We start from the raw sequence: 115,343 nt of genomic DNA on the forward strand, positions 1-115,343 counted from the left end.
AACTTTTTCGGGCCCCAAACTTTGTATGCATTGAGCAATTCGTGATTCTCATCTGCTAGTAGGTCGTAGGGTAACTCAAACTTTTCCTTAAAATTGGATTGGCGCTTTTGACTATCTGCACTGGCGCCTAATATTTCGTATCCGCTTTCGCGAAAGCGAGATACATTATCTCTTAAATTGCAAGCTTCAGCAGTACATCCTGGGGTACTAGCTTTGGGATAAAAGAATAGAACCAACTTTTTACCTTTGAAGTCAGAAAGCGAGACTATTTCACCGTCTTGGTTAGGAATTGAAAAATCAGGAGCTTTGTAGCCAGCTTTGAGAGTCGTCATGGTATAGTTTTTAATAACACGAAGATAGTAATGAAAAAACAGGAAAAAGTAAATTTTGTAATACAAACGCTAGAAGAACTTTATCCAGTCATTCCTGTTCCATTGGATCACAAAGATCCTTATACGCTACTAATTGCTGTGTTAATGAGTGCTCAAAGTACTGATGTTAGGGTGAATCAAATCACGCCTTTACTATTTGAACGAGCAGACAATCCGTATGATATGATCCGACTTTCTGTAGAAGAAATAAGGGAAATCATCAAACCTGTAGGACTATCTCCTATGAAGGCAAAAGGTATTTACGGATTGAGTCATATTTTAATCGATAAGCATAATGGCCTTGTTCCTAAAACCTACGAAGAATTGGAAGAACTTCCTGCGGTAGGTCACAAAACAGCAGCTGTAGTTTTGTCTCAAGCCTTTGGAATACCAGCATTTCCTGTGGATACTCATATACATCGATTAATGTACCGATGGAACTTGACTAATGGAAAGAACGTGGTACAAACAGAAAGAGATGCCAAGCGCTTATTTCCGGAAGAAAAATGGAACGAACTTCATTTACAAATCATCTGGTATGGCCGTCAATATAGTCCTGCTCGTGGTTGGGATCTAGAGAAAGACATCATCACCAAAACAATAGGCAGAAAAACAGTTCTAGCAGATTACCATAAAATAAAAACCCGTCGAGGCAAAGCCTAGACGGGTCAAGCAAATCTAAAAAACAAAATTTAGTTGTTTAATGTTTCAAAAGTCATGTGATTGACTTTTATGACACTAAGTGCTTTTGAAAAGGATAAAATCCTTTGAATTGTTTCTGGTCGTGGACCTGATGTTTTCAATGATTCTGGAGTAGGTTTATTGTAAAGTTTTGGCATGTGATAGTGTTATTGATTTTACTCAAAACGCACAAAACTTGTCAATATTATATTCCAGAATAAATTATTGTGTCAAAACAATGTTGTGCTTATCAATGACCTTGCGCAAATTGATGAGCGCATATCGCATTCTACCTAGAGCGGTGTTGATACTCACATCTGTAGTTTCAGCGATTTCCTTAAACGACATCTCCTTATAAATACGCATCACCAATACTTCTTTTTGATCGTCTGGCAATTCCTCAATCAATCGCTTTACATCACTATGTACTTGATCTGTAATCAAGGCAGATTCTATACTATCCTCACCATCACTGATTACATCAAAAATATCGAAGTCGTTACGTGATTGAAATTTAGGCATGCGCTTGTTCCTGCGGAAGTGGTCGATAACCAAATTATGAGAGATCCTCATTACCCAGGGCAAAAACTTTCCTTCTTCATTGTACTTTCCTCTTTTAAGGGTACGAATTACTTTAATGAAGGTATCTTGAAAAATATCTTCAGTAATATCCCGATCCAAAACTTTGGAAAAGATAAAACCGTGAATTCTTTGTTGGTGTCTTTTGATTAGAATCTCTAGAGAAGATTCCTGGCCTTCCATGTACTGCTTTACCAGTACGGCATCACTTGCGTCTTTGAAGTTCATACGATAACAACTAATGATCTTGTTCAAAATGAAGTCGATCTGTTTTAAAGTAGTGTTATTGTATACGCGGTGTTTAAATTTTGTTAACGGGTTAAAGATAACAACATTTGTTCCAAACTAACAAAACTTCGCTTTGGAATTTAACATATTAATGATTCCGTAGAACATCATATCGTTGAACCGCTTGTTATCTTTGTGTTTATGGCAAAAAAGATCATCTTCGATAATATAGATTCCCTAAGTCCCAAAAAGAATATTCTAGTCAAGGGTGCTGAGTTACACAACCTTAAAAAGCTCAATGCGGTCATTCCTAGAAATGAAATGGTCGTCATTACAGGGCTTTCTGGTAGTGGTAAATCATCTCTAGCATTTGATACACTTTATGCAGAAGGTCAACGTCGTTACGTTGAGAGTCTTTCCTCCTATGCGAGACAGTTTTTAGGGAGATTGAATAAGCCAAAAGTTGAATACATCAAAGGGATCGCACCTGCGATAGCCATTGAACAAAAGGTCAACTCAACAAATCCTAGAAGTACAGTAGGTACAACGACAGAAATCTATGATTACCTCAAACTACTATTTGCTCGTATAGGCCGTACCTACTCTCCTATTTCTGGAAACGAAGTAAAGAAAGATACCGTCACAGATGTCATCAATTACATCAAGAAAGAAGAAGATGGGACTAAAATGCTACTTACCACAAGATTAATCGTCAAGGGAAAACGCGATGTGCCTCAGCAGTTAGCCGTACTGCTACAGCAAGGTTTTACCCGTATCAAGGTGAACGGTGAAGTACATCGTATTGATGAGAATGAACTCACCTTTTCTAGCAAGGATAAAGTATTCATCGTTATTGACCGTATCATCAAACGCGATGATGAAGATTTTTACAACCGCCTTGCAGATGCCGTCGACACCGCTTTTTTTGAAGGAAAAGGCGTTGCTTATGTAGAACATCTAGATGGATCAAAATCCCGAGAGTTCACCAACAAATTTGAATTGGACGGTATAGAGTTTCTGGAACCTAACCCGAATCTGTTCAGCTTTAATAATCCTTATGGTGCTTGCCCTAAATGTGAAGGTTATGGCGACGTCATAGGTATTGATGAAGACTTAGTTATACCTAACACTGCTTTATCAGTCTATGAAAGTGCGGTTTTTCCATGGCGTGGTGAGAACATGAGTTGGTACAAGGATCAACTAATCAAGAATGCTGGCAAATTTGATTTCCCTATTCATAGACCCTGGTTTGAACTGACAACAAAGCAAAAGGACCTTGTCTGGGATGGTAACAAATATTTTTCTGGACTCAATGATTTCTTTGCAGAGCTTGAATCCAAAGCCTATAAAATTCAAAATCGGGTTATGCTATCGCGTTATCGTGGCAAGACTAGATGTTCAGTCTGCAAAGGAAAACGATTGCGTCCTGAAGCAAATTATGTAAAAATCAACAACACGACGATTACGGATCTGGTTGAAATGCCCATCAAAAATCTGAAAACTTACTTTCAGGAATTACAGCTGGATGAATCGCAACAGATCATTGCAAAACGGCTTTTAAAGGAAATCAACAGTCGCCTGGAATTCTTATCTGATGTTGGGCTAGACTACCTCACATTGAACCGTAAATCAAACACCCTTTCTGGCGGTGAATCGCAGCGGATCAATCTTGCAACTTCATTAGGAAGTAGCTTAGTAGGCAGCATGTACATTCTGGATGAACCCAGTATTGGACTGCATCCGCGAGATACTAAGAGATTGATTAAAGTTTTGAAAAACCTGCGTGATCTAGGTAATACTGTGATCATTGTAGAGCATGATGAAGAAATTATGCAGGCAGCAGATCGCATTATTGATATTGGCCCAGAAGCTGGTACGCACGGCGGCGAGGTCGTAGCTGCAGGAACTCTTGCAGAAATCTTGAAATCATCGAGTCTGACTGCTCAATACTTGAATGGTTCTATGGAAATTCCGCTTCCGCGAAAGCGTAGAACCTATAAATATCACGTTGATATTACCGGTGCTCGTCAAAATAATCTTAAGAACATTGACGTCACTTTCCCATTAGGAGTGTTGACTATGATCACAGGTGTTTCTGGTAGCGGAAAGTCCACGCTGGTAAAGCAAATTCTATATCCAGCCATGCTGAAAAAGTTGGGCGGCTACGGAGCAAAAGCTGGCCAATTTACCGATATATCTGGAAAGTTCGAGAATGTAAAAACGGTTGAGTTCATTGACCAAAATCCCATTGGGCGCAGTTCACGTTCCAATCCCATTACTTACATAAAGGCTTATGACGATATTCGCTCCTTATTTGCTTCTCAAAAAGTTTCAAAAATCAGGAACTATCAACCGAAACACTTCTCTTTTAATGTAGATGGTGGGCGTTGTGAAACCTGTAAAGGTGATGGTGAGGTAACTATAGAAATGCAGTTCATGGCAGATGTAACGCTGGTTTGTGAAACCTGTAATGGAAAGCGATTTAAAAAAGAAATTCTTGAGGTCCAGTTTGAAGGAAAGAATATTGATGACGTCCTAAACTTAACGATCAATGATGCAATGGAATTCTTCAATGAGCACTCGCAAGATAAAATATCGAGAAAAATTAAGCCGTTGCAGGACGTTGGTTTGGGCTATGTTACTTTAGGACAAAGTAGTTCTACTCTATCTGGTGGTGAGGCGCAGCGTATTAAATTGGCTAGTTTTCTAGTGAAAGGTACCACCAGCGATAAGACCTTATTTATTTTTGATGAGCCTACTACCGGACTACACTTTCACGATATCAATAAATTGCTGGACAGTTTCAATGCACTGATTGAAAAAGGTCATAGCGTGATCGTTATTGAGCATAATATGGATCTCATCAAATGCGCAGATTATGTGATTGACTTAGGTCCCGATGGCGGTGCAGAAGGCGGTTACTTAGTAGCGGCAGGCACTCCTGAAGAAGTTGCTAAAGTAAAGAAGAGTCATACCGCGCCATTTATTGCAGAAAAGCTAAATTAGGCCACTAAATTTCATGGAATGAAAAGACCTAGATTGCGCCGTAAGGCCACACCCAAATCCAGAAGCAGTGTTTTTCAACCGCCTGGAACGATATCATATGTAGGTGAAGAAAGGCATGGAGAAGTCACTAGCGAGACCATCTTATACGATACCAACGAATTCAAAAAGCTGGATGGAATCTATCTGGACAAACTAAGTGAGGACCATGTAAACTGGTTCAATATTGATGGTGTACATGAAATAGATCTATTGGAGAAGGTAGGTAGCAAATTCCATTTGCATCATCTTCTACTTGAAGATATTGCAAATACTACACAACGTCCCAAAACCGAGTTCTACCAAGAATGCATCTATCAGTGTATTAAAATGATAAGTTACAATCCTGAAGAAAAAGACATTGATCAGGAACAAGTAAGCATATTATTGACAAAAGATGCTGTTATTACTTTTCAGGAAAAGACCGGTGATGTTTTTGAAAATATAAGAGAACGCATTGAAGAAAGTCGCGGGCGTATACGATCCAGCAAAAATGACTATCTGTTTTATGCACTGATTGATTCAGTGATTGATCATTATTTTATAGCCGTAGAACAGATAGGTGAGCACCTAGATCAACTTGAGGATGAGATATTTGATGATCCACAGAAAGAATCCTTGGAACGTGTCCAGAAGAATAAACGTATGCTTCTCAAATTAAGACGCGCTATTTTTCCGTTACGAGAATCGATTAGTCGTCTTTTAAAAGAAGATTCTGAATTGATCGATCAACATATCAAGAGTTATTTCCAGGATGCGTATGACCACTGTATACAGATTATAGAAACTGTAGAGTCCTATCGAGAAATCAACGCTGGTCTTAGAGATATGTATTTATCAAGCGTGAGTTATAAGATGAACCAGATCATGCAGGTGTTGACCATCATATCTTCTATATTTATTCCATTAACTTTTGTTGCAGGTATTTATGGAATGAACTTCGAATACATTCCTGAATTAAAATGGGAACATGGTTATCGATATTTCTGGATTTTGAGTGGATGTTTATTTGTGGCTTTGCTTGGTTTCTTCAAATGGAAAAAATGGTTGTAGAGGATGAAAAATAAGTTTGGCACGCCAATTGTAATATACTAATCGAAGGTTGTTTATGAAGAGTAAATTTCTTTCATAAAGTTTTTTGGTTGGTTAGTGGGAAATCTCGAGATGTCTTTTGACTCTCGGGATTTCCTCGTTTTAGGAGGTTTTCATTTTCCCAAACAACGTATTTTTAAGCCATGAAAAATATACTAACTCTACTGCTTATTACTGTACTCGTCAGCTGTAATAAGCCCTCTGAAAAAAACCAGCAGGAAGTCTCCCAATCCGAAACGGAAGCAACAATAGATAAAAAAAAGTTTCCTGAAGATTTTCTCGGTATCTATAAAGGTGATTTGAAAATCACATCAAGCAATGGAGAGCAATCCATTCCCATGGAGTTTCACATGAATAAGACAGATTCTATTGATAATTTTAAGTACACTATTTATTATGGAGAAGAGCGTTCTCCACGTAATTATAACTTAAAGAGAACTCATAACCCCAACCTATTCTTAGTAGATGAGAACAATGGTATTATTCTCGAGAGTGCGTACGCAAATCACACTTTGTATAGCACCTATGAAGTCGCTAATAATCTTTTAAATAGCACAGAGATATTCTATGACGATCGTATGGAGTTTATGATTGCGCTTTCCAGGATTCAAGATACCTCTATGACAGGAAAAGAAGAAAGCGCGATTGTAAAGAATTATCCGCTTTCTGTGATGCAACGTGCTACATTGTATAAGCAATAGATATTCTGTTACAATCCACAAGTCTAGCAACATACCATCATAAGGTGCGGAATTAATTCCGCACCTTATGATGGTATAGGCTTACGAAGCCTATACCTAGTAACTAAAAAAGTCCCGCTCGTGCGGGACTTTATAATTATCGCAAATGCGAAAGTGATTTATTATCTAAGCAAACGCTTCAGCGACACTTGCACTCAATCGTTTATAAACACCAGAATCCAATCGATCACGGATGGCGTCAAACGCATCAAGCGTTTCTTCAATATCTTGCATCGTGTGAGTTGCCGTTGGTATCAATCTTAATAAGATAAGTCCTTTAGGAATTACCGGATATACAACGATAGAACAGAACACACCATAGTTTTCTCTAAGGTCTTTTACCAAAGCCATGGCTTCTGGAATACTTCCTTTAAGATAAACTGGAGTTACACAACTTTGTGTAGTTCCTATGTCAAAACCTCTTTTCTTAAGTCCTGATTGTAGAGCGTTTACATTATCCCAAAGCTTCTCTTTAAGCTCTGGCATTGTGCGTAACATATCTAGACGTTTTAATGCGCCTACTACTAGTTGCATTTGCAATGATTTGGCAAACATCTGCGATCTCAAGTTGTACTTAAGGTAATCCATGATTTCCTTATCGGCAGCGATGAAAGCTCCTGTACTTGCCAGGGATTTTGCAAAAGTTGCAAAATAAACATCGATATCATCCTGTATGCCTTGCTCCTCACCTGCTCCAGCGCCTGTTTTACCAAGCGTACCAAAACCATGAGCATCATCAACAAAAAGTCTGAATTTATATTTTTTCTTTAAAGCAACGATCTCTTTTAAGCGACCTTGCTCACCACGCATTCCAAAAACACCTTCGGAGATCACTAGGATTCCGCCACCGGTTTCTTCAGCGATTTTTGTGGCACGTTGTAGGTTTTTCTCGATACTTTCTAAATCGTTGTGCTTATAGGTAAATCTCTTACCATGATGCAAACGAACGCCATCAATAATACAAGCGTGAGCATCTACATCATAAACGATAACATCATCCTTAGAAACCAAAGCATCTACAGTAGATACCATTCCTTGGTACCCAAAATTCAACAAATAAGCAGCTTCCTTGTTTACAAAAGCAGCAAGCTCATCTTGTAATTGTTCGTGAAGATCTGTGTGACCACTCATCATACGCGCTCCCATTGGGTAGGCACTACCGTATTCTGCAGCAGCTTCTGCATCTACTTTACGAACTTCAGGGTGATTGGCAAGTCCTAGATAATCGTTGACACTCCAGGTAATTACCTCACGACCGTTGAATCTCATGCGGTTTGCAATAGGTCCTTCAAGTTTTGGAAAAACGAAATAACCTTCTGCTACAGAAGCCCATTTTCCTAGAGGTCCCTTGTCTTTATAAATCTTATCAAATAAATCGTTCATGATACAAATTAAGTGTACAAATATACGATAGAAATGGCAGATTTCCTATACGTAAATCGCCTAACAATCTACTTAAATAGTTGATAAAGTGTTGAAAACTAATGAGTTGAAATTGTAAGTTCGCTTTCGCGAAAGCGAAACAAACCAACTCATAACCACCTAATAATAAGGTAGTTTACTTGATATATTCAATATGCTGATCTGCAGCTGTAGAGACGCTGTCAAAAAATCCTTGATCTTCCATCCACTTATCGTTGTATATTTTACTCATGTAACGCGATCCATGATCTGGGAAAATAACAACAACAACGGCATCATCGCCAAAAGTTTTCTCCTTAACCAGTTGCTTCACTGCTTGCATTGCTGCACCACTGGTGTAGCCTACAAAAAGACCTTCAGTTTGTGAAATCCTGCGAGCCATATGAGCCGCGTCTTCATCTTTTACCTTTGTAAAACTGTCGATGACATCAAAATCAGTAGCGGTTGGGATCAAGTTTTTACCTAATCCTTCTATACGGTATGGATAGATTTCGTTCTTGTCAAACTCCTGAGTCTCGTGATATTTTTTCAATACACTACCATAAGCATCAACACCCAGGATCTGAATTTCTGGATTTTGTTCTTTCAAATACTTGGCAGTTCCTGAAATGGTTCCACCGGTACCACTACAAGCTACCAGATGCGTTATTTTTCCAGCCGTTTGTTTCCATATTTCTGGTCCTGTAGAAAGATAATGCGCTTCAGTATTGAGCTCATTGAAATATTGGTTGATATAGATACTATCTTTTATTTCTTCATGAAGTCTTTTAGCGACCTCGTAATAACTACGTGGATCGTCTGCACTCACGTGTGCTGGACAAACGTAAACTTTTGCGCCCATCGATTTAAGCATGTCAATCTTATCGGCACTTGATTTTGAACTTACGGCAAGAATACAATCATAGCCCTTAATGCGGCTCACCATAGCGATACTAAATCCGGTATTACCAGATGTGGTTTCAATAATGGTATCACCAGGCTTGAGAATTCCTTTTTTTTCTGCCTGCTCTATAATATGTAAAGCTATTCTGTCTTTTGAAGAATGTCCTGGGTTGAATGACTCAACCTTAGCATAATAATCGCCAGGGAAGCCCTCAACGGTTTTGGATAATTTGATAAGAGGAGTTTCTCCTATTAACTCAAGAACATTGTTGTACGCCTGAATTTGTCCGCTCATATAGTATGTTTTCGTCCTGACTTAAAAAAGCGCAAAACGTTGCAAATTTACATAAAAAATCAGTTGGTTGCCTTTTTCTCCATATCAAGCAAAAATGCAAAGTCTATTGCGACTTCTTTCAAAGCATCATACCTACCAGATGCACCGCTATGACCGCTCGTCATATCTGTCTTGAATAAAATGACTTGCGCTCCTTTTTGATGATCACGCAGCCTCGCCACCCATTTTGCAGGTTCCCAATATTGAACCTGGCTATCGTGGTATCCGGTCGTGACCAGCACGTTGGGAAACTCGGCGTCTTTGACTTGATCGTATGGGGAGTAAGCAAGCATATAATCGTAGCTATCCTTGATGTTTGGATTTCCCCATTCGTCATATTCACCTGTTGTCAGCGGTATAGAATCGTCCAGCATAGTACTCACGACATCTACAAACGGTACCGCACTTAAAATTCCGTTATATAAGTGTGGCGCTAGATTCATGATGGTTCCCATTAACAATCCACCGGCAGATCCACCTGAGGCGTACAGGTGTCCCGCTTTCGCGAAAGCGTGCTCTACCAAATACTCACTGCAAGTCACAAAATCTGTAAAGGTGTTCATCTTCTGGAACATCTTGCCTTGCTCGTACCACTCACGGCCCAGGTATTCACCACCACGAACGTGAGCTATAGCAAAAATGAAACCGCGATCCAGCAGACTCAATCGCGAGATTGAGAAATAGGGATCAATGGTATGTCCATAACTCCCATAACCATACTGCAGTAGCGGATTCCCATCTGCCTTGCGCTGGTCCTTTCTATAAACCAGGCTGATAGGGATTTTCACACCATCTTTTGCAGTGGCCCAAACTCTTTCTGAAGTATAATTATCTGGATCAAAATGGGGATCCTCAATCTCTTGAGTCTTCAATATTTTTTCCTCTCGAGTGCGCATATTGAATTCAATCACAGATGGCGGTAAGGTCAATGAATTGTAGCCATAGCGCAGCATTTCTGTATCAAACTGAAAGTTGGCGCTCGTATAAGCGGTGTAGGTTTCACTGGTAAATGGCAGGAAATAATCCACGGTATCATCCCAGGATCTGATCCTGATACGGTTCAAACCATTGAATCGATCTGTAACCACCATAAACTCCTTGAAGATATCAAGATCTTCCAACAAAGCATCTGGATTATGCGGAATCAAATCCACCCAATTTTCCATTTGTGGAGTTCCAATAGGAGTTTTCATGACCTTAAAATTAAAGGCGTTATCCTTATTGGTCATAATATAAAAATGATCACCATAATGTGAGGCGCTATATTCCATTTCTGGTTGGCGCTCCTGAATCAACTTGAAAGAACTATCAGGTTTGCTGGCATCAATAAAACGAATTTCATCACTTAACGTGGATGATGATTTGATCATGATGTATCGCGCACTCATCGTTTTGTAAACAAAACAATTAAATGTGTCTTCCTTCTCTTCAAAAATGACAGATGCTTCTTTAGCATCCTGATCAAGACTGTACTTAAATATTTTATTTGCCCGCAACGTCTGCGGATCTTGTCTTACAAAAAACAAGGTGTGGTTATCATTTGCCCAAACGGAACTTCCCGTAGTTCCCAGAATAGATTGCGCATGAATCTCACCGGTCTCTAAATTCTTCACAAACAAAGAATATTCCCTACGACCTACCGCATCTACACCATAAGCGATGAGATTGTTATTAGGAGAAACGTTAAGTCCTGAAAGTTTATAGAACTCGTGACCATCTGCCATCTCGTTCACATTGAATAACAACTCCACTTTCTCGCTACCATCTTTACGCCGAAAGTAATATGGATAGGATTCACCCTTTTCCATTTTAGTGAAATACCAATACCCATTATATAGATAAGGAACAGACTCATCGTCTTCCTTAAGTCTGCCCTTGATTTCCTCAAACAACTCATCTTTCAAATTGGCTGTGTGAGCGGTCATTTGCTCGTAATAATCATTTTCCTGATTGAGGTAGTCGATCACTTCTGGCGCGTCGCGTTCCTTCATCCAGTGGTAGTTATCCAATCGCTGATGTCCGTGGATCTCATGTACATGAGGAATTTTTTTTGCACTAGGTGGTTTGATATTCATAGGGAAATAGAGTCGTGTAAAATTGGCCTGCAAGATAATCAAAGGTTAACTCATGCTAGAGAAAGCCCAGAGTTGTTATTTTTGCACTTCAAAATTTAAAAAAGACAAAATTATGTTTGGAGATATGATGGGAATGATGGGTAAGCTCAAGGAAACCCAACAAAAAGTAGAAGAAACCAAAAAAAGAATGTCAACGGTATTGATCGATGAAAAGTCAAGCGATGGTCTTATCAATGTAACCGTTACCGCAGACCGTCAGATTAAGAAAATTGATATCGCAGACGAATTGCTGGAAGACAAAGAGCAATTAGAGGATTACCTAATTCTTACACTCAACAAGGCTTTAGATAGAGCTTCTGACATTTTTGATAAAGAAGTAGCGGCTGTAGCATCAGAAGGAATGCCTAATATTCCTGGGATGGATATGTTTAAGTAATTTGGTAGAATTTAAATAATTGATAATTATAATTTGCAACTCAAATCAATTATTGAAAATTTTCTAGATCAAGTTCAATTTGAATACTTCGTCATCAAATCCATAAACTGCGCATGCTGTACATCTGTGTAATCCAGATGAGTAACTAATCGCAACTTTCCTTGTCCCATATTGCTAATGATAATATCATTTTTAGCGCAATACTGAGTGACTGAAATCTCATCGACTACTTCGAAAATTACGATATTGGTTTCTACGGGTTCAACTTTTTTGACCCAAGATTGAGAAGCTAGGAAAGTTTCTAATTCCGTTGCTTTGCGATGGTCTTGATGGAGTCGCTCCATATTGTGATCCAGCGCATATAATGCTGCTGCGGCCATAAATCCTGTTTGGCGCATACCGCCGCCTAGAACTTTACGTACTCGCATCGCTTTTTCCATCAGCGGATTTTTCCCGGTCAATACGGTGCCCAACGGTGTTCCCATTCCTTTTGAAAAACAGACTGATACGGTATCGAAAACCTCACCATATTCCTTAGGATCCTGATTCGTTTTTACAATCGCGTTCCATAAACGTGCACCGTCCAGATGCAATCCTAAACCATGCTTGGTGCACACTTCCTTAATTTCTTTAACTACGTTCCAATCATAACAAGCGCCACCACCTTTGTTGGTCGTATTCTCTAAACAGACTAAAGTTGTCAATGGACTGTGATAAAAATCTGGCGGATTGATAGCATCCTCAACCTGTTGCGCCGTGACCATACCTCGAGAACCGTCCAGCAACTTACAGGAAACACCACTATTGAATGACACGCCGCCACCTTCATAATTAAAGACGTGTGCATATTTATCTGCAATAAGCTGCTCGCTAGGTTGCGTGTGCATTTTGATGGCTGCCTGATTTGCCATACTTCCCGTAGGAAAAAATAACGCATCATCCATCCCAAATATTTCTGCAACACGGCGCTCCAGTTCATTTACCGTTGGATCTTCCTTGTATACATCGTCGCCAACTTCGGCATGAAACATGGCATCCAACATTCCTTTACTAGGTTTTGTGACGGTATCACTACGCAAATCAATCATAAGTTCCATTCATTGTTCCCAAACGCGAGATGCGCAGGAAGGTTTTTGATAATTCCGCTTTCGCGAAAGCGAGATAAATTTAATCCCATTTGCACACTTAACCATCGGGAATCATCAATAAAAAAGGGAATTAAGCTGTATTTTTACCTTCCAAATTATTCAAGGTACATGATTACAGCAGACCAGATCGCGGAATTGAAGGAACGAACGGCAGCGTTGAAGGATTATCTGCAAATTGAGGCCAAGCAAATTGAGATTACCAATCTCGAGGAGAAAACGTTCTCACCCGATTTCTGGAATAATTCCAAAGAAGCAGAGGCAATTATGAAGCAACTGCGTAATAAAAAGGCCTGGACGACAGACTATGCCACCGCCGTCACACTGGGCGAAGATCTAGAAGTTCTCTATGAATTCTACAAGGAAGATGAGGCCACAGAGGAAGATGTTACCTCAAAATATAATGCAGCTTTTGAGCTCGTAGAAAAGCTAGAGTTCAAAAACATGTTGTCAAATGAAGGCGATGAGTTTAGTGCCGTACTTCAAATCACTGCTGGCGCTGGTGGAACAGAATCCTGCGACTGGGCAGAAATGCTCATGCGCATGTACATCATGTGGGCAGAGAAAAGTGGCTACAAAGTGAAGGAGCTTAACTTTCAATCTGGTGACGTCGCTGGTATTAAAACGGTGACTCTGGAGATTGAAGGAGATTATAGTTTTGGGTGGTTGAAAGGTGAAAATGGTGTCCATCGATTGGTACGTATTTCTCCGTTCGACTCTAATGCAAAACGTCATACCTCTTTTGCCTCGGTTTATGTATATCCGCTAGCAGATGATAGTATAGAAATCGATATCAATCCAGCAGATATCTCTTGGGATTTTGCGAGATCCAGTGGCGCCGGTGGACAGAACGTCAACAAGGTGGAAACCAAAGCAATTTTGACACACCATCCATCAGGAATTATTATTCATAATTCTGAAACAAGATCGCAGTTAGAAAACAGAGAGAAAGCCATGCAAATGCTTAAATCTCAGCTTTATGAAATTGAATTACAAAAGCAAAACGCTGCTCGTGATGAGATTGAAGCCGGCAAGATGAAAATTGAATGGGGTTCTCAAATACGTAATTATGTATTACATCCTTATAAACTTATTAAAGATGTTAGAACTGCACATGAAACAGGAAATGTTGACGCAGTTTTAAATGGAGACCTAGATGCGTTTCTAAAAGCATTTTTGATGGAATCTGGTCGGGAAAAACCTACAAATCAATTGTAGGTACAAATTGTTAACAGTTAGTTGTGAATAATCGTGGCTGCTTTAACGCAAGCTTAGCAAACCACGGTTAATCCTGCAGGTAGTTTTGTGGTCATAGCATTAAGCTAAATCATTTATGAAACCAACTTTTACCTGCCTCGTATTTCTATTTTCTTTTTTATCATTTGCTCAACAACCCGTGGTTGTTTCTGGAAAGCTCATTGAGAAAACCACAAAGAGTCCACTGGAATTTGCCACAGTGTCAATTATAAGTTCAGATCCAAACGTATCGCCACAAGGTGGAATTACTGATCTTGATGGAAATTATCAATTTACCGTCACTCCTGGAACTTATAATGTCAAATGGGAATTTATCTCTTTTCAACCTATTGTAAGAGAGAATGTGGTGATTACAGAAAATAAAGATTTTGGAACAATAGAATTGGCACAAGATGTAGCTCAATTAGATGCTCTTGTAGTTGTTGCAGAGAAAACAACTGTAGACCTAAGACTCGATAAAAAAATATATAATATAGGACAAGATTTAACCGTGCGCGGTGGATCTGTAAGCGATGTTTTGGATAATGTACCTTCAGTATCCGTTGATGTGGAAGGAAATGTTTCTTTACGTGGGAATGATAATGTTCGTATCCTGATTGATGGACGTCCCAGCGCACTTGTAGGATTTAATGGTGCAGAAGCGCTGCGTCAAATTCCTGCAGAAGCTATTGAACGCGTTGAGGTGATTACTTCACCAAGTGCCAGATATGATGCAGAAGGTACAGCCGGTATTCTCAATATCATTCTTAGAAAAAACCAGATTCAGGGATTTAATGGATCTTTCAATGTAAGCGCAGGTTATCCAGAGCGCTATGGAGCATCCATCAACTTAAATTATAGAACCAATAAATGGAACTTGTTTACAAACACAGGTTACAATTATAGAACTTCTCCTGGATATGCCAGAACAGATATAGATTACAAATTTGGACCTAATGAAGTACTTCCAGACACTACATTATTGGCAGTACAGGAGCGTCGGGATTTTGATCGTTTAGGAAGAAATTATTTTACCAGCATAGGCGCAGAATACTTTATCGATGACAATAGCAGCATCGTTGGTAACATTGTTTATCGTCTAGGAAATGATGACGATGAAACTACAAACAATAACACAAGAACTTTTGCTGGTGAAGAATTCGACGAGATCAATTTAAGAAGAGAGTTGGAATCTGAAGATGAAGATGATTTGCAGTTCTCGCTTGACTATCAAAATGAACTTGACGACAATGGTCAAAAGTTAACAGCAACCGCCCAATACTCGATTTCAATAGAAGATAAAGAATCTAACATCGATCAAACGGAACTTATCTCGAACTCTCTGAATGACCTTGAAAGACTTCTAGAGACTGAAGATGAAACCGAAGCATTGCTTCAGGTGGATTGGGTAAAACCTGTTGGAGAAACTATTCAATATGAAGCCGGTTATCGCGGTAATTATAGAGATATATCTAACAGCTATTTTTTTGAAGAAATAGAAAATTTTGACAATGGCAGCGGATTGATTCCAGATCCTGAACTCAATAATACTTTTAATTATGAGGAATTTGTCAACGCCGCTTATGGACAATATGGGCAAGAATTTGGCGCTTTTTCATTATTGGCTGGTCTCAGGTTTGAGCAAACCAACATCAATATCAATCAGGAAACTACAGATGTAACTAGTGAGAAAAGTTACAGTAGTTTATTCCCAACTCTAAATCTAGGATACGAATTACAGGAAGATGAGAATATCACCTTAGGATACAACAGAAGGGTTAGAAGACCTAGAGGTCGCAGATTAAATCCATTCCCAAGTAGATCCAGTCAAAACTCGTTTTATAGAGGAAACGTTGATTTGAATCCGCAGTTTTCTAATCAACTGGATTTAGGCTACTTGAGAAGATGGTCAAAGTTAACCTTGAGTACTTCTATATATTACAATAGAAGTACGGACAATGTGGAAACGATTGAAACTTCTGGAACTGCTCCAGGTGATAATACTACTGCTGTTTTTAGATTTCCAGTCAACCTTTCTACAGAACAACGATTGGGATATGAATTGACACTTACCTACAGACCATTCAAATGGTGGACCATCAACTCTGACGCAAACGTCTTTAGAGTAGAGACCGATGGAGATTATGTTGATCCAACAGGCGAATTTGAAGATCAAAATTTTGACTTTGTCAATACCACCTACTTTTTAAGATTGAATCAGAAATTTGAGTTACCCGCTAAAATTGACTTTCAAGCACGTGTTAATTATAGAGGTGCGTCAGAAAATGCCCAAGGAACTCAAAATGCCATCACAACTATCAATCTAGCAGCTAGCAAGGATATACTTGATGAGCAAGGTTCGCTGACTTTGAACGTAAGTGATTTACTGAATTCAAGAAGACGTGAGTCAACTACAAACACCGCATCTTTTATATCAGACAGTGAATTTCAATACAGACAACGTCAGATTACGTTAGCGTTCACCTACCGATTCAATCAACAGAAACGTGAACAGAATCGTGAAGAAGATCCTGCACCAGACGAGGAATTTGAAGGATAATTCTTTCAGTACCATTAACATTTAATAGGGTTTTCATTAAGTACTAAAAGAACATTTTTGTTTAAAATATAAACTAATGAAAAAAATACTTTTTACGCTAGCCCTAATCGTAGGAACAACTTTTGCCGTACAGGCGCAAACTATCTCAAAAAACGCTATTGGTCTTCGCTTCGGTGATGGTGATGGCTTTGGGGCAGAAATTTCTTATCAACGCGCTCTAGGCGATAACAACAGGTTAGAAGCAGATCTAGGTATCGAAAATGGTAATCGTTTTGACGGTTTTAAACTCACCGGTGTCTATCAATGGGTCTGGAATATTGATGGAGATTTCAACTGGTATGCCGGTGTAGGTGGTGGATTGGGTAGCATCAGCTTTGATGATGACTTCAGACCTAATGATGATGATAGTGAGACTTTTCTTCTAGCTGCAGGTCAAATAGGAATCGAGTATAATTTTGATATACCGCTTATTATTTCCTTGGATATTAGACCTGAATTGTATTTTGGAGATTTTAGAGACGATTTAGAATCAGATATTGCCTTAGGTGTACGTTACCAATTCTAGAAAAATTCAATTAAAAATTCAAAAGCGACCTAAATGGGTCGCTTTTTTTATGCGCTGGTTTTGAGAACAGATTGGTACAATTCCTCATATTGTGGTATGATTAGCTGTATGTCGAATTGTTTCGCTTTCGCGAAAGCGGACTCTTTAAAACCCTTCAACACCTTATCATCTTTCAAGATATGAATGGCATCCTGCGCCATTTTCTCTACATTACCAACATCGCTGGTAAATCCAGTAACGCCATTTTCATTGACTTCTGGCAGCCCGCCAGTGTTTGAACTGATCACAGGCGTACGGTTTGCCATTGCTTCTAGAGCGGCAAGGCCAAAGCTCTCCTTCTCTGACGGTAATAGAAAAAGATCTGAAAAACACAAAATCCTATCAATCTCGTTACTATTACCCAACCATTTGATTTTGTGCTGTAATTTTCGTGATCTGGCATATTTTTCAGCTTCGGCTCTTTCTGAGCCATCGCCTACCATAATAAGTACGCTAGGAACTTCTTCAGATAGCAATTCAAAAATTTTGATCACATCTGTAATTCTTTTCACGGGACGCATGTTACTTATGTGAGTGACGATACGCTCGTTAGGGAATGCCATTATGGACCTGTCACAATCAGTGAATTCTGTTTTATAAAGCGACATATCGATGAAGTTGGGAACGACATTGATTTCGTTTCTTATGTCAAACAATTCCAACGTGTCCTGCTTCAAACTCTCGCTCACTGAAGTCACAACATCGCTGTTATTGATGCTAAAAGTAACCGATGGTTTATAAACTGGATGGCTACCTACCAAAGTGATATCAGTACCATGCAACGTGGTCACCATAGGCAGCGAGATACCTTGATCCTTCAACATCTGTTGCGTCATGTAGCCCGCATAGGCATGCGGTATCGCATAATGCACGTGTAAAATATCTATTCCATATTGTTGTACCACATTCACCAGCTTACTGCTTAAAGCAAGATCATAAGGCTGATAATGAAACAGCGGATATTCCTCAACATCCACTTCATGGAAGTAGATTTTTTGCGAAAGAAGCTCAAGTCTTACCGGCATTTTGTAGGTCACAAAATGAACTTCATGACCACGATGGGCAAGCGCTGTTCCCAACATGGTGGCTACTACTCCACTACCGCCAAAAGTTGGATAACAGACTATTGCAATTTTCATAACTTCTTTTTTTACTGAATAATGGAATCGTAGATGATTTGCTGGATATTGGTCCTGATATTTTCCTTGATGATGAATCTGTTGCCAGCATCTGGATATACTCTATTTGATAGAAATACATAAACCAATTCTGCTTCAGGATCTGCCCAAACAAATGTTCCAGTGAATCCGCTATGACCAAAACTGCTATCGCTGGTACAATTACAAGTGTTTCCCACTTTATCAAGAGATGGTTTGTCAAAACCTACACCGCGACGCACCTCGTCATCTGCAAAATATCTTTTGTTGAATTTATCGAAAGTGTCTTCATTAAAATATGTTTTCCCACCATAGCTTCCTTTTTGCATGTACATCTGCATCATCTTAGCGACATCGTTTGCATTCGAGAAAAGACCTGCGTGACCACCTATGCCTCCTTGCATGGCAGCGCCTTGATCATGAACATATCCCTGAATCTGCTGCCTGCGGAATAACGTGTCATTCTCAGTAGGCACAACCTGATTTTTAGGTAAATGCTTTAAGGGTAAGTAATGCGTGTGATCCATTCCCATGGATTGATAGAAATGATTCTGTGTAAGTTCGTTCAGATCTTTACTGTAGTAATTCTCTAAATAGTCCTTGATCATATAATACGGCAGATCGCTGTATTTATAAATACGCTTCTCTAATAAATCACTTGTTGCGATTCTATCTAGAATAGTGTCGTTGATAATAGATCTTGCATAAAAATGATCTGCTACTTCAACAGGGTAAAGCCTGCTCTTACTTTTCGAATAAAATTCTTCCAGTGGTGTGGAATCCAATGTATCTAACGTATAAACATAAAACGGAATCCATGGTTTCAGGCGACCGTAATGCGATAGCATTTCCTTTAATGTAATACCTGATTTGTTGGTATTTGAAAATCGAGCATCCCATTGGCCAATCGGCGCATTCAAATCTAGAACGTTGCGCTCTTCTAATTCCATGACAAGCGGTAGAGTAGCTAAAATTTTGGTGACAGATGCCAAGTCATACACATCTGTAGAAGCTACGGGATCATCTTTCCCGTAAGTCTGACCTCCATAGGTTTTATCAAATATGACTTTACCTTTTCTGGCAACCAATATTTGCATTCCTGGAGCACCTTTATTCTCAATAGTAAACTGGGCAACACTATCGATCTTGTTTAAAATAGAGGACCGCATGCCAACACTGGATGGAGTTGCACCATAGGACAATCTTTTAATGCCTTTAAGTTCAAGACCATCACCAACCTTAAAATCACCAGAACTAACTGGTAATCTACCCTGCATGCCTCTACCTCCAAAAATCATTTGCGCGCTCAATTCCTGGCTCCAGTCACTATTTTGGTAAGACATGATCAACGCTTCCATAGACGGAATTGCCTTGACCTGATCCAGCATATACGGCCTTACAAATAAATCAACTATCACATCGTGTGACTTGCTGATTTCCTTAAGCCAGGAAATTTCCTTACTAGTGAGCTTGTAAGATGTCCACGGATTGGTATTGCTGCGATGAGCGCCAACTATTACCGTATTGTAATCAGATAAATTACGCATCAGTGTTTTGATATCATTACCTCTAACTTCATCTACGGTAGCGTACTTGTTAAGCTGATTCAAAAAGGCATCACCACTATCATCACCTAAATGTACGTAGGCGATTTTTTTGGTTTCAAGATTTTTGATAGGTAGTAGTTCCTTATCATTTCTCAAAAGTGTAATAGCTTGCTCCATGGCGGCCTCATAAACGACATCATCCATTTCAGTATTCAGATCGCTTACCAGGTCTGCTGTTTCAATAGGTTTATAATTGTTTAAACCTACCTGGTATTTTGCCATGAGGATCTTGCGCACGCTATGCTCCAAACGTTCTTGAGTGACTTCTCCTTTTTTAATTGCATCGGCGATTTTGTTGATGGCTGTAGGTATGTCTTCAGAAATAAGTAACACATCATTACCAGCTTTAAAAGCTGCTAGGTCAATATCTCCAGGCTTGCTAAAGTTGCTGGCGCCTTTCATATTAAGTGCGTCTGTGAAAATGAGCCCTTGAAAGTTGAGTTGCTTTTTAAGTAGATCAGTAACAACTTTTTTGCTGATGCTTGTTGGATAACCATCACGTGGTTCCAAGCTAGGAATATTGAGATGTGCCACCATCACGCTCGCTAGTCCGTGATCGATAAGTCTTCTATATGGATAAAGCTCCACACTATCTATGCGCGCCGCAGTGAAACCTACTGTAGGCAAGGTTTTGTGGCTATCCTGATCAGTATCTCCATGTCCGGGAAAGTGTTTTGCACAGGCCCGTGTTCCCGTACTCTGCATTCCTTTCATGAACGCATAGGATTTTTGGGTAACATTTTCCATGTCCTCGCCAAAACTTCTGTTTCCAATTATAGGGTTATCAGGATTGGTATTAATATCTACATCTGGTGCAAAATTGATGTGAACACCTAGTCGTTTACAGTGCTCACCAATCTGTCTCCCAACTTCATAGCTACTCGTTGACGTCCTGTTGGCGCCCAGCGTCATATTCCATGGGAAGGCATAAACGCTGTCTAACCTCATGGCAAGACCCCATTCTGCATCCATCGCTATCATCATAGGCGTTTTTGATGACGCCTGTAATTCATTAGTCAAATGTGCTTGTTGCATTGGTCCACCTTTAGAAAAGATGACTCCACCTATGTGATGTTTCTTGACTAGATTACGCACCTTATTGACATGCGCTTTTTCTTTATTTGAGAAAAGGTCCACCATAAAAAGCTGACCTATTTTCTCCTTTTGGTTCAGGGATTTATAGACGCTGTCCACCCAAGTTTTTTGGGCTTCCTTATCAATAGTCTCTAATGGATTTGTGGATTGTTGGGAGTACGCTTTCGCGAAAGCGAACACACATAACAACCCTATTATATTCTTCATCATAATCTTCAAAAACGGCTTGTCTGCAAGGGAAATCAAGAATCGTTCCCGTATGGAAATATAGCAATATTGCAGGGCAACCGCTAGAAGATAATCCTAAAAATAAAGATGGTTATAAACGAAATTATGAACGGTTTAAAAGAATCTGGAGTGCCAACTCTCAGAAGCCGGAACTTCCCAAAACTCTTTGTACTCACCTACATTTTGAACTAGATTATTGAAAACAATAGTATTTGGAGAAACTGATTTGGCTTTAGCCATTTTTCTGAAGTCTGCTAGATCTTTGTAGGCAACATAAGGTCCATTTTTGAAAGAAACATTCATCTTATCCATAAGATCGATATCAAACTCTTTCTCGACGGCCTGAATAAAATGTACGGAAGCATCAATAGAACAGCCAGTTGCTCCAGCTTCTGATTGATCTAATCCCAAAACTATAAACCGATTGTAAGGCAAGTCATAACCTGCTTTCAAATCATTGCCATGTGCCGTCCACTGTTGCAAAAAAGCATCGAGTTTTGGCTTAAGTATTTCAAGCTCTTCTTCCTTGAAAGGACGATTTGCTTGATAGATCCATACTCTGGATTCGTCAGGAAGTTCTTGGAAATCTACTAGCATAACACTTACTATTTAATTTTGGTGACTTTTCTACGAAAAACTAATGCCATACAGGCGCCAAAGAAAAGGCTTGACATTAAAATTCTTGGAATACCAACAGTTCCTTCATCATGATATTCCCATGGACCCATTAATAAACCATATAGCAAACCACAAGTAAGACCTATAACTAAAAGACTTCTCAATGAGCGTTTTTCAACTACAGTTTTCATCACTTACTCTTATTAGTAAACGTCAAAAAGAAATATGAAGTTAAGAACAGACCTATGAAAAAAAGTAAAGCATGGAGAAAATATGAAGCAACATCATAGGGTTCTCCTTCTGTAACGTACATTATATATTTGAATAATGCCGTGCTTAAAAGCGCGGTTAATCCAGACCAAATTAAACGGATTTTTAAGGATGCTCTAGTTTCTTTAGTTGCGAAAATACCCATCAATCGTATTTTTATAAATCCTCAGCATTTGCTATCATCTCTGCCACGTCAAGTACTTCGACCTTATCTTCCTGATTGGTAGCTTTGATACCATCGCTCATCATGGTATTACAGAATGGACAAGCAGCAACGATAACTTCAGCGCCTGTTTCCAGTGCTTCTTCGGTGCGCTCAATATTGATGTCCTTCTTACCTTCTTCTGGCTCTTTGAACATTTGTGCTCCACCAGCACCGCAACATAAGCCATTACGCTTGCTGCGCTTCATTTCTACTAGAGCTGCATCTAGTTTCTCAATAAGATCTCTAGGCGCTTCATAAATTTCGTTTGCTCTACCCAAATAACATGGATCGTGATAGGTAATTTTCTTACCCTTGAATTTCCCACCTTCAATAGTTAATCTACCTGTAGCGATTAAATCTTTTAGGAATGACGTGTGGTGAATTACTTCATAATTACCACCCAATTCTGGATATTCATTCTTGAGTGTGTTGAAACAATGCGGGCAAGCAGTTACAATTCTTTTGATCTCATAACCATTCAAGACCTCGATATTCATCATGGCCTGCATTTGGAACAAGAACTCGTTCCCAGCACGTTTTGCAGGATCACCGGTACAACTTTCTTCTGCTCCTAACACTGCAAACTCAACGCCTGCCTTGTTCAAAAGCTTTACAAAAGCTTTGGTTATTTTTTTGGAACGGTCATCAAAACTACCGCTACAACCTACCCAGAATAATACTTCTGGCTGCTTGTTTTGTGCGATAAACTCTGCTACCGTTGGAACTTTTATTGCTTCACTCATGTCTTCTAATTCGGAATTATAAATTGTGAATTCAGGGCTTTGACTACTCTCTACCGCTGTTTATTTATTACAATTTGTATGGTCGTTACGCTTTCGCACTTCGACTTTGTTCAGTGTGAACTTCTTTGTCGCAGAGCTCCTAGAAAGCGAACTATTTATGGTTCTTGAACACTTCTATCGTCACTTCCTTCTCCACAAGATGCGTGAACTCACCTGTATAGCGCGTTGCTCTAACCATGTGATTATCAATCCAGTGATAGTTACCGCCACGAGGTTTACCCATCAATAGGCTGTGGTATTTGAAACCGTGCTTCTTAAGCCATTTTTCGGTTACATCTCTATGTTCCTCTGTTCTAGAGGTGAAGAAACAAATTACATGCCCTTCATCAAACCACTCGTTAAGCGTTTGCAAGGCATCTGGAAACGGCTCACAAGTTCCCATACGCTCTGGCTCTTCATTAGGCACATCTTCTGTAATGGTACCGTCAATGTCGATTAGGTAATTCTTTATGCCTTCTGGCAATACAGGACTAATTAATGATCCATCCTCTGCTTTTGCTTCTATGTATTCGTTTTCTTCTTTCATTAAATTTCGTTTGCCCAGTTTAATCGGTCTTGTTGGTTGTATGGCCATGGCGCACCATTGTTTTCAATGTTGCTCATGGTTGCGTTTAATTCATTTGGTGCAGCACTATTTTCAAGCACTAGATATCTTCTCATTTCCATGATGATACTCAATGGATCGATACCTATAGGACAAGCTTCTACACAGGCGTTACAGGTAGTACATGCCCAAAGCTCTTCTGGTAGAATGTAATCGTTCAACAGCTTTTTGCCATCATCCTTCCACTCACCTTCTTTATTGATCACGCTGCCTACATCTTCCAGACGGTCACGTGTGTCCATCATGATCTTACGTGGACTTAGCTTTTTACCTGTAATATTTGCTGGACATTCTGCGGTACAACGTCCACATTCTGTACAGGTGTATGCGTTGAGCAGTTGTACTTGATTGAGGTCAAAAATATCGCTAGCTCCAAGAGAAGCGGGCATCTCATCTACAGCTCCTTCCGCTGGTGTGGCAAAAGGGTCTGCGTTGGGATCCATCATCAATTTGACTTCTGCTGTGACGGCTTCCATGTTTGTGAATTGACCTTTAGGTGTCAGTTTTGCCAACCATACGTTAGGGAACGCCAGCATGATATGTAAATGCTTAGACCAGTATAGGTAGTTCAAGAAAATTAAAATCCCGACAATATGTAACCACCAACAAGCGCGTTCTATGATGAATAATGTTTCAAGACTAAGTCCAGAATACCAAGGCGTCATCCAGCTACTTATAGGAAAACTGCCTGTCACCATCTTCCCATGAACGTAGTGCATCGCTGCCTCACTTGTGAATGTACCATCAAGTACACCATTTTGAATGGCAAGATCTGTAGCGTTCATCGTTAGGAACAATCCCATTAGAACAACTTCAAAATATAAAATGTAATTAGCATCGTTTTTAGGCCAGCCCTTTAGCTCTCTAGCAAGAAACCTACGGATGTTCATGATATTCCTGCGAACCAGAAATGCGATCACGCTTACTAATACCAAAAATGCTAAGATCTCGAAAGTCGCTATTAAAAAGTCGTAAACACCGCCCAAGAAAGGAGCAAATATTCTATGCTGTCCCGTCAATCCATCAATGATGATTTCAAGAACCTCAATGTTGATGATGACAAAACCAACGTACACGATAATATGAAGAAAACCTGCAATAGGTCTACGAACCATTTTTGATTGACCTAGCGCAATTTTGGCCATTTGCGCCCAGCGCTCTGGTTGGCGATCTGTTCGATCTACTTTCTTACCCAACTTTATGTTACGAATCATCTTACGGATGTTCATCGCAAAAAAGCCAACCATTCCAATCAATAGAATAGCAAAAATGATATTAGGTAGGTACTGCATGAATTATAGCTTTCGGTCGTCTGGTTCCTCGTATTCCCTGTTCTTTTTACCAAAAACGGAAATATTGATATAACGGGTTGGATTTAATTTAATGTCTTGAAGCAGCATTTCTGCCTGGCGTGTTGCACGCTCCAGGTTAGTATACAACCTATCATCAGTCATAAGTTTCCCTAAGGTGCCTTCACCTTCCGCAACGTCGTCCAATAAACTATTGAACTTACCTACCGTCACTTCAAGATCTTTTACTACACTCGCAATCTGAACTTGTGCTAACGTATCTGAAATCTTCGCAAAGTTAGCTGTGGTTTTATTCAAGTTCTTTATGGTGCTTGATAACTCCTGATCATTATTCACGAGGAATTTATTAGCATTAGATGATAACCCTTGAACCTGAACTAGCGTTTTGTTCAATTCTTCAAGACTTTGAACGATTGCTTTTCTTGTATTTGGATTTAATGTTTTATTTACTGCATTGAGAACACTATCTGCACTAACCACCATGTTTTCAATCTTATCCTTTAGTGGTAGGAATTCATCCAAGATTTGCCCTTCAATACCACTATCAGTAGTGGACGGCAATGTATCGCCTGGTCTTGCTAGACGTCCATCAGACTCAAAGTTGGGTATAATAGCAAGCGCCTTTCCACCTATAAGCCCAGTACTATAAACAGTAGCCGTACTTTCTTTTGAGAAGTTGAATTTCTCATCTACGTGGAACTTTACAAGTAATCGTCCACGTGAATCCAAAAAGTCGATATCATCAATATTACCTACAATCAAACCGTTGATCGTCACTGGTGCCGATTTTGTCAAGCCTTCCACATTATTATAGACGGCGTAAAAAGACCGGTCTGCCTTTAAAAGGTTGCGCCCGTTAAGAAACGAGTAACCAAAAATAAACAGTGCTATCGCAGCAACTGTAAGTAGTCCAACCTTTATTTCTTTAGAAAATTTCATTGCATAGCAGTTTCAACAAATGTAAATATAAGACTTGCCTATATATTAGGACTAACAATTAATTAGCAGTTGTTACAACCTGCGTCGGGTTCCGTTTTCAATAATTACAATGAATGCCGTCTTGTAGCCTTTGCTTATAGCTTGTTCCCTAAGCTCACTAGCTTTTTTTAAAGAGCTGGTCTCTCCCGTAAAATATCGATAAATGTCACCTTCTTTTTCCTTAGAAATTGATGGCAGCTTTTTGAAGTTATTCGATTTAGGAGCCAGTGATTTACTGCTCGCTGCAATCTGTACTTTGTAAACTGCGCTAGAATTTGAAGGAATAGGGTCAACAGCTACTGCAGATGTCGATGACGAACCATCTGAAACATCAGAAATGTTGATGTCTCTATTTTGCTTGTAGGACATGATTCCGTCGTAAATAGATTCTGCTACAGATTGTTGACCATCGCCACTAGTAAGGTATTTGCGCTCGCTGTTATTCGTAATAAAACCTAATTCTACTAATACACTAGGCATGTACGTTTCTCTCAATACCAAGAATACGTTTTGCTTCACACCACGATTGGTACGGCGCACCTTACTGGCAAAATTATTCTGTATTTGCGCTGCAAGATCAATACTATCTTCCATATTGATCTCTTGAGTAAGGACACTTGTCGCATATGAAGATGGATCGTTGGGATCAAAACCGTTATAGTTTTCTTCATAATTGTCTTCCAACAAGATCACACTGTTTTCCTTCATTACCACGTCAAGATTTTCAGTGCTACGTCTTAGACCTAAAACCCAGGTCTCGTTCCCGTTAGCCTGTTCTTTATGAAAACCGTTACAGTGAATAGAAACAAACAAATCGGCATCTGCTTTGTTGGCGACCTTGGCGCGATCCGCCAGCTCGATAAATACATCTGATTTTCTAGTATAAAGAACTTCAATATCGCTGTGTTGCTCCAGTTTTTTACCAATTGCAAGCATCACTTTGAGAGCAACATCCTTCTCGTTGACACCTGCGTGCGTGTATCCAGGATCCTTTCCGCCATGTCCAGCATCCAGCACCACCTTAAACTTTCGGTTGGGTGGATCCGTCTCAAGACTGTTGATCGCACTAGCAAAAAGTACCAATGGCGCAGTTAATAAAGCAATAAAGAGATAAATTTTCGTTTTCATAAAGTACCTAATCGGTTGCAAGAGGATTGTTTTTAGTTCGCTTTCGCGAAAGCGTAATTATCAAATAAACCCTTGGAAATTATATGTAGTTTTGACTTTTCAAAAACCAGACCAATTCCTTAACGAATATACCCTAGTATAGATTGTATCCCATTTTTAGGCATATCATTTTATCAATAGTTTTCTTAACAGGACTACAGTGGTGTCTCGCGCAGGAAACACCTGTGGTTCAACGACCTATACCTATTCTTGAAGACTCCAGTGAGGTCGAGACGCCTGTCGTTGTGGCAAAGGAAGCACTGGTAGCACAGGATTCTACCGTACAAGACAGTACAAAGCCCAAAGCATTTCTTCAATATAAGCTAGAATCCAGCGCGAAGGGCTACAACCGTTTTGATCGTAGGGAAAATACATTGACGCTCTATGATCAAGCGATTATTGTGTATGGTGACATACGATTGGAAGCTGGAAAAATCATCATTAACAACAATACCGGTAACGTCTATGCCTACGGGATTGTGGAGGATTCTACCAATGCCTACGTGCAAAAACCGATTTTCACGCAAGGCACCAATAAGGTAGAACCAGATTCCATCATTTTTAATAAAGACACTAAAAAGGCGCTTACCTATAACTCCAAAACTGCTCAAGGCGAATTTAACGTGGTTGCCGAGGTTACTAAAAAAGTAAACGACAGCGTATTTTTTATGCGTAATGCTCGTTTTACCACATCTGCAAATCCTGAGAATCCAGAGTATTATTTTCTCGCTCGTAAAATTAAGTTTGTTCCCAAAAAGAAGATTGTAACGGGTCTTGTCAATATGTATATCGCAGATGTTCCAACTCCACTAGGTTTACCATTTGCGTTTTTCCCTATGACTAATGAGCGTCGTAGCGGTATCATTTTACCGTCTTTTGGAAATGATAATAACAGAGGTTACAACCTTACCAATGGTGGATATTATTTTGCTATCAATGATTATGTAGACCTGACTCTTTTGGGAGATTACTTTACTAACGGTAGTTATGGTGCACGAGTAGAAAGCAGTTATAGAAAGCGCTATGCCTATTCTGGGAGTATTAGATTCTTATTGGAAGAGTCCATACGAAGTGAGCGTGGTTTTTCTGACTTTGCACAAACGGGTCGCTACAATATTAACTGGCAACACAGTCAAGATGCCAATGCAAGTCCCAATAGTAGGTTTAGTGCCAGTGTGAACCTAGGTAGTCCTGATTTTTACAGAAATTCTTTCAATCAAACCAACCAGAGCGCACAGCTGATCAATAACTTGAGTAGTTCCATTAGTTATTCCAAAACCTTTCCTGGAGAACCGCAGGTCAACTTGAATACTACGGTTTCTATCAACCAGAACGTGAATACAAACACAACCAACTTAACGCTACCAACCTTTCAAGGAAGTGTTTCGCGAGTATTTCCTTTTGCATCAAAAGATGGTATCAAAAAAGGCATCATTCAAAACGTCAACCTACAATATAATGTTAGAGGTGAGAATAGGGTAAGTACCACGAACGATAATCTATTCACTCCAGAAATTTTTAGCGAAGCGCGTGCTGGAATACAGCACTCCATACCTATTTCTACCAACTTTAAAATCGCCAAATATTTTAGCATTAGTACTGGAGCCAACTTCCAGGAAAATTGGGTTTTTGATACTATTGATCAAACCTTAGTCGCTAATGAAAGTGGCAATCAGATCATACAGAGAGATACCATAAGTGGTTTTGATAGCTATCGCACCTATAGTTTCAATGCCAGTCTAGGAACCACCGTTTACGGTAGTTATACCAGCTCAAATCCAGAAGCCAAAATTCAGGCCGTTAGACATGTGATGCGACCATCTGTATCGTATAATATCAACCCTAGTTTTGATCAATATTACGAGCAATTATTACGAGAAGATGGAGTCATCGTTTCTGAAGAAGAGCGATTCTTCAGCAGGTTTGAAGGATCTTTATTTGGAGCGCCTGGTCGTGTTTTCTCCAGTAATATAGGACTGAGCCTGCAAAATAATCTTGAAGCCAAAGTTCTTGATCCAGAAAGCGAGGATGGAGAACTGAAAAAGAAACAATTGATTAAAAGTTTGAACTTGAGCACGAGCTACAACCTAGCCGGTGATTCCCTACAACTAAGTCCGCTTAATGTTAGTGGTGTTATTCCTATTTACAAAGACGTCGACTTGCAGCTCAATGCAAATTTTGACCCTTATGCGCTAGACGCTAACAATAACAGGATAAATACTTTCAATATCAATAACGGCGGTAGTCCGGCGCGATTGACTAACGCAGGTGCTCGATTCAACTTCAAACTAAGCAATAAAGATTTTGAACCAACTGATGATGATGAAGAGGATGACAAAGAAACTAAAGTAGAAAGCACCACATTACGTAATGGTGGTCGTGCAGATGATTTATTCGGTGATCCTATTGATCCTGCGACAGGAAACTTTCTGGATGATGAAGAACCCACACAACAGGATGTTGACCTTGAGGAAAGTCTCTATCGATTCAAAATCCCATGGAATTTAAACATTGCTTACACTTTTACTTACAATAATGCTAGAAGACAAAACGAGGTAAGCGGTAACAGTATTATGCTAAGTGGTGATGTAGAATTTTCTCCACGCTGGAGCATAGGTGGTAATACAGGATATGATTTTGTAGGTAATGGTATTTCATTTACCACGTTACGATTTCAGCGAGATTTGGAGAGTTTCCGTATGAGCTTCAATTGGAATCCTGTTGGTGTCAATAATAGTTGGTTCTTTTTTATAGGAATCAAATCTGGTGCCTTGAGTGACATCAAATACGACCAGCGTAGACAGCCAGATCCAAGGTTTTAGTAAATTAAAGCTTAAGGCTTGAAACTGCTTCCCAGTGTATTCTAAGCTTCAGGAATCTTACCAAGAATCTCCAATAAAAACTTCCAGAATTTCTGTACTGATCTGATTTCTACATATTCATCTGGACTGTGAGCGCCTCTAATATTTGGACCAAAGGAAATCATATCCAATCCAGGATAACGCTCGCCTAAAATACCGCATTCCAACCCTGCGTGGCAAGCTACCACTCTAGGTTCCTGTGTAAATAAATCTGTATAAATAGAAGTTGCTACGTTTAAAATGTCGCTATCTGGTTTAGGTTCCCAACCTGGATAATCTCCTGAGAAAACCACCTCTAGATTATTGAGTTCCATAACACCACGAACCGTAGCCTTGAGATCATCCTTAACGCTATCTACAGACGATCTAGTCAAGCAGGCGACTTCCAACTTGCCATCATTTAATTCAATTCTCGCCAAGTTATTACTCGCTTCAACGAGATCATCAAAATCTGGACTCCATCGATACACACCATTCTGTATTCCCAGAATCATGTAGATCAAATGCTCGCTGTCTTTTCCTTCCAGCACGTCTTTTCCAGTGGCATCTTCAATGCTTATGGAAAGATTCGGCTCAATGGATTGATATTCCTTCTCTATCGCATTCATGCATTTCGTGAAGGAATGTATGATGCCTTCTTGTTCGCTTTCGCGAAAGCGAACTACACTAACGGCTTCTCTAGGTATAGCATTCCTTAAGCTACCGCCGTTGAATTCCTGTAAATGAACCACGCCTTTTTTTTGCATGGCGTCCATCAGTCTGGTATTAAGCTTATTGGCATTACCCAATCCTTTGTGGATATCCATACCACTATGGCCACCTTTAAGGCCTTTGACTGTAATTTTTTTGGTAACGAAACTAGAATCAGGAGAAATGGTTTTATAAGTTCTTGTTCCAGTGATGTCAATCCCGCCGGCGCAACCTATGTCAATCTCATCGTCTTCTTCCGTATCTAGATTTAATAGGATTTCGCTGCTGAGAATGGTTTTATCAAGCTTTTTTGCGCCTGTCATTCCTGTTTCTTCATCAATGGTAAAAAGAGCTTCAATCGCTGGGTGAGCAATATTTTTTGAGGAAAGAATGGCCATGATAGCCGCAACGCCTATACCGTTATCAGCTCCCAATGTGGTTCCCTTTGCCTTGACGCGATCTGATTGGATTTCCATCTCAATACCTTGAGTTTCAAAATCAAAAACAGTATCGTTATTTTTTTGATGTACCATATCAAGATGTGATTGTAAAATCACACTTTTACGGTTTTCCATGCCTTCAGAGGCTGGTTTTTTAATGATCACATTTCCTATGTCATCTTGAAGAACAACGAGAGATAACTCTTTGGCGAAATTCACCATGAATTTCCTGACTTCTTCTTCTTTTTTAGATGGTCTGGGAACTGAATTTAAATCTGCAAAATGATTCCATAATTGATGGGGTTCTAAACTGCGTACCAAGTCACTCATATCTTCTTTGTTTTGCTTCCTTGTAAAAATAAGAGACTGTAAAGGGTAATGCGTGAAGCTTATATTAAATGATGCTTTTGGGAACTTAGGTTAGAGTATGGAATACTGAATACTGAATACTGAATACTGAATACTGAATACTGAAATTTACAGATTAGAACCTGCTTTATTTTTGACTTTTGAGTCTAGATTCTTTCATCTTTCTTCTTTCTTCTTTCATCTTTCTTCTTTCATCTTTCATCTTTCAACTTGACTCTTGATTCTTGATTCTTAAGCTTACATCACTTTAACTCCGCGCAACATCTCGCGTTTTCCTGGTGGTCCTGGCAACCGCTCTACTTGAAATCCTGCTTCCTGCATATTACGTCTCACTTGACCAGCAGCGCAATAGGTAACTATAACACCATTTGCTCTTAACGCTCTATAAGCCGATTGAAAAATAGATAACTTCCATAATTCAGGTTGCGTTCGTGGTCCGAAGGCATCAAAATAAATTAGATCGAAATCGGCTTCAAAATCAACCGATTCAAAAGTCATTTGCTTTTTGACAAGCTTAAATTGTTGATTAACTACAGCTTCATCATTCCAAGGTATGTTGTGAATAGTCTGGAAAACCTGTTCCTCATGAATCAACGCACCATAATTCATGGCGTCAATTTCTTCTTGGGTAACGGGAAAAGCTTCCATTCCTGTATAATTGATCGCCACTGAAGATGTATGGATTGCCGTAAGCAACGCGTTCAACCCTGTTCCAAAACCGTATTCAAGAATATTTAGAACGCCCAGATCAGGTTGCTGTTCCAGAGCGTATTCCAATCCCATTTGTATAAAAACATGGCGCGCCTCTTGAAGCGCGCCATGTTTTGAATGATACTGTTCATTGAGATCAGGCATGTGAATGGTTTTGGAGCCATCGCCTGTAGTCATGATCTCACGCTTCACTTATTCTGATTTTTCAGATGAATTTGCTACAAATACATCAGCTCCTTCAAAAGTTTCTACAAGCGCTCCATCTGCAATAATGCTCAAGGTTATCTGATCTTCTGTAATCGCATCGATTTCTTGCTGGCTTTTACCACCATCCATGGCATAATGTCTTGCATCTTCAACACTAGTGACGCTTTTAAAAGCCTTTCCAGAGATCACTACTTCTTTTCCTTGACCATTTTTAGGTAAAAAGAAACCGTAATCCTTAAAAGTTACTCTAGCCGATTGATCATCACCTACAGGAACCTTGATCCAGCATCCTTTGTTAGTACAAACCTCACTAATGACCGTTTTCACTTTCACATCAACGGTATCATTAGGTTGAAGTTGGGCAAAGAGATACGTCAAATCTCCAGATTTCATAGTTTCATTTGCGGTAACCGTGGCACCGTAATTAGTAAACGCTACTTCTTCCAGTTGATCTTCATTAACGGCTGGAATTTCTTCGTTTTCTTGAGCGTCTCGACAACCTACAATTGTCAATGTGATAAAAAACAGGGCGAATAAATGTTTCATCTGTAAATATTTGGTTTAAAATTAAGAATTTGACAGTGATACTAATATTGGCATATCTACTATCTTTGCAAAAATAGAAATACCCAATGAATCATACCCATCAAATTGCTGTTGACAAAGTTCGGAATTCTAAAATTGATTCCACTGATTTTGAAACCCTAGTTTTCGGTAAGGTCTTTACAGATCACATGCTGGAATGTACCTGGAGTAACGGCAGCTGGAGCAGTGTAAATATCAAACCATATGGACCTATAATGGTAGAGCCTAGTTGTAAGGTGTTCCATTACGGTCAGGCAATTTTTGAGGGAATGAAAGCCTTTAAAGATGAGAATGATGAGGTTTTTCTCTTCCGTCCAGAAGATAACTGGAAGCGATTCAATGAAAGTGCTAAGAGACTTGCCATGCCAGAAGTTCCTGAAGAGGTATTTATGGATGGACTTAAAGAGTTGGTCAATCTAGATAGAGATTGGGTGCAAAAAGGCGATGGATTGTCCCTTTACTTAAGACCTTTTATGATTGCTAGTGAAAATGGTGTTGCTGCAGCACCAGCGACTGAATATAAATTTATGATCGTGATGTCACCAGCGCGATCCTATTATAGTGGCGAAGTAAGAGTTGTCATAGCAACAGAATTTTCTAGAGCTGCAGATGGTGGTATAGGATATGCAAAAGCTGCTGGTAATTATGCCGCAAGTTTCTATCCTAATAGCCTTGCGATCAAGGACGGTTACCAACAAATCATCTGGACTGACGCTGCAACCCACGAGTATCTGGAAGAAGCAGGTACCATGAACATTTTTGTGCGCATAGGCGATAAGTTACTAACGGCGCCACACAATGATCGTATTCTTAATGGGGTGACCCGTCGCAGCATTATCCAGATCGCTAAAGATATGGGAATCGATGTAGAAGAGCGTCGTGTGAGCATTAGCGAGATCAATGAAGCTGCAAAATCTGGTGAGCTTAAAGAGCTTTTTGGTAGTGGTACAGCCGCCGTTGTGGTACCTATTAAAGGTTACAAGCACAACGATTTTAAACATGAACTTCCCGAGATCGAAAACAGCTATTCTAGCCAATTCAAAAAAGTATTAGCTGACATCCAGTATAATCGTGCTCCAGACGAGCATGGCTGGAGAGTGAAAATTTAATGATATGAAAGCCTCTTAGACAAGAGGCTTTTTTTATGCGTGGTGGTTATTTTAACGACGCTTTCGCGAAAGCGAGATTCCAAAAAATCTATTTTTACAACTTATGGATTTTAAGATAGTATCTGACTTTAAACCAACCGGCGATCAACCTGGCGCGATCAAAAAATTAGTTGCTGGAGTTAATGCAGATGAGCGTTACCAGACCCTGCTGGGTGTTACGGGTAGTGGTAAGACTTTTACAGTTGCAAATGTGGTGGAAGATGTTCAAAAGCCAACGCTGGTACTGTGTCACAACAAAACGCTGGCAGCGCAATTATATTCAGAATTCAAGGCATTTTTTCCTGATAATGCCGTAGAATATTTTGTTTCTTACTATGATTATTATCAGCCAGAGGCCTTTATTCCCACAAGCGGAACCTATATAGAAAAGGATTTATCCATCAATGAAGAGATCGAGAAGATGCGATTGTCCACCACTTCTTCCCTATTATCGGGACGTCGTGACATCATCGTTGTAGCATCCGTTTCATGCCTGTACGGTATAGGAAATCCTATTGAGTTTCAGAAAAATGTGATTCGGTTAAATCAGGATCAAGTTATTGCGAGAACGGACCTGTTGAAGAAACTGGTGCAGAGTCTTTATTCCAGAACCACAGCAGAATTCAATCGAGGAAACTTTAGAATTAAAGGAGATACACTAGATGTTTTTCCCAGTTATGCAGATACGGCTTTTAGGATCCACTTTTTTGGCGATGAGATAGAAGAAATTGAGCGATTCAATCCGGTGGATGGACGAGTGATTGAGAAATATAAGACCATCACCATTTATCCTGCTAACATGTTTGTAACATCGCCAGATCGACTGCAAGGCGCTATTCATGCGATACAAGAAGACCTGGTCAAGCAAATCGATTATTTCAAGGAAATAGGCAAACCACTGGAAGCAAAACGCCTACAGGAAAGAACCGAATTTGATCTTGAAATGATCAGGGAATTAGGTTATTGTTCTGGTATTGAGAATTATAGTAGATATCTAGACGGTAGAATGCCTGGCACGCGACCTTTCTGTTTACTTGATTATTTTCCAGATGATTTTTTGATGATCATAGATGAGAGTCACGTGAGCGTACCGCAAGTAGGTGCCATGTATGGTGGCGATAGATCCAGAAAAGTCAATCTCGTTGACTATGGATTCCGTTTACCAGCTGCAATGGATAACAGGCCATTGAAATTTGAGGAATTTGAAGCGCTGCAAAACCAAGTCATCTATGTTAGCGCTACTCCAGCCGACTATGAGCTGGAAAAAAGTGAAGGAATTGTCGTGGAACAGATCATACGACCTACTGGTTTACTAGACCCGATTATTGAGGTTCGACCCAGTCAGAATCAGATCGACGATTTGGTGGAAGAAATAAGAATACGAGAAGAACGCGACGAACGAGTTCTGGTTACCACGCTTACCAAACGTATGGCAGAAGAATTGACAAAATACCTCTCCAGAATAAATGTGCGTTGTCGCTACATCCATAGTGATGTAGACACTTTGGAACGCGTTGAGATCATGTCAGACCTACGTAAAGGAATTTTTGATGTATTGATTGGTGTGAATCTGTTGCGAGAAGGACTGGATCTACCAGAAGTATCGCTAGTAGCCATTCTGGATGCCGATAAAGAAGGTTTCCTAAGAAATAATCGTTCTCTTACTCAAACGATAGGTCGAGCAGCTCGTAACGTCAACGGTCTTGCCATTTTGTATGCTGATAAAATCACAGACAGTATGCAAAAAACAATGGATGAAACCGATTATCGCAGATCCAAGCAAATTGAGTACAATACGAAGCATGGTTTGACACCAACAGCTATTAAGAAAAGTCTTGAAAGTGCATTGTCTGGTAAAACTAAAGCGGTTTACGCTATTGAGGAAACACTAAATCTACAAGCCGCAGAGGAAGAAGCTACCTACATGTCAAAAGCACAGCTGGAACAAAAAGTCAGAGACACCCGCAAACGCATGGAAGCTGCTGCTAAAGAGTTGGATTTCATGGAAGCAGCGCGATTACGTGATCAGATAAAGATGTTACAAGTCAAAATTACCGAAATATGATTTTCACTCTTTTAGTTATGCTAGACAACGATTATATCAATAATTCAACGTTTATTTTAGACGTCTAGCATTATAGCACGTTTAAAGTCGCCTAGTGATGAAACACCCGAAAAACTTAGACTCCAGAATCTTAACTTCGTTAGCATAACACATTGCTAGCTATGAAGTTAAAATTACTTTTTGTCATAATAATTATTCTTACGATTTCTTCCAATGCAATGGCGCAGGTTGGTATCAATACCATAGAACCAACAGCAGATCTAGAAATCGTTGCAGACGCCAGCCCAATGACTGGGAAATACAATGGTATCATTATTCCTAAAGTAGACGCTCTTCCCGTAAGTGGTGATGCCACATTTCCAACTGCGGCGCAGGCTGGGCTATTAGTTTATTTAAATCCGAGTGCCACGCCAGACGGCACTGAAGGTATATACATGTTCGATGGAACACAATATGTGAAACTGGAACCATCATCTGCCTCTGGAGCTTTTTACGACAATGGAACCACAGATTTTGCAACGACAACGACTTCAAATATTGAGCGCGAAGGAAAAGTCAGCATTGGTAGCTCTTTGAACACCGGTAAATTTAATGTTGATGTCGTTTCTGCAAATAATTCAGCTGACCCTATCGCATTGAAAGTAGAAAATAACAATACTGGAACTGGATCAGTGAATACCTATAGCGCGTATCTAGAAAATAAGAGTGCCGTTGGTGGCAGTGGAATTAAATATGGCATACGGTCTGAAGTAAGCTCTGCTGGGAATAGCGATCGTGTTGGTATATACAATAATGTAATATCAAGCGGCAGTGCTGCTCGAGGTGTTATTGGAATCAATAATGTGGTTGGTGGAACATCTGGAACTACAGCAATCAATATAGGTATACGATCAGAAATTGGGACGCCTGCAAGTGACGCCAATAGTTTTGGTATTTACAGTATCGCTAGAGGGAACGACCTTAGAAACAACTATTCTGGATGGTTTCAAGGTGACAAATTTGCTATTAAAAATGAAGATAATTCTGACGGTTATGAGCTTCCTGTCATTTCAGGTACGTCAGGTCAAGTCTTGACGACTAATGGAACAGACACTGCTACATGGTCTGATCTTCCCGCGGCTTCTAGTTCACCAGTTTTTTTTAATGAAGGAACCGAAATTGCCGCTAGCAATACTACGGATAATGTTTGGAGAGAAGGGCATTTGAGTTTAGGTACAAACTCAAGTAATGGATTGCTTACTGCAACCATTGAGGCAGACGACTCCAACGGTCCACGTCAGGCTGGTTATTTTACTAATGATGATGAAAATCCTGCAAGCCCATTGACGTATGATACCTATGGTGTTAGAATAGATAATGATTCTGAAACAAGTGGACATAAGTATGGATTGAGAGTTAATCTCAATGCTGATGGTACAGGTGATCGTACTGGAATATATAATTCTTTTACCCATCAGACCGGGTCGTCTGGTACAAGCACATCGATAGCTTTTGATAATGAAACAAGATTTGCTCGTGGCACTGGCGATACTTATGGAATTAGAAATCGTGTCAACAACACCTCAAATAATAGCGGGAATGTTTATGCTCTATATAGCGAGGTTACTGATGCCGGTGCAGGTACCGGTATGCGTTATGCGGGATTATTTAATGGAACAATTGGTATAGGTGACCCTGCAAGAACTACTGGATATGATTTCCCAACTGATCGCGGTACCGCAGGCCAAGTCTTAACAACTGATGGCGCTGGTGTTGCGAGTTGGCAACCAGTTACTTTTACTGAGGTTGATGGTAGCGTTACAAATGAAGGTTCATTATCGGTTACGGCAGATACTGGCACTGATGATAACGCCGCAGTGATTGCTAGTAATACTGATAGTAATACAGTAACAATAGTTGGTGCTTCGGGTATTTCTATAAATGAGGACGCAACGACGAGAACTATTACATTGAAATCAAGCAATAACTCTTTAGTAAGGGCCCACCTTTCTAGTCAGTGGCAGCCCACTGGTTCATCTCCTACGTCATTTATTAAGATACCATTTGACGTGACATCAATTGATCTGGAATCGGAATTTAATCCTACTACCAATCAGTTTGTAGCTAAAGAACCAGGATATTATAGAGTTTCAATTAGCGTGATTACCAATAACTATGTTGGGAATAGTATCATTGACTCAGGAGGAGACAATATTTTTATAGGTAATTCAACTCATGGTCTAGTATTACGCAAAAACTCGACAGTAGTAGCATCTGACTTCAGAAAACATCTCGCAGATTCCGGAAGCGACAATAATATTGTTAGAAAAATTGATGATGTAGTTCAACTAAATACTGGTGATACACTTGAGGCTGGTTTCAGCGACAACAATGCTCAATTAAGTAGTGACGCAGCGAGAAATTATATAATTATTGAAAAGATCAGATAAATTGTTTAACACACAAAAATCCCAGCCTAACGGCTGGGATTTTTTTTTCATCCTGCAAATAACTAGCTAATTCAAACCCTAATTACTTCAAGGAAATCATTCGCTTCGGTTGTGGTAATGCTTCTTCCTTTTTTGGAAGTTCAATGCTTAGAATTCCGTTTTCATAGGATCCTTTGATGGAATCCTGATTTACGGTTTCTGGCAAGTTGAAACTTCTCTTGAAAGATTTCTTTACAAATTCCTTTCTGGTAAACTGCTCTGTTCTCTCTTCATTCTCTTCTTGAACTTCTGACGAAATGGTCAAGACATCCTTGTCTACCTCGATGGCTACATCTTCTTTAGTAAAACCTGGAATAATCATTTCAAGATGGAAACCTTCATCGTTTTCTGAGATATTTACCGCTGGCTGACTTGTTCTCACCGCAGTACCTCCAGAATAATCATTGTTAAACATTTCATCTATTAAAGATGGTAACCAATTATTTGCTGTTCTATGTGCTAATTTCATAATTGAAAATTTTTAAATTAATATTTACAAAAAGGAATAGTCAAATAAAATACCAAAGGAAAAAAGCGACACAATGTCGTTTTTTATTCAAATATATATGTCATGTTGTCTAATTACTGGTCTCAGAGTGAATTTCTAACAGTTCACTTGGCGGAATTTCTCCATGTGGATAACGCTCCATTGTGCTCAATAATTTGTTAACGGTCACACCACGTATACCGTATCTTAAGGCAATCTCATGCAATAATTGTAACTCGCTATCATCCACATTTCCATCAATATGCATCATCAACATCAACCTATGAAAATGGATGATTCTTTTGATAAACTGTTTGGGCGGTTTGACGGGTTCATTATCTGGATTTTGTAGCATATCATTCAGCTGCTCCTCACCTACCTCAATGCGCACAGCAATAGCTTTTATAAATTCGATCTCTTCCTTTTTGAGGTGATTATCAGCATGAGCCATGGCTATCAACTCTTTTAAAATATCGGTTTTTTCCTGTATGGTGTAGGACATAACAAGCAAGCTTTCTGTGAAAATAATCAATCCTTATGAAATTATTAACCCATGAGCACGCCCTACACCATAAATTTAACCTATGATTATAATTACCCGCCTACGTTCCTTTTTCAATGTCATTACCAGTACGATAGCCTTTTATCCCACACTATACTCCATAGTTGCGGTATTCTTTGCATTTGCAATGATCTATGCAGAATCTCGTGGTGTTTCAGGTTTCCTACAAGAAAATGCTCCAGTACTGGTTATCAATAATCGGGATACCGCACGTAATTTATTGACCACACTCATCGCCGGTGGATTGAGCATGCTGGTCTTTTCATTCTCAATGGTAATGCTACTTTTGAGTCAGGCAGCTGCAAATTATTCCCCACGGGTATTGCCCAGCCTGATATCCAATAGACGACACCAGACGATATTAGGAATTTTCCTCGCCATGATCCTTTACAACATCATCACCATGATGGCGATTGAACCAGATGGAGACAATTACCAACTACCTGGATTTTCAGTATTACTAGGCATCATAAGCGCTGTATTTGCACTGGGCGCGTTTGTGTATTTTATTCACAGCATCTCTTCCAGCATACAGATCAATAATATATTGAATAATATTTATTCGCTTTCGCGAAAGCGATTACAAGAACTAGTTGAAGATCATGACTACGGTCATAGTTTTCCAGATTCATCAGATTGGTACGTTTATCCCACCAACCGAAGCGGTACCATCCAAAACATCAGCATTTCAGGCTTATTGGATCTTGCCCAGGATTGCAATACTAAATTAGATGTATTAGTTACTAAAGGGCTTTATACATTCACAGATCAAGAATACGTCAAGTCAGAAAAAGAGCTCACAGACGACCAAATTCTAGAGCTAGAAAAAAACTTCAATTACACAGAATCAGAACTGGTTAGCGATAACTACGTGTTGGGCTTCAAGCAAATTACTGAAATAGGTATTAAGGCCATGTCACCTGGAATCAATGATCCAGGAACAGCTCTGGACACGATCAATTATTTAACCGAATTGTTTGCATTGCGTTTGCAAAAAAGTGATGAAAGTATCGTCCTGGATGAAGATAATAATCCAGTAATCAACCTTAAAGTTATCTCGTTTAAAGAGTTGATATTTAACGTTCTAGCACCATATCGAACCTATTGCAAACATGATGTAACGGTAATGCAAAAGTTGCTCTCCATGATTTCGCAACTTCTACAAGTAGAAGCAAAAGAAGATTATTATAAAGAGATTCTCACTCGTGAGGCAACCATGATGATGGAAGATGCCAACAAATCAATCAATAACCCAATTGACCTATTGGTGCTGCAGGGAATTTATGATAGAATGAATATCACCGATTAGTACTGCTCGCTATCATTAGGAAAATCAGAGCTTTTCACGTCATCAATATATTGTGAAACAGCGCTTCCCATATCTTCATATAGATTCATATAACGACGTAAAAATCGTGGGTGAAACTCGTGCGTCATTCCAAACATGTCATGAGAAACCAGTACCTGACCATCCACACCACCACCAGCTCCAATTCCTATTACTGGTATGGAAAGGCTTTGCGCTACCTCTGCGGCTAGAGCAGCGGGAACTTTTTCTAGAACCACAGCAAAACAACCTAATTCCTGCAAGGCTATCGCATCTTTCTTGAGTTTTTCTGCTTCCTCTTCTTCTTTAGCTCTTACGGTATACGTTCCAAACTTATAAATAGATTGTGGTGTCAATCCTAAATGTCCCATCACGGGAATTCCAGCATTCAAAATGCGTCTAATCGATTCCATCACCTCACTACCACCTTCCAGCTTCACGGTATGGCCTCCACTTTCCTTCATTATTCTAATAGCAGATCGCAGCGCTTCCTTGGGGTCACTTTGATAACTACCAAAGGGCAGATCAACAACAACCAGCGCACGTTCTGTTCCTCTTACCACGCTACTAGCATGATAAATCATTTGATCAAGTGTGATAGGCAATGTCGTCTCATGACCAGCCATAACATTACTCGCACTATCACCTACAAGAATCACATCCACACCTGCATTGTCAATGATTTTTGCCATTGTAAAATCATAAGCTGTCAACATGCTAATTTTTTGATTAGCGGCCTTCATTTCAGTTAGCGATTTGACGGTAATGCGTTTGTATTCCTTTTTGGCTGTGGACATATCTTCGTTTTGTTGCGTAAAAATAGTAATATTAAATGCACTTAAAGAAAACCATCATGTTCAAAAATATTCTTTTACCGATTGTAGTTCTCGCTATTAATTTCACTTTCGCGCAAGCGCAAACTAAATCAGATTCAATGGCATCGCAGGAAAATTTAGAAGTTAATTCCCGACTAATATCTGCAACTGCATCCTCTACAGTTCTGCTCAATGAACATCCAGCCGGTAAGGCGGTTGAGTTATTCTTTCAAAATTTCCATAAACAGGATACCGTAGCACTGAAAAATCAATTCGTAGAAAACGCCAGTATGCAATCATTAGCAATTAGAGGATCTGACCGCAAGCTAAGTACAACAACCATTGACGACTTTCTAAAATCCATTGCGTCGATACCACAAAAAGTCTCTTTTGAGGAACGGCTGACTTCTTTAAAAACTACTGCAGACAATGACATCGCCAGCGTCCATACAGATTATGAATTCTATGTCAATGGAAAGCTATCGCATCGCGGCCGCAATGTTTTCACCATGATTTATATAGATGACAGCTGGAAAGTTGCTCAAGTAACGGATACTCGAGAATATTAATTACATCCAGTGACGCTTGGAAACGAGCACTAAGTTGTGTAATCTATTCTTAAGATCGGTAATTTCTTTTTTATAGAAATACCGCAAACCGCGTGAACCAGCAGCCGTGTGAATAGTGAAATGAACTTGCTGTCGACGCTTGAGAAATACACTACGCCACTTCTCAACAGCTTGAATTTTATAAATAGGAATAAGGATGGTTTTGTGAAACAACCATCCAGACCGCAGCTCTACCAACTCTTCATCTGAATCAATTCTGGTATTCTGTCCATCGCGATACGAGGTGTAAATCAGCCAATTAAATAACAAAAATGCCAAAACGCCAAGCATATAAATCTCAAAATAAACTGATGCAGCAATCGAAAAAATCAAGGGCAAAAATGTCGCGTAAAAAGTCAATCTAGCGTGTGATATAGCAATGGACTTTGAAGGCTGAGCAGACTTTTCTATGGTGTGGTCAAAAATTAATTCTCTCAAAAGTGCAATCATTGCTGGACTGCAAGCAGGAACCTCTGCTCCTGTAGAAGAAATTCCCTGTGATTGGGCTTGATGGATTTTAGCTGTTTGATAATTAAGCATCCTACGCAGTGGATTACTATAGAATTCTAAAATCTGTATTTTCTGAATAGGGATTTTGATCTCTCGTCTATTGAGCAAACCCATCTCAATTTCTAAGTAGTCGCCGCTACGTCGCAGTTTGTAGCCATAATATTTATTAAAAACTAGAACCACACTTACAATTACTGAAACTAGAATGAGCGAAAGTGCAGCAACAACCAATAAACTCAAACTGGCATAACCCACCATATTTTCCCACTCAAACCCTTCAAATAAATCACCATAGAATTTCTCAACAAAGTCCTTGATGTTATACCAGAATCCAAACACTACACCTAGTGCAAGTCCACCACTGCGCAAGTGGTTTTGGGTAATACCAATTTTAAAAAGATCTATAATCCCAAGCGATAAAAGCTCGCTGGTTTTAACAGCATTTCGTTCTACAGGCGTCTCTATAGAGTTATCACCTGTGGATCCTTCTAGATTTTCTTCATCTAAAACCAAGTTTTGTTCACGCTTGTCCTGCAACAGATTTTTGAAAGATTCTGCAAACGACCGACTCAAACCTGGAATCTCAAGCTCTTTGGCTTTAGAGCCTGCGGTGTCCACTTCAACAGCAACGAGTTGAAGAATTCTTTGAACGAGATTCTGCGTGATATTGACAGATTGAATGCGTTCTAGAGGAATAGCTTTACGCTCTTTGTTGAGCACACCTTTTTGAATGATGAGCTCATCTTCCTCTACGTGAAAGGTAAAATAGTAGTAACTAAGAATTGGTGATACTAAACCCAGGATTACCGCAACGGCAGCAATACCAATCATTATTCTATAATCCGCAAAATTATTGATCCCAAAAGCCGAATAAAGAGCGACCGCAATGAGTCCCTTAATATTTTTGAAGACGTAAAGCAGTATGCTTTTGCGACTCTGTCGTCTTGGTTCGCTCAAATCAAGCATGCAGTGCGGTCTTGTGAGAAATAAATTCCTTCAGTTTTTTAGCATCTTCTGGATCAAGTCCAGATAAACTCAGGTCTGAAGAGCTACCACCGGCGGTATAAATCTCCAGTTCACATAGATTGAACAAACGGTCGATGGGACCATCTTTAATTTCTGTATGCTGTATCCTATTGAATGGTACTGTAGTCTCATGATGAAAAATCCAGCCATGCCGGTACGTTATATCCAACTCCCTAAGCACATAGCCACGCACGAAATATTCTTTGTATGAAAAAAACAAGGTAATCAGTAATAACACCAACCATATTGGAATAACTGACCAAGTGAACCATTGTTCATCAATCACAAAAATGAAGCTAATGGCCGCTATCAACAACGGTACAAAAATGATAAGCTTCGATAGCAACTTTTTATTCAAAAAGCGTTTAGGATGCTTTTTGAACTCTGAGTTTTCCAACGGTGGTAACTCTACCGGATAAACTTGGTCATTGGTCATAATTATTGATGTTTGTTGAGAATAGCGCCAAAATCTGGTTTGAAATAATCTGGTCCTTTCAAGACTTTTCCATCTTCTCTATAAATTGGCTCACCATCAGCACCTAGTTTGCTCATGTTGGATCGCTGGATCTCATCAAAGACATCCTCAATGACATCGTGCATTCCATGCTCGATGATAGTTCCACATAAAATGTAGAGCATGTCGCCCAGTGCATCTGCTACTTCAATGAGATCATCATTTTTAGCGGCTTCTAAATATTCCTCATTTTCCTCAAGCATCAATTCATAACGCAACAACTTACGTTCCAGCGAGATATTGATTGTGGGTTCGTCCTGAATATTTAATTTGAAGGCCTTATGAAACTCTCTTACGGCATCGATATTCTTCTTCATGGTTTGTTGATCTATTGTATTGTAATTTTACAAAAAATATGACGGTTATGAATTTTTCCATGTTAGCGATTAAAGATGCCATGTTCTCTGATGGCCAGCTAGTTTTTGCAGCGCTATTTTTTGTGGCCTTTGTGATCTTGATTTACTTCATGTATGGTAAGGATAAAATCCTGCATCGCAAAAATTACAAAGGCGTCAAGTGGATTTTGGTTGGTTTTCTGGCATTCTTTCTTTTACTGCTTGCGATAAAGTTTGGTCTCAAGGAATAAGAATATAATTGTTCCGCTTTCGCGAAAGCGAGATTCCCTACAGACCTCAACAAAAAATATGGAGCAAAAAAAAGAGACCCTAGTTGGGTCTCTCTCTTTTCTACAATCTACTCTACAAATTGTACTATAAAATCGTTGTGTGTTACTCTACGTTAAGGTAGATGCTGGAGATACCAGATACGGACTGTTGCATCATGGGCTTCATGTTTCCAGTAGTATTCATGTCAAAGGCAAGTGCCATACCACCGTTGGTAGCGCGCTCTGCCGTGTAAAGGACCTTTCCAATGTTGTCGTATTCCAGATCAACCGGATTTCCAAGCATGCTTTCTGCACCGCTTACCGTGTTTACCTCGCTTATCGTACCGTAAGCCTCAAGACCGCTGTAGATGACAGAGAAGTTCTTGATCGTGTGGATCGCACCGTCGCTGTCGTCCAATGGGTTTCTAACATCTGCAAGGAAGAGTTGGTCCTCAACCTCGTCATAGGTGATTCCTCTTAAGGACTGTGCTCCTTCAATAGTGATCTGGTCGTCTGCGGTAAGCTCACCACTAGGCTTTGAGAAAAAGTCGTTGTAGACTGCTATTCTACCGCTGTTGTCTATGGCTGCGTATAAGGTGTTACCCGCAAGGAAGATTCCCCAGTGTTGGTTACCGGTCTCATATACGTTTACCAGTCTAACACTGTTTGAAGTGGACTCATATACATAGAACTTGTTGCTGTCGCGTGGTCCAGTGGCATCAGAGGATACCACGATACGGTCTCCAGAGATGGCAATATCCCTTGGGTTCTCTACCTGTACGTCAGACATGATGGATGGTGCAAGTGCTGCACCGGACTCGTTGTTGTTAAGGTTCTCAAATACAAGGACGTTACGCTCTGATCTTGAAGCCTCAAAAAGACAGTCGTTGATTGGATCGTAGTGGATACCGTTACCGTCTGTACTTGCAGACTTGAATGATTTGTTGGTGATGTTCTTTCTATCGGTCATATCAAACATGTTGATCTTGCCTGATGTGTTGCTGCCTGTAAACAAGGTTACTTTGGGACCGCTTACCAGTGCGCTGGTATCGTCGATACCGTCCATACCTTCAGAGTCAGTGGAACAGGAAACAAAGGTTGCTGCTGTAAAGAGGATGGCTGCGGTGAGTGTAAATTTTTTCATTGTGTAGAGATTTAGATTGTTATCGTTTTATTGATGATCCAAATATGCGACACATTTAAACGATAAACAAACAAAAAACGTCGATAAAATGCACATGACCTACTTAAATAACTAATAAACAGTATATTAAAACATTGTCATAAAATCGCCTTAAATTACACTTAAACAGATAATCGTGTATTTGAACTGATTTATTTATAAATCTATCCTGAATTGAATCTTATTATATTTGAAATAAATAGGTATCTCATGAACATTTATCAAATGAATCACCTCGCACTCGCAAAGAATTTGATGGTCGTAATAGGACTATTGGCCATTTATTCCTGCAAGGATCGCAGTCCGCAAAATGTATTTGAGCCCAATCCAGTGATTGCTGTAAATGATCAAGTCATTGCTAATCCTATATATAATGACTCTATCATTTATTACAACGACTTCAAATCCAGCTACGTTGACCAGCGCAATGTAGAAGTATGGTTGCCTGCCGGCTATCCTAAAAAGGACGTGAGCTACCAGGTTCTTTATATGCACGACGGCCAGAATGTCTTCAATAAAGAAACGTCCAGCTACGGCACTTCTTGGGAGATCGATGAGAAGATGGATTCCCTATTGACGGCTGGTGCTATATCGCCTACCATTGTTGTGAACTCATGGAATACGGGAAAGAAACGGTTCAGCGAGTACATGCCTCAAATGCCCGATGATGCGGTTGAGTCAGCTTTCGCGAAAGCGCAATTAAAAGAAAATACAGGATACGACAGGTTGTATAGCGACGACTATCTAAAGTTCATGACGGCAGAATTGAAACCATTCATAGATCAAAACTACCAGACTTCTACCTTGCGGGAAGACACTTTTGTCATGGGCGCGTCCATGGGCGGTTTGATCTCAATGTATGCACTTATGGAGTATCCAGAGATTTTTGGAGGTGCTGGATGTTTGAGCACTCACTTTCCAATTCCAGTTTTAGGAGAAGCCATGATGCAGGATATCCCTAACCGCATTCCAGATCCTAAAACGCACAAGTTCTATTTTGATTATGGAACCTTAACGCTAGACGCAGCCTATGAACCTCATCAAAACCGAGTGGATCAAATGTTCAAAGAAGCTGGATACAATCAATCCAACTACAGATCCATAAAGTTTGAGGGCCATGAACACAGTGAGAAATTCTGGAATCAGCGAGTGGCAACACCGCTGGTGTTTCTATTGAAATGATTACAAGTTCACTCGCAGTCCTAATTTGTAATTGCGACCACGTGTCTGGAAACCGTAAAGTTCTGTAAAGTCCTCGTTGAACAAATTAGATACACCAGCAAAAAAGGTCAAATCCTTATTCTTCAATTTATAGGTGGCATCAATATCCACCAACTGATAAGCATCCAGTGTAACCGATTCCGTAACGAAAGTCGTGTTATTGAAAAAGGCATCCTGTCGTGGATCGTTGTATTGATATCTCAACGTCACATACGTGCGATCCATCACTAGCGAGCGTATGGAAGCATTGACTTTTTGTTTTGGAACTCTTGAGATCACAAGATCATCAGTCCGGTCTGCGAAAGAGTAATTGGCTTGCACATCAATCCTCTCGTTAATACTGGTCTTTAAACTAGCTTCAAAACCGAACACTTGTGTGTTGATATCAGCATTAGCATAGGAACCTGCAAAAGTCACTGGATCGCTTATAAAAATCACTTCGTTTTCTGACCTACGGTCAAAAACACTCACGGTTAAACTAGTCTTGTTCATAAACCACTCTGCTCCTACTTCTCTAGTTGTGTTGGTTTCTGGCTGTAGATCTGGATTACCTAGATTGAAGCTTCGATCAAATAGTTGATACAGCGATGGCGTGATGTAAGCCGTGCTATAACTACCGTAAACTTTCAAAACTGATTCTTCAAGATCAAAATCCACTGACGGATTCACACTATACACAAACTCACTATCATAATCGCTGTGAATATTGTAACGTATTCCTGTATTGAGATTCAAGCCAAAACTACTTTCATAAACTACGTTCACATAAGGATCATAGATCTGAAAATTGGTATCGTCCTCGTTTGCTGTTTCTTCAAAATTAGTTCCATCAAATGGCACTGACTCACTTTCAAAACTATCGGTTCTAAAATTGAATCCTAGAATTGTCTTTAATTCATGAGCACCATCTGCAGATAAGTTAAAGGCATACTTGTTATATAGGTCCAGCGAATATCCATCTGCATTGAATATAGTAGGCGAGCCACTACGTGTATCTCTTCTCGTATGAGTGCTCACATCATTGTACACAATGGATCCTTTATCAGAGTAATTGTATTCTGCATTGGTTCCCCAACGTATTTGTCTGCTGTAAGTTTCATTATCTGCGTCTGTGAAATCAAAGTTGTCAAATTCAGCTTTGTATTCATCAAAGGAAACGTAGCTCGTCAACTTGAAATTATTCTGATTATCGTATCCTATTCTTCCCAATCCATTCACCCGGTTGAATTTATCTGCTCTAGCATCACTACCATCTAGAGGTTCCACGGCACTCAATCCATAAGTGTATTGATGATGAAATCCTGCCGCATAAGTCAAACCATTATTCAATCTACCACTAGCATTGATGGAGTTGGTAATCTCATCAGGACTAAACTCTTGATCCTCAGCACTGGAGTTGGTACCCACGAATGAACCAACCGATATTCGCAATTTTTTTCTCGCAGCTTCCTTCAGCTTAATATTGATGACCGCTGTACTGGCATTTGCTCCATAAAGTGTGCTCGATGCACCTTTTAAAATTTCAATTTCCTCAATCTGACCCAAGTCAACTAATCGCAAATCAAAATCACTGGCAATCAAACTAGGATCGTTTACTTGAGCGCCATCGATAAGAAAAGATACTTGTCGATTGTTCCCACCACGAATAAAGTAGGATAAGTTCTGACCGGTATTACTACGCGCACCATTGATCTCAATACCTGCATATTGGTTCAAAAGATCGGCAAGGCTGGAGGCGCTTTGCTTTTCAATATCTGCTTGTGTGATTTTGATAACGGGTTTACCGCTGTCCTTACGATCCTGTTCAAATTTGGAAGCTGAGGTTACCGTTACCTTTTCCAATCTTGTGGTAGTGGTATCAATTTGTGCGGTTACAACTAGACTTGAAGCAAGTGAAAATGCTACTAAAAAATATTTGATCATCGATCTCTTTTAAGATCGGGAACACGTGAAGATGGCTTGATAACGCAGCCAATAAGCCGCATTCTCATAACAAGATTTATTAAAAACCTATCCATCGCACACCTCTATCCCGAAGGTTTACAATTCAAATTTGTTATGGCAGGTCTCCTGACTTGAATATCTCATGGCCTTCCCGATTGCTCAGTGACGTGTCATGAAATCCCAATTTCTTGGGCTGCGCAGGTAGCACAGATTCTTTACAGTTGCGGGAACAGTTCTGGAGTTGCACCAGATTCCCTTTTAATACGCTTTCGCGAAAGCGGAACTACTCATAATAATTTTGCAACCAACGAGGTTGCTGAGCAGTGCCGAAGCAAAAACATAACCTATAACTAGCCGCAAATGTAACTACATTAAATGGACTGCTCACCAATGTTTAGCATATTGATAATTGTGGATTGATTCCATGGAATAATTCTATTTTTGGCGTCTATGGACAAATGGACATTTCTCGCCTGCTCGATTTTTATAAGTTTCTTCCTCTCGTGTAAAAACGAAAATCCAGCTGATTCAAGTACAGAAATCAGAGTCACAGACACTCTAGAAGTCAAGTATGCCAAAGGTTTTGACTTGAAGACTATTGATGGTGGCTACCGTTTGACCATCAATAATCCATGGCCCAGCTCTACAGATACGCTGCAATTGGATTTCCATCGTATCGCAAATATTGGCGATGTAAATATTCCGATCAAAAAATTAATAGCCACATCCACGACACATATACCGCCACTTGTTTTATTGCAAGAAACAGAAAAACTCATAGGGTTTCCAGATACTGATTACATAAGCTCGCCAGAAATGCGCAAACATATTGACGCAGGCGATGTGGAAGATCTAGGTGCTAATGAAGAGGTGAATCTGGAACGCACGATTGCACTAGTTCCAGATCTTGTCATAGGCTACGGCATCGATGCAGACAATCCAACTTATGAACGCATGATGTATGCTGGCATTCCTGTTCTTTACAATGGCGACTGGACCGAGCAACATCCGCTAGGACGAGCGGAATGGATCAAGGTTTTTGGGATTTTGTTTGATAAGGAAAAGGAAGCATTTGATATTTTCAACCAGATTGAAGCCGATTATCTAGCTGCCAAAGCCAGCGTTAAAGAACTTGAAAAACCCACCGTCATTGCTGGTGCCACCTGGAAAGACGTGTGGTATTTACCATATGGAAACTCCTGGCAAGGTCGCTTGATTGAAGATGCTGGCGGCTCTTACATTTATAAAGAAACCCAAGGATCTGGATCATTATCATACAGCATGGAAACCGTATTGAAAGATGCACAAACAGCCGATTACTGGATCGCACCTAGTCAATACACATCCTACTCTCAAATGCTAGCCGATAATAAATCTTACGAACTTTTCCAGGCATTTGAAGAGAAGAAATTATACACGTTTGCCTTGCGACAAGGCGCGACTGGCGGTGTTATTTATTATGAATCTGCAGCCATGCGACCAGATCTTGTATTGCAGGATTTGATTACCATCTTTCATTCTGAACCTGGTGAAAACCGAGAACTCCACTTCTTTGATCCATTAACTGATTGAAAACGTCCACCTACATAGTATTGATCGCTCTGCTCCTGCTATTGTTTATAGCGGATATCGCTTTAGGATCTGTGTACATATCGCTTTCTGACATTTGGGATATTTTGATGGGCGCGCCAGACACTACAGATGAATATATCATCACACAGCTGCGATTACCTAGAGCGATCATGGCCGTACTTACTGGCGCAGGACTTGCCATCGCCGGTATGTTGATGCAGACATTGTTTAGGAATCCGCTGGCGGGACCTTTTGTGCTGGGAATTTCATCTGGTGCAGGGTTGGGCGTCGCAATTTCTATCATGGGCAGTTCCTTGTTGGGATTCTCATTGGTTTCTGGATTTGGGGTAATCGCCTCCAGTATTGCGGGAAGTTTGGCCGTTTTTTTGTTGATTATTTTGATCTCATTCCGTATCAAGGATACGATGGGATTGTTGATTATAGGTTTAATGGTTGGCAGCCTGAGTAGCGCTATCGTTGGTATTTTGCAATATTTTAGTCCCAGCGAGCAATTGCGACGTTATGTGTTTTGGGGTTTGGGAAGTTTAGGAAACCTCACCTGGAATGAGTTGGCGGTCATCGCCTTTCTTGTAGTGCTGTCGTTAGTGGCGCTATTACTCATCATCAAACCATTGGACGCATTACTACTGGGAGAAACTTATGCTCGCAGCCTAGGAATCAACATAACCAGAACACGCTGGATCATCATTTCCATTACCTGTATCCTGGCAGGCAGCATCACAGCATTTGCTGGACCCATAGCATTTATAGGCCTTGCCGTGCCGCATATCGCCAGATTGATCTTGCCCAGTATGGATCATAAGAAGTTGATTCCGCTGGTGATCATCATCGGTGCATCGTTGTTACTTGCCTGTGACATGGTGGCTCAACTGCCATTCTCAAATTACTCGCTGCCCATCAACGCAGTCACATCGCTGGTAGGCGCACCACTCGTCATTTGGCTCATCGTCAAAAAAAGATACCTTAGATTCTGATGCTGGTTTTACAGGACATAAAAATAGGTTACGACAGCCAGACGCTTGCAAAATGTGTAGGTCATATCGCTTTCGCGAAAGCGAAATTCATAACCATCATAGGTGCAAATGGTACGGGCAAATCCACCTTGTTGAGATGCATGGCAAACGGTAGCCACTTACTGGATGGAAACGTCTCACTCAACGGCGCATCAATCACCGAAATCAATCTGGAAGAACTCTCACAGCAAATCTCGATCCTGACCACAGACCGATCGATGAGCACGTCCATCACCGTACGCCAATTGCTGGAAATAAGCCGCGCGCCATATACCAACTTTCTTGGGAAACTCACACCAGCAGATCAATCAGTCATCGATCAAATCCTAACCGACTTTGAACTAACCGAACTGAAAGAAAGACAGCTTTCTACCTTGAGCGATGGGCAGTTGCAACGCGCACTTATAGCGAGAGCGTTAGTTCAAGAGACGGAATATATCCTAATGGACGAACCGTCGAGCCATCTCGATATCCATCACAAAGCAGAACTATTGATACTGCTCAAAAAACACTGCAGGAACCATAATCGGACGATCATTTTTTCCTCACACGAGATTGCTATGGCAACGGTGCTGGCAGATCAAGTGGTATATTTTCATGAAGGATACATTCGGTTCAAAAGCATAAGGGAATTCAAGGAAAAGAACATTCTGGAACAAATGTTCCCATCACCGTTTTTGAAATGGGAGAATGGAAGTTATAGCATTAGTGAATCCACAGGCGAAATGTGAATAACTGCCGCGATTCATTTTTAGATCGCCGGCTATGACTTTGTAACTTTACGATAAATCAAATTTTATGACGGCAGATGTGTTTGCGGTGCTTTTGCTCATCGCAGGATTAGTGGTTGGAGCCTTAATAGGCTGGTTTTTTGCCAAGAGCAAATTTTCATCGCCATTGCAATTTCTAGAAACGGAGAAAGAAAGGCTATCGCTATTAGTTGAAGAAGGAAAGCAAGTCACCAGCGAGCGTGATCAATTGCGCAACGCACAAAGTGCGTTGAGTGCAGAAGTTTTTCAGAAAAAAGAAACTCTAGAAGAATTGCGTACGAGACTTTCCAAAACGGAAGAAAACTACACAGAACTAAATCGAGAAAAGGAAAACCTGAGCGTCCAACTCGCCCAGATGCGCACCATCCACGAAAAGGCAGAAGAAAAATACTCCAACTCACAAGCGGAACTTGAAAAACTGAATGAGAAGTTTACCAAGGAGTTTGAAAATCTTGCGAATAAAATTCTGGATGAGAAAAGCACCAAGTTCACGACTCAAAATAAAGTGAATATCGAGCAGATCTTGAATCCGCTGCAGGAGAAAATCAAGAACTTTGAAAAGCGTGTTGAGGACACACATAAAGATACCATCGATCGTCAGAGTTCCCTGCGCCAGCAAATTATAGGCTTAAAGGAACTCAATGAGCAAATGAGTAAGGATGCCAGCAACCTTACCAAAGCCTTAAAAGGAGATTCTAAAATGAGAGGTAATTGGGGTGAGCTTGTTCTTGAACGTGTACTATCAAAATCTGGACTTGAAAAAGGATCAGAATATGAGGTGCAACAAAGCGTTAGAACAGAAGATGGCAAGACGTATTTTCCAGATGTGGTTATTCATCTTCCTGGCGGTAATAAAATGGTGATTGACTCTAAGGTTTCCCTCAATGCTTATGAGCGCTGGGTAAATGAAGAAGATGAAGATCTGCAGAATCAATATTTAAAAGCGCACGTGAACGCTTTGCGTAAACACGTTAGCGATTTATCTGCTAAAAATTATCATGAGCTCTACTCCATCGATAGTCCAGATTTTGTATTGTTGTTTGTACCTATTGAACCAGCTTTTGCAGCAGCCCTTAATGCAGACAACAATGTCTATACAGACGCTTTTGACAAAAATATTGTGATTGTCACTCCTACTACATTATTGGCGACTTTGCGTACCATTGATACCATGTGGCAAAATGAAAAGCAGCAAAAGAATGCGTTAGACATTGCTAAAGCCGCAGGGTCGCTTTACGATAAATTTGTCGGCCTTTCTGATGATCTTATCAAAGTGGGCGCGCAGCTCGACACAGTAAAGAAATCATATTCTGCTAGTATGAATAAATTGACTGAAGGTTCTGGAAACCTGATAGGTCGTGTAGAACGTCTCAAAAAATTGGGAGCCAAAGCCAATAAATCCATCAATGAAAAGCTCGTACGTCGTGCCGTTGACAACGATCCCGATTATTTGGAATTGGATGCAGCTGATGATAGTGAAGAGTAGACTTTTATAAGTACACCTCTAGCAGATTATATTACACTTTTAGGTAATATTCTGTATTATTACGCATTTACGTAATATTTTTAATTATTACGCTTTTATGTAATAATATGCTTTTATTACACATTTATGTAATATATTTGAATTATTACATAATTACGTAATACCTATGCAAGTAGTTATAGCCGGCGATATCATCAATTCCCAAAAGCACGATCCAGATAAATATCTGTCCGTGTTAAAGGATATCTTGAGCGCGTATTCCACAGAAGGAATGTATCAAATTTATAGAGGCGATAGCTTTCAGGCAAAGTTGAACCAGCCTGAGCAAGGCCTACTCACATCCATCAAATTAAAAGCTGCATTAAAAAGGTTTGAGAAGCTAGACGTTAGAATCGCTATAGGCATAGGAAACATTCAAATCGCAGAAAACAATATTGCCATATCTACCGGTAGCGCATTGACCCGATCTGGAGAACTGCTGGACTCCCTAAAGAAAAAGGGACAAAACATCATGGTGCGATCAGATCATCAGCTAGATAAGTATATGAACACCGCATTGAAAATGGCAATGCTTTATATGGATGACTGGACAGAGAATGCCGCGGCAATAGTCTACGAACAATTAAGTCATCCAGAATGGACTCAAGAAGAACTAGGGAAAAAACTAGGCATTCAACAGGCAACGGCAAGCCGTAGACTTACTCGTGCCAACTGGCATGAAACACAGGAGCTATCACAATTATTTGAACAATACTATAACGACGTAAGCAATGGCGCTAGCACTACTATTTAGGTTACTTATCGCGCATCTTGCGGGAGACTATCTTTTCCAGACCAACAAAAGCGTCAAAGACAAGGAAGAACGCAAGATCAAATCTACCGCATTATATATCCACATATTAATTCACGGTGCACTTACCATGATTGCCCTATGGGATCTAAGACTTTGGTATGTGGCGGTGATCATAATGATCACGCATTACCTCATCGATCTGGGTAAACTGTACGGCACAAACAAGAAGAACAAACGCTGGCTTTATCTCGCAGATCAGGTGGCGCATATTTCTGTAATCATAGCGATATGGATCTTTCACAATCAAACGTTTACCGAAATGAATTGGGAGTTGCCTGCACGATTCTGGGCATTTGTCTTATGCCTTTTGTTTCTCACCACACCGGTAAGCTTTGGACTCAAGATATTCTTCACACGCTGGAAACTCAATCCTGAAAGTGCAGGTATTGATTCGCTCAAGAATGCGGGCAACTGGATAGGCATTATTGAGAGACTTTTGGTTTTTGTCTTTATCGTAGTGGGCCAATTCGGTGCGGTTGGATTTTTACTGGCGGCCAAATCTGTTTTTAGATTCGGCGATCTCAACCGCGAGAGTAATATGAAGTTGACGGAATACGTTTTGATCGGGACATTGCTTAGTTTTGGTATCGCGATCCTGACGGGAATTGCCTTTCAACAAATACTTGGATTATGAGAAAGATTCTGGGCGTTATCCTCGCCACCATTCTATTGCTTGCCGTGATATGGTATGCGTTTCTATATTTTGCCACCTACTCTGACGGTTACCGTAGTGGTGAACTGATCAAGTTTTCCAGCAAAGGATATCTAGTTAAAACTTGGGAAGGAGAGATTTCTCAAGGGATTTCTGGAGCACAGATTTTTTCGTTCTCAGTTTTGGATGAGGAAGAAGAAGTTATCAAAAAGCTGCAGGAATATCAAGGGCAGTACGTCAAACTGAAATATGAAGAGCGTTTTGGCACCTTTTTCTTTTGGGGAGATACCAAATATTTCATCACAGAAGCCTCTCTGGAACAATCACCGCACTTCAATCGCAACTAGTTTGTAGCTAGTTCCTTTTTCTAGTTTCAAAGTAAATAGATTTTGAATGATCTCGCTTTCGCGAAAGCGTAACAACCCACCACAACCATGTCTGCAAAATTTAAAACCCCAGAAGAATCCAGAGTCGTCATATCCATGTTGATGTTGCCGTCGCATGCCAATTTCTCAGGGAAAATTCACGGTGGACACATACTATCATTGATCGATCAGATCGCTTTTGCGTGCGCCTCAAAACATAGTAATAATTATTGTGTAACGGCTAGCGTAGACGTTGTAGACTTTCTAGCTCCTATAGAAGTGGGCGAAATGGTAACCCTTAAAGCCACGGTGAATTATGTAGGTAAAACATCGATGGTGGTTGGGATACGCGTGGATGCAGAAGATATCAAGTCTGGTGCTAAAAAACACTGTAATTCCAGCTATGTAACCATGGTAGCAAAAGATGGAGATGGAAATACAGTCACCGTTCCTGGTTTAAAATTAAGCACCGACTCACACATAAGACGGTTCTCCCGAGAAATCAGACGCAAAACCATCAAACGCAAAAGCTCCAAGGAAATGAAAGCCACCAACTTTAATGCGGATGAGTTTGTGGAGCAGCTGAAGGATTATAATGTAAAATTGGGTGATTAATTAATTAAGAAGTCACTGTTGATGATTCAAACCCATGATTTTCGATCAAACTTAAAAGCTTCTGTTGATCTTTTTCAACAATGTGACCTAAATTGAGAACACTAGTCTTACCGCCGTGTTTTATTGTGAGTTTGTTGTCTTCCAACTCAACTGTATTCAAGTCGCTAAAACTAAAGTTTGTACTTGAGAAAGACTTAACCTTTATCATGATACCACGCCTGTTACATTGTACATAATTTTTGTACCAGAACACTCTACCAAAATAAAATACCGGAAACAGGTTCGCGGCTGCTGCAAATGCTTTGTTCCAAAATTCATCTTGAAATTTAATTACCTCAAAGAAACCTATTGCTACTGCAACAATCATTAAAACAATGATTGGAACCACTTTCCAAGTGCCGGTAAAGCTGTCAAATTTTATTTGTTGAATTTCTAATGAATTTGATGAAAAGTTTTTGCTAATAATTATTACTGTAATACAACATCTTCACAGTTCACTCTTTCCTTAATCAATTGATACAAAAAACCTCGATCTTCTTCTGCAATATGACTCAAATCTATCTCAATAGTATCCTCATATTTTTGATCTATGCACAATACGTTTTCTTTCAAACCAATAGACATCACTTTTTTAAAAGTAACTGTTTTACCAAATAATTTTTTGATCTTAATGTACATTCCTCCTTTACTCCATTGGACGTAGTTTTTATACCAGAAGAAATGGGAAACAAATACAGCATTAGAGAATGAGCTAATTGCAACAAGGTAATTGTCCCATTTTTCATTTTCAAAAGGTATGAGTTCAAAGGCTCCAACGATTCCACCAAAAACAGCCAACAGTAACAGAACTAATAACCAAAAATTCCTTTTATGATTTGCAAAATGGATACGTTTCATGTTAAAAATCTTTATTCTAAAAGCTTAAATATAAAAAGACCTGATAAAAAAATCAGGTCTTTTTCAAATCTATAAAGCCTTTCAATGAATTACTTACTCAAATACATACGACGCCTAGCATACAACTCATAAAACTCATCATCCTTCAAGCTATCTACAAACAAGATGCTTTCTCCAGTTGATTTCATTTCTGGTCCCAATCGCTTATCGACATTCGGGAATTTGTTGAAAGAGAATACCGGTTGCTTGATCGCATATCCTTCTAACTGCGGGTTGAAATTAAAGTCGGTTACCTTGTTATGTCCTAGCATCACCTTAGTTGCATAATTTACGTAAGGCTCTTTATAAGCCTTGGCAATAAATGGAACTGTTCTAGACGCACGCGGGTTGGCCTCAATGATATAAACCATATCATCCTTGATCGCAAACTGTATATTGATCAAACCTACGGTCTTCAATGCCAAAGCAATTTTCTTAGTGTGATCCTTAATTTGTTGCATCACTAGGTCGCCTAAATTAAAAGGCGGCAAGGTAGCATTAGAGTCTCCAGAGTGAACTCCGCAAGGTTCAATGTGCTCCATGATACCTATGATGTAAACGTTTTCACCATCACAAATGGCATCAGCCTCTGCCTCTATGGCACCATCGAGATAGTGATCGAGTAGCAATACATTATTTGGAATCTTGCGCAAGATATCAACCACGTGTTCTTCCAATTCCTGCTTGTTGATCACGATCTTCATTCCTTGTCCACCTAATACATAAGATGGGCGAACTAGAATTGGGAAATCCAGGACATCAGCTACTTTAAGAGCTTCATCTGGTGTTGTGGCAATATCAAATTCTGGATAAGGAATATTGATTTCCTGTAGTAATTTTGAAAAACGCCCACGATCTTCTGCAAGATCCAAAGCTTCATAACTCGTTCCTATGATTTTTATACCGTGACGATCCAGTTTTTCAGCTAGCTTTAAAGCCGTTTGTCCTCCTAGCTGAACGATAACGCCTTCTGGCTTTTCATGCCTGATGATGTCATAGATATGTTCCCAAAAAACAGGCTCGAAGTAAAGTTTATCTGCTGTATCAAAATCGGTAGATACTGTTTCTGGATTACAGTTGATCATAATGGCTTCATAGCCACATTCCTGAGCGGCATAAACACCATGCACACAGCAGTAATCAAACTCAATTCCTTGACCTATTCGATTAGGACCTGAACCTAGTACAATGACCTTTTTCTTGTCGGTAACGATACTTTCGTTTTGAGCAGATCGCTTGCCATCTGGCGTTTCTACGTCTGCCTCAAACGTACTGTAGTAATAGGGTGTATCTGCTTTAAATTCTGCAGCACAAGTGTCCACCAGTTTGTAAACGCGATTGACATTCATCTCCTCGCGCTTTTTGTAAACCTCAGATTCCAAACATCCTAGCATGTGTGCTATTTGACGATCTGCAAATCCTTTTTGTTTTGCTTCTAGTAGCAGCTTTCGCGAAAGCGAACTAATATCATACTTCCCTATTTCCTTTTCTAGCTCGTGTAGTTCCTCAAATTGTTTTAAGTACCACATATCGATACGTGTGATCTCGTGGATTCTCGATAGCGAGATGCCCATAGCGATCGCGTCATATAATGCAAAAACCCGATCCCAGCTTGCGTTAGTCAGCTTGTCGATGACCTGGTTATAATCTGTATAACCTTTTCCATCTGCTCCTAAACCGTTACGCTTGATCTCTAAGGATTGTGTGGCTTTGTGAAGTGCTTCCTGAAACGATCGACCTATTCCCATCACCTCACCAACTGCCTTCATTTGAAGACCTAACGTACGGTCAGATCCTTCGAATTTGTCAAAGTTCCAACGAGGAATTTTTACGATAACGTAATCCAACGTTGGCTCAAATAACGCCGATGTATTTCCTGTAATCTGATTGTTCAATTCATCCAGAGAATAACCCAAAGCCAATTTGGTAGCAATCTTTGCAATAGGATAACCGGTCGCCTTACTCGCAAGCGCCGAAGATCTAGATACTCGCGGATTGATCTCAATCGCAATAATATCTTCGTTTTCATCTGGACTAACGGCAAATTGTACATTACAACCACCTTCAAATTCACCTATGCTGCGCATCATATGGATAGCCATATCACGCATTTTTTGGAACGTTCTATCAGACAGCGTCATAGCAGGCGCCACCGTAATGGAGTCACCTGTGTGGATTCCCATAGGATCCATGTTTTCTATCGTACAAATGATAACTACGTTGTCATTCTTGTCACGCAATAATTCCAGTTCATATTCTTTCCAGCCTAAAAGTGCTTTATCGATCATCACCTCGTGAATAGGAGAAACCTCAAGACCCATGGTCAGTAGTTCATCATAATCCTCTTCTTTATGAACAATAGCCGCACCAGCGCCACCTAAAGTGAACGAAGAACGAATACATAATGGGAAACCAAATTCCTGAGCAATTTCCTTTCCTTTCAAGAACGACGTTGCTGTAGCCTGCGGAGCCATACCAACTCCTATCTTGCCCATCAATTCTCTAAACTTCTCTCTGTCCTCTGTGATATTAATGGCATCAATATCAACTCCAATTAGATCTACATTATAATCTTCCCAGATTCCTTTTTGCTGTGCCTCAATACATAAGTTAAGTGCTGTCTGTCCACCCATGGTAGGTAGGACAGCATCAATTTGTGGGTGCTCTTCCAGAATTTTGCGTATAGATTTGGTCGTAAGCGGTAAGAGATACACATGGTCTGCCATTGATGGATCAGTCATGATCGTGGCAGGATTTGAGTTGATTAGAATCGTTTCAATTCCTTCTTCACGCAGGGATCTCAAGGATTGTGAACCAGCGTAGTCAAATTCACAGGCTTGACCTATGATGATAGGGCCGCTACCTATTAATAATACGGATTTGATGTCAGTTCTTTTGGGCATTGGTCTGTATTTCTGGGTGATGGTAAATTTCGTGATGTTAAGGCATAAAAAAAGGCGTTACTTATAAAAAGTAACGCCAGTTATTTACAGATAATGAACCATTATCGTTTGTGTCTTCTTTCAGTTGAAACAGATAGCTTCTTACGTCCTTTTGCTCTACGGCGGGAAAGAACCTTACGACCGTTTGCAGATGCCATGCGCTCTCTGAAACCGTGCTTGTTTCTTCTCTTTCTCTTACTAGGTTGATATGTTCTCTTTTGTGCCATCGTTTAATCTATAATAAAAGGTCGTACCTTAATTTTTAATCGGGTGCAAAGATAGGAAGTCTTTCTGATTACACAACGTTATCGATAAATTTTTATAGATATAATTCACCGCTTGTAAACATTCTAGTTAATTGGGATGCACAGATCCACGATACACTTACCTTCTGGATGTTCCCTATAGTTGTTGTGATGTATTTCAAATGGATCGCTGTCTGCTTTAAAGTGGTTATTATCGTTCATCCATTTGAATAAGTTTTTCCATGAATTCTCAAATTCTGCTGGCTTAGTTTGCATGGAAGCGACAATGCATCTTCCTGGATCTAACTCCAGTAATTTCATCTTGCTATCGACCTCGACATCGTAACTCACCTTTAAACATGCGCTTATACGTACATTATCATGAGCTGTATCTCTCGCACTGTCGTGGTAGATTTGAACCATTTGCGTATTGGGATGATCCATTAGTCCTTTGGGTATTGCCCATGAAATTAAACGGCTGTATGCTTCACTCAAATTTTGAAATCCTACCACTGGAACAGCTATGAGTTTCATGGATTCCACTTGCACTATGTTGATGTTCGAGTTCATTATTTGGAATTAGTTCGCTTTCGCGAAAGCGTAAACAACCTACTGGATCTACTGGAAATAACAAGCGTTGCCTATATTTGCAGCCCAAACAAAACTAGACATGTTTAATAAGAATATCAAACTAGTACTTGCAGCATTAGTCGTTGCATTTGCAATATATCAAATCACAAGAAACGAGATACTTACGGGCATCATGTTGATTTTATTAGCCGGAATCTTTGTGTTTTTGTATTTCAAAAACGAGATCATTCTGCTGGCATTTTTGAGATTGAGAAAGCAAGATTTTGAAGGCGCACAAAAATGGCTTTCCAAAATAAAAGATCCAGAAGCTGCCCTAGTTACCAAACAACAAGGTTACTATAACTACCTACAAGGATTGATGATCTCGCAAACCAACATGACTCAGGCTGAAAAGTATTTTAGAAAAGCGATCAAATTAGGTCTCAATATGGATCAGGATCTTGCGGTAGCAAAGCTCAACCTTGCTGGAATTGCCATGACCAAACGAAGAAAGCGTGAAGCCACTACCCTACTGAATGAGGCAAAAAAACTAGACAAACACGGCATGCTGACTGATCAAGTAAAAATGATGAAGCAACAGATGAAGAAAATTTAATCGTCAGCACTCTGGAGAAAATGGTAGAATATAGATAATGGAATAAAGATATTCTTTCATCCATATTCTATACTCCATATTCAGTTCTCTTTTTTTTCAAATCTCAAAAACCTTCCCATCCAGAGCGAAGTGGCTGTTCTCAAAAATAGGCCGTGCCTCATCTGTGAACATATCGTAGGATTTATATCTTGAGGAGTAGTGGCCCAAAATTAGCATACCGACTTCTGCTTTCTTTGCTATGGTGGCTGCTTGGGCCGCTGTGCTGTGTTTGGTCTTTTTACACAGATCTACGTGTGATTGAAGAAAGGTACTCTCGTGATACAATGCTGTGGCACCTTTGATATGAGTGATGATATCCTCTTTATACATAGTATCACTACAAAATGCATAGCTTTTGGCTGGATCACCTGGTGTGGTCAATCGCTCATTAGCAATGACTTCTCCGTTATCACGCAAATAGTCTGCTCCTTTTTTAATGTTGCGGTAATAGGCTTTTTCTACATTGAGTTCCTCACACGCGATAATATCTAAGTGTCGATCATTGGGTTTCTCCTTGAACAAATACCCATTGGTATATACACGATGATCCAACGGAATAGTGCTCACCGTTATAGCTTCGTCTTCAAATATCTCAACCGATTTTGTAGCTTCCAGTTCAGTGAAATGCAGTTCAAAAGGCATGTAGCTATTTCCCAATTTTAATTGCAGTTCAATCATTTCTTTGATGCCCTTTGGACCATAGACATGCAACGGCTTCTCACGACCCAATAAACAAAAAGTAGAAATCAACCCTATCAAGCCATATACGTGATCTCCGTGAAGGTGGGATATGAAAATATGTTTGAATCTTGCAAATTTGATGCGATGCTTGCGCAGCGCCATCTGCGTTCCCTCACCACAATCAATTAGAATCAAGTGACCTTTTACCTCAAGCACTTGCGCTGTAGGTCTCGCGTTATCTCTTGGAGTGGCACTGTGACAGCCTAGAATGGTCAATTTCAAGAGGCCATCATTTAAAATCCAAGATCGCGTTCAATTTCTTCCATCTCAATGATATCTTCTGCTTCCTTCAAGGTTGGCACCACAATGATTTCATTGGGAATGTCACCTGATGGAATAGCATTGTTGATGATTATCAATGATTTCTTGTTCGCTCTATGCGTGTTGCTCAAGGTGAGAAAACACAACAAATCCTGCAAACTCATCTTGTCGTATTTGAAAATGTCAATTACTAAATTGACGTCCATAAATTTATCATGAATGCGCGTCAAGAAATTAGCAAAGTCACAAACGTCGTCACGATCATCTTTTAATAAGGTGTATTTATCGGTAATCTTACTGGTCATTATGCTGAATTTTTGAGGCTATTAAATACAATACCGCCATACGGATTGCTACCCCATTTTCTACTTGGTTTAATATAATGGCTTGATCTGAATCTGCCACTTCGCTCGTAATTTCTACACCGCGATTAATTGGTCCTGGGTGCATTATCACGATTTCCTTATCAAGGCTATCTAGAATCTCTCTTGTTACTCCGTACTGCTGGACATATTCACGAACGCTAGGGAAATAGGAAATATCCATACGCTCGTTTTGAACCCGCAGCATATTGGCTACATCGCACCATTCCAAAGCTTTTTTAAGGTTCAGTTCTACTTTCACACCTAGATCTGCAATATGACGCGGAATGAGCGTTGCTGGACCGCATACCATCACTTCTGCTCCTAGTTTCTTGAGGCAATAGATATTTGACAATGCGACACGGCTATGCAATATATCGCCAACAATCACCACTTTCTTTCCGTCTAGGGTTCCCAGCTTTTCTCTGATGGAATAACTATCCAATAAAGCCTGTGTTGGATGCTCGTGGGCACCATCACCTGCATTGACTATTCTTGCGTTGACGTGTTTAGAAAGAAATACTCCTGCACCTGGATTGGGGTGGCGCATGACCACGATATCCACCTTCATGGCAAGAATGTTATTGACGGTATCAATAAGCGTTTCTCCTTTCTTGACAGAGCTTTGGGCGGCGCTAAAGTTGATCACATCTGCGCTCAAACGTTTTTCGGCTAGTTCAAAAGAGAGCTTTGTTCTTGTAGAATTTTCAAAAAAGAGATTTGCAATCGTGATATCTCTTAAAGATGGCACTTTCTTAATGGGTCGGTTTATGACTTCCTTGAACTGATCTGCAGTGTTATGGATCAATTGAATGTCCTCTGGTGTGAGGTATTGAATTCCCAATAAATGATCGACGCTTAAATGACTCATTGATCTTTGCTTTTCAAAAGGTACACCAGGTCTTCATGTGCATTTTCTTTCCACATTACTTTTACTTTTTGGTTACCTATGGCGTCCACCTGACGGCCATTATAATCTGGTTGAATAGGTAAATGCCTGGAAAATCGTCTATCTATAAGTGTCAGTAATTCAATGGTTTTAGGCCGGCCAAATGACTGCAAAGCCGTCAAAGCTGCACGTATGCTGCGACCTGTATATAAAACATCATCTACAATGACCACGTCCTTTCCTTCAACGACAAAATCAATTTCAGTAGAATTTGCCTTGAGAGGTTCCTCACCACGACGGAAATCATCTCTATAAAAAGTGATATCCAGAAGTCCTGTTCTAAGGTGCTTGATATTGTAATCAGATTCCAGCAGTGCCTTAAGTCTCTTCAACAGAAAAGTTCCTCGAGGTTGCAAACCTATTAATGCTGTATTTTCAAAATTGCCGTGATTCTCAATAAGTTGACACGCCAGCCTGTGCAATATAATATCTATCTGGGCGGCGTTGAGAAGGACTTTTTGACTCATTGATACTGGTAAGGATTACAAATATAAAGTATTTGATTAATGGATGGTTTATAGTGCTTGTGCAATTTTAAATTAGGGATTAGGGATTAGGGATTAGGGGTTAGGGGTTAGGGGTTAGGGAAAAAGATATTTCAAAAGCTGACCAGTAAATAATCCATATCAAACTTGGGAAATAATGGTGGTATGTGGTATGTGGTATGTAAAAAAAATACTTTGATCAAAAACCGTCAATCTTATATCTAAAATTCGATTTGCGTTAGGGATCGAAGCGTAAATCCTTTTTGATACGGGCGCATGCAATGCGCCGTAGCAAAAAGATTGCAGCGTAGAGCCCGACCGAGGCCTAAGCCGAGGGAACGCCCAAATCATCACAAAAGTTTTCCATAAAAAAATCCCTTGCCAACTCAATGACAAGGGATTTCTAATTTATAAAAGTTGAAGACTATTCTTCTTCTTTTGCTGCTTTCTTAGAAGCTTTCTTCTTTTTTGGTTCGGCTTTAGGAGCTTTACCTTCCATTCTGTCCTTCAATGCTTGAAGTTTAGAGTTGGCATCACCTAGGGTTGGCTTATCAGCTTCTTGTTGCTGCTTAGCTGCCGCCTTAACAATTTTTGCTTCCTCTTCTTTATGGATGACCATGTGAGAACCTACGACACGCTTGAATTCTTTGTTGAACTCAATGATCTCGATTTCGGCTTTCTCACCTTTACCAAGCTTGGATCCGTCTTCTTTCTCAAGGTGACGTGATGGAATGAATACGGTGATATCGTCGTTGAATTTAACAACAGCGCCTTTATCTACCATTTCAGTGATTTCCACTTCATGCTTAGTTCCTAGACCAAATTCAGCCTCATATTTATCCCATGGATTATCCTTAGTCTGCTTGTGACCTAGAGATAGTTTGCGACCGTTAACGTCTAGTTCAAGAACTACTACCTCTAACTTATCACCAACTGCACAGAATTCTGATGGGTGCTTGATTTTCTTAGTCCATGAAAGGTCAGAGATGTAAATCAATCCATCAACTCCTTCTTCCAATTCTACGAATACTCCAAAGTTAGTGAAGTTTCTCACGATACCTGTGTGGCGTGAACCTACAGGATACTTAGTAGTAATGTCAGTCCATGGATCTTGTGAAAGTTGCTTCATACCTAGAGACATCTTGCGATCTTCTCTATCTACGGTAAGAACCTCTGCATCGATAATGTCTCCTACTTTTACAAAGTCACCAGCACTTCTAAGGTGCGTTGACCATGACATTTCAGATACGTGAACAAGTCCTTCAACTCCTTCTTCTACCTCTACAAATGCACCGTAATCTGCGATTACAACTACTTTTCCTTTCACCTTATCACCTGGCTTGATCTTGTCAGATAGAGCTTCCCATGGGTGTGGCTCTAATTGCTTAAGACCTAACTGGATACGTGACTTATCTTCATCAAAGTCAAGGATTACCACGTTAAGTGTCTGGTCTAGATCTACAACCTCATTAGGGTGGTTGATACGTGACCATGAAAGGTCAGTAATGTGAACTAGTCCATCAACACCACCTAGATCAACAAACACACCGTAAGAAGTGATGTTCTTCACAACACCTTCCAGTACTTGTCCTTTCTCTAGACGAGAGATAATTTCTTTTTTCTGCTCTTCAATATCTGCCTCAATAAGTGCTTTGTGCGATACAACAACGTTTTTGAACTCGTGGTTGATTTTCACCACCTTGAATTCCATTGTTTTATCTACATATGCATCATAGTCGCGGATAGGCTTCACATCGATTTGCGATCCTGGAAGGAACGCCTCGATACCAAATACGTCTACGATCATACCACCTTTAGTACGACATTTTACATACCCATTAACGATCTCACCAGTATCGTGTGCATTGTTGACACGCTCCCATGCTTTGATCAAACGAGCTTTACGGTGAGAAAGGATCAATTGTCCAGTCGCATCTTCACGCACGTCTACAAGTACCTCAACCTTGTCACCTACTTTTAGGTTAGGGTTGTAACGGAACTCGTTAAGGGAAATAACACCTTCTGATTTTGCATTGATGTCAATGATCGCGTCACGATCTGTCATCTTGATTACTTCACCTTCAATAACATCAGTATCGATGGTATCTACAAAGTTCTCTGCAACAAGCTTTTCAAAAGCTTTGAGTTGGTCCTCATCTACTTTCTCGATTCCTTCACTGTAACGTTCCCAGTCAAAGGTGTCAAGAAATTCTTGCGGATCCATTTTAGGTTTAACTTCTTTTTGAGTAGGTTCTTCAAGCGGAGTTTCTGCTTCTACTCTGTCTGCAACCTGAGTTTCTGTAACACCATCCTGTGCTGCCTCAAGTTCTTGTTTTGTTGTTTCTTCAGCCATGTTTTGTTTGCTGATTAAAATTTGTATTCAAGGGTCTGCCGGAAACTTATAGAAACTCGCCAAGAAGATTTATATAAAGTTTTGATTCCCAAACGGTTTCCGTAATCTCGTTTTGGGCTTGCAAAAGTACGATCTTTTTTAATTTTATCCAATATTGAGAGACTGTAAAGTGATGGTTTTGAGTTCGCTTTCGCGAAAGCAGAATATTCTCATACTTTTATAACAGATATCAATCTGTATGACCTCAAAGGCAACCTCTCCAGAAGAATATATTAAAGAACTAACCGAAGATCGCAAAACACCAATGGAGCGTTTGCGTAACGTGATCCTTTCCAATTTACCAAATGGTTATGAAGAAACGATGAGCTATGGTATGATCGCCTATCAAGTGCCTCTTGCTAAATACCCTGAAGGCTATCATGCTGGTAAAGGACAGACGCCCTTGCCATTTATCAATCTCGCCTCGCAGAAAAATCATATCGCCTTATATCATATGGGAATCTACGCCAATCCACAAATACTGGATTGGTTTAAGCAAGAGTACCCTGAACATGCCAAAACAAAACTGGATATGGGTAAGAGCTGCATCCGTTTCAAGAAAATGAATGATATTCCGTTTGATTTAATTGCAGAACTTTGTGGCAAGATTTCTGTGGAAGAATGGATCGAGACTTATGAAGAACAAATCAAGAGATAATATGTTTAAAAATGGATTAGTTGCCTTTTGCGGCATTTTACTTTTAGCATCCTGTAACGAGAAACCTGTGGTGATCGATGATCCTCGCAATCATCCAGAACTATATAAAAAAGTGGATACGGTGGAACGCGTCAAAACGATGGAAGTTCTAAAACAAGATATTTATCTCAATGATCTAGATCCAGATGCAGGAATGGAAATCCAAAAGGATCAAATCAATATGTTCTACAGATCTGAACAAGACAGCATTGATGACTATTATGACTATGTTGTGAATCAAGACTATAATGGAAAAAATTATGCAGATGAAGGCATTACCTATCTACACCTGATACGCGGTGGTGATTCACTTCATTATGAGATTATCGCCAATAATAGAAATGTATTGCGCTTCAAATATCTAGAAGACAATAGCATCCATGAATTCTTTCCTGCAAAACGTCCGGGCAAGATGCCAGAGATATTTCCCAATGATGCTGATGATAGTGAGTTGGAGAATTAAAAGCTACCAAACTTTTAAAACAAAAATCTTAATATCGTCGAATAGCCTTAACTAATGAAAAGAAGATTTCTACTTGTACTATTGATTTTAATCATTGCTTCTTGTAAAGAGTCTAAAAAAACAAGTGTAAGAGACCAATTTGAATTGTCAGTTACCGCTAAAAATTTTCCAGATAGCACTAAAGTTGTTTTGTATAATAGAGATATCGATAAAAACATTGATTCCACTTTTGTGATTAATGAAAATTTTAAATTATCTGGAAAGATTGATTTACCATCATTGAGTTATTTAGACTTTTACGATAAGAATGGAAAGCATCTTGATCCTTATAAGTATTTCTTTTTGGAAAATGATATCATTTCAATTACAGGTGAATATTCTAACTTTTTAAATGCAACAGTTGAAGGATCAAATCAAACAGATCTTTTGACCAAGTTTGATTCTATATCTGCAAACAGTAAAGAGTCAGACAGATTATCTAAAGAGATTAACTTTCTGTACTCGAATGCCAATAACCAGATGACCTTGAGTCAATTACTATATAAAAAGAAACAGATCTCCAAAGACAGCCTGCTGTTATTTTATGGCAGGTTAGATCCAACTAATTCAAACTCGCCGAAAGGTCAAGAGTTACTGGCTTATGCAAAATTAAATGACTTAAAAATTGGCGATAAGTTCAGAGATATTACTGGAAACGACCTTAAAGGAAACCAACATAAATTATCTGATTATCAAGGTAAAGTTGTTTTGTTAGATTTTTGGGGAACTGGCTGTATTCCCTGTAGGTCACAGAATAAAAAAGAGTTCCCTATATTAATTGATAAGTATGGTGATGATTTTGTTATGATCAGCTATTCTCTTGATACGAATCAAATTGGATGGGAACAATCCAGCGAAGAGGATAAAATTTCTTGGCTGAATATTTCAGACCTACATGGAGTGAATGGAGAAAATGCAAAAAAATATTCAGTTCAGGCTCTACCCAATAGTTTTTTGATTGATCAAAACGGAATTATAGTAAAATCATTTCTTGGTTATAGGAAAGGATCCATTGAAATCGAGGAAGAAATTGAAAAACTTTTGAGATAGAAATACCAGACAAGCTAGTTACTTGAATATTCACACACCTGATGATTCATTTGAAGTTCTATTTGCTCAATTCTTCCTTTGCCCAATGCAACAATGTATCAAACTGTTCATCACGATCCATATGACTAGTATCTAACAGCAACGCATCTTCTGCTTGAACTAGTGGGCTATCCTCACGATTAGAATCAATATGATCACGCTCGATGACATTTTTGAGCACGTCATCATACTCAACTTTGTCACCACGTTTTTTGAGTTCATCATAACGTCGTTTGGCTCGCTCATCAGCTGCTGCGGTCATGAACACTTTTAATTCGGCATTTGGGAAGACTACGGTTCCTATGTCGCGGCCATCCATGACCACGCCTTTCTCTGCTCCCATTTTTTGCTGCTGTTCCACGAGTTTGGAACGCACGGTAGACACCTCGGCTATTTTGCTGACCACATTGCTTACCTTAAGTGTTCTGATTTCCTTTTCAATGTTTTTGCCATTGAGACAGACTTCGTTATTTCCGTTTTCTGGATTACGCTCAAAAGTGATGGTAATATCCTTGAGTCGATCCTCCAATTTTGTAGTGTCCAGAATGCCGTTGTTTATTAAGCTTTCGCGTAAAGCGAAAAAAGAAACCGCACGATACATCGCACCGGTATCGACATAAAGGTAACCTAACTCTTGTGCGAGTTGCTTTGCAGCAGTACTTTTTCCCGTACTGGAATGGCCATCAATGGCAATGGTAATTTTACGTTGCATATTATTGCAAGTTAACATTTACACCTATAAAACTGGTGTGTGATGCGAGACTATACCGAGAATGTGAATAGCTAAATCGTAATTTTCTGATCTTTAAAGAGAACCCAGCGCTCAAACCTGAGAAGGCTCGAGTGTCCTGAATCCGCAATTCCTCTGCCCTACGGAAACTGTATCCCAATCGCAACTGGAAATCGTCTTCTGGAAAAATCTCAACTCCCAACACGGTATGGCGCAGCGCATTATTAAAAAAACTAGGGTCGTCTTCAATCACGTTACCATCAAGATCGCGTTGAGCATTAGCGCTGTTTGAAAATGCAATATCCCATTGCTGTAAATTCTCTAAAGTCACGTGCAACCGAAGTGGCAAAGTGCGCATCGTATTTGAAAAACCTAACGCTATTTCTAAAGGCAGGTCTTCATAAACTTCATTGTAGGCAGTAAACTGGGTTCCCAAATTGCGAACGACCAGCGCTCCACGTATGGCCTTTTCTTCATCATAGTATAAAAGACCCAAATCCACGGCGCCACCTAGCGAGGTGAAATTCTCCAGCTGTGAACTGATCAATTTTGCGTTAATACCGACAAAAAAATCTGACCAAGGAATATTATACGCATAACCCAATGAAACGGCTACCTCATTACCGCCAAATTCGCCTGTAGAATTTCCCTGCTCATCAAACCCGTCAAATTTTCCGTAGTTAAGATAGGTCACACCAGCATGAAAAGTTTGCAAATGTCGGTCCCAGGTATATGCATAGGCTGCTGTACCATAGTTGACATCTCCCAAATAATTCACATAGTTTACCTGGAGCTGGTTATCCATTTTGGCATTGATGGTAGCTGGATTGTAAATGGCAGTGGTTGGATCATAGCCTACTGCGGTAAGCACGCGACCGCCTAGTGCTGCTTGCTTAGTACCAGAAACTAGGTTGAGGAATTGATACGTCGCCTCACCACCTATCTGCCCATTGCAAATTGCAGCCATGGATAGCATTGTAAGTAAAACGATATAATGGTGACGCATTAACGGTTGTGAATTGCAATATCTAAACGACTGCAAGTTTAATTTATTTTTGATGGGTCTTAAAGTGGTTGTGATTATTTGTTGGTTGATGGTATCGCTTTCGCGAAAGCTTAGTCGCCAAAACCAAATGAAAAATCTCTAAAATAGCGACCTGATCAAAGTATTCTGAAATTAAAATTTATGAATTTTACTCTATGGGAAATAGCAAAGCTTTGCACTGACGTAGGTCTGGTTGTATTGATCTGGATGGTGCAACTAGTGATATATCCTAGTTTTTGTCATTTTGAAAGTGATGGCTTTGATCGCTGGCACCGCATTTATATGAGAAATATTACATTCATCGTACTACCGCTGATGCTCGGGCAATTAATACTTTCTGGATATCTTCTTTACACCTCTGGTTTTCAAATACTGCGTGTTGTAGATTTTCTTTTGGTAGGCAGTATGTGGTTATCCACGGCACTATTTTATAAACCGCTTCATGAAAAATTGGTTCCCAAAAAGTTTGATATTCCTATTTGCAATCAGCTGACTAAAACCAACTGGTGGCGTGTGGTGGTGTGGAGCACCATCCTCTTATTAAATTTTATTTGAAAACAGTTTAAGCCTAAGAGCTATTTGAAAGCAATTCAATTGTCGATTTCTAATTAAGGTATCGACTACCAAGTAACAGAAAAGGGACACAACTTTAGTATTGTTTTACTATCAAACCACCAATTAAAACTCATTATGAAACTCACCTTACAACTTGCCGCAATCTACAATGTCCTTTGGGGCGCTTGGGTCGTACTTTTTCCAGATATGTTCTGGGAATTAGTAGGTATGGAGCCGTTGAATCAGCCTATGGTATGGCAAGGAATGGGAATGGTAATAGGTGTTTATGGTCTAGGCTACTGGTGGGCGAGTTATGATCCCATGCGCCACTGGCCTATCGTGGCCGTCGGCATGCTGGGTAAAATATTTGGACCTTTGGGTTTTGTGTTCAACTATGCGCAGGGAAAGGTTCCATTTGAGTTTATTTATACGTTGATCACTAACGATTTCATCTGGTGGATTCCGTTTTTCTTGATTTTGAAAAAAGTCCACACAGAATATAAATGGAAATTGACTTAGAAATAGATGTCAAAAAGCTCTCGCCATTATAGCACTAGTTAGCTATTATCAACGTTACGCCTACGTTTTAAAATAAATTCGATGAGAGCTTAAGCAACAATTATCGAATACCTCAAAATTGAAAACTTAGTTTAGTAAACACTCATATCCAGATACACATCCACTATTGGCCAATCACCTGCATCGGTTTCTATTTGAGAAATTTTTTCGGCGACTTCCATTCCTGATGTGACCCGGCCAAAAATCGTATGCTCACCATCTAGATGATCTGTTGCTCTAAGCGAGATAAAAAAATCAAATGGATTGTGCCACATTTCTGGGTTGTCTTCCCATTCCTTGGCGCTGCTTAAGGTTCCGTACGCATGTTTCACGTTAGAAAGAATGTTAGGTGGTAATTTGTAATTTCCGGCGCTGCTGCGTTTAGTGGCAGTGAATGTGTCATCACTATCACCAGCCTGAACAATGAATCTAGGTACCACTCTATGTGCTACCGTGCCATCGTAATAGCCGTTCTTGATCAAATAAACGAAACTAGCTCTGTAAATAGGTGTCTCCTCAAAAAGCTCCATTTCTATAGTGCCGAATTTTGTTTTCAAACGCACATGGGTTTCTGGATTTCTCTTGCCGTATCTAGTAAAAAACGGAATCACACTGTCCTGTGGGATGTAACTCAATAAAGTATCACCATCTGCTGTAATGGATGGTTGGTAAAATTCTGCTAAGCTTAGTTCTTCCTTTTCCTCTTTAGAAAGTACAGGCTCTGGATCTGGTTGTATTTCTTTCGAGTGGTCCTTAGTATCTTTACAAGAAGCGATAAAACATAAAAGTAACAGCAAGCACAATTTTGAATTCATTCAGCGATTTTTTAGATCTAGTTCCAAAATTAACCAAAATGCCATTGCCAGGTGCAACCGCACAAATGGAAATGGCGGCTATGGAGCGCCTGGAGGAATTACAGCGCGCACAAATGGCTAACAAAACTCCCAGAGAAGCATCTACCATGATGTTGATCTATCCCAAAAATGAAGTGCCCTATTTCGTACTTATAGAACGCATGCTTTCAAAAGGAAAGCACAGCGGCCAGATTGCATTTCCTGGCGGCAGGTCAGAAGAAGAAGATGACTCTCATGCCATAACAGCATTGCGCGAGACTGAAGAAGAAGTTGGTATTTTAATGGGTGATCAAGAGGTCATAACCGCTGGAACACCAGTTTATATACCGCCCAGTAATTATCTGGTGCGTCCATTTCTCGCTTTCGCGAAAGCGAACTTATCCTTCACACCACAACCTAGCGAAGTAAAATCCATTATAGAGGTGCCGCTGCAACAATTGCTGGATCCAGCAAACGTTACTACCTATAACCTTTCCACAAGCTACATGACAGATGTCGATGTTCCCTGTTTTTTACTAAAAGAACAAATCGTTTGGGGTGCTACCGCTATGATGCTTAACGAGTTCAAAACATTATTCACCAACGCTATCGATCGGTAGCACGGCCAATATTTCCCATAGTTATTTTAACAAATGAAAAGTGCCATGTTTTTGTATATTGGCCTTTCGTTCAAATTTGAAATACTTCATGGGATTGTTTAAGAAAAATCCTTTTGGTCATATACTTTTCTTGAAGCTTTGGTTGATTCGCATCATGGGTGTTCTATCACACCGGCGCTATCGTGGCTTTAATGAATTACAAATTGACGGTAGCGAGATCATAAAAGATCTACCACCTCAAGGCGTTTTGTTCGTTTCAAACCATCAGACTTATTTTGCAGATGTTGTGAGTATGTTTCACGTATTCAACGCCTCGCTTTCTGGTCGCAATGACAGTATCAAGAACGTGGGATATCTATGGAAACCAAAGCTCAACATCTACTACGTCGCGGCAAAAGAAACCATGGAAAGTGGTTTGCTACCTAAGATTATGGCTTATGCTGGCGCCATTACTGTGGAGCGCACCTGGCGTGCAAAAGGTGAGGAAATCAACCGCTCTGTAAATCCAGATGATACTAAGAACATAGGGATTGCTCTTGATGAAGGTTGGGTGATCACGTTCCCACAGGGAACTACAAAACCTTTCAAGCCTATACGCAAGGGAACAGCTCACATCATAAAGCAGTACAAACCTATAGTAGTTCCTATCGTCATAGATGGTTTTCGACGCAGTTTTGACAAAAAGGGATTGCGCATCAAGAAGCGCAATATCCTCCAATCCATGGAAATCAAACCGCCGCTAGAGATCGATTATGAAAATGATAGCGTTGAAAAGATTGTGGAGCAATTGGAATATGCTATTGAACAACATTCTTCTTTCCTGAAGGTCATCCCTGCAGAGGCGCTACAGGATATGGAAGATCTCAATAAACAGCGTCGCTGGGAATATTAATTCCACCATCTTTTTTAGAACCGTTAATGGCTGCCTTTACAACATTTTGTTTGTAGGGATTCCGCTTTCGCGAAAGCGTGCTTACCACTATCTTTGCCCACTTAATCGACACTTTTATGAAGATTTCCTACAACTGGCTCAAGCAGTTCATCAACGTTGCAGATGACCTGGACAAACACACGGCTTTACTGACCTCTTTAGGTCTAGAAGTTGAAGGAGTCACGCCTTTTGAAAGTGTAAAAGGTGGATTGAAAGGTGTTGTCGTTGGACATGTAGTCGAATGTAAAAAACATTCCAACGCAGATAAACTTAAGCTTACTAAAGTTGATATAGGTAATGAAGTTGTTCAAATCGTATGTGGCGCTGCAAACGTGGCAGCAGGTCAAAAAGTTCCCGTAGCGACCATAGGTACAACACTTTATGATGCTAAAGGCGAAGCGTGGAAAATCAAGAAAGGAAAAATACGTGGCGAGGAAAGCCATGGAATGATCTGTGCCGAGGATGAATTGGGATTAGGAACCTCGCACGCGGGAATCATGGTGCTGGACGATGAGCTAGAACCGGGAACACCACTAGCCGAGGTTTTTGAGATCGAAAGCGATCATGTGATCGAGATAGGCCTTACTCCTAACCGTGCAGATGCCATGTCGCATATGGGCGTTGCCCGTGACTTGAGAGCTGGACTTGCGGTCAATGAGGATGCACCGTCTTTTATAACTCCATCGCTAAGCAGTTTTCACGTAGACTCTCGTGCCAATCGATTTGACATTGAAGTTGTGAATAATGAACTAGCACCGCGTTATTGTGGTGTTTCCATCAATGGGCTTAAGATCGAACCATCACCCAATTGGCTTAAAAATAGATTAAAGGCGATAGGAATCACTCCTAAAAATAATGTGGTAGATATCACGAACTATGTGATGCATGAGATAGGCCAGCCGCTGCATGCCTTTGATGCAACCAATATTGAAGGAAATAAAATCATTGTGCAGACCTTACCTAGCGGCACGCCATTTACTACACTTGATGGTGTGATTCATGAACTGCATGAGGAAGATTTAATGATATGTGATACAGAAAAACCTTTGTGTATCGCTGGAGTCTATGGTGGACAAAATAGCGGAGTTACTGATGGAACTACAAGCATTTTCCTTGAAAGTGCCTACTTCAATCCAGTGAGTATACGCAAGACGGCAAAACGTCATGGATTCAATACAGATGCGTCCTTTAGATTTGAAAGAGGAATTGATCCCAACATCACAGAAGACGCTCTCAAGAGAGCAGCGATTCTTATCAAGGAAATAGCTGGAGGCGAGATTACAAGTGATATAAGTGACCTGTATCCAGTAAAAATTGAAGATTACGAAGTCTTCCTGCCATTTGCCAAAATCGATTCTCTAATAGGCCAAAAAATTGATCGTGCAGAAATTAAGGAAATCCTTAGAACACTTGACATCAATGTAAAAAATGTTACTGAAACTGGCTTGGGATTAAGTATTCCAGCTTATCGTAATGATGTAAGCCGTCCAGTAGATGTGATCGAAGAAATATTGAGGGTTTACGGTTATGACCGTATAGAAACCAGCGTGAAGCTAAACGCTTCCATCGCGCCTAGTTCGCGTTTGGATAGCTTTAAAATTGAGAATATCGTTGCCCAGCAGCTCATAGGTCAAGGCTTTATAGAGATGATGGCTAACAGCTTAACTGCTGCAAAGTATCATGAACTCACGGAGCAGATTTCCGCTAAGAACGAAGTGAAAATATTGAATCCGTTGAGTAAGGACTTGTCCGTGATGCGTCAGAGTTTGCTTTACGGCGGTCTGGAAGCTATTGCCTACAACTTAAATAGAAAGCAAAACGATCTCAAGTTCTTTGAATTTGGTAATAGTTACCATCAATTTAAAGAAAGAAGTTTTACAGAACAAAAACACCTGTCAATTCTAACCGTTGGAAATGTTCAACCCAACGCATGGAATGCCACTGACATTAAAGCCGATTTCTTTTACATTAAAGGCGCTGTGATTTCTATATTGAACCGATTGGGAATAGAAACGATCAGTGAGAAAACGACTAAAATGGACTTTTTGAGTGAAGGGCTTGCTCTAAGTTCTGGCGGAAAGTTGGTAGATATAGGAATGGTGAAAAAGAAAATCGCTCGTTCTTTTGATATAGACGAGCCTGTTTTTTATGCCAATATTTATTGGAGCGAAGTCTTGAAACTCGTTAGTAAAGAGCATCGTCCTATTGAAGAAATCTCTAAGTTCCCGCCTGTGAATAGAGACCTGGCTCTATTGGTTGATCAACAAACCTCATTTAAAGAGCTACAGAACGTAGCCTTTCAAGCCGAGCGTAAACTATTAAAAACTGTAGAGTTGTTTGATGTTTATGAAGGAAAGGAACTTCCTAAAGGGAAGAAATCCTATGCATTGAGTTTTAAACTTCAGGATCAAGAAAAAACGTTGACTGATAAGCAAATCGACAAAGTAATGAGCAAAGTCCAAGATCAGTTAGAGAAGCAAGTAGGCGCTACTGTTCGATAATTGTCTGAATAGTAGATAATAAATATTTCTAACTCTATTGATAGTTTTAAAGTAGCTCTACGACCTAAGGATGGAAGCTAGGATTTTACATCGTTAAGTTCTAACTTTCATAACTAATTCGATCTATATGCTGCGTAGGACTAACATTGAGCAAAAATTACAGCAATCCCGTAATAAGACGATTCAAGAATCAGATATTCTGGATCAGGTCAGGGAAATTCTGGCACAGGATGATCTCAAGGAAGATGCCATTATCGCGAGAATGAAAAGTCCGCAGAAACCGACACCTCGCAACTCATTTGATATTGATTTATTGGATAGTGATAAGATTTATCACGTCGATCAAATAAGAGACATTTGCGTCGATTATAGGTTGAGATTCTTAGATACTCGTTATTTTAAGAACGAAATACCTCAAGAGGCGCTCAATAAAATCAAGCAGCTAGAAAAAGATCACCAAACAACATTGAGAGGTTTTAAAATAGTAGCTCCTTCAAAGATGTTTAAGTTGGAGAATGCAGATGATCCTTTGCTGTTTGCTCCTATTGGTAATGGATATTTTTATTTGATTCATAAATGGGGTAATGATCTTAACGCATTTAGAAAAGCATGGGCTTGGCCCTTTAAGTCTTTTGAGAACTTGATTATCTGTACAATTCTGGTAAGTCTTGTAGCAGCTTATGCGGTTCCCAACGGAATATTTTCTAAGGATACTAGCGGCGTCCAATTTGTTCTAATATTCTTTTTTACCTTCAAGTCAATAGCTGCAATGGTATTGTATTACTCTTTTGCCGCTGGCAAAAATTTTAATACAGCCATCTGGAACAGTAAGTATTTTAATGCCTAACAGCATTCATTATAATAGTTAGATTAATGTTGGAAACGCCTCTTTACAGAGGCGTTTTTTTTATCTTGTCGATCAAATATTGAACTATGGCAGCACGCAGGCGTAACCCATTAATGGGCGGGATTTTTGCAATGATTATGATAGGTTTTGGTAGTTACCGCTTGTTCGTTCACTTTTCTGGACGTGCGACTCTGGAAACTTGGCAACTTGTAATTACCGGTGCGGTTATTCTATATGGTTTATTTGTAGCCTATAGCGTTCTAACCCAAAAACCAGAAAACCCAAGTGAGTAATGGCCGATTCAAAATCAAACTATAATTTATTACTGGCTATTGCCTTCATTGGAATCGGTTCCTGGAAAACGTATGATTATTATACAGGCGATGAAACTATGGCGACCTATCAAGTCGTGCTATCCATACTTTTGATCGTAATCGGTTTTTACCAGTTGTGGCGTTGGAATGTGCAACGTGAAAAGCCATAGATATTCTCGAGTGAGAAATCAAAATGCTGTTTCAAAAATTTTAGAAAAGTAATTAGCTAACTTTCAACGCAGCCATCTTAATAGCTGCAATAGCTGCTTCTGAGCCTTTATTACCGTGAATACCACCACTACGTGCTACAGATTGCGCATGCGTATCATCTGTCAAAACACAAAAAATTACAGGGATTCTAGTTTTATTCAGATTCAAGTCTTTGATGCCGCTGGTGACTCCTTGACAAACAAAATCAAAATGTGCCGTTTCACCTCTAATCACACTACCTATTGCGATTACGGCATCTAAAGCTCTTTTTTGTCGCTTACCGGGAACGCTAAAGGTCGATTCCTGCATTTTGCGGCAACCGTAAATTAATTCAAAAGATCCAGGAACATCATATCGATGGATAGCCTCTTTATTAAGCCCACAATCAATAAGCGTTTCTACAGCGCCTTTGTAAAGGTTCTCTGTAATATCATCATTCCATTCAGACACGACTAGTCCTATGCGCATCTTTGATGCGTCAGGCAAACTATCCTTGTCATAATGGGAAAGGTCCTTACCGGCTGTTGCCATAATCTAGTTGGAAGCTGCTTGGGCTTGACCTAAAAGAATTTTTGCCGTTTGAGCTTCAGCAGCAGATTCGTATTCTTCTTCAATACGCTCAAGATTCTTGATTGCAGTGCTATTATCACCAGTCAAGAGAGCCGCTTGAGCTCCTTTCAATAAATACTTGGGAGTTGTAAAGTCATTAGGAACTACATCTGCAGCTTCGTTGTAATACTTAACAGCATCCTCAGCTTGGTCAACTTGCATAAGTGCATCACCTATACCAGCTTTAGCATAAGCCTCCATAATAGAGCCATCACCATCGTAAGCTGTCAAGTAATCAATCGCTTTTTGATAATTGGTTCCACCTAAATTAAGATAAGCCATACCAGCTTGATAGTTGGCGATGTTACCAGCGTCAGTTCCGCCATAGTTTTCTGCTAGTTGCAACAAACCATATTTTCCTTCACCACCTTCTAGTGCAAGGTTATAAAGAGAATCCTGCTCCTCACCGGTAGCATTTACTGCTTGTTCGTAAAAGCTAAAAGCCTGAGTGGACTCTTCTAGAGCTTCATCTGCTTTAGGTCCAACTACAAATGCAGTGTATGCCCAGATGGCAGCAGCGATTACAGCTATTGCGATAACGGTATATAGAATAACATTTTGGTTTTTGGCAACCCATTCTTCGGTTCTTCCTGCGCCTTCATCAAGTGATTCAAAAATCTCTGCCGTTGTCGACTCTTGATCTTCGATTACTTCTTTCTCCTTCTGCGTTTTAGGCTTGTAACCTCTTTTATTATATGTGGCCATTATCAAATTTATTGAACGCGCAAAAATATAATTTTTATCGGTATTAAAAAACGCGTAATGACTTATTCTTCTAGCGGGCAATCCTTAAATTTGGCATTGCAGTGAAGTAGTTATCTATGTTACGCTTTCGCGAAAGCGAACTAGACACAATCCTCTATACATCAATATATTACAATCTATTAATTATGCATCTTAAATCTTTGAGCCTGGTCAATTATAAGAGTTTTGACAGCGCTGATTTTGAGATGGATGAGAAAATCAACTGCTTTGTAGGAAATAACGGTGCCGGTAAAACGAACGTACTGGATGCCATTTACCATCTTGCCTTTGCCAAAAGCTATTTCAATCCCATAACGATTCAAAACATAAAACACGAAACTGATTTTTTTGTGATCAATGGAAAGTTTGAAAAGGATAATCGTGAAGAAAATGTGGTGATTAGTGCAAAACGTGGCAACAAACGTATTGCAAAACGCAATGGTAAAGTCTATGATAAGATCAGCGATCATATAGGATTATTGCCGCTAGTGATTATCTCTCCAGCAGATCGAGATCTGATTATTGAAGGCAGTGAGACCAGACGTAAATTTCTGGATGGTGTGCTATCGCTGGATAATCAACAATATCTACAGCGACTGATCAACTATAATAAGTTGCTGTCACAACGTAATGCACTTCTCAAATACTTTGCAGCCAACCGTAAATTTGATAGCGATGCTCTTGCCGTTTACGATGAACAAATGGTGTCGTTAGGTAGTTATATCCATAAATGTAGGGTTGAATTTCTAGAGCGCTTCACTCCCATTTTTAAGGAGTTTTATGCAAAGATCTCAAGGAAAGCTGATGAAGAAGTAGATATATATTATAAATCTGATTTTCTTGATGCTAATCCAGCGACCGTTTTCAAAGAAGCACAGCAAAAAGATCTACAAATCCAATACAGCACGGTGGGAACTCACAAAGACGACCTACTATTCTCGCTGGATGGTTATCCCGTCAAGAAATACGGTAGCCAAGGACAACAAAAGAGTTTTTTGACCGCTTTGAAATTGGCGCAATTTGAATTTATTAAAAGTGAAAGCGGTACGGTTCCTATCTTACTATTGGATGATATTTTTGATAAACTGGATGAGAGTCGTGTATCACAATTGATAGAAATGGTGAACGATGAACAATTCGGTCAGTTGTTTATTAGTGATACCAATAGCGAGCGTACAGAAGCCGTTATCAAGAATGTAAATCAATCCTATAAAATGTTTGAGCTATGAAAAATTCGATCTGTGTCATTTTGATAGCTATTTTGGCAAGTTGTGCTAATGACAGCAATAGTGAAAAAATAAAGAACCTTAACGGTTACTGGAACATTGATCTTGTTGAGAAGTCTGACGGTAGCTCCAAAGAATTTCCTTTTACAAATCATATGGATTTTTTTGAAGTTAACGGCAACATAGGCACAAAAAGCCGCGTAAGTCCAACGTATGATGGAACATTTATATCCTATGGAGATGCGGTACGATTTGTCTGGGTAGACAATGAGAATCAAGTCGTTCTTAATTTTGAATCTGGAGACCAAGCCTACTCACAAATACTTAGAAAAGCGACCAAAGAAGAACTTGAACTGGTTCACGAGGATGGAACTGTTTATTATTATAAAGCCTATCAATCCAATGAGGAACAATAAAAAAGACGATTTTGTAAACATGAGCGATGCTTTGAAGGACTTCAAGTCCCAGAAAAAGTTGTCCAAAGGTTTCTTGAAAGTGGATGTTGATGCCGCATGGAAAGAGGTCATGGGTCCTGGAGTTATGACATATACGACAGGAGTTAAACTTTCTGGAGAGAAGCTGTTTATCGATCTATCGTCTTCTGTTTTGCGACAGGAGCTGTCTTATGGTCGCAGTAAAATCATAACAAACCTCAATGAACATTTAGGTAAAGAGATCATCAAGACTTTAGTGCTTAGGTAGTTAATTACCTACTTATAAATTCCAGTACTAAAATCTGGCTGATATTGTGATGGCGCAACGGACGGTTGTGTGGAAAGCTTTTTAGTAAATACTTTTTCATACAGTTCATTCAAGGTATCAAAGTCAATACTGTATTCCAATCCTAATCCTTGATCGTATCCTTCTTGTTGCCCTATTTGTTGCAACGCATTTTCTCTATTGAAAATTTTAAGCGTTAATGTTCCCGTCTGATTAAGTAAGAACTCAATCTCTACGTTTCCAATAACGGCACGCTCTGTTGTCGTGGTACTACCAACAGGAACTCCCAACTTACCATTGATGAACACCCGATCACTTATTTGTGTTGTAAGTGTAATTCCAAAACGATCTGATCTTTGAAAATCAGAGTTTGGGTTGCGCTCTGTGGCTTCATAAGTTACTCCAAAGTCTAAACGACTATCACCACTACTCACGATGTCATTCACGATACCTGAAAGGCTTTCCACCAGATTACCGGTTACAGCTCGTTGTCCTATACTGTTTGGGTTATAGAAAGAACCAGTTGTGATTAACGACAATGCCTGCAGCTGTCGTTGTGACTTGTCTTCCAGTCTATATTGAAGTTCTGATTTTACAACGGAATTTGCATTAGGAAAGACGATACTAAATTCAGGATCAAAGAAGCTTAAGTCGCCTTCTAAACTGGTTACAACCTCAACCGGAATTTGTGCATTCAAATTGGGATTATCCAATAACACTGATGGATTTGCTCGAGTGGCATAAGTTGCACTAACATTGATATTAGCATTTGTAGGATCGCCATTCCAGTCGATGGTCCCGCCGGGTTCTATGACAAACTCCTTGTTTACGATCCCGGCGTATTTGAAATTGTAAATCCCTTCAGTAGCGATAAAATCTCCATTCATCACAAATTTACCGTTGGTATTAATTTCCAAAAGCAAGTTTCCATAACCACTACCTCTCAGGTAACTACCATTTGTTGGATCTACCGTGACCTCAACAGTGGCCGTAGGAGTCACTTCAAGGTCAAATCTAAGTTCCAATCCAGAAATTTCCCTAATCTCGGTTTCTTTTCCTGATAATCTAGCCTCCTTTTCTTCTGGACTAAGGAAATATATCGCAGATGTATCACTGAGTGATTCACCATTATCAATAGGAATTTTAAAAATGGTATCATCACCAGTAGTGGCCACAACATTGATAAATAATTCATTTGTTGGACCCGTTATAGTTGCAGTTCCATCTATGAATGCGGTACCGTAGTACAGTGATTCTTCAGTGAGTTCTGTATCTAAGACTAACAATCTATTGGATTCCAATTCTAGATCCAACTCCCAGAAACCAAAGTTCTTATGGTTGATCTGGCCTTTTAGAAAACCTGTTGTGTTGTACTTAGTATCTGTCAATTGAATCTGACCAAAGTCAAAACTTGTGGTAGAAATGTCAACCGTGGCGTCTTGCTCAAAATCAAAATCTGTATTAAGGTATGGAACTCTTAGTCCAGCATTTTTCATGGTAATCTCTCCATTGACATCTGGTTCTGTAAGCCGACCTGTAATGGCGGCTTTTCCAGTAGCTAGGCCTCTCATGTTGTCAATAACAATTCCACCCAGCGGACTCAAAGCTACAAGATTAAACTCGTTGAAATCTACATCAAGATCTAAGGTTGAATACTCGCCGCTTGTATTTATAGCACCATCAACCGTAAATGTTCTTTTTATATCATTTTTAAGTTGAGCGTTGACACTATAAATACTCAAGTCTTCATTTCCCTTTACCAGCATATCAAAATCTCCCAGTGGAGTATTGTTCACCTCAAAATTGCTGATGGTGAAATTGCTCGATGGCGCATAGTTACCGGCGATCTGTTCTAACTTGAGTTCACCATCAATGCGACCTCGCATTTTTAAACTGTCAATAGGTTTAGTCAAACTGGCGATACGTACACCATCAAACTTGAGATTAACATCTTTTGAATCCTTGCCATCAATCATTCCTGCGATGGTAATTCGTTCATTTAAATGTTGAGCTCTGAGCGTATCCAGTTTGAAGTTTTGGAAGTTATTATCGAAAACAAGTTTTACATCTTCGGCGCCAGGATTGATGACCCATTTTTTGCCTTGGTATTTTAAATCGCTCCTACGTATTCCAACTACAGATTTATTCTCGTCATTGATGGTATGATAGAAACTAAGGTTATACTTATCGTCTGACTGTTCTTGGCTTGTAAATTCTGTCCTGAATAACAACGTATCCTGACGTGTTACATTGATCAACTGAAAATCTTCAACGTTATAGAAGCCATTATCAATGTCGTCTATCTTAATGTAGGTGTTGAATAAGGGGTTTTGGTTATTGACCTGGACATTTACTTGTTTGAGATCTACGTCAAACGCCTTGATCCTAGGTGTTCTAAAGGTTAGTCTAAACTGGGCATCATTACTTGAAACCTGGCCTTTAATTATTGTGTTTTCGCCTAGAGCGATATCAGGAAAAAACAACTCAACAATTTTATCATAGATCTTGAATTCATAATCTAGATATTGGTCCTGAGTAATTTGATCTGATTTATAGTTGGTATACACGTTACCAATCGCATTTTTGAAAAGCTCTGGAATTTCCTCAATCTTGAATTGACCTCTTACTTCACCTTCTATAATATCTGTGCTATTTATGGTAATCAGGCGTTCCTGATCGATGAATGTGCTCTCAATAATAAAGTCTTCAAAGAAGTAGGTGTTGTTATCATTCTGGTAACTCGCATCAGTAAAATTGATCGTACCTGCGACATCATTAATATCTGTTCCATCCATATCTATGACCACATCACCTTTCAAAATCGCCATGCTATCACGCGTGAAAATATTGATTGCCCGCAAATCTGCATAGGCTATAGAGGCTTTGAAATCGTACGTATTGATCTCTTTGGTAATATCTACAAGACCGTCAAAATCCATTTGTAGATTGGGGTCGTTGATTTTTACTGTTCCGTTAAAAACAGGCTTACGTAAATCGCCATTTACTTTGATATTCCTATAATCATAACCCTTGAAACCCAAGCGGTTGATATTCCCATTAAGGCTCAACCTCGCATTATTAGGATCGAAACCGCGGCCATCCACATTTAGGTCAACGCTTATTCTTCCTAGATCTGGAGTTTTGGTAATGGATCCAATGTTAAAACCATTGGTTTTAATATTACCATTGTAACCTATTCTATCAGATCGTATCTCTGTCAACCTTAAATCAGTTCCAAAGCTTCCCAATCTCGTATTTCCCGACAATCTAGAAACTACATTATTCTGATCAACACTGGCATATCCATTAGCATTCACAGTGCCCAATTGGTTTAATTCTGCCGGTAGTTTATTGCCAAGAATATTGGGTAACAGTTTCTTTAAGTCTGCATTACTTACCTGCAATTGATTGAAATCACCCTCAATGTAAAATTGATCAACATCTCGAACTAAGTTGCGCATGGTCATGGTGCCATCGATACTTAAATCGTTGAGCGCTGTCATCTGCAAATCGGTTACGTTAAAGTCGTTGAGCGTTCCCTTCAAATTTCCTTTGAGTTCGATGCTCTCATTATTGACAAATTCATTGTAGAAAACATCCAATTCATTGGTGGCGAGACTAGCTTCTGCGATCTTGAGATCCCAGTTAACCTTATCTACAAAATTTGAGAAATCGCCAACTCCATAATCAAATTGTAAATCTCCCTTTAAAAACGACCCCAAGGTTTCTATTTTAAGGTCCTCAGCTTTGATCTGGATTGGAGAATAATAAAAATCGGCTTTTAAGTCTTTCACGGTAAAACCTTCACCGCCATTATTCTCACTTACAGCTCCATTATACATGACAAAATTGGCCTCATTGATATTTGCAAATAACTCGTCGCCGTCGATCCTGAAATCATTGGCATTCATATTGAGATCATCCGCAAAAAAGATGAGCGGATGATTAGCATTCTCATCCGTAATTTTAATGCGAGCATTGTTTAAATCAATCTTGCCTGTGGAAAGCTTGAACGGCTGCTCACTTGCCTTATCACTTGCAAACTTTTTGAGGAATATATTGAGGTTATCGCTTTCCTCACCGCTATAACGCTTCATGTTGAGATACAGCTTATCAATCGTCACATCTCCTAAAACAGGTGCATTTGAAATCAATTCAGAAAAGCTAAAAACCGAAGAACTAAGATTTTCAAAAGAAATGATAGTGTCCTGATGGTGGTCCAGGGCCCGAGAACTTCCTAATTCAATATCACCGTCATAAGTAATTGCCACCTTATCGATAGCAATATCAACATCATACGTATCATTGAGATAGTTTGTCGCGTATCGTGCCGTAGCCGTCTGTACAGATGGAAATGAAAAAGCAATCACAAGAATGACAAATAGCGCTATCAGTACCAGCAGCGTCCTTCCTAATATTTTGAAAAGCTTTTTAATAATAGATCAATTACTTTTGCAAAGATTACCAATTTCTATGCCCATAACACCGTCAAAAAGCGATAATTGTTACATACTTGCTATAGAATCATCTTGTGATGATACTTCTTGTGCGATACTAAAAAACAATCAGGTACTATCAAACGTCATTGCAGGGCAAAAAATTCACGAGCAATATGGTGGTGTCGTTCCTGAACTTGCCTCTCGAGCCCATCAATCGAACATCATACCAGTAGTGCATGCTGCTCTTACACAGGCAAATATCGATAAAAAGCAACTGTCCGCCATAGCTTTTACTCGCGGCCCAGGTTTGATGGGAAGCTTGTTGGTAGGCGGTAGTTTTGCCAAAAGTTTATCGCTGGCTTTGCAAATTCCATTGATAGAGGTTCACCATATGCAGGCTCATATTCTGGCTCATTATATTGATCACGGTCAAGAAATGCCTGAATTCCCATTCTTGGGACTCACCATAAGCGGTGGCCACACGCAAATAGTCAAGGTAACAGACTACCATAAAATGGAGGTCATAGGCAGCACTATGGACGATGCCGTGGGCGAGGCATTTGATAAATCAGGAAAAATATTAGGTTTGGGTTATCCTGCTGGACCTATAATAGATACGCTTTCGCGAAAAGGTAGTCACGACGCCTTTAAATTCCCCATTCCAAAAGCACCTAACCTAGACTACAGCTTCAGCGGATTCAAAACTAGTGTACTTTACTTCGTGCAGAAGCAGACTCAAAAAGATCCAGATTTTATTAAAAACAATCTGGAAGATATTTGTGCTAGTATACAGTATACTATCATTGAGATTCTATTTCAGAAACTAAATAAAGCGGTCAAGCAAACTGGCATTAAGTCTGTAGCCATTGGTGGTGGCGTTAGCGCTAATTCAGGAATTAGAGAAAGGCTTCTGTCCAAAAAAGAAAAAGGTTGGAATGTTTTCATTCCGCCATTTGAGTATACCACTGATAATGCGGCGATGATAGGCATCTCTGGATATTATAAATATTTGCAGGGTGACTTCTCTTCATTGGATGTCGTTGCACAAGCTAAAATGACCATGTAATTATGCAGTTATTCTATTTTTCACAACCCAATGCGACAGATGAATTCTTATCTCTTGAAAAAGAGGATACAAGACATATTACCAAAGTCTTGCGTAAAAAAGTAGGTGACGTTATCAATGTCACTAATGGAAGAGGTGATTTATTTGACGCCACGATCACCCAATTGACCAGCAACAAGTGTCAATTGAAACTGAAGCACCTAAAGTTTGAGCCTTCAAAAAAACCTCAACTTCATATCGCGATTGCTCCAACTAAGATGAACGATCGCATGGAATGGTTTCTGGAAAAATCTACTGAGCTGGGAATTTCTGCCATCACGCCTTTAATATGCAGCAATAGTGAACGCAGAAATATTAAAGAAGAACGATTTGAGAAAATCATCATAAGCGCCATGCAACAATCCCTACAATTGCATAAACCAGTGCTTCATCAATTTACCAATCTTGATGCATTTGTTCAATCTGCAAACAGTGAACTAAAACTTATCGCACACTGCGAGGAAACCAACAAAAAACATATTACTGAACTTCTTGATTCTGAAAAAGACACCTTAATACTTATAGGTCCAGAAGGTGACTTCACACCAGCGGAAATAGAAAATGCACTAAAACATCAATTTGTTCCAGTGCATCTAGGTCATACAAGACTGCGTACAGAGACTGCAGGAATCTATGCAGCCAGTCTATTCAATGCTATTATTCAAGAGTAGAAATTCCTGCAGCAACAACCGCAAGATCTTTATCCTGAGCAATAATCGCCACTTTATAATTGGTTTTATTATTGACGTCTACCTTGAATGATTGTTTTCCATTTGACGCCTTTTTATCGAGCTCCACTCGCTGAATCACAACGTTGGTATTTCTCAACTTCTTACGAGCGTTCTCACCTTTCGCGACAGCGGTAGTTTCATCATCAATCAGCAATAAAGCATAGGCTTTGTCATATTTTTTTGCTCCATCCATCGAGTAGGTAAAATCAATAGATTTACTTCCCTTAACTATAACGGGTGCGTTCAATGCAGTGACCATTGATTTTTTATTGATTGAACTCTTCAAAGTACTTTCCCGCGATCCCACAAATTCCTTTGATCCGTTCACGACCATTTGAGGTGTGTATACTCCAGAATTGAGTTCTTTAGCATAACTGCGCTGATAAGCAGAATAAGCCTTATCAGAATATGGATCTTTCCAACCTAGATAATTCCAATAATCGACATGATAAGATAAGGCAATAACATTTTCATCGTCCTTGATCTGTGCCAGAAGGGCGTCTGCTGGTGGACAGCTGCTACATCCTTGAGACGTGAACAATTCCACGACGTTCACGCCATTTTGGATTTGTTTTTCATTACTTTGTTCTACATGATCTATATGCTGAAAAGCTAAGATGCTAAAAGCCAATAATAAACTAAGTATGGGTACAGTTATTCTTACCATAGGTTTAAAAATCATGAGGGATAGTTTAAGTTGGTTATGATTTAAAACTAATAATAATTCGCTTTATTTTTAAGAAAATGTTAAATAATCGTAGCAAAATTTATCAATTCAATTTTATGAGGTTCTATTTCCTGATTGCGTTATTGATTCTAACCTGTTTAACATCAAACGCCCAAGAGGTTGCCGTACTTAAATATGATGGCGGCGGCGATTGGTACTCCAATCCAACAGCGTTACCCAACCTGGTAGAATATTGCAACAAAAATCTGGGAACGACTTTTTCTAAAGATGTCAAAACCGTAGAGGCACAAAGCATCGATATTTTTCAATATCCTTTTATTCACATGACTGGTCATGGAAATGTAGTTTTCAGTCAGGAACAAATAGAGAACCTAAGGAACTATCTATTAAGCGGTGGATTTATTCATATCGATGACAATTATGGGATGAAGCCTTATCTGGAAAAAGAATTAGTCCGTTTGTTTCCTGATAAGCAATTAACTGAGCTTTCTGCAAACCATCCTATTTTCAGTAGCTACAAGAACTTCCCAAACGGTTTGCCTAAAATTCATGAACACGATGGAAATCGTCCACAAGCAATGGGAATATTTCATGAAAATAGATTAGTTCTTTTATTTACTTTTGAAAGCGATTTAGGAGATGGCTGGGAAAGTCCAGAAGTTCATAATGACCCGCAAGAAGTAAGACAGAAGGCGCTGGACATGGGTGCCAACATTGTCAAATACGTGTTTACTAATTAATCATTTATGGGTACGAGAGCTACCTCGCGAGCGATCGCTTTTGGACTATTACGAGCACTTCTCATCATTGCTGGAGTGTTTATCCTTGCGTGGTTTCTTTGGGAAATCCAATCAGTTCTATTTTACATAGGATTTGCTGCGGTGTTATCCCTAGTAGGAAGACCTATTGTCTTATTCTTTAGAGATAGGCTAAGGATTCCCAATACACTGGCCGTTATTCTCACACTGATTATTCTGTTTTCCATAATTGTTGGCGCCATCCTCTTGATCATACCAGTCATTGCAGAACAAGGTGAAAATATTTCCAAAATTGATATTGATGAAGTACGGGAAAATCTAGAGGTCTTGAACCAACAGATTAGTGATTATTTTGGGATTGAAAACGTCAACGTTCTGGAACGTATTCAAAATCTTGAGTTCGTGAAAGAAAACCTCACTATGGATCTCGTTCCGCAGTTTGTGAATGGCTTTTTTGGTACGTTGGGAAGTTTGATGATCGGGCTTTTCTCCATTCTATTTATAGCTTTCTTTTTACTTAAAGACAGTAGATTACTTCTGGAAGGCGTACTCGTTTTCTCAAAAAAAGGTAATGAAGGTCAGTTCCTAAGAGCATTTACTAAAATCAAGCAACTCCTTTCTCGCTATTTCATCGGCCTGATTTTTCAGATTGTTATCCTATTCGTATTGTACGGTATATTGTTATTGTCATTAGGAACTGAAAATGCGCTGATCATTGCCTTTTTCTGTGCGCTTCTTAACCTCATTCCATACTTGGGTCCAGCTATAGGATACATTTTAATGAGCGCGTTTGTCATAAGTGACAATCTAGGAGCTAATTTTACCAATATCATCTTGCCACAACTTATCGTAGTGATGATAGGGTATGGTATCATTCAACTTATTGATAATTTCTTGAACCAGCCTTTGATTTTTGGAAAGTCGGTCAAATCACATCCATTAGAGATTTTTATTATCATTTTGATCGCTGGATTAGTGTTCGGGATTATAGGATTAGTACTTGCTATTCCTACTTATACTGCGATCAAGGTTATTTCCAAAGAATTTTTGAGCGAGTATAAAATCGTTAAGAAACTGACCCAAAACCTGTAGAGTCTATGAATCACGCTGTGCTGCAACCACAGGTGAGAACCTATCTACTGGAGCATTTACATGAGAATGTAGCTGCATTTGTATTGCGCTCACATCCATTTGAAATTGATAATAAAGAGCTGGCGCAGCAGCTTGTGGGACTTCAAAAAGCACAAGCTAAATTCCCATTGCTTTTCAATTGTGAACATGTTTTCTACCCGCCTAAAGTTAATTTAGAGCAAACGAGTAGTTGGGAAACGGCAGTCTATAAATCTAAGATTGTTCAAGGCGATTCCATGGTCGATCTTACGGGTGGTTTGGGGATTGATGATATCGCTTTCGCGAAAGCGTATTCCACAACAATCCACGTAGAACTCGACCCTGATCTACAAGAAATCGCTGCACACAATTTTAAAACACTAGAGCTTCCCATAGAAAGCCACCAAGGCGATGGCATTTCATTTCTCAAAGAGGCAGGTTTAAAATTTGATCTCATCTACCTGGATCCCAGCCGTAAAACAGCGGCTACAAATAAAGCCATCCTGCTAACCGATTATGAGCCTGATGTCACCAAACATAAAGAGCTACTTTTTGAAAAGGGTGAATATATTATGATTAAAACCTCGCCCATGCTCGATATCACTGCTGGAATGAGACAGTTGGAACACGTGGCGCAAATCCATATCGTAGCGGTTAAAAATGAGGTAAAGGAATTGCTTTGGATATTGAAAAAGAACGTTGAGAATACTAAGATGTTCGCGGTCAATCTGGCTACAAATCAGCCGGTTTTTGATTTCAATCTGGATTCTACAGCTAATATTGTGATTGATTCACCTAAAAAGTATCTATACGAACCTAATGCCGCTATTATGAAATCACAGGCGTTTGGTGAGGTGTGCAGTCAATATGGTGTCTCAAAAATTGATCAAGATGCCCATTTATTCACACGAGAAGATTTAATCCAATTTCCTGGGAGGTGTTTTAAGATTTTAGAAGTACACGACTATAAGCCTAAGATCATAAAACGCCAATATGGGAAAGGTGCGCATGCTGTTGTGACGAGAAACTTTCGCGAAAGCGTAAAAAAATTAAGGACTATATTTAATTTTGAAGAACACGAGACCAACTACCTCTTTTTTACAAGCATTGCTGGTCGCGGTCCCGTGGTAATTGAGGCAATAAAAATCCGATCATGAAAAAAATCATCATTCTATCTGGCGCCGGCGTTAGTGCAGAAAGTGGTATTGCAACCTTTAGGGATGCAGATGGTTTGTGGGAAGGACACGATGTGATGGAAGTGGCATCACCTCAAGGATTTGAAAACAATCCATCGCTGGTGCTTGATTTTTATAACCAGCGTCGTGCGCAACTCAAAACGGTAAAACCCAATGAGGCGCACTATTGCATAGCCGCACTGGAACGCAATTATGAAGTTCACGTTATCACGCAAAATGTAGATGACCTTCACGAGCGTGCCGGATCGTCTAATGTTTTGCACTTGCATGGTGAATTACTAAAAGCGCGCAGCACTTCAAATCCTGAGTACATCATAGAGTGGCCAGATGACATCACAGCAATGGATTCCTGTCCTGACGGTTCCCAAATGCGACCACATATCGTGTGGTTTGGTGAAGAAGTACCAGCTATGGAAAAAGCCATTGAGCTTACATCACAGGCAGATGCTGTCATTATTGTAGGTACATCGTTGCAAGTCTATCCAGCAGCAGGACTCATGCATTATGCTCCAGACGACACTCCTATTTTTCTGGTCGATCCACGACCTAATCTCGAGAGTCACGGCAATCTAACCGTGATTGAAGAAAATGCAAGCACAGGTGTACGCAAGGCTTGTGATATCATTAATGTTTCATTACCTAATACGTAACTCTATTGGCACTACCTATACTCAAAGAACAATTAGCCGATTTATATGCCTATAAGGAATCGCGAGTGCGCCTAGCGACTAAATTTGTGGAGCGAGGAGCTATTGAAGATCTTATCGATTACTGTCATCCAGCTTCTGGAGTTTCTTATAAAGCATGCTGGTGTCTGGAACAGGCCTATCGCCTGTTTCCAGAAGTTTGTTATCCGCATATTGAGAAAATCTACCAACTTTACATTACGCCAGTGGACTTGAGCGGCATGCGCTGCCTGCTTAAAATAGGTTTTGAGATGCTCAAATGCTATTATGGCCCACGCGATCATGAAATCAAGCAGCTCATAACGCAGCCTATGAAAGAGCAATTGACGAGAGCCGCTTTTGATGCAATGATCAATGCTGGTGGAAGGTCTGCAAACCTTATGTATGCTACTAGGAGCCTTTATCTCATGCGCAATGAGTTTGAATTGATACCAGATCAATTGCCCGCTTTTATTGAACGCCAGTTGATGGATCCAGAAAATAAAGGCTACCGCAGTTGTGGTCGCGAGATCTTGACAAAACTGAGCTGGCAAAAACAAGCATAACCATCATTTTCAAGGTGCTGTATCGCTGTTAAAATCTTATTTTTGCAAGCTTTAAAGATCCACTATGTCATTACAAGCTATTTCTCCCATTGACGGCCGCTATCATTCTAAGGTTGCTAACCTTGCAAACTATTTTTCTGAAGCTGCACTTATCAAATACAGAGTGCTTATTGAGGTGGAATATTTTATCGCTTTGAGCGAAAGCGGAATCTCACAACTACAACCGTTCAAGGAAGAAACTAAATCATTGCTTAAAGATCTTTATCGCAAGTTTAGCGAGGATGATGCCAAGGAAATCAAGTTTATAGAAAAAACAACCAACCACGATGTCAAAGCTGTGGAGTATCTTCTGAAGAAAAAATTTGATATGATGGATCTTAAAGCCCACAAAGAATTCATCCATTTTGGCCTTACATCACAGGATATCAACAATACGGCGATACCGTTATCTATCAAGGATGCTGTGGAAGAAGTTTACATTCCAGAATTGGAGGCGCTTATTTCACAGTTAGAAGGTTTAGTCAATGACTGGAAAGATATTCCCATGCTGGCGCGTACTCATGGACAACCAGCCTCACCTACCCGATTAGGTAAAGAATTCAATGTGTTTGTAGTTCGCTTAAAGGAGCAATTATCAACACTTAAGAGTACTCCCAATGCAGCAAAATTTGGTGGTGCAACTGGGAACTTTAATGCACATCACGTTGCATTTCCTAAGGTCGACTGGAAAGCCTTTGGGTCAGAATTTGTAGAAAATAGATTGGGATTGAAACATAGTTTTCCAACTACCCAGATTGAGCATTACGATTTTATGGCCTCTTTGTTTGATGCCATGAAGCGTATCAATACGATTTTGATTGATTTGGATCGAGATATATGGACCTACATATCCATGGATTATTTCAAACAAAAAATAAAGGCTGGCGAGATAGGCTCTAGCGCTATGCCGCATAAAGTGAATCCCATCGATTTTGAGAATAGTGAAGGAAATTTAGGTTTAGCCAATGCTGTATTTGAACACCTAGCGGCAAAACTTCCTATTTCAAGATTACAACGTGATCTGACTGATTCTACAGTATTACGTAATGTAGGTGTACCTATCGCCCATACGATTATAGCTTTTAAGGCAACATCAAAAGGCTTAGGTAAACTCCTACTCAATCCATCTAAAATTGAACAAGATCTTGAGAACAATTGGGCTGTAGTGGCAGAAGCTGTTCAAACTATTCTAAGACGCGAGGCTTATCCCAATCCATATGAAGCGTTGAAGCAGCTCACAAGAACCAATGAAAAGATTACCGCCGCTAGCATGGCTGATTTCATTGAAGGTTTAGACGTTAAAGATTCTGTGAAAAATGAATTAAGAGGTATTTCACCATCCTCATTCACAGGTATATAGCGTTTTTTAATAAGTTAATTCCTACTTAATTGTGGTTTAGTTAACGGCCTTAAGCATGCTCTATTAGTAAATTGCAGTACAATCAATTAATAAACCTATGAGCATACTGACTATTATTCTAAACATTCTTATACCACCACTAGGTGTTGGATTAGCTAAAGGATTTGGGAAAGATTTTATCATTAACCTAATCTTAACTCTAATCTTCTTTATACCTGGTGTCATTCACGCATTTATTGTGACATCTAGATAAGAATACCGAACATTAACTACTATATTAATTACCAAAAATCAAACTTATGAAGATTAAAATATTATCCATATTCGCTTTAATTGCAATGCTAACAAGCTGTGATATCAAGAAAACTGAAGGTGGGGACATGCCAGAACTAGATGTCGATGTTGAAGCTGAAGCAGGAGAACTTCCAGAATACGATGTAGACTGGATGGATGTTGACGTTACAACAACTACTAAAATGGTCGAAGTACCTAAATTAGTTGTCGTAATGGAAGAAGAAGAGGTGGAAGTACCAGTTCTTGATGTAGACATGCCAGGAGACAAAATGGAAAGAACTCTAACTGTAGAAGCAGAAATTGCTGGAACAGATCAGGATCTAGACATTAAAGAAGTAAGAGCAACAAATAATAAATTGTTTGTTATTGCTACCCTAGAAGATAACGGTACAGATCTACAAGGAAAAACAGTACGTAAACAAGATCAAGTTGTGCTTAATGCACCTAACATGGAAGTTGAATATATTATTGTAGGTGACAAGCCTAACAGAATGTTCAACAACAACAATAGATACTATTCAAATATGAATAGTTTTGACAACGATGTTGCAAATGCGCAGGTTATTTATAGTAACTAAGAGCATTTAAAAATTGAAATGAAAAAGAAGAAAATGGCGCCCAATGGGCGCCATTTTTTTTATCCCAGCTTTTTAGCTTCATCCCAGAAAACATCCATTTCTGCTAGAGTCATACCACTCAATTTTTTACCTAGATCGGCTGCTTTTGATTCTAGGTATTGAAAACGCTTGATGAATTTTTTATTGGTACGCTCTAGTGCGTCCTCAGGATTAACACCTAGATGCTTTCCGTAGTTGACTAGAGAGAATAGAACATCACCAAATTCTGCCTCAATGGTGTCTTTGTTCCCTTTGTCTATTTCTACCTGCAACTCTTCCAGTTCTTCTTCCAATTTTTCTTTGACTTGTTCTGGTCGTTCCCAATCAAAACCAACACCAGCCACTTTATCTTGAATGCGGGAACTTTTTACCAAAGCCGGCAAACTGGTGGGCACGCCTTCCAAAACACTTTTTTTACCTTCCTTGAGCTTGAGCGCTTCCCAGTTCTGCTTTACTTCTTCTTCATCTGCAACCTCAACATCACCATAGATATGTGGATGTCTTGAAACCAATTTGTCGCAAATTCCATGAGCCACACTAGCGATATCAAAATCATTTGTTTCTGAACCTATTTTTGCATAGAAAACAATGTGTAATAACAAATCACCCAACTCCTTGGGAATCTCTTCCATATCGTTATCCAGTATTGCATCGCCCAACTCATAGGTCTCCTCGATGGTCAAATGCCGCAGGGATTGCAAGGTCTGTTTGCGATCCCATGGACAGCCTTCGCGCAATTCATCCATGATGGTGAGCAGTCGATCCAGCGCCTCCAATTGTTTTTTTCTGTTATTCATGACATAGCTTTATGATGATGCAGTAACATCCTATTTTTGTAGTGAAGCGGTTTGATGATTACGCTTTCGCGAAAGCGAACTCAACCAAAAACTACTTTGGTATAAAATTAGATATCAAGTAGCCAAATGCCTTACTTATGAAATATATTCTTATCACTTTTTGTTCACTTTTTATGATGATTGCTGCAAATGCGCAGGATTTTATCAAGGATGACGAGATGGCAAATACAGTAATAAAAGCAGATGATGAGATGAAAGTACTCTACTTTACAGCTAGCTGGTGCGGCCCTTGTAAAATGATGAAACCTGGTATTGCAAAGATGGCTAGCGACCCAGATGCGGTAGGTACGATCTACAAAATGGACATCGACCAAAATATTACGGACGATATTATTGGTATCTCTGGAGTTCCAACATTTATGTTCATTAAAAACGGAACTATCCTGGGACAACATACGGGTGCCATGGGAGATTCTGGACTCAAAACCATGTTTGCTAAGCATGCAAAAATGAAACCCACTGGTAACGCACTTACCTACAAACCTGTTCCTAGTAAATATGATTTGGTTGCTGGTGCACACCCAAAACTCACTAAAAAGAACCTTGAGACTGTATGGCATAATGAGGCAAACCTCAATAAACTGGCCTGGTCGATCTATAATAATCTAGAAGACACCAAAGACTTGCAAGCTGGTTTAAATCTGGTCAATAGATCTTTTGAACTTAAGAAAAACAGTGGCACCCTGTTCTTGAAAACTAGCTATCTAAATAAATTAGGAGCTACAAAAGATGCGTTGTCAACGGGTCGCAAGGCACGAGAAATGATGGTTGCTAATGGTGAGCACACTGGTACTATCGATAAATTACTCACTGAAATTAAGGGTTAATCCAATTCTCTTTCAAGAAGCAGCTCCTGGAAATCTTCCCAACATGCATTTTTCTTTTCAACTTGTGTAGAATCTGTTAGCAGCAAACATTGATAGAATTTCTTGCTTTGCTCATTAGGCGTTATGTTTTCCAGCTCTCTCAATTCTTTATGAAATATAGAATCACTGACCTGGGCTGCTAGATTTGTCCTATAAATAGGATATTGACCAAAGTTCCTGAACACATCACCTATGGTATTCATTTGCTCATAGGCCTTGTCATAGTCACCAACGTGTTCATAATACAGTGCACTATCAACGTTACCTCTAGAATCTTGAAAGTGTCTAATAATGCGATCACTTTGCCAATCGTATTCCAAAAAGTTCTTTGCCAACTGGCCGAAGCTTTTTCCCTCGAACACATTATAAAAATTGACCAGAACAAATTCACCTTTTGAATTTTCCTTTAGATAAAGAACTAAGTAATTCAACACCTGATCTTTCAATAAGTCAACAACATCAAGGGTTAATACAGATACGGGACCATCTTGTCTAACATCTAGAAGTCTTACCGTAAGTTCTTGATTTGCTATATCATGAGTCAATGCAGAAATACTTTGTCCCAAGCTATTGATGAGGATTCCCATCACAACAGACTGTTCCTGAGCCTTCATTTGATAGAAATTTTTACCAAGACGTTTTGAAAACGACTTATGATCAAACTGATCCATGACCACTTGCGGTCGATCTGAAGCAATGGCATCGATCATACTAGTTGCGGTCATGTCTAGCTTTTGCTGTTGATCTTTAGTTAAAGGGATTTCTTCTACAATATCAGATTCGGTTTTGCAGGAGATAATGGAAATGAATAAGATGAATAGGTATAATGTTGATTTCATAAAAAAAGGTTGGTGTCCAAATATAAATATTGATGGACGCCAACCTTACTAAAATTGATCTGGATTTTTTAAATCCCTTTTACGAAGTCACTATACAAGTCGTTGAACTGGTAGCCTTCTGTAAATCGTTTTTTGCTCAACTTGTCAAATTCTACAAGTGCCCAAAGAATAAATTCCTTTAAGAAATAACGATCTTCCTTGCTGGTTTCAGGCTGGTGCTTTTGCACTAAATCCTCTAATGGCGTTACCTGGTCAATCAAAGCCTTATAGTCAGAATCATTCAATTCATCCAACAGTTCAAGTGCATCATTATTAAAGAACCACTCTACGAGTTTATCATAAGGAGTTTCTTCATCTGGTTTTTTAAGTTTCTTTAATTCCGGAAAGTAGGATGGAAACAACGTTTTGATAGCATCACCTATTAGCTCATTTGCCACAAAGGCTGCTCCTTCTTGTTCTCCTTCATAAACCAATTCGATTTTACCAGTTATAGATGGAATCACACCAGCAAAGTCAGATAATCTTATAGCAGTCTTATCGTCACCATTCATGAGGGATCGACGCTCTGCAGTACTTAGTAAATTTTCATAAGCCGTAATACTCATACGAGCACTTACTCCACTTTTCTCATCTACGTATTCTGAGTCGCGAGCAGAAAAACTTATTTGTTCCAAAAGATCTTTGGCAAGTTCTGGTACGTAAACCGTTTCTTTAATACGATCGTCGTTGCGAGCCTCTTGCTGGGTAATAGTTTTGGCGATCTCTATGTTCTCTGGATAGTGAGTCAAAATTTGAGAGCCTATTCTATCCTTTAATGGAGTCACGATGCTACCACGGTTCGTATAATCTTCTGGGTTTGCAGTAAACACAAATTGCATATCCAGCGCTAGTCTTAATTTGAACCCTCTAATCTGGATATCACCTTCTTGTAGGATATTGAATAAAGCTACTTGAATTCGCGCCTGTAAATCTGGAAGCTCATTGATAACAAAAATGCATCGATTTGCCCGCGGAATCATTCCATAGTGAATCACGCGGTCGTCAGCATAACTCAATTTCAAATTAGCTGCTTTGATCGGGTCGATATCACCTATCAAATCTGCAACGGTAACATCTGGCGTAGCGAGTTTTTCATAAAAACGGTCATCGCGGTGCAACCATGAAATAGGCGTATCATCACCATGCTCTTTGATCAACTCAATCGCAGTTCTAGACAATGGCGCCAGTGGATCATCATGAATCTCGCTGTCGCTCACATAAGGGATGTATTCATCCAGCAGTCCAGTCATCAATCTTGCAAGCCTCGTTTTGGCCTGTCCACGCAATCCTAACAGATTGATATTATGCTTCGATAAAATGGCCCGTTCCAATTCTGGAATCACGCTATTTTCATAACCATGAATTCCTGTGAAGGAGTCTTTGCCATTTTTGATATTTGCTTTTAGGTTATCTCTTAATTCATCTTTTATGGATTTTGATTTCCATCCAGATTTTTTGAGTTCGCCTAATGTATTTATATTTTCTGTATTCATATGTTGTTTTGAAAATGGAGTCATCGAGCAAAAGTTCTCAATCCTTCCTATTTTAATTTCTACTTCAGTCTCTTTCTTCTATTCGCCTCATAATCGTGAAAGATCATTTCACCTAACCCTTGCAACCCGGTAAAGAATGCTTTTCCTTGATTTGCTTCTGTAAACTCATCAATGAATCGCTGTAGATAAGGATCATTAGCTATCATGAAAGTCGTTATAGGAATGTGCAAGCGACGTGCTTGTGCAGCCATGGTATAGCACTTCTCTACAATGTACTCATCCAAACCATTAGAATTTTTATAATAGCGACCATCCTTCAATCGCAAGCAACTGGGTTTACCATCAGTGATCATGAAAATTTGCTTGTTGGTATTTCTTTTTCTCCGTAAAATGTCCATTGCCAACTGCAATCCAGCAACCGTATTGGTATGGTAGGGTCCTACTTTCAAATAAGGTAAATCTGCTATTTTAATAGGCCAAGCATCATTACCGAAAACAATGATATCCAGCGTGTCTTTAGGATAGCGCGTGGTGATCAACTCGGCCAGCGCCATGGCGACCTTTTTTGCAGGTGTGATTCGATCTTCTCCATACAAAATCATGGAGTGCGATATATCGATCATGAGCACGGTACTCATCTGTGCCTTGAACTGTGTGTCCTCAACAATCAAATCACTTTCTGAAAGATAGAAATCATCCATGCCGTGATTGATTTGTGCGTTGCGCAAACTTTCTGTCATGGAAATGCGATCCAGACCATCGCCAAATCGGTATTCTCTCAGGTCACCAGTATGCTCATCGCCAGAACCTAATTTATTGGTTTTGTGATTACCCACATTGCCCTTACGCATGTTCCCAAAAATCTGATTGAGTGCATGTTTGCGTAAAAGTTGTTCCGTTTTTGCTGTTATGGAATATTTGCCTGGGCCATTTCCTTCACCATCGCCATCCTCATTATCCTCTCCATTGCCAGATCCATTGGGATCAAATTCTTCTCGTATGTAACCGCGTTCCTTGAGATCCTCAATAAAATCATCAACGGTATATTCTGGTGTCGTGAGCTTATATTCTTTATCCAACTCTCTCAACCAGTCAATAGCCTCATCAAAATCTCCTGAAGTATGCGTGATTAGCTCTTTAAAAATATCAAACAGCTTATCAAAAGGATCCAACTCTTTAGGATTGTAAAATTCGAATTTAAAACCGCTGCGTTCTTGTCTCGTCATAGTCTAAAGATAGTCGTGAAAAGGTCAGGAAATTTACTCAATTGGCGTTTTAACACGTCTTTAGGTGCGCCCGTGATAAGGTTAAAGTGTTGCGGTTTGTGGGTTGTGGTTAGTTTTGTTGTGAGTTCGCTTTCGCGAAAGCGTATAAACCTTAAATTTGCAGCCTTTTACAAAATTGATGATTATGAAAATGAACCCGTGGCATGATGTGAGTTATGGTGAAAATGCTCCTGAAACGGTGACTGGAATTATTGAAATTCCAAAGAACACGAGAGCCAAATACGAGCTGGATAAAGAATCTGGAATGCTAATTCTTGATCGAGTGATCTACTCTTCCATGTACTACCCTACCAATTATGGATTCATACCACGTACATACTGCGATGATCAGGATCCGCTTGATATATTAGTGCTTTCACAAATTGAGATCGTACCCATGTGTCTTGTTGAAGCGAAGGTTATAGGCGTGATGCAGATGATTGATGGTGGCGAGATGGATGATAAAATTATTGCAGTTGCGGCAAATGATATGAGCGTTGCTCATTACAACGACGTTTCTGAACTACCTGAATTCTGGAAAAAAGAAATGCGCAATTTCTTTGAAGATTATAAAAAACTGGAAAAGAAAACGGTTGATGTTGAAGAGTTTCAGGGTCGCGCTAAGGCTATGGAGATTGTACAGCAAGCAATTGAGGATTATAAGAATAAGTTTGATAAATAAACTGACGACTTGATTATTGAAAGGTCTGTCGAGATTTAATCCTCGACAGACCTTTTTATTTTAGACGTTGTATTAAATCACATGGATGAAAAAAGTTATTAAAGTGCTCTTCAAATGTTTGTTGGGATTTTTACTACTCTTGGTTATAGCTGGGGTGTGTTTAAAATTGGCTTTCAATGAAGACATACCTCAAGGAACACCTGGAGCACCAGCTGATGCCCTCGCAGAAAAAATGCTGGAGGCTATCAACCATGAGGAGTACCTCAACGCTCAAAAAATCACATGGGCATTTAGAGATAAGAATCATTATGATTGGTTCCCACAAGAAAACCGAGTTGTCGTTTCTTGGGATGATATTGAAGTAAATCTTCTCACACAGCAAAATCAAAATAGTAGCGCAACAAAAAATGGCGTTTTCCTAGCTGGCGATGATCTGGAAGATGCCATCGAGTACGCTTTGAAAAATTTCAATAATGATAGCTTCTGGATGGTAGCGCCTCACAAGATTATGGACCCAGGAACTGAACGAGAAATTATTAAAGAAGATGCGCAGGAAAAGTTATTGGTAAGATATTCAAGTGGTGGATCGACGCCTGGAGATGTATATGTATGGAAACTTGATAGCAATTATCGACCTCAAAACTATAAAATGTGGGTAAGTATCATACCGCTAGATGGTATTGAAGCAAAATGGGAAGATTGGGAGATGACTGAGGCTGGTTTTCCAATGGCGATGAAGAAAACAGTTTTTGGAGTTGAAATCCCTATTACTGAGGTTTCTGTTCAATAGTTTTAACCTCTTTTTTGACATTCCATAGGTTGTAATAATCCAACGAAAACTTGTTGTAGTAAATCCCTATTATCAAAGTGAGTTTGATTACCACAGTATAGGCGTGTTCTAATGCGCTAGGAAAGTCGTCCAGATAGTGAAACATCAACATGAAGAAAACCCCTATGCCAGTAGCCCATTGCAACGCGGCCTTAGTGTAGATACCAGTAAGTATCATTACCGCAAGGAAAAATTCCATAAACGGAATTATAGGAGTCAAATAGGCTAAAAACGCGATTGAAGAATCTTCTTCTAGATAACTCAGTGCGGTGAGCATAAAATTATCCATATCCATCAATCCTATCACCGCATGGATCAATAGATATAAACCCAAACCAATTCTAAGCGCAGCATAAAGTAGGGTCCTGAGATCGCTTTTTGGGTAAAATCTACTCATAGAGTAACTTCAAAATTATTAGTTCAACATAAAACTACAAAGGATCTACGTAAAGCAGTCCAGTAAGAATTATCACTACTGCGATATTACGACCTTCTACATTAATTATCGATTAAGTGATAAGCAATTATCGACTTTAATCGAAAATATTTGAAAATCAAACTATTAATTTTTTTGATATAACATTATAAGGACTTGAATTACCTATGAGGTAACTTCGCAAAATTGCATGAAAAATATGACCAAAACTGAAGATTTTATAGAAGTTCAAGGAGCTCGAGTACATAATCTAAAAAATATTGATGTTAACATTCCCAGAGAAAAACTAGTCGTTATAACAGGCCTGTCTGGATCTGGAAAAAGTTCGCTTGCTTTTGACACCATCTATGCGGAAGGTCAGCGTCGGTACATAGAAACATTTTCTGCATATGCACGACAGTTTCTAGGTGGTCTTGAGAGACCAGATGTCGATAAGATTGATGGGCTTTCTCCGGTAATTGCGATTGAGCAAAAAACCACTTCTAAAAGTCCACGTAGTACCGTTGGAACAATAACGGAGATCTACGATTTTCTTAGACTCTTGTTTGCTCGTGCTAGTGATGCTTATTCCTATAATACCGGCGAGAAAATGGTCAGCTATAGTGATGACCAGATCAGACAATTGATCATCGATGATTATGATGGTGAGCGTATCAATCTACTCGCACCAGTCATTCGCTCTCGTAAAGGTCATTATCGAGAATTATTTGAGCAAATTGCAAAACAAGGCTTTGTAAAAGTTCGTGTCGATGGTGAGATCGTGGATATTACCAAAGGCATGAAGCTCGATCGCTACAAGACTCATGACATAGAAATTGTAATAGATCGTATACAGGTAGGAACTTCAGAAGAAGACGTGAAACGTCTGGATGAATCCATCAAGACAGCAATGTATCACGGTAATGACATTGCCATGATTGTTCCTCAAGGAAGCAAGGATGGTCGATACTTCTCGCGTAATTTGATGTGTCCCACAACAGGAATTTCTTACCCAGAACCAGAACCCAATAATTTTTCTTTCAACTCGCCAAAAGGCGCTTGCCAGACCTGCAATGGAATTGGAACATTGTATCAAGTGAATCCAGATAAGATTATTCCAGATACATCTTTGAGCATCAAAAAAGGTGGACTGGCTCCATATCCAGATAATAAGAAAAATTGGATTTTTAAACAGCTGGAACTCATCGCTACCAAGTTTGATTTCAAACTTACAGATCCATTGAGCGAGGTTCCAGATGCAGCCATCCAGATGATTTTATATGGCGGCAAGGAATCCTTGAATGTAGATTCAAAGGAACTGGGCGTGAAACGCAATTACAAGATCGATTTTGAAGGGATCGCAAACTTTATAGACCAAACCTACCAGAATAATGACAGCACCAGTCTGGTGCGCTGGGCAAAAGAGTTTATGGATAGGGTGACCTGCCCTAACTGTGAAGGAACTAGATTGAGAAAGGAATCGCTCTATTTCAAGGTCAATGAGAAAAATATTGCAGATCTAGCCATGATGGATATCGTGCAGCTGGTGGCGTGGTTTGATGGTTTAGAGAGCTCGCTTTCGCGAAAGCAGAAACAAATAGCCACAGAATTATTGAAAGAGATCAGAGAACGTTTACAGTTTTTGCTGGACGTTGGTTTGGATTATTTGTCACTCAACCGTAGTGCTAAATCACTATCTGGTGGCGAGGCGCAACGCATACGGCTAGCTACCCAAATAGGGTCGCAGCTTGTGGGTGTATTGTACATCCTCGATGAGCCCAGTATTGGATTACACCAGCGTGATAACGAGAAATTGATCAACTCGCTGGAATCCTTGCGCGATGTTGGGAATTCTGTGATTGTGGTAGAGCATGATAAGGATATGATTGAACGTGCAGACCATGTCATCGATATAGGTCCACGTGCAGGAAAGTATGGCGGTGAGATCATCAGTGAAGGCACACCAGCGGAAATACTCAAACACGATACCGTAACCGCTCAATACCTCAACGGTAAAATGAAGATTGAAATTCCTGAGAAGCGGCGTAAAGGAAACGGTAAAAAGATCTCATTGAAAGGATGTACAGGTAACAACTTGAAGAATATTTCGGTTGATTTCCCATTGGGTAAAATGATTGTGGTTAGTGGTGTATCAGGAAGTGGTAAATCGACTTTAATAAACGAGACGCTCTACCCTATCATGAATGCTCACTTTTTCTATGGAGTAAAAAAACCGATGCCCTACAAATCCATTAAAGGTTTGGATCACTGTGATAAAGTTATCGATATTAATCAAAGTCCTATAGGTAGAACACCGCGTTCAAATCCAGCGACCTATACTAAAACTTTTGACGAGGTAAGATCCCTTTTCGCAAAAACTCCAGAAGCACTTATACGTGGTTACAAGCCTGGACGTTTTAGCTTTAATGTGGTAGGTGGACGTTGTGAAACTTGCAAAGGTGGCGGTTTGCGAGTGATTGAAATGAACTTTCTGCCAGATGTATATGTGACTTGCGAGACTTGTCAAGGGAAACGATTCAATCGTGAAACGCTAGAAATACGATATAAGGGTAAATCGATCAGTGACGTATTGAACATGACCATCAATGAAGCGACAGATTTCTTTGAACCTATACCAAAAATCTATCGCAAATTGAAGACAATAAAAGACGTTGGATTGGGTTACATTACCCTAGGACAGCAGTCTACAACTTTATCTGGTGGTGAAGCACAACGCATCAAACTAGCTACGGAACTATCAAAACGCGATACAGGAAATACCTTTTACATTCTAGATGAACCTACAACAGGCTTGCATTTTGAAGATATTAGAGTATTATTACAAGTCCTCAACAAATTAGTTGAAAAGGGAAATACCGTTCTTGTCATTGAACATAACATGGATGTCATTAAAATTGCAGATCATATTATAGATATAGGACTAGAAGGTGGTCGCGGCGGTGGCGAGGTTATCGCAACAGGAACTCCTGAGCAAGTCGCTAAAAACAAAACAAGCCATACGGCCAGATTTTTAAAGAAAGAATTGAAGTAAGCACATGAGAAAAGAAATAAGAGAAAAAGGATGGAATGATTTGAAAACCAATGACAGTTGGGCCACCTTTAAAATACTTTCTGAATTTGTAATGGGATTTGAACGCATGAGCCGCATAGGTCCATGTGTATCCATTTTTGGAAGCGCCAGGTTAAAACCTGACAATAAATATTACCAACTAGCCACAGAGGTTGCAGAAAAAATCGTGGAAAATGGTTATGGAGTCATCACTGGTGGTGGACCTGGAATCATGGAAGCCGGAAACAAAGGTGCACATCTAGCTGGTGGTACATCTGTAGGTTTGAATATTGCATTGCCGTTTGAACAACACGACAATCCATATATCGATAGTGATAAAAGTCTTGACTTTGACTATTTCTTTGCACGCAAGGTGATGTTTGTAAAATATTCCCAAGGTTTTGTAGTTATGCCTGGAGGCTTTGGAACGCTTGATGAGTTATTTGAGGCTATTACTTTAATACAGACTAAAAAAATAGGCCGTTTCCCTATAATCCTAATGGGATCTGAATTTTGGGAAGGTCTCATGGACTGGATCAAGGGAACCCTAGATAAAAAATTCTTTACCATTAGTCCAGAAGATATTGACCTATTGCACGTTGTTGATACTAGTGAAGAAGCCGTGAAAATCATAAATGATTTCTACAAGAAATATTCACTGAGTCCTAACTTCTAATTTTGGATCAGTATTTGATCCAATGATGAGTCCCAAACTAACTCTCTCAATCGCATTTTACCCAACTATCTTAATCGTTTTGCCCTAAACATTTCTATTTGAAACCTTTGAGATTACTTTTTTTATTAATTCCGTTGATGTCGTTTTGTCAAAAGCAAACGAAGATCAATGCTTATCTCGATCCAACCACAGATCAGCTGGAAATTGAGCAGACGCTAACGATTACAAATGATTCTGACAGCGCTTGGGATCGTATCGTATTGTTGGATTGGGCAAATTCTTTTAGCTCAAAAGAAACGGCGTTGGCAAATCGTTTTGCAGAGGATTTTAAAAATAGATTCCAGTTTGCCAAAGATGAAGATCGCGGCCGCACGGTTTTAAATGATAATTCTGCTAGAGGAGATTACAAATTTCAAAGGTTGCCAGAACAGCAAGATATTGTAGAAATAATACTGGAAACGCCTTTGCAGCCAGGGCAAACCAAAAGCTTTGAAGTTGCCTACACGGTAAAGATCCCAGAAGATGATTTCACAAACTACGGTAAGACGAGTAATGGTGAATACAATCTAAAGTATTGGTATTTACATCCAGCCAATTTTATTGATGGTGAATGGGAATATTATTCTCATAAGGATCTGGATGACTTCTTTGGTAGTTCTATGGACTTTACCATCTCATTACATACTCCTTCCAATCTTTTCGCTACAAGCAACATTCCGCAGACTTTAGTTGCACCTACTGATGCAAGAAATAGCTACCTTTTTGAAGGTGAAAATTACGCTCAGGCAGATCTGTATTTACGCAAAGCAAAAGATCAATTCAAAACTTTTCAAGCGGACAGTTTGTTGATCACCACAGATATTATGGAAGAAGATCTCGCTCCAGAAATGAAGCAACTTCTTCTCAACAAGATCTCAAAATTTTTGACTGAAAAGCTAGGGCCTTATCCGCATGAAGAGCTACTTATCTCAGATCGTTATTATAAGGAAAGTCCTGTTTTTGGACTTAGCTCGCTTCCCGATTTTATAAATCCGTTTCCTGCTGGTTTTACTTATGAAGTAAGAATGTTGAAGGCTATGACGCGCAAGTGGCTGGAAGAAGGATTGAAAACCAACCCACGTGACGACTATTGGATCACTAGCTCTATTGCAGTTTACACCATGATGGATTATCAAGAGCGCAATTATCCAGACTTGAAGATAGGTGGTAAATTCAGTAACATTTGGGGATTGCGCAGCTTCAACGCTGCAAAACTGGGTTTTAATGATCGATATGCATTGCTCTTTTTGAATACCTCTCGTCTCAATTTAGATCAGGCCATGACCACACCAGCAGATAGTCTCGTTAAATACAATCAGGAGTTGGGAATTCCATACAAAGCTGGAGTAGGCCTATTATATCTGGACAATTACCTGCAGGATGATGCTCTGGAAAAGACTATTAAAAAGCTTTATCAAACCAATAATTACTCAAAGGCATCCACCAACGATTTTAGACGCATTCTCAATTCCTATACTAATAAGGAAACAGATTGGTTTTTTGAAGACTATATACAATCCCACGTGCGTATGGATTGGAAGATTCGATCCATAAAGAAAAGCGAAGATTCTGTTGTGGTGAAGCTTAAAAATAAATCAGGTAGAATGTTGCCTGTACCATTGTATGCGCTAGATAATGATAGCATCGTGAGCACCACGTGGTTGCCAGCATTTGCTAGAGATACTGTTGTTACGCTTTCGCGAAAGCGTGCTAACCGTATAGCTCTCAACTATGAACAGCTCATTCCTGAGTTCTCACAACGTGACAATTATAGAACCCTCAAATCATTTCCTAGTTTGAGCAGGCCATTGAGTTTGAAACTTTTCAAAGACGTTGAAGATCCTACCAAAACTGAAGTATTTCTGATACCTGATTTAGGTTACAATCTTTATGATGGCGTGAGCATAGGCACCCGGTTTTACAATGGAAACTTGTTGCCAAAACCGTTTAAATACGGCATCAACCCTACTTATGGAACCAATTCTAGAAAGCTGATAGGATCTTTAGGATTTCAATACAGCAGACCAATGGAAGACCGGTCAGAGCGACTGTATCAAGTGCGATATGGCGCAGGAGCAAATACGTATTCCTATGCAGATGACTTGATGTACAGACGTGTTTCTACCTACCTAAGTCTTTCTTATAGACCTGAGGATTTGCGCAGCAATAAACGTCAAAACTTGAGTTTTAGAAATATATTGGTCAATCGCGATAGAGATGAAAGTAATCCCGTAAATGAGCCTGATTATAATGTTTTTAGTATAAATTGGAATCACAGCGATCCTAACTTTAAAAGGTTTTTCTCGTATCGTATAGGAGCAGAAATTTCAGGGAAATTCGGAAAACTGAATGGTAGTGCAGAATGGCGCAAGTTGTTCAAGGATAACCGTCAGCTTAATTTTAGATTTTACGCGGGAACGTTCTTGTACAACGACACAGGAGATTCAAACTTTTTCTCTTATGCTCTTGACCGTCCAACAGATTATCTTTTTGATTACAATTACTATGGCCGTTCTGAGGATTCTGGACTTTTCTCGCAACAATTGATCGTTGCAGAAGGTGGTTTTAAATCTCAGTTGGAGCCGGCATTTGCTAATCGCTGGATCACAACACTCAATTCTTCCTACAGTATCTGGAAATACATTTATGCTTATGGAGATGTAGGCCTAGTAAAGAATACGACAGTCGCTCCTAAATTTGTCTATGATAGTGGTATCAGAGTCAATCTTTTACAGGATTATTTTGAACTCTACTTTCCAGTCTACAGCAATAATGGTTGGGAAATAGCTCAAGAAAACTATGATCAAAAAATCCGATTTATAGTCACGCTGGACATCAATACATTTATCAATCTTTTCAACCGCCGCTGGTATTAGTTTTATTGTAACTGGCATTGGGTTTTGCTATCTTTGAGGATAAACCATTTTCCACACATGCAAATAGAAGAATCTACGGAACAAGGGCTCCTAAAAGACGATTTTAATAATGAAATTATAAAGGACTATCGCATAGCGGTTACTAGTCGTGAGTGTAGTCTTTTGGGACGTCGCGAGGTTTTGACTGGAAAAGCAAAGTTCGGGATATTTGGAGATGGGAAAGAGTTGCCGCAACTTGCTTGGGCAAGAGCGTTCAAAAAAGGAGACTGGCGCAGTGGTTATTATCGCGATCAGACATTTATGATGGCGATAGGTGAATTGACTATTCAGCAGTTTTTTGCTGGGTTGTATGCCAACACAGATATTAAACAAGAGCCTATGAGTGCTGGCCGCCAAATGGGTGGTCACTTTACTACACACAGCCTGAATGAAGATGGCTCGTGGAAAGTTCTTAAAAATCAAAAAAATTCTAGTGCAGACATCTCGCCTACCGCAGCGCAAATGCCTAGATTATTAGGGCTTGCTCAAGCTTCTAAAGTTTTTAGAAATACAAATGTTATTCCTGAAGACAATCCTTTCTCTAATCATGGTAATGAGGTTGCATGGGGAACTATAGGAAACGCTAGTACTAGTGAAGGACACTTCTGGGAAACATTCAATGCTGCAGGAGTTTTACAGGTTCCCATGGTAATTAGCGTATGGGATGATGAATATGGAATTAGTGTCCATGCAAAGCATCAAACTACCAAAGAAAACATTAGTAAGATACAAGCTGGTTTCCAGCGTGATGAGAATGATAAAGGATACGATCTTTTTGAAGTAAAAGGATGGAATTACCCAGAGCTAGTAGCCACCTATGAAAAAGCAGGTGCTATTGCTAGAGAACAGCATGTTCCTATTATGATTCATGTGCAGGAATTGACCCAACCGCAAGGGCATTCTACCAGTGGTTCCCATGAACGATACAAAAATGAAGAACGACTAAGCTGGGAACGCGAGCATGATTGTAATAAGCAATTTAGAAATTGGATCGTAGAAAATGAAATCGCTACAGATGAGGATTTGACGGTCATTGAAAAAGAGATTAAAAAACAAGTACGTGAAGGTAAAAAAGCAGCTTGGGATGCTTACCTACGACCTATAGCCAGCAAACGTAAAGAGATTATGCCGGTACTCGAGGCGATCTCAAATGCTTCACCCAACAAAAATTTTATTGATCCAGTCATTGCAGATCTAGAAAGTCAGAAAGATCTTATGAGCAAAGAGCTTCTGGAAGGTGTCCGCAGCGTGTTAAGAATGACTCTCAAAGAAAATAATGAAAGTCTGATCAAAGCAAAACAGTGGCTTAAAGATTATTTGAAGGAACAACATCATAATTACGGTAGTAAACTTTACAGTGAATCTCAATGGTCGGTTTTCAACATTGAAGCGGTAGCACCTACTTATGCCGAAGATGCAGAAATGGTTGATGCACGTTTGATCATGCGAGATAACTTTGATGCCTTATTTACGAAATTTCCTAAAATGCTCATTTTTGGAGAAGATGCAGGCGCCATTGGTGATGTAAATCAAGGATTGGAAGGCATGCAGGAAAAATATGGAGCCCTAAGAGTATCAGATACAGGTATACGTGAGGCAACCATTCTAGGTCAAGGAATTGGAATGGCCATGCGTGGTTTGCGTCCCATTGCAGAGATTCAATATCTTGACTACCTACTCTACTGTATTCAGCTAATGAGTGACGACCTCGCCACCGTACAATACCGTACCGCTGGGAAACAGAAAGCTCCATTGATCATTCGTACTCGTGGCCACAGATTGGAAGGAATTTGGCATAGTGGTTCACCCATGGGTGGAATCATTAATCTAGTACGCGGGATTTATGTTCTCGTTCCTAGAAATATGACACAGGCTGCTGGATTCTACAATACGTTGATGGAAGCAGACGAACCAGCACTAGTCGTGGAATGTCTTAATGGATATCGCCTCAAAGAGAAGATGCCACAAAATTTAGGAGAATTCAAAACACCTATAGGTAAAGTTGAACTTCTCAAAGAAGGTAAAGATATGACGGTCGTTTCATACGGCTCCACATTGAGACTGGTCATGGATGCCGCTGAACTTTTACAAACAGCAGATATTGATATTGAGGTCATCGATGCCCAATCATTATTACCATTTGATATGGACAACGAGATTTTCACGAGTCTTCAAAAAACCAACAGGTTACTTGTTGTGGATGAAGATGTTCCCGGCGGTGCCAGTGCTTATATATTAAATGAGGTCATTAGCAGGCAAGATGCATGGCAATATCTGGACAGCAAACCTCAATGCCTAACTGCAAAAGAGCATCGTCCAGCTTATGGAACAGACGGCGACTATTTCTCAAAACCTAGCACTGACGATATTTTTGACCGTGTTTATGATATCATGCACGAGTCACGTCCAGATAAATACGTCAAGCACTAAAGATGCCTAAAAGCTCTGTTAAAGCAACAAGTAACTGGAGAAGAAAGCTTCATGAAGTAATCTATGAGGCAGACACGCCATCAGGTAAGCTTTTTGATATTATTCTGCTTGTAGTCATCATCTTCAGTGTTATACTGGTTTTGCTGGAGAGCGTTCCTGCATTAGGTTCTAGATATGCAGAAGAGTTCATCATGGCAGAATGGTGCATCACCATATTCTTTACCATTGAATATGTGCTGCGCATTATTTCTATCAATAAACCCACAAAGTATATTTTTAGTTTTTATGGGATTATTGATTTCCTGTCTACCATACCTCTTTATTTGACTTTCTTACTACCTGGCGGTTACAATGCGTTACTTGCAGTGCGCTCTTTACGACTGTTGCGGGTATTCAGAATTTTAAAAATCACCAGATTTATAGGTGAAGCAGACAAATTATCTAGAGCCATCCGGTCTAGTTTACCTAAAATCCTTGTTTTCCTTTTTGCGGTAATTGTAATTTCCATCATCATGGGAACACTCATGTATCTTGTAGAAGGTGCTGACAGTGGTTTTGTAAGCATTCCCGTTTCCATTTATTGGTGTATAGTGACTCTGACAACCGTTGGTTTTGGTGATATCGCACCGGTAACGCCGTTGGGTCAATTCCTCGCAACCATTATCATGATTATGGGTTACGGAATTATCGCGGTTCCCACAGGAATTGTCAGTGCAGAGTACTCGACTGGTGGCAATGAAAAACCGCCTACACCACCAGAAACATTACCAGAAACAGATCCAAATTACAGGCACGTAAACACTCAAGTTTGCCAGAATTGCCTTGCCAAAAAACATCAGGACAGCGCGATCTATTGCCATAAATGCGGCTATTCTCTAGATGATTAGCAAGAAGCTTATAACAATTGTTGGGCCTACTGCTGTTGGTAAGACTGCTTTGAGTATCGCTTTCGCGAAAGCGTACAAAACTCACATCGTTTCCTGCGATTCAAGACAGTTTTTCAAAGAAATGGCGGTAGGTACGGCCGTTCCAGAGCCTGAAGAATTAGAAGCTGCACCTCATCACTTTATTCAAAATCTGAGTATTCATGATGATTATTCTGTAGGTGACTTTGAAAGAGATGCTATATCGCTTTTGGAAGATTTATTTGAGACTAATGATGTTATCATCATGGTAGGCGGTAGCGCTCTTTATGAAAAATCAATCACACAAGGACTTGATGAATTCCCAGAGGTACCAGTAGAAATATTGGATTCCTTGAATGAGGAATTTGAGCAAAAAGGATTAAAAAAATTAGTAGAACAATTACAAAAAGTTGATCCTGAATATGCAACAAAAGCAGATCTAGAAAATTCTAGGCGTGTCATACGAGCGCTGAGTGTATATAGAGCCAGCGGTAAAACCTATTCCAGTTTTTTAGGAAAGAAAAAGAAAACCCGAAATTTTGAGGTCATCAAGGTTGGATTAGAAGCACCACGTCCCGTACTTTACGAAAGAATCAATCAACGTGTTGATCTCATGATGAAAAATGGTCTGTTGGATGAAGCCAAAAAATTATTGACCTATCAACATTTAACGCCACTAAAAACAGTAGGCTATCAAGAATTGTTTCCTTATCTAGAAGGAAAATATGATTTGGAAGAGGCCGTACGACTTATAAAAAGAAATTCCAGAAGGTTTGCAAAAAGGCAATTAACCTGGTACAGGAAAGATCCTGATGTAAATTGGTTTTCCTACAACACAAGCCACACAGAGATTGTGCGGCGTGTTGAAGAATTATTTATGGACTCTTAGGTAATTTCTAGTAATCTACTTGATCCTTAACAAGTAAACGGAAACCTTCACCGTGAATATTCACGATTTCTACATTATCGTCTGGCTTAAGGTACTTACGCAACTTTGCGATATAAACGTCCATAGACCTTGAAGTGAAATAGTTATCATCTCTCCAGATCTTAGTCAATGCAAGCTCTCTAGGCATCAAATCATTCAAGTGAAGCGCAAGCAATCTAAGTAACTCATTCTCTTTAGGAGATAGTTTTATAGGCTCCTGGTCATTGTAGGATAAGAATCTAAGTTTAGAATTCAAGTGGAAATTACCAATTTGGAATTCAAATTCTTTAGAATCAGCGATGCTGTCTTGACCTTTACGTTGGATGATTGCTTTAACCTTCATTAATAGTACTTCACTATCGAATGGCTTGTTTAGGTAATCATCTGCACCAACTTTATAACCTCGCAGCACATCTTCCTTCATTGCCTTTGCGGTAAGGAATACGATTGGCACATCTTCATTTTTCTCACGAATTTCTTTAGCTAGGGTAAATCCATCCTTGTAAGGCATCATTACGTCTAGAATACAAAGGTCATAATTATCTTTCTTGAACTTTTCAAAACCTTCCATACCATTTTTAGCATGAACGACATCAAAGTCATTCATGATTAGATAGTCTTTTAATACAGTTCCAAAGTTGGGATCATCCTCTACTAGTAGGATTTTTTTGTTTTCAGTTTCCATAAATATTAATTTAATTGATTGTTCAAACTATAAGTGGCAAGTGAATAGAAAAGGTACTTCCTTTTCCTTTAACACTTTGCACATAAATTTCTCCGTTGTGATCTTCCAAAATTCTTTTGGAATACGCCAGTCCTAATCCATGACCTTTCACATTGTGAATGTCACCAGTATGTTCCCTAAAAAACTTCTGGAACACTTTACGTTGGGCTGACTTTGCCATACCAATACCTTGATCACGTATTTTTATGACAATTTTATTTTTGACATTCTCTGTATAAACATCGATTACTGGCGATGTTTCAGTGTATTTGATGGCATTCTCTAATATGTTGACTAGTACATTAGTCATATGGCTATCGTTTCCTAAAACCACCGTTCTTAGAGCTCCTAAATGCGTTTTAACGGTTCCGTT

The 115,343-nt window shown here is 39.6% G+C and carries 109 protein-coding genes and 1 riboswitch (2 of these 110 running past the window's edge); of the genes, 58 read left to right on the plus strand and 51 right to left on the minus strand.

Annotated elements, in window-relative coordinates:
* On the minus strand, positions 1 to 332 hold the 5' portion of the coding sequence (gene bcp, locus BLO34_RS05810) for a thioredoxin-dependent thiol peroxidase (RefSeq protein WP_090753393.1). It extends 118 nt beyond the left edge of the window; 332 of the gene's 450 nt are visible here — the first part of the coding sequence; its start codon is at positions 330 to 332; its stop codon lies off the left edge, out of view.
* A gap of 30 nt (positions 333 to 362) precedes the next feature.
* On the opposite strand from bcp, the gene BLO34_RS05815 reads away from it, so the two are divergent.
* Positions 363 to 1,034: an endonuclease III domain-containing protein gene (locus tag BLO34_RS05815; RefSeq protein ID WP_090753395.1), complete on the plus strand. Its 672-nt coding sequence runs from the start codon at positions 363 to 365 to the stop codon at positions 1,032 to 1,034.
* 29 nt (positions 1,035 to 1,063) lie between these two features.
* On the opposite strand, the gene BLO34_RS14670 is transcribed toward BLO34_RS05815, so the two are convergent.
* Positions 1,064 to 1,210 (minus strand): hypothetical protein, encoded by a 147-nt coding sequence (locus BLO34_RS14670; protein WP_172823957.1) that lies wholly within the window; start codon positions 1,208 to 1,210, stop codon positions 1,064 to 1,066.
* 64 nt (positions 1,211 to 1,274) lie between these two features.
* Positions 1,275 to 1,859 (minus strand): RNA polymerase sigma factor, encoded by a 585-nt coding sequence (locus BLO34_RS05820; protein WP_090753397.1) that lies wholly within the window; start codon positions 1,857 to 1,859, stop codon positions 1,275 to 1,277.
* A 201-nt stretch (positions 1,860 to 2,060) separates the two neighbouring features.
* Between BLO34_RS05820 and uvrA (BLO34_RS05825) the strand changes: the two genes are divergently transcribed.
* The 3 genes from uvrA (BLO34_RS05825) (at position 2,061) to BLO34_RS05835 (ending at position 6,694) form a co-directional block, all read left to right on the plus strand.
* Positions 2,061 to 4,865, plus strand: a complete 2,805-nt coding sequence (uvrA, locus tag BLO34_RS05825; RefSeq protein WP_090753399.1) for an excinuclease ABC subunit UvrA — start codon at positions 2,061 to 2,063, stop codon at positions 4,863 to 4,865.
* Positions 4,866 to 4,883: 18 nt separating this feature from the next.
* On the plus strand, positions 4,884 to 5,954 hold the full coding sequence (gene corA, locus BLO34_RS05830) for a magnesium/cobalt transporter CorA (protein ID WP_090753401.1): 1,071 nt from the start codon (positions 4,884 to 4,886) through the stop codon (positions 5,952 to 5,954).
* Between the two features lie 182 nt (positions 5,955 to 6,136).
* Positions 6,137 to 6,694, plus strand: coding sequence for a hypothetical protein (locus BLO34_RS05835; RefSeq protein WP_090753403.1), 558 nt, complete (start codon positions 6,137 to 6,139; stop codon positions 6,692 to 6,694).
* A 165-nt stretch (positions 6,695 to 6,859) separates the two neighbouring features.
* On the opposite strand, the gene BLO34_RS05840 is transcribed toward BLO34_RS05835, so the two are convergent.
* From BLO34_RS05840 to BLO34_RS05850, 3 genes are all read right to left on the minus strand, one after another.
* On the minus strand, positions 6,860 to 8,116 hold the full coding sequence (locus tag BLO34_RS05840; protein WP_090753405.1) for an aminotransferase class I/II-fold pyridoxal phosphate-dependent enzyme: 1,257 nt from the start codon (positions 8,114 to 8,116) through the stop codon (positions 6,860 to 6,862).
* A gap of 175 nt (positions 8,117 to 8,291) precedes the next feature.
* Complete coding sequence (locus tag BLO34_RS05845; protein ID WP_090753407.1) at positions 8,292 to 9,332, minus strand: PLP-dependent cysteine synthase family protein; 1,041 nt, start codon at positions 9,330 to 9,332, stop codon at positions 8,292 to 8,294.
* Between the two features lie 59 nt (positions 9,333 to 9,391).
* Positions 9,392 to 11,446 (minus strand): S9 family peptidase, encoded by a 2,055-nt coding sequence (locus BLO34_RS05850; RefSeq protein ID WP_090753409.1) that lies wholly within the window; start codon positions 11,444 to 11,446, stop codon positions 9,392 to 9,394.
* A 52-nt stretch (positions 11,447 to 11,498) separates the two neighbouring features.
* Here BLO34_RS05850 and BLO34_RS05855 point away from each other — a divergent pair, with 52 nt between their 5' ends.
* The gene (locus BLO34_RS05855) at positions 11,499 to 11,882 is read left to right on the plus strand and encodes a YbaB/EbfC family nucleoid-associated protein (RefSeq protein WP_090753410.1); all 384 of its coding nucleotides are present in this window, start codon (positions 11,499 to 11,501) and stop codon (positions 11,880 to 11,882) included.
* Between the two features lie 74 nt (positions 11,883 to 11,956).
* Here the strand turns inward: BLO34_RS05855 and BLO34_RS05860 are convergent, their stop codons facing one another.
* Complete coding sequence (locus tag BLO34_RS05860) at positions 11,957 to 12,970, minus strand: threonine aldolase family protein (protein ID WP_090756478.1); 1,014 nt, start codon at positions 12,968 to 12,970, stop codon at positions 11,957 to 11,959.
* Between the two features lie 168 nt (positions 12,971 to 13,138).
* Here BLO34_RS05860 and prfB point away from each other — a divergent pair, with 168 nt between their 5' ends.
* The 3 genes from prfB (at position 13,139) to BLO34_RS05875 (ending at position 17,388) form a co-directional block, all read left to right on the plus strand.
* Positions 13,139 to 14,245 (plus strand): peptide chain release factor 2, encoded by a 1,107-nt coding sequence (gene prfB / locus BLO34_RS05865; protein ID WP_090753412.1) that lies wholly within the window; start codon positions 13,139 to 13,141, stop codon positions 14,243 to 14,245.
* A gap of 115 nt (positions 14,246 to 14,360) precedes the next feature.
* A complete protein-coding gene (locus BLO34_RS05870; protein WP_090753414.1) occupies positions 14,361 to 16,823 on the plus strand; it encodes an outer membrane beta-barrel family protein in 2,463 nt (820 codons plus the stop codon).
* Positions 16,824 to 16,899: 76 nt separating this feature from the next.
* The gene (locus BLO34_RS05875; RefSeq protein WP_090753416.1) at positions 16,900 to 17,388 is read left to right on the plus strand and encodes a hypothetical protein; all 489 of its coding nucleotides are present in this window, start codon (positions 16,900 to 16,902) and stop codon (positions 17,386 to 17,388) included.
* Between the two features lie 47 nt (positions 17,389 to 17,435).
* Here BLO34_RS05875 and bshA read toward each other — a convergent pair whose 3' ends face one another.
* The 9 genes from bshA to BLO34_RS05925 form a co-directional block, all read right to left on the minus strand.
* Positions 17,436 to 18,566 carry an N-acetyl-alpha-D-glucosaminyl L-malate synthase BshA gene (gene bshA, locus BLO34_RS05880; RefSeq protein ID WP_090753418.1) on the minus strand — a complete coding sequence of 377 codons (1,131 nt, stop codon included), beginning with the start codon at positions 18,564 to 18,566 and terminating at the stop codon, positions 17,436 to 17,438.
* A gap of 11 nt (positions 18,567 to 18,577) precedes the next feature.
* A complete protein-coding gene (locus BLO34_RS05885) occupies positions 18,578 to 21,496 on the minus strand; it encodes a glycoside hydrolase family 3 N-terminal domain-containing protein (protein ID WP_317039256.1) in 2,919 nt (972 codons plus the stop codon).
* Between the two features lie 132 nt (positions 21,497 to 21,628).
* A complete protein-coding gene (locus tag BLO34_RS05890; RefSeq protein WP_090753421.1) occupies positions 21,629 to 22,111 on the minus strand; it encodes an ABC transporter ATPase in 483 nt (160 codons plus the stop codon).
* An 8-nt stretch (positions 22,112 to 22,119) separates the two neighbouring features.
* Entirely contained in the window at positions 22,120 to 22,323 is a 204-nt protein-coding gene (locus BLO34_RS05895; RefSeq protein WP_090753424.1) for a hypothetical protein, read from the minus strand.
* 235 nt (positions 22,324 to 22,558) lie between these two features.
* Positions 22,559 to 23,350, minus strand: coding sequence for a (Fe-S)-binding protein (locus BLO34_RS05905; RefSeq protein WP_090753428.1), 792 nt, complete (start codon positions 23,348 to 23,350; stop codon positions 22,559 to 22,561).
* Positions 23,351 to 23,501: 151 nt separating this feature from the next.
* Positions 23,502 to 23,936, minus strand: a complete 435-nt coding sequence (locus BLO34_RS05910; RefSeq protein WP_090753429.1) for a phosphoheptose isomerase — start codon at positions 23,934 to 23,936, stop codon at positions 23,502 to 23,504.
* Positions 23,936 to 25,306, minus strand: coding sequence for a (Fe-S)-binding protein (locus BLO34_RS05915; protein ID WP_090753431.1), 1,371 nt, complete (start codon positions 25,304 to 25,306; stop codon positions 23,936 to 23,938). The genes BLO34_RS05910 and BLO34_RS05915 overlap by 1 nt, the downstream gene beginning before the upstream one ends.
* 3 nt (positions 25,307 to 25,309) lie before the next feature.
* The gene (locus tag BLO34_RS05920; RefSeq protein ID WP_090753433.1) at positions 25,310 to 26,263 is read right to left on the minus strand and encodes an MlaD family protein; all 954 of its coding nucleotides are present in this window, start codon (positions 26,261 to 26,263) and stop codon (positions 25,310 to 25,312) included.
* 72 nt (positions 26,264 to 26,335) lie between these two features.
* A complete protein-coding gene (locus BLO34_RS05925; RefSeq protein ID WP_090753435.1) occupies positions 26,336 to 27,430 on the minus strand; it encodes an N-acetylmuramoyl-L-alanine amidase in 1,095 nt (364 codons plus the stop codon).
* A gap of 143 nt (positions 27,431 to 27,573) precedes the next feature.
* On the opposite strand from BLO34_RS05925, the gene BLO34_RS05930 reads away from it, so the two are divergent.
* The gene (locus BLO34_RS05930) at positions 27,574 to 30,291 is read left to right on the plus strand and encodes a putative LPS assembly protein LptD (RefSeq protein ID WP_090753437.1); all 2,718 of its coding nucleotides are present in this window, start codon (positions 27,574 to 27,576) and stop codon (positions 30,289 to 30,291) included.
* Between the two features lie 41 nt (positions 30,292 to 30,332).
* Here the strand turns inward: BLO34_RS05930 and BLO34_RS05935 are convergent, their stop codons facing one another.
* The 3 genes from BLO34_RS05935 to BLO34_RS05945 form a co-directional block, all read right to left on the minus strand.
* The gene (locus BLO34_RS05935) at positions 30,333 to 31,790 is read right to left on the minus strand and encodes an aminoacyl-histidine dipeptidase (RefSeq protein ID WP_090753439.1); all 1,458 of its coding nucleotides are present in this window, start codon (positions 31,788 to 31,790) and stop codon (positions 30,333 to 30,335) included.
* A 276-nt stretch (positions 31,791 to 32,066) separates the two neighbouring features.
* Entirely contained in the window at positions 32,067 to 32,732 is a 666-nt protein-coding gene (gene mnmD, locus BLO34_RS05940) for a tRNA (5-methylaminomethyl-2-thiouridine)(34)-methyltransferase MnmD (protein WP_090753441.1), read from the minus strand.
* On the minus strand, positions 32,733 to 33,293 hold the full coding sequence (locus BLO34_RS05945) for a DUF4920 domain-containing protein (protein WP_090753442.1): 561 nt from the start codon (positions 33,291 to 33,293) through the stop codon (positions 32,733 to 32,735).
* 86 nt (positions 33,294 to 33,379) lie between these two features.
* Here BLO34_RS05945 and BLO34_RS05950 point away from each other — a divergent pair, with 86 nt between their 5' ends.
* The 3 genes from BLO34_RS05950 (at position 33,380) to BLO34_RS05960 (ending at position 38,974) form a co-directional block, all read left to right on the plus strand.
* Positions 33,380 to 34,441 (plus strand): branched-chain amino acid aminotransferase, encoded by a 1,062-nt coding sequence (locus BLO34_RS05950; protein WP_090753443.1) that lies wholly within the window; start codon positions 33,380 to 33,382, stop codon positions 34,439 to 34,441.
* Positions 34,442 to 34,544: 103 nt separating this feature from the next.
* Positions 34,545 to 36,545 carry an excinuclease ABC subunit UvrB gene (uvrB, locus tag BLO34_RS05955; protein ID WP_090753445.1) on the plus strand — a complete coding sequence of 667 codons (2,001 nt, stop codon included), beginning with the start codon at positions 34,545 to 34,547 and terminating at the stop codon, positions 36,543 to 36,545.
* Between the two features lie 161 nt (positions 36,546 to 36,706).
* On the plus strand, positions 36,707 to 38,974 hold the full coding sequence (locus tag BLO34_RS05960) for a hypothetical protein (RefSeq protein WP_157686702.1): 2,268 nt from the start codon (positions 36,707 to 36,709) through the stop codon (positions 38,972 to 38,974).
* A gap of 82 nt (positions 38,975 to 39,056) precedes the next feature.
* Here the strand turns inward: BLO34_RS05960 and BLO34_RS05965 are convergent, their stop codons facing one another.
* Together BLO34_RS05965 and BLO34_RS05970 are read right to left on the minus strand one after the other, a co-directional pair.
* Entirely contained in the window at positions 39,057 to 39,482 is a 426-nt protein-coding gene (locus tag BLO34_RS05965; protein ID WP_090753449.1) for an Hsp20/alpha crystallin family protein, read from the minus strand.
* A 109-nt stretch (positions 39,483 to 39,591) separates the two neighbouring features.
* The gene (locus BLO34_RS05970; protein ID WP_090753451.1) at positions 39,592 to 40,002 is read right to left on the minus strand and encodes a TerB family tellurite resistance protein; all 411 of its coding nucleotides are present in this window, start codon (positions 40,000 to 40,002) and stop codon (positions 39,592 to 39,594) included.
* A gap of 82 nt (positions 40,003 to 40,084) precedes the next feature.
* Between BLO34_RS05970 and BLO34_RS05975 the strand changes: the two genes are divergently transcribed.
* Entirely contained in the window at positions 40,085 to 41,371 is a 1,287-nt protein-coding gene (locus tag BLO34_RS05975; RefSeq protein WP_090753453.1) for a DUF2254 domain-containing protein, read from the plus strand.
* Here the strand turns inward: BLO34_RS05975 and panB are convergent.
* Positions 41,368 to 42,186 carry a 3-methyl-2-oxobutanoate hydroxymethyltransferase gene (panB, locus tag BLO34_RS05980; protein WP_090753455.1) on the minus strand — a complete coding sequence of 273 codons (819 nt, stop codon included), beginning with the start codon at positions 42,184 to 42,186 and terminating at the stop codon, positions 41,368 to 41,370. The two genes, BLO34_RS05975 and panB, sit on opposite strands and share 4 nt — an antisense overlap.
* A 35-nt stretch (positions 42,187 to 42,221) precedes the next feature.
* On the opposite strand from panB, the gene BLO34_RS05985 reads away from it, so the two are divergent.
* Entirely contained in the window at positions 42,222 to 42,773 is a 552-nt protein-coding gene (locus tag BLO34_RS05985) for a nuclear transport factor 2 family protein (RefSeq protein WP_090753457.1), read from the plus strand.
* Here the strand turns inward: BLO34_RS05985 and BLO34_RS05990 are convergent, their stop codons facing one another.
* From BLO34_RS05990 to BLO34_RS06000, 3 genes are read right to left on the minus strand one after another with little or no spacing between them, the layout of a single operon-like run.
* A complete protein-coding gene (locus BLO34_RS05990) occupies positions 42,774 to 44,288 on the minus strand; it encodes a PH domain-containing protein (RefSeq protein WP_090753460.1) in 1,515 nt (504 codons plus the stop codon).
* Positions 44,281 to 44,784, minus strand: coding sequence for a PH domain-containing protein (locus BLO34_RS05995; RefSeq protein WP_090753463.1), 504 nt, complete (start codon positions 44,782 to 44,784; stop codon positions 44,281 to 44,283). The genes BLO34_RS05990 and BLO34_RS05995 overlap by 8 nt, the downstream gene beginning before the upstream one ends.
* Positions 44,785 to 44,786: 2 nt before the next feature.
* The gene (locus BLO34_RS06000) at positions 44,787 to 45,179 is read right to left on the minus strand and encodes a nucleoside triphosphate pyrophosphohydrolase family protein (RefSeq protein ID WP_090753465.1); all 393 of its coding nucleotides are present in this window, start codon (positions 45,177 to 45,179) and stop codon (positions 44,787 to 44,789) included.
* Between the two features lie 47 nt (positions 45,180 to 45,226).
* Between BLO34_RS06000 and BLO34_RS06005 the strand changes: the two genes are divergently transcribed.
* On the plus strand, positions 45,227 to 45,448 hold the full coding sequence (locus BLO34_RS06005; RefSeq protein ID WP_317039258.1) for a hypothetical protein: 222 nt from the start codon (positions 45,227 to 45,229) through the stop codon (positions 45,446 to 45,448).
* Between the two features lie 142 nt (positions 45,449 to 45,590).
* Here BLO34_RS06005 and BLO34_RS06010 read toward each other — a convergent pair whose 3' ends face one another.
* Complete coding sequence (locus BLO34_RS06010) at positions 45,591 to 46,610, minus strand: hypothetical protein (protein ID WP_090753469.1); 1,020 nt, start codon at positions 46,608 to 46,610, stop codon at positions 45,591 to 45,593.
* A gap of 249 nt (positions 46,611 to 46,859) precedes the next feature.
* Here BLO34_RS06010 and BLO34_RS06015 point away from each other — a divergent pair, with 249 nt between their 5' ends.
* The gene (locus BLO34_RS06015) at positions 46,860 to 47,831 is read left to right on the plus strand and encodes an alpha/beta hydrolase (RefSeq protein ID WP_231959574.1); all 972 of its coding nucleotides are present in this window, start codon (positions 46,860 to 46,862) and stop codon (positions 47,829 to 47,831) included.
* On the opposite strand, the gene BLO34_RS06020 is transcribed toward BLO34_RS06015, so the two are convergent.
* A complete protein-coding gene (locus tag BLO34_RS06020; RefSeq protein WP_231959575.1) occupies positions 47,832 to 49,793 on the minus strand; it encodes a TonB-dependent receptor plug domain-containing protein in 1,962 nt (653 codons plus the stop codon).
* Between the two features lie 119 nt (positions 49,794 to 49,912).
* A riboswitch (cobalamin riboswitch) is annotated at positions 49,913 to 50,117 on the minus strand.
* A gap of 147 nt (positions 50,118 to 50,264) precedes the next feature.
* Here BLO34_RS06020 and BLO34_RS06025 point away from each other — a divergent pair.
* The 8 genes from BLO34_RS06025 (at position 50,265) to BLO34_RS06060 (ending at position 57,161) form a co-directional block, all read left to right on the plus strand.
* Positions 50,265 to 51,386 (plus strand): ABC transporter substrate-binding protein, encoded by a 1,122-nt coding sequence (locus BLO34_RS06025; RefSeq protein WP_090753471.1) that lies wholly within the window; start codon positions 50,265 to 50,267, stop codon positions 51,384 to 51,386.
* On the plus strand, positions 51,383 to 52,381 hold the full coding sequence (locus tag BLO34_RS06030; RefSeq protein WP_231959576.1) for an iron ABC transporter permease: 999 nt from the start codon (positions 51,383 to 51,385) through the stop codon (positions 52,379 to 52,381). The genes BLO34_RS06025 and BLO34_RS06030 overlap by 4 nt, the downstream gene beginning before the upstream one ends.
* The gene (locus BLO34_RS06035; RefSeq protein ID WP_090753474.1) at positions 52,381 to 53,151 is read left to right on the plus strand and encodes an ABC transporter ATP-binding protein; all 771 of its coding nucleotides are present in this window, start codon (positions 52,381 to 52,383) and stop codon (positions 53,149 to 53,151) included. Before BLO34_RS06030 ends, BLO34_RS06035 begins: the two co-directional genes overlap by 1 nt.
* A gap of 67 nt (positions 53,152 to 53,218) precedes the next feature.
* Positions 53,219 to 54,676: a DNA recombination protein RmuC gene (gene rmuC / locus BLO34_RS06040; RefSeq protein WP_090753476.1), complete on the plus strand. Its 1,458-nt coding sequence runs from the start codon at positions 53,219 to 53,221 to the stop codon at positions 54,674 to 54,676.
* Positions 54,677 to 54,842: 166 nt separating this feature from the next.
* Positions 54,843 to 55,469, plus strand: coding sequence for a hypothetical protein (locus tag BLO34_RS06045; RefSeq protein ID WP_090753477.1), 627 nt, complete (start codon positions 54,843 to 54,845; stop codon positions 55,467 to 55,469).
* Positions 55,447 to 56,163, plus strand: coding sequence for a DUF3307 domain-containing protein (locus tag BLO34_RS06050; protein ID WP_090753479.1), 717 nt, complete (start codon positions 55,447 to 55,449; stop codon positions 56,161 to 56,163). The genes BLO34_RS06045 and BLO34_RS06050 overlap by 23 nt, the downstream gene beginning before the upstream one ends.
* Positions 56,160 to 56,528: a 6-phosphogluconate dehydrogenase gene (locus BLO34_RS06055; protein ID WP_090753481.1), complete on the plus strand. Its 369-nt coding sequence runs from the start codon at positions 56,160 to 56,162 to the stop codon at positions 56,526 to 56,528. Before BLO34_RS06050 ends, BLO34_RS06055 begins: the two co-directional genes overlap by 4 nt.
* 87 nt (positions 56,529 to 56,615) lie before the next feature.
* Positions 56,616 to 57,161: an acyl-CoA thioesterase gene (locus BLO34_RS06060; RefSeq protein ID WP_090753483.1), complete on the plus strand. Its 546-nt coding sequence runs from the start codon at positions 56,616 to 56,618 to the stop codon at positions 57,159 to 57,161.
* Between the two features lie 4 nt (positions 57,162 to 57,165).
* Here BLO34_RS06060 and BLO34_RS06065 read toward each other — a convergent pair whose 3' ends face one another.
* The 5 genes from BLO34_RS06065 to BLO34_RS06085 all read right to left on the minus strand — a co-directional run bounded on the left by BLO34_RS06065 (position 57,166) and on the right by BLO34_RS06085 (position 61,854).
* Positions 57,166 to 57,528, minus strand: coding sequence for a hypothetical protein (locus tag BLO34_RS06065; protein ID WP_090753485.1), 363 nt, complete (start codon positions 57,526 to 57,528; stop codon positions 57,166 to 57,168).
* 101 nt (positions 57,529 to 57,629) lie between these two features.
* Positions 57,630 to 58,058, minus strand: coding sequence for a hypothetical protein (locus BLO34_RS06070; protein WP_090753488.1), 429 nt, complete (start codon positions 58,056 to 58,058; stop codon positions 57,630 to 57,632).
* 89 nt (positions 58,059 to 58,147) lie between these two features.
* A complete protein-coding gene (carB, locus tag BLO34_RS06075; protein WP_090753490.1) occupies positions 58,148 to 61,000 on the minus strand; it encodes a carbamoyl-phosphate synthase large subunit in 2,853 nt (950 codons plus the stop codon).
* A 101-nt stretch (positions 61,001 to 61,101) separates the two neighbouring features.
* Positions 61,102 to 61,266 carry a 50S ribosomal protein L34 gene (gene rpmH / locus BLO34_RS06080; RefSeq protein WP_090753493.1) on the minus strand — a complete coding sequence of 55 codons (165 nt, stop codon included), beginning with the start codon at positions 61,264 to 61,266 and terminating at the stop codon, positions 61,102 to 61,104.
* 123 nt (positions 61,267 to 61,389) lie between these two features.
* Entirely contained in the window at positions 61,390 to 61,854 is a 465-nt protein-coding gene (locus tag BLO34_RS06085) for a GyrI-like domain-containing protein (RefSeq protein ID WP_090753495.1), read from the minus strand.
* A 100-nt stretch (positions 61,855 to 61,954) separates the two neighbouring features.
* Between BLO34_RS06085 and BLO34_RS06090 the strand changes: the two genes are divergently transcribed.
* The gene (locus BLO34_RS06090; RefSeq protein WP_090753497.1) at positions 61,955 to 62,470 is read left to right on the plus strand and encodes a hypothetical protein; all 516 of its coding nucleotides are present in this window, start codon (positions 61,955 to 61,957) and stop codon (positions 62,468 to 62,470) included.
* Positions 62,471 to 62,566: 96 nt separating this feature from the next.
* On the opposite strand, the gene BLO34_RS06095 is transcribed toward BLO34_RS06090, so the two are convergent.
* The 5 genes from BLO34_RS06095 to rpsA all read right to left on the minus strand — a co-directional run bounded on the left by BLO34_RS06095 (position 62,567) and on the right by rpsA (position 67,660).
* Positions 62,567 to 63,472, minus strand: coding sequence for a ribonuclease Z (locus BLO34_RS06095; protein ID WP_090753501.1), 906 nt, complete (start codon positions 63,470 to 63,472; stop codon positions 62,567 to 62,569).
* A gap of 11 nt (positions 63,473 to 63,483) precedes the next feature.
* Positions 63,484 to 63,816, minus strand: a complete 333-nt coding sequence (locus tag BLO34_RS06100; protein ID WP_090753503.1) for a ribonuclease Z — start codon at positions 63,814 to 63,816, stop codon at positions 63,484 to 63,486.
* A complete protein-coding gene (locus BLO34_RS06105; RefSeq protein ID WP_090753506.1) occupies positions 63,806 to 64,744 on the minus strand; it encodes an aspartate carbamoyltransferase catalytic subunit in 939 nt (312 codons plus the stop codon). Before BLO34_RS06105 ends, BLO34_RS06100 begins: the two co-directional genes overlap by 11 nt.
* Complete coding sequence (pyrR, locus tag BLO34_RS06110) at positions 64,741 to 65,289, minus strand: bifunctional pyr operon transcriptional regulator/uracil phosphoribosyltransferase PyrR (protein WP_090753510.1); 549 nt, start codon at positions 65,287 to 65,289, stop codon at positions 64,741 to 64,743. The genes BLO34_RS06105 and pyrR overlap by 4 nt, the downstream gene beginning before the upstream one ends.
* 442 nt (positions 65,290 to 65,731) lie before the next feature.
* Positions 65,732 to 67,660 (minus strand): 30S ribosomal protein S1, encoded by a 1,929-nt coding sequence (gene rpsA, locus BLO34_RS06115; RefSeq protein ID WP_090753513.1) that lies wholly within the window; start codon positions 67,658 to 67,660, stop codon positions 65,732 to 65,734.
* Between the two features lie 238 nt (positions 67,661 to 67,898).
* Here rpsA and BLO34_RS06120 point away from each other — a divergent pair, with 238 nt between their 5' ends.
* Genes BLO34_RS06120 through BLO34_RS06130 form a run of 3 tightly spaced genes read left to right on the plus strand, consistent with a single transcriptional unit; the run spans position 67,899 to position 69,948 of the window.
* Complete coding sequence (locus BLO34_RS06120) at positions 67,899 to 68,357, plus strand: DUF1801 domain-containing protein (RefSeq protein WP_090753516.1); 459 nt, start codon at positions 67,899 to 67,901, stop codon at positions 68,355 to 68,357.
* Complete coding sequence (locus BLO34_RS06125) at positions 68,335 to 68,859, plus strand: hypothetical protein (protein ID WP_090753519.1); 525 nt, start codon at positions 68,335 to 68,337, stop codon at positions 68,857 to 68,859. The genes BLO34_RS06120 and BLO34_RS06125 overlap by 23 nt, the downstream gene beginning before the upstream one ends.
* 54 nt (positions 68,860 to 68,913) lie before the next feature.
* Entirely contained in the window at positions 68,914 to 69,948 is a 1,035-nt protein-coding gene (locus BLO34_RS06130) for a TlpA disulfide reductase family protein (RefSeq protein WP_090753522.1), read from the plus strand.
* Between the two features lie 58 nt (positions 69,949 to 70,006).
* Here the strand turns inward: BLO34_RS06130 and cmk are convergent, their stop codons facing one another.
* Positions 70,007 to 70,699 (minus strand): (d)CMP kinase, encoded by a 693-nt coding sequence (gene cmk, locus BLO34_RS06135; RefSeq protein ID WP_090753524.1) that lies wholly within the window; start codon positions 70,697 to 70,699, stop codon positions 70,007 to 70,009.
* Between the two features lies 1 nt (position 70,700).
* Positions 70,701 to 71,684, minus strand: a complete 984-nt coding sequence (gene porQ / locus BLO34_RS06140; RefSeq protein WP_231959577.1) for a type IX secretion system protein PorQ — start codon at positions 71,682 to 71,684, stop codon at positions 70,701 to 70,703.
* A gap of 219 nt (positions 71,685 to 71,903) precedes the next feature.
* On the opposite strand from porQ, the gene BLO34_RS06145 reads away from it, so the two are divergent.
* Together BLO34_RS06145 and BLO34_RS06150 are read left to right on the plus strand one after the other, a co-directional pair.
* Entirely contained in the window at positions 71,904 to 72,317 is a 414-nt protein-coding gene (locus BLO34_RS06145; RefSeq protein WP_157686704.1) for a hypothetical protein, read from the plus strand.
* 135 nt (positions 72,318 to 72,452) lie between these two features.
* The gene (locus BLO34_RS06150; RefSeq protein WP_090753530.1) at positions 72,453 to 72,836 is read left to right on the plus strand and encodes an alkyl hydroperoxide reductase; all 384 of its coding nucleotides are present in this window, start codon (positions 72,453 to 72,455) and stop codon (positions 72,834 to 72,836) included.
* Between the two features lie 131 nt (positions 72,837 to 72,967).
* On the opposite strand, the gene BLO34_RS06155 is transcribed toward BLO34_RS06150, so the two are convergent.
* On the minus strand, positions 72,968 to 73,690 hold the full coding sequence (locus BLO34_RS06155) for a peptidylprolyl isomerase (protein WP_090753532.1): 723 nt from the start codon (positions 73,688 to 73,690) through the stop codon (positions 72,968 to 72,970).
* A gap of 38 nt (positions 73,691 to 73,728) precedes the next feature.
* Between BLO34_RS06155 and BLO34_RS06160 the strand changes: the two genes are divergently transcribed.
* The 6 genes from BLO34_RS06160 to BLO34_RS06185 all read left to right on the plus strand — a co-directional run bounded on the left by BLO34_RS06160 (position 73,729) and on the right by BLO34_RS06185 (position 79,091).
* The gene (locus BLO34_RS06160) at positions 73,729 to 74,328 is read left to right on the plus strand and encodes an NUDIX hydrolase (RefSeq protein WP_172823958.1); all 600 of its coding nucleotides are present in this window, start codon (positions 73,729 to 73,731) and stop codon (positions 74,326 to 74,328) included.
* A gap of 88 nt (positions 74,329 to 74,416) precedes the next feature.
* Positions 74,417 to 75,220: a lysophospholipid acyltransferase family protein gene (locus tag BLO34_RS06165; protein WP_090753537.1), complete on the plus strand. Its 804-nt coding sequence runs from the start codon at positions 74,417 to 74,419 to the stop codon at positions 75,218 to 75,220.
* 116 nt (positions 75,221 to 75,336) lie between these two features.
* Complete coding sequence (gene pheT, locus BLO34_RS06170) at positions 75,337 to 77,760, plus strand: phenylalanine--tRNA ligase subunit beta (protein ID WP_090753539.1); 2,424 nt, start codon at positions 75,337 to 75,339, stop codon at positions 77,758 to 77,760.
* A gap of 127 nt (positions 77,761 to 77,887) precedes the next feature.
* A complete protein-coding gene (locus tag BLO34_RS06175; protein ID WP_090753542.1) occupies positions 77,888 to 78,607 on the plus strand; it encodes a hypothetical protein in 720 nt (239 codons plus the stop codon).
* A gap of 86 nt (positions 78,608 to 78,693) precedes the next feature.
* Entirely contained in the window at positions 78,694 to 78,900 is a 207-nt protein-coding gene (locus BLO34_RS06180; protein ID WP_090753545.1) for a hypothetical protein, read from the plus strand.
* Positions 78,900 to 79,091 (plus strand): hypothetical protein, encoded by a 192-nt coding sequence (locus tag BLO34_RS06185; protein WP_090753547.1) that lies wholly within the window; start codon positions 78,900 to 78,902, stop codon positions 79,089 to 79,091. The genes BLO34_RS06180 and BLO34_RS06185 overlap by 1 nt, the downstream gene beginning before the upstream one ends.
* 52 nt (positions 79,092 to 79,143) lie before the next feature.
* Here the strand turns inward: BLO34_RS06185 and ribH are convergent, their stop codons facing one another.
* Both ribH and BLO34_RS06195 read right to left on the minus strand, forming a co-directional pair.
* Entirely contained in the window at positions 79,144 to 79,662 is a 519-nt protein-coding gene (gene ribH, locus BLO34_RS06190; RefSeq protein ID WP_090753550.1) for a 6,7-dimethyl-8-ribityllumazine synthase, read from the minus strand.
* Positions 79,663 to 79,665: 3 nt separating this feature from the next.
* A complete protein-coding gene (locus tag BLO34_RS06195) occupies positions 79,666 to 80,445 on the minus strand; it encodes a hypothetical protein (RefSeq protein ID WP_090753553.1) in 780 nt (259 codons plus the stop codon).
* A 185-nt stretch (positions 80,446 to 80,630) separates the two neighbouring features.
* Here BLO34_RS06195 and recF point away from each other — a divergent pair, with 185 nt between their 5' ends.
* The 3 genes from recF to BLO34_RS06210 are packed head-to-tail and all read left to right on the plus strand — an operon-like array spanning position 80,631 to position 82,412.
* Complete coding sequence (gene recF / locus BLO34_RS06200) at positions 80,631 to 81,713, plus strand: DNA replication/repair protein RecF (protein WP_090756490.1); 1,083 nt, start codon at positions 80,631 to 80,633, stop codon at positions 81,711 to 81,713.
* Positions 81,710 to 82,126 carry a lipocalin family protein gene (locus BLO34_RS06205; RefSeq protein WP_090753555.1) on the plus strand — a complete coding sequence of 139 codons (417 nt, stop codon included), beginning with the start codon at positions 81,710 to 81,712 and terminating at the stop codon, positions 82,124 to 82,126. The genes recF and BLO34_RS06205 overlap by 4 nt, the downstream gene beginning before the upstream one ends.
* The gene (locus tag BLO34_RS06210; protein WP_090753557.1) at positions 82,113 to 82,412 is read left to right on the plus strand and encodes a DUF721 domain-containing protein; all 300 of its coding nucleotides are present in this window, start codon (positions 82,113 to 82,115) and stop codon (positions 82,410 to 82,412) included. The genes BLO34_RS06205 and BLO34_RS06210 overlap by 14 nt, the downstream gene beginning before the upstream one ends.
* 8 nt (positions 82,413 to 82,420) lie before the next feature.
* Here BLO34_RS06210 and BLO34_RS06215 read toward each other — a convergent pair whose 3' ends face one another.
* On the minus strand, positions 82,421 to 86,800 hold the full coding sequence (locus BLO34_RS06215) for a translocation/assembly module TamB domain-containing protein (RefSeq protein WP_231959578.1): 4,380 nt from the start codon (positions 86,798 to 86,800) through the stop codon (positions 82,421 to 82,423).
* 103 nt (positions 86,801 to 86,903) lie between these two features.
* Between BLO34_RS06215 and tsaD the strand changes: the two genes are divergently transcribed.
* Together tsaD and BLO34_RS06225 are read left to right on the plus strand one after the other, a co-directional pair.
* Positions 86,904 to 87,935, plus strand: coding sequence for a tRNA (adenosine(37)-N6)-threonylcarbamoyltransferase complex transferase subunit TsaD (gene tsaD / locus BLO34_RS06220; RefSeq protein ID WP_090753563.1), 1,032 nt, complete (start codon positions 86,904 to 86,906; stop codon positions 87,933 to 87,935).
* A 2-nt stretch (positions 87,936 to 87,937) separates the two neighbouring features.
* Positions 87,938 to 88,645, plus strand: coding sequence for a 16S rRNA (uracil(1498)-N(3))-methyltransferase (locus BLO34_RS06225; RefSeq protein WP_090753566.1), 708 nt, complete (start codon positions 87,938 to 87,940; stop codon positions 88,643 to 88,645).
* Here BLO34_RS06225 and BLO34_RS06230 read toward each other — a convergent pair.
* Positions 88,632 to 89,387: a DUF1223 domain-containing protein gene (locus BLO34_RS06230; protein ID WP_090753568.1), complete on the minus strand. Its 756-nt coding sequence runs from the start codon at positions 89,385 to 89,387 to the stop codon at positions 88,632 to 88,634. The genes BLO34_RS06225 and BLO34_RS06230 overlap by 14 nt on opposite strands.
* A 101-nt stretch (positions 89,388 to 89,488) precedes the next feature.
* Between BLO34_RS06230 and BLO34_RS06235 the strand changes: the two genes are divergently transcribed.
* From BLO34_RS06235 to BLO34_RS06270, 8 genes are all read left to right on the plus strand, one after another.
* Positions 89,489 to 90,133 carry a DUF4159 domain-containing protein gene (locus BLO34_RS06235; protein WP_090756492.1) on the plus strand — a complete coding sequence of 215 codons (645 nt, stop codon included), beginning with the start codon at positions 89,489 to 89,491 and terminating at the stop codon, positions 90,131 to 90,133.
* Positions 90,134 to 90,139: 6 nt separating this feature from the next.
* Positions 90,140 to 91,243 carry an AI-2E family transporter gene (locus BLO34_RS06240; protein WP_090753571.1) on the plus strand — a complete coding sequence of 368 codons (1,104 nt, stop codon included), beginning with the start codon at positions 90,140 to 90,142 and terminating at the stop codon, positions 91,241 to 91,243.
* A 5-nt stretch (positions 91,244 to 91,248) separates the two neighbouring features.
* Positions 91,249 to 92,418 carry a THUMP-like domain-containing protein gene (locus BLO34_RS06245; RefSeq protein WP_090753573.1) on the plus strand — a complete coding sequence of 390 codons (1,170 nt, stop codon included), beginning with the start codon at positions 91,249 to 91,251 and terminating at the stop codon, positions 92,416 to 92,418.
* Complete coding sequence (locus BLO34_RS06250) at positions 92,415 to 93,107, plus strand: SIR2 family NAD-dependent protein deacylase (protein WP_090753576.1); 693 nt, start codon at positions 92,415 to 92,417, stop codon at positions 93,105 to 93,107. The genes BLO34_RS06245 and BLO34_RS06250 overlap by 4 nt, the downstream gene beginning before the upstream one ends.
* Positions 93,108 to 93,112: 5 nt before the next feature.
* Entirely contained in the window at positions 93,113 to 93,688 is a 576-nt protein-coding gene (locus BLO34_RS06255; protein WP_090753578.1) for a hypothetical protein, read from the plus strand.
* Positions 93,689 to 93,752: 64 nt separating this feature from the next.
* Positions 93,753 to 95,087, plus strand: a complete 1,335-nt coding sequence (gene purB / locus BLO34_RS06260) for an adenylosuccinate lyase (RefSeq protein ID WP_090753581.1) — start codon at positions 93,753 to 93,755, stop codon at positions 95,085 to 95,087.
* A gap of 97 nt (positions 95,088 to 95,184) precedes the next feature.
* Complete coding sequence (locus tag BLO34_RS06265) at positions 95,185 to 95,340, plus strand: YqaE/Pmp3 family membrane protein (RefSeq protein WP_090753583.1); 156 nt, start codon at positions 95,185 to 95,187, stop codon at positions 95,338 to 95,340.
* Between the two features lie 46 nt (positions 95,341 to 95,386).
* Complete coding sequence (locus BLO34_RS06270; RefSeq protein ID WP_090753586.1) at positions 95,387 to 95,959, plus strand: hypothetical protein; 573 nt, start codon at positions 95,387 to 95,389, stop codon at positions 95,957 to 95,959.
* A gap of 59 nt (positions 95,960 to 96,018) precedes the next feature.
* Here BLO34_RS06270 and mazG read toward each other — a convergent pair whose 3' ends face one another.
* Positions 96,019 to 96,795: a nucleoside triphosphate pyrophosphohydrolase gene (mazG, locus tag BLO34_RS06275; protein ID WP_090753589.1), complete on the minus strand. Its 777-nt coding sequence runs from the start codon at positions 96,793 to 96,795 to the stop codon at positions 96,019 to 96,021.
* A 137-nt stretch (positions 96,796 to 96,932) separates the two neighbouring features.
* Between mazG and BLO34_RS06280 the strand changes: the two genes are divergently transcribed.
* Complete coding sequence (locus BLO34_RS06280) at positions 96,933 to 97,682, plus strand: thioredoxin family protein (RefSeq protein ID WP_090753591.1); 750 nt, start codon at positions 96,933 to 96,935, stop codon at positions 97,680 to 97,682.
* On the opposite strand, the gene BLO34_RS06285 is transcribed toward BLO34_RS06280, so the two are convergent.
* The 3 genes from BLO34_RS06285 to BLO34_RS06295 all read right to left on the minus strand — a co-directional run bounded on the left by BLO34_RS06285 (position 97,679) and on the right by BLO34_RS06295 (position 101,318).
* Complete coding sequence (locus tag BLO34_RS06285; RefSeq protein ID WP_090753593.1) at positions 97,679 to 98,560, minus strand: hypothetical protein; 882 nt, start codon at positions 98,558 to 98,560, stop codon at positions 97,679 to 97,681. The genes BLO34_RS06280 and BLO34_RS06285 overlap by 4 nt on opposite strands.
* 68 nt (positions 98,561 to 98,628) lie before the next feature.
* Positions 98,629 to 100,092, minus strand: coding sequence for a magnesium chelatase (locus tag BLO34_RS06290; RefSeq protein ID WP_090753596.1), 1,464 nt, complete (start codon positions 100,090 to 100,092; stop codon positions 98,629 to 98,631).
* A 59-nt stretch (positions 100,093 to 100,151) separates the two neighbouring features.
* Positions 100,152 to 101,318: a vWA domain-containing protein gene (locus tag BLO34_RS06295; RefSeq protein WP_090753598.1), complete on the minus strand. Its 1,167-nt coding sequence runs from the start codon at positions 101,316 to 101,318 to the stop codon at positions 100,152 to 100,154.
* 184 nt (positions 101,319 to 101,502) lie between these two features.
* On the opposite strand from BLO34_RS06295, the gene BLO34_RS06300 reads away from it, so the two are divergent.
* On the plus strand, positions 101,503 to 102,039 hold the full coding sequence (locus BLO34_RS06300) for an inorganic diphosphatase (protein ID WP_197672897.1): 537 nt from the start codon (positions 101,503 to 101,505) through the stop codon (positions 102,037 to 102,039).
* 85 nt (positions 102,040 to 102,124) lie between these two features.
* The gene (locus tag BLO34_RS06305; protein ID WP_172823959.1) at positions 102,125 to 102,829 is read left to right on the plus strand and encodes a hypothetical protein; all 705 of its coding nucleotides are present in this window, start codon (positions 102,125 to 102,127) and stop codon (positions 102,827 to 102,829) included.
* Here the strand turns inward: BLO34_RS06305 and BLO34_RS06310 are convergent.
* On the minus strand, positions 102,807 to 103,265 hold the full coding sequence (locus BLO34_RS06310) for a hypothetical protein (RefSeq protein ID WP_090753600.1): 459 nt from the start codon (positions 103,263 to 103,265) through the stop codon (positions 102,807 to 102,809). The two genes, BLO34_RS06305 and BLO34_RS06310, sit on opposite strands and share 23 nt — an antisense overlap.
* Before the next feature lie 238 nt (positions 103,266 to 103,503).
* Between BLO34_RS06310 and uvrA (BLO34_RS06315) the strand changes: the two genes are divergently transcribed.
* The 6 genes from uvrA (BLO34_RS06315) to miaA all read left to right on the plus strand — a co-directional run bounded on the left by uvrA (BLO34_RS06315) (position 103,504) and on the right by miaA (position 114,207).
* A complete protein-coding gene (gene uvrA, locus BLO34_RS06315; protein WP_090756498.1) occupies positions 103,504 to 106,335 on the plus strand; it encodes an excinuclease ABC subunit UvrA in 2,832 nt (943 codons plus the stop codon).
* A gap of 4 nt (positions 106,336 to 106,339) precedes the next feature.
* On the plus strand, positions 106,340 to 107,029 hold the full coding sequence (locus BLO34_RS06320) for a TIGR00730 family Rossman fold protein (protein ID WP_090753602.1): 690 nt from the start codon (positions 106,340 to 106,342) through the stop codon (positions 107,027 to 107,029).
* A gap of 107 nt (positions 107,030 to 107,136) precedes the next feature.
* Positions 107,137 to 109,944, plus strand: coding sequence for an aminopeptidase (locus BLO34_RS06325; RefSeq protein ID WP_197672898.1), 2,808 nt, complete (start codon positions 107,137 to 107,139; stop codon positions 109,942 to 109,944).
* Positions 109,945 to 110,001: 57 nt separating this feature from the next.
* Positions 110,002 to 112,413: a thiamine pyrophosphate-dependent enzyme gene (locus BLO34_RS06330; RefSeq protein WP_090753607.1), complete on the plus strand. Its 2,412-nt coding sequence runs from the start codon at positions 110,002 to 110,004 to the stop codon at positions 112,411 to 112,413.
* A 2-nt stretch (positions 112,414 to 112,415) separates the two neighbouring features.
* Complete coding sequence (locus tag BLO34_RS06335; RefSeq protein ID WP_090753608.1) at positions 112,416 to 113,300, plus strand: ion transporter; 885 nt, start codon at positions 112,416 to 112,418, stop codon at positions 113,298 to 113,300.
* Positions 113,293 to 114,207, plus strand: coding sequence for a tRNA (adenosine(37)-N6)-dimethylallyltransferase MiaA (gene miaA, locus BLO34_RS06340; protein WP_090753611.1), 915 nt, complete (start codon positions 113,293 to 113,295; stop codon positions 114,205 to 114,207). The genes BLO34_RS06335 and miaA overlap by 8 nt, the downstream gene beginning before the upstream one ends.
* Before the next feature lie 7 nt (positions 114,208 to 114,214).
* Here the strand turns inward: miaA and BLO34_RS06345 are convergent, their stop codons facing one another.
* On the minus strand, positions 114,215 to 114,931 hold the full coding sequence (locus BLO34_RS06345; protein WP_041496414.1) for a response regulator transcription factor: 717 nt from the start codon (positions 114,929 to 114,931) through the stop codon (positions 114,215 to 114,217).
* 22 nt (positions 114,932 to 114,953) lie between these two features.
* On the minus strand, positions 114,954 to 115,343 hold the 3' portion of the coding sequence (locus BLO34_RS06350; RefSeq protein ID WP_317039259.1) for a HAMP domain-containing sensor histidine kinase. Its footprint extends 1,173 nt past the window's final position; 390 of the gene's 1,563 nt are visible here — the last part of the coding sequence; the start codon falls outside the window, past its right edge — the gene reads right to left on this strand; it ends in the stop codon at positions 114,954 to 114,956.

Source organism: Nonlabens sp. Hel1_33_55 (genome assembly GCF_900101765.1).
GTDB lineage: Bacteria > Bacteroidota > Bacteroidia > Flavobacteriales > Flavobacteriaceae > Nonlabens.

Excerpts from the sequence above, each read along its gene's own strand:
- recF (WP_090756490.1), top strand. The coding sequence starts at position 80,631 with ATGCATCTTAAATCTTTGAGCCTGGTCAATTATAAGAGTTTTGACAGC.
- BLO34_RS06330 (WP_090753607.1), top strand. The coding sequence starts at position 110,002 with ATGCAAATAGAAGAATCTACGGAACAAGGGCTCCTAAAAGACGATTTT.
- uvrA (WP_090756498.1), top strand. The coding sequence starts at position 103,504 with ATGACCAAAACTGAAGATTTTATAGAAGTTCAAGGAGCTCGAGTACAT.
- BLO34_RS06090 (WP_090753497.1), top strand. The coding sequence starts at position 61,955 with ATGTTTAATAAGAATATCAAACTAGTACTTGCAGCATTAGTCGTTGCA.
- BLO34_RS06210 (WP_090753557.1), top strand. The coding sequence starts at position 82,113 with ATGAGGAACAATAAAAAAGACGATTTTGTAAACATGAGCGATGCTTTG.
- BLO34_RS06045 (WP_090753477.1), top strand. The coding sequence starts at position 54,843 with ATGCAAGTAGTTATAGCCGGCGATATCATCAATTCCCAAAAGCACGAT.
- BLO34_RS05850 (WP_090753409.1), bottom strand. The coding sequence starts at position 11,446 with ATGAATATCAAACCACCTAGTGCAAAAAAAATTCCTCATGTACATGAG.
- BLO34_RS14670 (WP_172823957.1), bottom strand. The coding sequence starts at position 1,210 with ATGCCAAAACTTTACAATAAACCTACTCCAGAATCATTGAAAACATCA.
- uvrA (WP_090753399.1), top strand. The coding sequence starts at position 2,061 with ATGGCAAAAAAGATCATCTTCGATAATATAGATTCCCTAAGTCCCAAA.
- BLO34_RS06205 (WP_090753555.1), top strand. The coding sequence starts at position 81,710 with ATGAAAAATTCGATCTGTGTCATTTTGATAGCTATTTTGGCAAGTTGT.
- BLO34_RS05990 (WP_090753460.1), bottom strand. The coding sequence starts at position 44,288 with ATGCTTGATTTGAGCGAACCAAGACGACAGAGTCGCAAAAGCATACTG.
- BLO34_RS06015 (WP_231959574.1), top strand. The coding sequence starts at position 46,860 with ATGAACATTTATCAAATGAATCACCTCGCACTCGCAAAGAATTTGATG.
- BLO34_RS05995 (WP_090753463.1), bottom strand. The coding sequence starts at position 44,784 with ATGACCAATGACCAAGTTTATCCGGTAGAGTTACCACCGTTGGAAAAC.
- BLO34_RS05915 (WP_090753431.1), bottom strand. The coding sequence starts at position 25,306 with ATGCAGTACCTACCTAATATCATTTTTGCTATTCTATTGATTGGAATG.
- BLO34_RS06225 (WP_090753566.1), top strand. The coding sequence starts at position 87,938 with ATGCAGTTATTCTATTTTTCACAACCCAATGCGACAGATGAATTCTTA.
- porQ (WP_231959577.1), bottom strand. The coding sequence starts at position 71,684 with ATGGCTGCAATTTGCAATGGGCAGATAGGTGGTGAGGCGACGTATCAA.
- BLO34_RS06020 (WP_231959575.1), bottom strand. The coding sequence starts at position 49,793 with ATGATCAAATATTTTTTAGTAGCATTTTCACTTGCTTCAAGTCTAGTT.
- purB (WP_090753581.1), top strand. The coding sequence starts at position 93,753 with ATGTCATTACAAGCTATTTCTCCCATTGACGGCCGCTATCATTCTAAG.
- BLO34_RS06050 (WP_090753479.1), top strand. The coding sequence starts at position 55,447 with ATGGCGCTAGCACTACTATTTAGGTTACTTATCGCGCATCTTGCGGGA.
- uvrB (WP_090753445.1), top strand. The coding sequence starts at position 34,545 with ATGGATTTTAAGATAGTATCTGACTTTAAACCAACCGGCGATCAACCT.
- rpsA (WP_090753513.1), bottom strand. The coding sequence starts at position 67,660 with ATGGCTGAAGAAACAACAAAACAAGAACTTGAGGCAGCACAGGATGGT.
- rpmH (WP_090753493.1), bottom strand. The coding sequence starts at position 61,266 with ATGGCACAAAAGAGAACATATCAACCTAGTAAGAGAAAGAGAAGAAAC.
- BLO34_RS06280 (WP_090753591.1), top strand. The coding sequence starts at position 96,933 with ATGAAATATATTCTTATCACTTTTTGTTCACTTTTTATGATGATTGCT.
- BLO34_RS06160 (WP_172823958.1), top strand. The coding sequence starts at position 73,729 with ATGCCATTGCCAGGTGCAACCGCACAAATGGAAATGGCGGCTATGGAG.
- BLO34_RS06245 (WP_090753573.1), top strand. The coding sequence starts at position 91,249 with ATGAATCACGCTGTGCTGCAACCACAGGTGAGAACCTATCTACTGGAG.
- pyrR (WP_090753510.1), bottom strand. The coding sequence starts at position 65,289 with ATGAGTCAAAAAGTCCTTCTCAACGCCGCCCAGATAGATATTATATTG.
- BLO34_RS06145 (WP_157686704.1), top strand. The coding sequence starts at position 71,904 with ATGAATTTTACTCTATGGGAAATAGCAAAGCTTTGCACTGACGTAGGT.
- miaA (WP_090753611.1), top strand. The coding sequence starts at position 113,293 with ATGATTAGCAAGAAGCTTATAACAATTGTTGGGCCTACTGCTGTTGGT.
- cmk (WP_090753524.1), bottom strand. The coding sequence starts at position 70,699 with ATGCAACGTAAAATTACCATTGCCATTGATGGCCATTCCAGTACGGGA.
- BLO34_RS06105 (WP_090753506.1), bottom strand. The coding sequence starts at position 64,744 with ATGAGTCATTTAAGCGTCGATCATTTATTGGGAATTCAATACCTCACA.
- BLO34_RS05870 (WP_090753414.1), top strand. The coding sequence starts at position 14,361 with ATGAAACCAACTTTTACCTGCCTCGTATTTCTATTTTCTTTTTTATCA.
- BLO34_RS06125 (WP_090753519.1), top strand. The coding sequence starts at position 68,335 with ATGAAGAACAAATCAAGAGATAATATGTTTAAAAATGGATTAGTTGCC.
- BLO34_RS05835 (WP_090753403.1), top strand. The coding sequence starts at position 6,137 with ATGAAAAATATACTAACTCTACTGCTTATTACTGTACTCGTCAGCTGT.
- BLO34_RS06295 (WP_090753598.1), bottom strand. The coding sequence starts at position 101,318 with ATGACGAGACAAGAACGCAGCGGTTTTAAATTCGAATTTTACAATCCT.
- BLO34_RS05890 (WP_090753421.1), bottom strand. The coding sequence starts at position 22,111 with ATGCTAGTAGATTTCCAAGAACTTCCTGACGAATCCAGAGTATGGATC.
- pheT (WP_090753539.1), top strand. The coding sequence starts at position 75,337 with ATGAAGATTTCCTACAACTGGCTCAAGCAGTTCATCAACGTTGCAGAT.
- BLO34_RS05920 (WP_090753433.1), bottom strand. The coding sequence starts at position 26,263 with ATGAAATTTTCTAAAGAAATAAAGGTTGGACTACTTACAGTTGCTGCG.
- BLO34_RS05965 (WP_090753449.1), bottom strand. The coding sequence starts at position 39,482 with ATGAAATTAGCACATAGAACAGCAAATAATTGGTTACCATCTTTAATA.
- BLO34_RS05935 (WP_090753439.1), bottom strand. The coding sequence starts at position 31,790 with ATGAGTGACTTGGTACGCAGTTTAGAACCCCATCAATTATGGAATCAT.
- BLO34_RS06065 (WP_090753485.1), bottom strand. The coding sequence starts at position 57,528 with ATGATTGTTGCAGTAGCAATAGGTTTCTTTGAGGTAATTAAATTTCAA.
- BLO34_RS05815 (WP_090753395.1), top strand. The coding sequence starts at position 363 with ATGAAAAAACAGGAAAAAGTAAATTTTGTAATACAAACGCTAGAAGAA.
- BLO34_RS06120 (WP_090753516.1), top strand. The coding sequence starts at position 67,899 with ATGACCTCAAAGGCAACCTCTCCAGAAGAATATATTAAAGAACTAACC.
- BLO34_RS06320 (WP_090753602.1), top strand. The coding sequence starts at position 106,340 with ATGAGAAAAGAAATAAGAGAAAAAGGATGGAATGATTTGAAAACCAAT.
- BLO34_RS05925 (WP_090753435.1), bottom strand. The coding sequence starts at position 27,430 with ATGAAAACGAAAATTTATCTCTTTATTGCTTTATTAACTGCGCCATTG.
- BLO34_RS06000 (WP_090753465.1), bottom strand. The coding sequence starts at position 45,179 with ATGAAGAAGAATATCGATGCCGTAAGAGAGTTTCATAAGGCCTTCAAA.
- ribH (WP_090753550.1), bottom strand. The coding sequence starts at position 79,662 with ATGGCAACAGCCGGTAAGGACCTTTCCCATTATGACAAGGATAGTTTG.
- BLO34_RS05945 (WP_090753442.1), bottom strand. The coding sequence starts at position 33,293 with ATGAAACATTTATTCGCCCTGTTTTTTATCACATTGACAATTGTAGGT.
- BLO34_RS06175 (WP_090753542.1), top strand. The coding sequence starts at position 77,888 with ATGCTGCGTAGGACTAACATTGAGCAAAAATTACAGCAATCCCGTAAT.
- BLO34_RS05875 (WP_090753416.1), top strand. The coding sequence starts at position 16,900 with ATGAAAAAAATACTTTTTACGCTAGCCCTAATCGTAGGAACAACTTTT.
- BLO34_RS06285 (WP_090753593.1), bottom strand. The coding sequence starts at position 98,560 with ATGAAATCAACATTATACCTATTCATCTTATTCATTTCCATTATCTCC.
- BLO34_RS05885 (WP_317039256.1), bottom strand. The coding sequence starts at position 21,496 with ATGATGAAGAATATAATAGGGTTGTTATGTGTGTTCGCTTTCGCGAAA.
- BLO34_RS06005 (WP_317039258.1), top strand. The coding sequence starts at position 45,227 with ATGAATTTTTCCATGTTAGCGATTAAAGATGCCATGTTCTCTGATGGC.
- BLO34_RS05820 (WP_090753397.1), bottom strand. The coding sequence starts at position 1,859 with ATGAACTTCAAAGACGCAAGTGATGCCGTACTGGTAAAGCAGTACATG.
- tsaD (WP_090753563.1), top strand. The coding sequence starts at position 86,904 with ATGCCCATAACACCGTCAAAAAGCGATAATTGTTACATACTTGCTATA.
- BLO34_RS06290 (WP_090753596.1), bottom strand. The coding sequence starts at position 100,092 with ATGAATACAGAAAATATAAATACATTAGGCGAACTCAAAAAATCTGGA.
- BLO34_RS06185 (WP_090753547.1), top strand. The coding sequence starts at position 78,900 with ATGGCCGATTCAAAATCAAACTATAATTTATTACTGGCTATTGCCTTC.
- mazG (WP_090753589.1), bottom strand. The coding sequence starts at position 96,795 with ATGAATAACAGAAAAAAACAATTGGAGGCGCTGGATCGACTGCTCACC.
- BLO34_RS06310 (WP_090753600.1), bottom strand. The coding sequence starts at position 103,265 with ATGAGTAGATTTTACCCAAAAAGCGATCTCAGGACCCTACTTTATGCT.
- BLO34_RS06250 (WP_090753576.1), top strand. The coding sequence starts at position 92,415 with ATGAAAAAAATCATCATTCTATCTGGCGCCGGCGTTAGTGCAGAAAGT.
- BLO34_RS05895 (WP_090753424.1), bottom strand. The coding sequence starts at position 22,323 with ATGAAAACTGTAGTTGAAAAACGCTCATTGAGAAGTCTTTTAGTTATA.
- BLO34_RS06240 (WP_090753571.1), top strand. The coding sequence starts at position 90,140 with ATGGGTACGAGAGCTACCTCGCGAGCGATCGCTTTTGGACTATTACGA.
- BLO34_RS06155 (WP_090753532.1), bottom strand. The coding sequence starts at position 73,690 with ATGAATTCAAAATTGTGCTTGCTGTTACTTTTATGTTTTATCGCTTCT.
- BLO34_RS06300 (WP_197672897.1), top strand. The coding sequence starts at position 101,503 with ATGAAAATGAACCCGTGGCATGATGTGAGTTATGGTGAAAATGCTCCT.
- carB (WP_090753490.1), bottom strand. The coding sequence starts at position 61,000 with ATGCCCAAAAGAACTGACATCAAATCCGTATTATTAATAGGTAGCGGC.
- BLO34_RS06345 (WP_041496414.1), bottom strand. The coding sequence starts at position 114,931 with ATGGAAACTGAAAACAAAAAAATCCTACTAGTAGAGGATGATCCCAAC.
- BLO34_RS05845 (WP_090753407.1), bottom strand. The coding sequence starts at position 9,332 with ATGAGCGGACAAATTCAGGCGTACAACAATGTTCTTGAGTTAATAGGA.
- BLO34_RS06265 (WP_090753583.1), top strand. The coding sequence starts at position 95,185 with ATGAGCATACTGACTATTATTCTAAACATTCTTATACCACCACTAGGT.
- BLO34_RS06150 (WP_090753530.1), top strand. The coding sequence starts at position 72,453 with ATGAAACTCACCTTACAACTTGCCGCAATCTACAATGTCCTTTGGGGC.
- BLO34_RS06180 (WP_090753545.1), top strand. The coding sequence starts at position 78,694 with ATGGCAGCACGCAGGCGTAACCCATTAATGGGCGGGATTTTTGCAATG.
- BLO34_RS06010 (WP_090753469.1), bottom strand. The coding sequence starts at position 46,610 with ATGAAAAAATTTACACTCACCGCAGCCATCCTCTTTACAGCAGCAACC.
- BLO34_RS06130 (WP_090753522.1), top strand. The coding sequence starts at position 68,914 with ATGAAAAGAAGATTTCTACTTGTACTATTGATTTTAATCATTGCTTCT.
- prfB (WP_090753412.1), top strand. The coding sequence starts at position 13,139 with ATGATTACAGCAGACCAGATCGCGGAATTGAAGGAACGAACGGCAGCG.
- BLO34_RS06070 (WP_090753488.1), bottom strand. The coding sequence starts at position 58,058 with ATGAAACGTATCCATTTTGCAAATCATAAAAGGAATTTTTGGTTATTA.
- BLO34_RS06270 (WP_090753586.1), top strand. The coding sequence starts at position 95,387 with ATGAAGATTAAAATATTATCCATATTCGCTTTAATTGCAATGCTAACA.
- BLO34_RS05960 (WP_157686702.1), top strand. The coding sequence starts at position 36,707 with ATGAAGTTAAAATTACTTTTTGTCATAATAATTATTCTTACGATTTCT.
- BLO34_RS06035 (WP_090753474.1), top strand. The coding sequence starts at position 52,381 with ATGCTGGTTTTACAGGACATAAAAATAGGTTACGACAGCCAGACGCTT.
- BLO34_RS06195 (WP_090753553.1), bottom strand. The coding sequence starts at position 80,445 with ATGGCCACATATAATAAAAGAGGTTACAAGCCTAAAACGCAGAAGGAG.
- BLO34_RS06165 (WP_090753537.1), top strand. The coding sequence starts at position 74,417 with ATGGGATTGTTTAAGAAAAATCCTTTTGGTCATATACTTTTCTTGAAG.
- BLO34_RS06055 (WP_090753481.1), top strand. The coding sequence starts at position 56,160 with ATGAGAAAGATTCTGGGCGTTATCCTCGCCACCATTCTATTGCTTGCC.
- BLO34_RS05970 (WP_090753451.1), bottom strand. The coding sequence starts at position 40,002 with ATGTCCTACACCATACAGGAAAAAACCGATATTTTAAAAGAGTTGATA.
- BLO34_RS05905 (WP_090753428.1), bottom strand. The coding sequence starts at position 23,350 with ATGAGTGAAGCAATAAAAGTTCCAACGGTAGCAGAGTTTATCGCACAA.
- BLO34_RS05975 (WP_090753453.1), top strand. The coding sequence starts at position 40,085 with ATGATTATAATTACCCGCCTACGTTCCTTTTTCAATGTCATTACCAGT.
- BLO34_RS05840 (WP_090753405.1), bottom strand. The coding sequence starts at position 8,116 with ATGAACGATTTATTTGATAAGATTTATAAAGACAAGGGACCTCTAGGA.
- BLO34_RS06060 (WP_090753483.1), top strand. The coding sequence starts at position 56,616 with ATGTCTGCAAAATTTAAAACCCCAGAAGAATCCAGAGTCGTCATATCC.
- BLO34_RS06230 (WP_090753568.1), bottom strand. The coding sequence starts at position 89,387 with ATGATTTTTAAACCTATGGTAAGAATAACTGTACCCATACTTAGTTTA.
- BLO34_RS06100 (WP_090753503.1), bottom strand. The coding sequence starts at position 63,816 with ATGACCAGTAAGATTACCGATAAATACACCTTATTAAAAGATGATCGT.
- BLO34_RS05910 (WP_090753429.1), bottom strand. The coding sequence starts at position 23,936 with ATGAAAGAAGAAAACGAATACATAGAAGCAAAAGCAGAGGATGGATCA.
- BLO34_RS05855 (WP_090753410.1), top strand. The coding sequence starts at position 11,499 with ATGCTAGAGAAAGCCCAGAGTTGTTATTTTTGCACTTCAAAATTTAAA.
- panB (WP_090753455.1), bottom strand. The coding sequence starts at position 42,186 with ATGTCCACAGCCAAAAAGGAATACAAACGCATTACCGTCAAATCGCTA.
- BLO34_RS05950 (WP_090753443.1), top strand. The coding sequence starts at position 33,380 with ATGAATCATACCCATCAAATTGCTGTTGACAAAGTTCGGAATTCTAAA.
- BLO34_RS05860 (WP_090756478.1), bottom strand. The coding sequence starts at position 12,970 with ATGATTGATTTGCGTAGTGATACCGTCACAAAACCTAGTAAAGGAATG.
- rmuC (WP_090753476.1), top strand. The coding sequence starts at position 53,219 with ATGACGGCAGATGTGTTTGCGGTGCTTTTGCTCATCGCAGGATTAGTG.
- BLO34_RS06335 (WP_090753608.1), top strand. The coding sequence starts at position 112,416 with ATGCCTAAAAGCTCTGTTAAAGCAACAAGTAACTGGAGAAGAAAGCTT.
- BLO34_RS06235 (WP_090756492.1), top strand. The coding sequence starts at position 89,489 with ATGAGGTTCTATTTCCTGATTGCGTTATTGATTCTAACCTGTTTAACA.
- BLO34_RS06085 (WP_090753495.1), bottom strand. The coding sequence starts at position 61,854 with ATGAACTCGAACATCAACATAGTGCAAGTGGAATCCATGAAACTCATA.
- corA (WP_090753401.1), top strand. The coding sequence starts at position 4,884 with ATGAAAAGACCTAGATTGCGCCGTAAGGCCACACCCAAATCCAGAAGC.
- BLO34_RS06305 (WP_172823959.1), top strand. The coding sequence starts at position 102,125 with ATGAAAAAAGTTATTAAAGTGCTCTTCAAATGTTTGTTGGGATTTTTA.
- BLO34_RS05985 (WP_090753457.1), top strand. The coding sequence starts at position 42,222 with ATGCACTTAAAGAAAACCATCATGTTCAAAAATATTCTTTTACCGATT.
- bshA (WP_090753418.1), bottom strand. The coding sequence starts at position 18,566 with ATGAAAATTGCAATAGTCTGTTATCCAACTTTTGGCGGTAGTGGAGTA.
- BLO34_RS06025 (WP_090753471.1), top strand. The coding sequence starts at position 50,265 with ATGGACAAATGGACATTTCTCGCCTGCTCGATTTTTATAAGTTTCTTC.